111 protein-coding genes and 1 other RNA gene (2 of these 112 only partly in view) are annotated in these 115,343 nt (G+C 52.1%); 53 read left to right on the top strand and 59 right to left on the bottom strand.

Translation table 11 applies throughout. The annotated features are described in order from the left end of the window. On the top strand, positions 1-111 hold the end of the coding sequence (locus BUB27_RS04780) for a glycosyltransferase (protein WP_143158394.1). 831 nt of this gene lie to the left of the window's left edge; the window shows 111 of its 942 coding nt (coding positions 832-942); its start codon lies off the left edge, out of view; the stop codon is at positions 109-111. Positions 112-218: 107 nt separating this feature from the next. Here BUB27_RS04780 and BUB27_RS04775 read toward each other — a convergent pair whose 3' ends face one another. Both BUB27_RS04775 and BUB27_RS04770 read right to left on the bottom strand, forming a co-directional pair. Next, positions 219-1,097: an ATP-grasp domain-containing protein gene (locus tag BUB27_RS04775; protein WP_159434809.1), complete on the bottom strand. Its 879-nt coding sequence runs from the start codon at positions 1,095-1,097 to the stop codon at positions 219-221. Positions 1,098-1,132: 35 nt separating this feature from the next. Further along, positions 1,133-1,546 carry a nuclear transport factor 2 family protein gene (locus tag BUB27_RS04770; protein WP_143158392.1) on the bottom strand — a complete coding sequence of 138 codons (414 nt, stop codon included), beginning with the start codon at positions 1,544-1,546 and terminating at the stop codon, positions 1,133-1,135. A gap of 116 nt (positions 1,547-1,662) precedes the next feature. Between BUB27_RS04770 and BUB27_RS04765 the strand changes: the two genes are divergently transcribed. Next, positions 1,663-2,913, top strand: coding sequence for a hypothetical protein (locus BUB27_RS04765; RefSeq protein WP_143158391.1), 1,251 nt, complete (start codon positions 1,663-1,665; stop codon positions 2,911-2,913). A gap of 48 nt (positions 2,914-2,961) precedes the next feature. Here BUB27_RS04765 and BUB27_RS04760 read toward each other — a convergent pair whose 3' ends face one another. Next, positions 2,962-3,924, bottom strand: a complete 963-nt coding sequence (locus BUB27_RS04760) for a motility associated factor glycosyltransferase family protein (RefSeq protein WP_143158390.1) — start codon at positions 3,922-3,924, stop codon at positions 2,962-2,964. A gap of 166 nt (positions 3,925-4,090) precedes the next feature. Between BUB27_RS04760 and BUB27_RS04755 the strand changes: the two genes are divergently transcribed. Beyond that, on the top strand, positions 4,091-5,146 hold the full coding sequence (locus BUB27_RS04755) for a hypothetical protein (protein ID WP_143158389.1): 1,056 nt from the start codon (positions 4,091-4,093) through the stop codon (positions 5,144-5,146). Positions 5,147-5,152: 6 nt separating this feature from the next. On the opposite strand, the gene BUB27_RS04750 is transcribed toward BUB27_RS04755, so the two are convergent. Next, positions 5,153-6,097, bottom strand: coding sequence for a hypothetical protein (locus BUB27_RS04750; protein WP_143158388.1), 945 nt, complete (start codon positions 6,095-6,097; stop codon positions 5,153-5,155). A gap of 68 nt (positions 6,098-6,165) precedes the next feature. Further along, positions 6,166-7,215: an ELM1/GtrOC1 family putative glycosyltransferase gene (locus BUB27_RS04745; protein ID WP_143158387.1), complete on the bottom strand. Its 1,050-nt coding sequence runs from the start codon at positions 7,213-7,215 to the stop codon at positions 6,166-6,168. A 176-nt stretch (positions 7,216-7,391) separates the two neighbouring features. Here BUB27_RS04745 and BUB27_RS04740 point away from each other — a divergent pair, with 176 nt between their 5' ends. Beyond that, on the top strand, positions 7,392-8,438 hold the full coding sequence (locus BUB27_RS04740) for a glycosyltransferase family 4 protein (protein ID WP_143158386.1): 1,047 nt from the start codon (positions 7,392-7,394) through the stop codon (positions 8,436-8,438). A gap of 3 nt (positions 8,439-8,441) precedes the next feature. On the opposite strand, the gene BUB27_RS04735 is transcribed toward BUB27_RS04740, so the two are convergent. The 4 genes from BUB27_RS04735 to grpE form a co-directional block, all read right to left on the bottom strand. Continuing rightward, positions 8,442-10,208: an ABC transporter ATP-binding protein gene (locus BUB27_RS04735; RefSeq protein ID WP_159434808.1), complete on the bottom strand. Its 1,767-nt coding sequence runs from the start codon at positions 10,206-10,208 to the stop codon at positions 8,442-8,444. A gap of 106 nt (positions 10,209-10,314) precedes the next feature. Then, positions 10,315-11,046, bottom strand: coding sequence for a 16S rRNA (uracil(1498)-N(3))-methyltransferase (locus BUB27_RS04730; protein ID WP_143158384.1), 732 nt, complete (start codon positions 11,044-11,046; stop codon positions 10,315-10,317). A gap of 70 nt (positions 11,047-11,116) precedes the next feature. Beyond that, positions 11,117-12,271, bottom strand: coding sequence for a molecular chaperone DnaJ (gene dnaJ / locus BUB27_RS04725; RefSeq protein ID WP_143158383.1), 1,155 nt, complete (start codon positions 12,269-12,271; stop codon positions 11,117-11,119). Further along, positions 12,271-12,927 carry a nucleotide exchange factor GrpE gene (gene grpE / locus BUB27_RS04720; protein WP_159434807.1) on the bottom strand — a complete coding sequence of 219 codons (657 nt, stop codon included), beginning with the start codon at positions 12,925-12,927 and terminating at the stop codon, positions 12,271-12,273. The genes dnaJ and grpE overlap by 1 nt, the downstream gene beginning before the upstream one ends. Before the next feature lie 134 nt (positions 12,928-13,061). Here grpE and BUB27_RS04715 point away from each other — a divergent pair, with 134 nt between their 5' ends. Both BUB27_RS04715 and BUB27_RS04710 read left to right on the top strand, forming a co-directional pair. Then, positions 13,062-13,421, top strand: a complete 360-nt coding sequence (locus BUB27_RS04715; RefSeq protein WP_159434806.1) for a hypothetical protein — start codon at positions 13,062-13,064, stop codon at positions 13,419-13,421. A 177-nt stretch (positions 13,422-13,598) separates the two neighbouring features. Further along, a complete protein-coding gene (locus tag BUB27_RS04710) occupies positions 13,599-14,654 on the top strand; it encodes a transporter (protein WP_143158380.1) in 1,056 nt (351 codons plus the stop codon). On the opposite strand, the gene BUB27_RS04705 is transcribed toward BUB27_RS04710, so the two are convergent. The 7 genes from BUB27_RS04705 to BUB27_RS04675 are packed head-to-tail and all read right to left on the bottom strand — an operon-like array spanning position 14,651 to position 20,193. Further along, positions 14,651-15,427, bottom strand: coding sequence for a DUF502 domain-containing protein (locus BUB27_RS04705; protein ID WP_143158379.1), 777 nt, complete (start codon positions 15,425-15,427; stop codon positions 14,651-14,653). The genes BUB27_RS04710 and BUB27_RS04705 overlap by 4 nt on opposite strands. 17 nt (positions 15,428-15,444) lie before the next feature. Next, positions 15,445-15,915 carry an ecotin family protein gene (locus tag BUB27_RS04700; protein ID WP_143158378.1) on the bottom strand — a complete coding sequence of 157 codons (471 nt, stop codon included), beginning with the start codon at positions 15,913-15,915 and terminating at the stop codon, positions 15,445-15,447. A 60-nt stretch (positions 15,916-15,975) separates the two neighbouring features. Next, a complete protein-coding gene (locus BUB27_RS04695) occupies positions 15,976-16,962 on the bottom strand; it encodes a diacylglycerol/lipid kinase family protein (protein ID WP_143158538.1) in 987 nt (328 codons plus the stop codon). Positions 16,963-16,982: 20 nt separating this feature from the next. Then, entirely contained in the window at positions 16,983-17,555 is a 573-nt protein-coding gene (locus BUB27_RS04690; RefSeq protein WP_159434805.1) for a Maf family protein, read from the bottom strand. 27 nt (positions 17,556-17,582) lie between these two features. Further along, on the bottom strand, positions 17,583-17,954 hold the full coding sequence (locus tag BUB27_RS04685; RefSeq protein WP_143158376.1) for a hypothetical protein: 372 nt from the start codon (positions 17,952-17,954) through the stop codon (positions 17,583-17,585). Continuing rightward, positions 17,955-18,791, bottom strand: a complete 837-nt coding sequence (locus BUB27_RS04680) for an NAD-dependent epimerase/dehydratase family protein (protein WP_143158375.1) — start codon at positions 18,789-18,791, stop codon at positions 17,955-17,957. It lies immediately after the preceding gene. A 1-nt stretch (position 18,792) separates the two neighbouring features. Continuing rightward, positions 18,793-20,193, bottom strand: a complete 1,401-nt coding sequence (locus BUB27_RS04675; RefSeq protein ID WP_143158374.1) for an N-acetylmuramoyl-L-alanine amidase — start codon at positions 20,191-20,193, stop codon at positions 18,793-18,795. Positions 20,194-20,316: 123 nt separating this feature from the next. Here BUB27_RS04675 and BUB27_RS04670 point away from each other — a divergent pair, with 123 nt between their 5' ends. The 3 genes from BUB27_RS04670 (at position 20,317) to BUB27_RS04660 (ending at position 24,242) form a co-directional block, all read left to right on the top strand. Continuing rightward, positions 20,317-21,114 (top strand): TIGR00282 family metallophosphoesterase, encoded by a 798-nt coding sequence (locus tag BUB27_RS04670; RefSeq protein ID WP_143158373.1) that lies wholly within the window; start codon positions 20,317-20,319, stop codon positions 21,112-21,114. A 5-nt stretch (positions 21,115-21,119) separates the two neighbouring features. Further along, on the top strand, positions 21,120-22,073 hold the full coding sequence (locus BUB27_RS04665) for a TraB/GumN family protein (protein ID WP_143158372.1): 954 nt from the start codon (positions 21,120-21,122) through the stop codon (positions 22,071-22,073). A 75-nt stretch (positions 22,074-22,148) separates the two neighbouring features. Continuing rightward, the gene (locus tag BUB27_RS04660) at positions 22,149-24,242 is read left to right on the top strand and encodes an endonuclease/exonuclease/phosphatase family protein (RefSeq protein ID WP_143158371.1); all 2,094 of its coding nucleotides are present in this window, start codon (positions 22,149-22,151) and stop codon (positions 24,240-24,242) included. 65 nt (positions 24,243-24,307) lie between these two features. Here BUB27_RS04660 and BUB27_RS04655 read toward each other — a convergent pair whose 3' ends face one another. The 7 genes from BUB27_RS04655 to dapA form a co-directional block, all read right to left on the bottom strand. Then, positions 24,308-29,371: a caspase family protein gene (locus BUB27_RS04655; RefSeq protein ID WP_143158370.1), complete on the bottom strand. Its 5,064-nt coding sequence runs from the start codon at positions 29,369-29,371 to the stop codon at positions 24,308-24,310. Between the two features lie 39 nt (positions 29,372-29,410). Then, entirely contained in the window at positions 29,411-30,751 is a 1,341-nt protein-coding gene (locus BUB27_RS04650; RefSeq protein WP_159434804.1) for a C1 family peptidase, read from the bottom strand. Between the two features lie 268 nt (positions 30,752-31,019). After that, positions 31,020-32,099 carry a pyridoxal-phosphate-dependent aminotransferase family protein gene (locus BUB27_RS04645; protein ID WP_143158368.1) on the bottom strand — a complete coding sequence of 360 codons (1,080 nt, stop codon included), beginning with the start codon at positions 32,097-32,099 and terminating at the stop codon, positions 31,020-31,022. A gap of 136 nt (positions 32,100-32,235) precedes the next feature. After that, positions 32,236-33,027 carry a 3-methyl-2-oxobutanoate hydroxymethyltransferase gene (panB, locus tag BUB27_RS04640; RefSeq protein WP_143158367.1) on the bottom strand — a complete coding sequence of 264 codons (792 nt, stop codon included), beginning with the start codon at positions 33,025-33,027 and terminating at the stop codon, positions 32,236-32,238. 22 nt (positions 33,028-33,049) lie between these two features. After that, positions 33,050-33,559 carry a 2-amino-4-hydroxy-6-hydroxymethyldihydropteridine diphosphokinase gene (gene folK / locus BUB27_RS04635; protein WP_143158366.1) on the bottom strand — a complete coding sequence of 170 codons (510 nt, stop codon included), beginning with the start codon at positions 33,557-33,559 and terminating at the stop codon, positions 33,050-33,052. 38 nt (positions 33,560-33,597) lie between these two features. Then, the gene (gene dapB, locus BUB27_RS04630) at positions 33,598-34,335 is read right to left on the bottom strand and encodes a 4-hydroxy-tetrahydrodipicolinate reductase (RefSeq protein ID WP_143158365.1); all 738 of its coding nucleotides are present in this window, start codon (positions 34,333-34,335) and stop codon (positions 33,598-33,600) included. Between the two features lie 33 nt (positions 34,336-34,368). Continuing rightward, on the bottom strand, positions 34,369-35,247 hold the full coding sequence (dapA, locus tag BUB27_RS04625; RefSeq protein ID WP_143158364.1) for a 4-hydroxy-tetrahydrodipicolinate synthase: 879 nt from the start codon (positions 35,245-35,247) through the stop codon (positions 34,369-34,371). 123 nt (positions 35,248-35,370) lie between these two features. On the opposite strand from dapA, the gene BUB27_RS04620 reads away from it, so the two are divergent. From BUB27_RS04620 to BUB27_RS04585, 8 genes are all read left to right on the top strand, one after another. Then, complete coding sequence (locus BUB27_RS04620) at positions 35,371-36,552, top strand: hypothetical protein (RefSeq protein ID WP_143158363.1); 1,182 nt, start codon at positions 35,371-35,373, stop codon at positions 36,550-36,552. A 57-nt stretch (positions 36,553-36,609) separates the two neighbouring features. Further along, entirely contained in the window at positions 36,610-37,014 is a 405-nt protein-coding gene (locus BUB27_RS04615; RefSeq protein WP_143158362.1) for a peptide chain release factor family protein, read from the top strand. 43 nt (positions 37,015-37,057) lie between these two features. Next, on the top strand, positions 37,058-37,873 hold the full coding sequence (locus BUB27_RS04610; protein ID WP_143158361.1) for a thymidylate synthase: 816 nt from the start codon (positions 37,058-37,060) through the stop codon (positions 37,871-37,873). Positions 37,874-37,882: 9 nt separating this feature from the next. Beyond that, positions 37,883-38,185 carry a hypothetical protein gene (locus tag BUB27_RS04605; protein WP_143158360.1) on the top strand — a complete coding sequence of 101 codons (303 nt, stop codon included), beginning with the start codon at positions 37,883-37,885 and terminating at the stop codon, positions 38,183-38,185. Between the two features lie 59 nt (positions 38,186-38,244). Further along, positions 38,245-38,535, top strand: a complete 291-nt coding sequence (locus tag BUB27_RS04600; RefSeq protein WP_143158359.1) for a hypothetical protein — start codon at positions 38,245-38,247, stop codon at positions 38,533-38,535. Between the two features lie 37 nt (positions 38,536-38,572). Next, positions 38,573-38,953 (top strand): VOC family protein, encoded by a 381-nt coding sequence (locus tag BUB27_RS04595; protein ID WP_143158358.1) that lies wholly within the window; start codon positions 38,573-38,575, stop codon positions 38,951-38,953. A 192-nt stretch (positions 38,954-39,145) separates the two neighbouring features. Next, positions 39,146-40,525, top strand: coding sequence for an L-serine ammonia-lyase (locus BUB27_RS04590; protein ID WP_143158357.1), 1,380 nt, complete (start codon positions 39,146-39,148; stop codon positions 40,523-40,525). Between the two features lie 359 nt (positions 40,526-40,884). Then, positions 40,885-41,214: a hypothetical protein gene (locus BUB27_RS04585; RefSeq protein WP_143158356.1), complete on the top strand. Its 330-nt coding sequence runs from the start codon at positions 40,885-40,887 to the stop codon at positions 41,212-41,214. A 96-nt stretch (positions 41,215-41,310) separates the two neighbouring features. Here BUB27_RS04585 and BUB27_RS04580 read toward each other — a convergent pair whose 3' ends face one another. Further along, positions 41,311-42,138 (bottom strand): hypothetical protein, encoded by an 828-nt coding sequence (locus tag BUB27_RS04580; protein ID WP_143158355.1) that lies wholly within the window; start codon positions 42,136-42,138, stop codon positions 41,311-41,313. A 105-nt stretch (positions 42,139-42,243) separates the two neighbouring features. On the opposite strand from BUB27_RS04580, the gene BUB27_RS04575 reads away from it, so the two are divergent. From BUB27_RS04575 to rfbB, 3 genes are all read left to right on the top strand, one after another. Next, positions 42,244-42,621, top strand: a complete 378-nt coding sequence (locus tag BUB27_RS04575) for a BlaI/MecI/CopY family transcriptional regulator (RefSeq protein ID WP_143158354.1) — start codon at positions 42,244-42,246, stop codon at positions 42,619-42,621. A gap of 122 nt (positions 42,622-42,743) precedes the next feature. Continuing rightward, positions 42,744-43,643 (top strand): M56 family metallopeptidase, encoded by a 900-nt coding sequence (locus BUB27_RS04570; protein ID WP_159434803.1) that lies wholly within the window; start codon positions 42,744-42,746, stop codon positions 43,641-43,643. A 12-nt stretch (positions 43,644-43,655) separates the two neighbouring features. Beyond that, on the top strand, positions 43,656-44,603 hold the full coding sequence (rfbB, locus tag BUB27_RS04565; protein WP_143158352.1) for a dTDP-glucose 4,6-dehydratase: 948 nt from the start codon (positions 43,656-43,658) through the stop codon (positions 44,601-44,603). 73 nt (positions 44,604-44,676) lie between these two features. On the opposite strand, the gene BUB27_RS04560 is transcribed toward rfbB, so the two are convergent. From BUB27_RS04560 to BUB27_RS04550, 3 genes are all read right to left on the bottom strand, one after another. Then, positions 44,677-45,444 carry a LamG-like jellyroll fold domain-containing protein gene (locus BUB27_RS04560; RefSeq protein WP_143158351.1) on the bottom strand — a complete coding sequence of 256 codons (768 nt, stop codon included), beginning with the start codon at positions 45,442-45,444 and terminating at the stop codon, positions 44,677-44,679. A gap of 69 nt (positions 45,445-45,513) precedes the next feature. Further along, positions 45,514-47,088, bottom strand: a complete 1,575-nt coding sequence (locus BUB27_RS04555; RefSeq protein WP_143158350.1) for a FecR domain-containing protein — start codon at positions 47,086-47,088, stop codon at positions 45,514-45,516. A gap of 5 nt (positions 47,089-47,093) precedes the next feature. Continuing rightward, complete coding sequence (locus tag BUB27_RS04550; protein WP_143158349.1) at positions 47,094-47,645, bottom strand: sigma-70 family RNA polymerase sigma factor; 552 nt, start codon at positions 47,643-47,645, stop codon at positions 47,094-47,096. A 185-nt stretch (positions 47,646-47,830) separates the two neighbouring features. Here BUB27_RS04550 and prfB point away from each other — a divergent pair. The 3 genes from prfB to BUB27_RS04535 all read left to right on the top strand — a co-directional run bounded on the left by prfB (position 47,831) and on the right by BUB27_RS04535 (position 49,615). Further along, positions 47,831-48,962 (top strand): peptide chain release factor 2 gene (gene prfB / locus BUB27_RS04545; protein ID WP_200797063.1). Its coding sequence is split into 2 segments (ribosomal slippage): positions 47,831-47,908 and positions 47,910-48,962, totalling 1,131 coding nucleotides; the frame shifts between segments, so codons are not numbered across the junction. Between the two features lie 20 nt (positions 48,963-48,982). Then, entirely contained in the window at positions 48,983-49,261 is a 279-nt protein-coding gene (locus BUB27_RS04540; protein ID WP_200797062.1) for a putative quinol monooxygenase, read from the top strand. 15 nt (positions 49,262-49,276) lie between these two features. After that, on the top strand, positions 49,277-49,615 hold the full coding sequence (locus BUB27_RS04535; protein WP_234991662.1) for a histidine triad nucleotide-binding protein: 339 nt from the start codon (positions 49,277-49,279) through the stop codon (positions 49,613-49,615). A gap of 84 nt (positions 49,616-49,699) precedes the next feature. Here BUB27_RS04535 and BUB27_RS04530 read toward each other — a convergent pair whose 3' ends face one another. Next, positions 49,700-51,583, bottom strand: a complete 1,884-nt coding sequence (locus BUB27_RS04530) for a matrixin family metalloprotease (RefSeq protein ID WP_200797061.1) — start codon at positions 51,581-51,583, stop codon at positions 49,700-49,702. Positions 51,584-51,788: 205 nt separating this feature from the next. Here BUB27_RS04530 and BUB27_RS04525 point away from each other — a divergent pair, with 205 nt between their 5' ends. Next, the gene (locus BUB27_RS04525) at positions 51,789-53,336 is read left to right on the top strand and encodes a glycosyl hydrolase family 28-related protein (protein WP_143158345.1); all 1,548 of its coding nucleotides are present in this window, start codon (positions 51,789-51,791) and stop codon (positions 53,334-53,336) included. Here the strand turns inward: BUB27_RS04525 and glpK are convergent. Beyond that, positions 53,333-54,805 carry a glycerol kinase GlpK gene (glpK, locus tag BUB27_RS04520; RefSeq protein ID WP_143158344.1) on the bottom strand — a complete coding sequence of 491 codons (1,473 nt, stop codon included), beginning with the start codon at positions 54,803-54,805 and terminating at the stop codon, positions 53,333-53,335. The two genes, BUB27_RS04525 and glpK, sit on opposite strands and share 4 nt — an antisense overlap. Before the next feature lie 136 nt (positions 54,806-54,941). Here glpK and BUB27_RS04515 point away from each other — a divergent pair, with 136 nt between their 5' ends. From BUB27_RS04515 to BUB27_RS04505, 3 genes are read left to right on the top strand one after another with little or no spacing between them, the layout of a single operon-like run. Further along, entirely contained in the window at positions 54,942-55,319 is a 378-nt protein-coding gene (locus BUB27_RS04515) for a hypothetical protein (RefSeq protein WP_143158343.1), read from the top strand. Positions 55,320-55,328: 9 nt separating this feature from the next. Next, positions 55,329-56,660: a B12-binding domain-containing radical SAM protein gene (locus tag BUB27_RS04510; protein WP_143158342.1), complete on the top strand. Its 1,332-nt coding sequence runs from the start codon at positions 55,329-55,331 to the stop codon at positions 56,658-56,660. A 12-nt stretch (positions 56,661-56,672) separates the two neighbouring features. Next, entirely contained in the window at positions 56,673-57,833 is a 1,161-nt protein-coding gene (locus BUB27_RS04505) for a hypothetical protein (protein WP_143158341.1), read from the top strand. On the opposite strand, the gene BUB27_RS04500 is transcribed toward BUB27_RS04505, so the two are convergent. Then, on the bottom strand, positions 57,830-58,297 hold the full coding sequence (locus tag BUB27_RS04500; RefSeq protein ID WP_234991661.1) for an 8-oxo-dGTP diphosphatase: 468 nt from the start codon (positions 58,295-58,297) through the stop codon (positions 57,830-57,832). The genes BUB27_RS04505 and BUB27_RS04500 overlap by 4 nt on opposite strands. Positions 58,298-58,490: 193 nt before the next feature. Here BUB27_RS04500 and BUB27_RS04495 point away from each other — a divergent pair, with 193 nt between their 5' ends. The 5 genes from BUB27_RS04495 to BUB27_RS04475 all read left to right on the top strand — a co-directional run bounded on the left by BUB27_RS04495 (position 58,491) and on the right by BUB27_RS04475 (position 63,514). Beyond that, a complete protein-coding gene (locus BUB27_RS04495) occupies positions 58,491-59,366 on the top strand; it encodes a metal ABC transporter substrate-binding protein (RefSeq protein ID WP_143158339.1) in 876 nt (291 codons plus the stop codon). 46 nt (positions 59,367-59,412) lie between these two features. After that, positions 59,413-60,573, top strand: coding sequence for a hypothetical protein (locus BUB27_RS04490; protein ID WP_143158338.1), 1,161 nt, complete (start codon positions 59,413-59,415; stop codon positions 60,571-60,573). Between the two features lie 133 nt (positions 60,574-60,706). Next, positions 60,707-61,252: a sigma-70 family RNA polymerase sigma factor gene (locus BUB27_RS04485; RefSeq protein ID WP_159434802.1), complete on the top strand. Its 546-nt coding sequence runs from the start codon at positions 60,707-60,709 to the stop codon at positions 61,250-61,252. Positions 61,253-61,266: 14 nt separating this feature from the next. Then, entirely contained in the window at positions 61,267-62,757 is a 1,491-nt protein-coding gene (locus tag BUB27_RS04480; protein WP_143158336.1) for a FecR family protein, read from the top strand. Positions 62,758-62,857: 100 nt separating this feature from the next. Beyond that, positions 62,858-63,514: a discoidin domain-containing protein gene (locus BUB27_RS04475; protein WP_143158536.1), complete on the top strand. Its 657-nt coding sequence runs from the start codon at positions 62,858-62,860 to the stop codon at positions 63,512-63,514. Positions 63,515-63,611: 97 nt separating this feature from the next. On the opposite strand, the gene BUB27_RS04470 is transcribed toward BUB27_RS04475, so the two are convergent. The 6 genes from BUB27_RS04470 to BUB27_RS04445 form a co-directional block, all read right to left on the bottom strand. Beyond that, the gene (locus BUB27_RS04470; RefSeq protein WP_143158335.1) at positions 63,612-64,322 is read right to left on the bottom strand and encodes a hypothetical protein; all 711 of its coding nucleotides are present in this window, start codon (positions 64,320-64,322) and stop codon (positions 63,612-63,614) included. A gap of 33 nt (positions 64,323-64,355) precedes the next feature. Then, on the bottom strand, positions 64,356-67,982 hold the full coding sequence (locus BUB27_RS04465; protein WP_143158334.1) for a hypothetical protein: 3,627 nt from the start codon (positions 67,980-67,982) through the stop codon (positions 64,356-64,358). 183 nt (positions 67,983-68,165) lie between these two features. Further along, a complete protein-coding gene (locus BUB27_RS04460) occupies positions 68,166-69,755 on the bottom strand; it encodes a SpoIIE family protein phosphatase (protein ID WP_159434801.1) in 1,590 nt (529 codons plus the stop codon). A 13-nt stretch (positions 69,756-69,768) separates the two neighbouring features. Further along, positions 69,769-71,358, bottom strand: coding sequence for a SpoIIE family protein phosphatase (locus BUB27_RS04455; protein ID WP_159434800.1), 1,590 nt, complete (start codon positions 71,356-71,358; stop codon positions 69,769-69,771). Positions 71,359-71,439: 81 nt separating this feature from the next. Further along, complete coding sequence (mazG, locus tag BUB27_RS04450; protein ID WP_234991682.1) at positions 71,440-72,285, bottom strand: nucleoside triphosphate pyrophosphohydrolase; 846 nt, start codon at positions 72,283-72,285, stop codon at positions 71,440-71,442. Further along, positions 72,260-73,105: a rhomboid family intramembrane serine protease gene (locus BUB27_RS04445; protein WP_143158331.1), complete on the bottom strand. Its 846-nt coding sequence runs from the start codon at positions 73,103-73,105 to the stop codon at positions 72,260-72,262. Before BUB27_RS04445 ends, mazG begins: the two co-directional genes overlap by 26 nt. Before the next feature lie 111 nt (positions 73,106-73,216). Between BUB27_RS04445 and BUB27_RS04440 the strand changes: the two genes are divergently transcribed. Continuing rightward, positions 73,217-74,569: an LptF/LptG family permease gene (locus tag BUB27_RS04440; protein ID WP_143158330.1), complete on the top strand. Its 1,353-nt coding sequence runs from the start codon at positions 73,217-73,219 to the stop codon at positions 74,567-74,569. A gap of 44 nt (positions 74,570-74,613) precedes the next feature. Next, complete coding sequence (locus BUB27_RS04435) at positions 74,614-75,309, top strand: hypothetical protein (RefSeq protein WP_143158329.1); 696 nt, start codon at positions 74,614-74,616, stop codon at positions 75,307-75,309. 86 nt (positions 75,310-75,395) lie between these two features. Here the strand turns inward: BUB27_RS04435 and BUB27_RS04430 are convergent, their stop codons facing one another. Both BUB27_RS04430 and BUB27_RS04425 read right to left on the bottom strand, forming a co-directional pair. After that, entirely contained in the window at positions 75,396-76,013 is a 618-nt protein-coding gene (locus tag BUB27_RS04430) for an HAD family hydrolase (protein ID WP_143158328.1), read from the bottom strand. A 180-nt stretch (positions 76,014-76,193) separates the two neighbouring features. Beyond that, on the bottom strand, positions 76,194-77,585 hold the full coding sequence (locus BUB27_RS04425) for a UTP--glucose-1-phosphate uridylyltransferase (protein WP_143158327.1): 1,392 nt from the start codon (positions 77,583-77,585) through the stop codon (positions 76,194-76,196). Positions 77,586-77,827: 242 nt separating this feature from the next. Between BUB27_RS04425 and sufT the strand changes: the two genes are divergently transcribed. After that, a complete protein-coding gene (sufT, locus tag BUB27_RS04420) occupies positions 77,828-78,376 on the top strand; it encodes a putative Fe-S cluster assembly protein SufT (protein ID WP_143158326.1) in 549 nt (182 codons plus the stop codon). Between the two features lie 31 nt (positions 78,377-78,407). After that, positions 78,408-78,782, top strand: a complete 375-nt coding sequence (locus BUB27_RS04415) for a hypothetical protein (protein WP_143158325.1) — start codon at positions 78,408-78,410, stop codon at positions 78,780-78,782. 65 nt (positions 78,783-78,847) lie between these two features. Here the strand turns inward: BUB27_RS04415 and BUB27_RS04410 are convergent, their stop codons facing one another. Next, positions 78,848-79,663, bottom strand: a complete 816-nt coding sequence (locus tag BUB27_RS04410; protein ID WP_143158324.1) for a M90 family metallopeptidase — start codon at positions 79,661-79,663, stop codon at positions 78,848-78,850. A 3-nt stretch (positions 79,664-79,666) separates the two neighbouring features. After that, positions 79,667-80,431 carry a phosphoribosylformimino-5-aminoimidazole carboxamide ribotide isomerase gene (gene hisA / locus BUB27_RS04405; protein ID WP_143158323.1) on the bottom strand — a complete coding sequence of 255 codons (765 nt, stop codon included), beginning with the start codon at positions 80,429-80,431 and terminating at the stop codon, positions 79,667-79,669. 75 nt (positions 80,432-80,506) lie between these two features. Here hisA and BUB27_RS04400 point away from each other — a divergent pair, with 75 nt between their 5' ends. Both BUB27_RS04400 and BUB27_RS04395 read left to right on the top strand, forming a co-directional pair. Continuing rightward, positions 80,507-81,715 carry a formylglycine-generating enzyme family protein gene (locus BUB27_RS04400; RefSeq protein ID WP_143158322.1) on the top strand — a complete coding sequence of 403 codons (1,209 nt, stop codon included), beginning with the start codon at positions 80,507-80,509 and terminating at the stop codon, positions 81,713-81,715. Between the two features lie 51 nt (positions 81,716-81,766). Beyond that, positions 81,767-82,747: a KpsF/GutQ family sugar-phosphate isomerase gene (locus BUB27_RS04395; RefSeq protein ID WP_234991660.1), complete on the top strand. Its 981-nt coding sequence runs from the start codon at positions 81,767-81,769 to the stop codon at positions 82,745-82,747. Here BUB27_RS04395 and BUB27_RS19215 read toward each other — a convergent pair. After that, a complete protein-coding gene (locus BUB27_RS19215; protein WP_143158321.1) occupies positions 82,744-83,316 on the bottom strand; it encodes a sugar O-acetyltransferase in 573 nt (190 codons plus the stop codon). The genes BUB27_RS04395 and BUB27_RS19215 overlap by 4 nt on opposite strands. A 76-nt stretch (positions 83,317-83,392) precedes the next feature. Further along, entirely contained in the window at positions 83,393-84,586 is a 1,194-nt protein-coding gene (locus BUB27_RS04385) for a metallophosphoesterase (protein WP_159434799.1), read from the bottom strand. A gap of 180 nt (positions 84,587-84,766) precedes the next feature. Between BUB27_RS04385 and efp the strand changes: the two genes are divergently transcribed. Beyond that, positions 84,767-85,327: an elongation factor P gene (gene efp / locus BUB27_RS04380; RefSeq protein ID WP_234991659.1), complete on the top strand. Its 561-nt coding sequence runs from the start codon at positions 84,767-84,769 to the stop codon at positions 85,325-85,327. 53 nt (positions 85,328-85,380) lie between these two features. Here efp and BUB27_RS04375 read toward each other — a convergent pair whose 3' ends face one another. From BUB27_RS04375 to BUB27_RS04360, 4 genes are all read right to left on the bottom strand, one after another. After that, positions 85,381-86,301: a YceI family protein gene (locus BUB27_RS04375; protein WP_143158319.1), complete on the bottom strand. Its 921-nt coding sequence runs from the start codon at positions 86,299-86,301 to the stop codon at positions 85,381-85,383. A gap of 28 nt (positions 86,302-86,329) precedes the next feature. Continuing rightward, positions 86,330-87,004, bottom strand: coding sequence for a hypothetical protein (locus BUB27_RS04370; protein WP_143158318.1), 675 nt, complete (start codon positions 87,002-87,004; stop codon positions 86,330-86,332). A 56-nt stretch (positions 87,005-87,060) separates the two neighbouring features. Continuing rightward, a complete protein-coding gene (locus BUB27_RS04365) occupies positions 87,061-88,449 on the bottom strand; it encodes a phospholipase D-like domain-containing protein (RefSeq protein WP_143158317.1) in 1,389 nt (462 codons plus the stop codon). Positions 88,450-88,514: 65 nt separating this feature from the next. Next, the gene (locus BUB27_RS04360) at positions 88,515-91,532 is read right to left on the bottom strand and encodes a DEAD/DEAH box helicase (RefSeq protein ID WP_143158316.1); all 3,018 of its coding nucleotides are present in this window, start codon (positions 91,530-91,532) and stop codon (positions 88,515-88,517) included. Between the two features lie 124 nt (positions 91,533-91,656). On the opposite strand from BUB27_RS04360, the gene BUB27_RS04355 reads away from it, so the two are divergent. Further along, on the top strand, positions 91,657-92,445 hold the full coding sequence (locus BUB27_RS04355) for a ParA family protein (RefSeq protein WP_143158315.1): 789 nt from the start codon (positions 91,657-91,659) through the stop codon (positions 92,443-92,445). A 21-nt stretch (positions 92,446-92,466) separates the two neighbouring features. Here BUB27_RS04355 and BUB27_RS04350 read toward each other — a convergent pair whose 3' ends face one another. Further along, a complete protein-coding gene (locus BUB27_RS04350; protein WP_143158314.1) occupies positions 92,467-92,706 on the bottom strand; it encodes a hypothetical protein in 240 nt (79 codons plus the stop codon). Positions 92,707-92,819: 113 nt separating this feature from the next. Beyond that, complete coding sequence (locus tag BUB27_RS04345) at positions 92,820-93,272, bottom strand: hypothetical protein (RefSeq protein ID WP_143158313.1); 453 nt, start codon at positions 93,270-93,272, stop codon at positions 92,820-92,822. Positions 93,273-93,512: 240 nt separating this feature from the next. Here BUB27_RS04345 and ffs point away from each other — a divergent pair. Further along, positions 93,513-93,607: signal recognition particle sRNA small type (gene ffs, locus BUB27_RS04340), an RNA gene on the top strand. A gap of 19 nt (positions 93,608-93,626) precedes the next feature. Here the strand turns inward: ffs and BUB27_RS04335 are convergent. The 4 genes from BUB27_RS04335 to BUB27_RS04320 form a co-directional block, all read right to left on the bottom strand. Then, complete coding sequence (locus tag BUB27_RS04335; RefSeq protein ID WP_143158312.1) at positions 93,627-94,214, bottom strand: nitroreductase family protein; 588 nt, start codon at positions 94,212-94,214, stop codon at positions 93,627-93,629. 69 nt (positions 94,215-94,283) lie between these two features. Continuing rightward, on the bottom strand, positions 94,284-95,435 hold the full coding sequence (locus tag BUB27_RS04330; RefSeq protein ID WP_143158311.1) for a 3-keto-disaccharide hydrolase: 1,152 nt from the start codon (positions 95,433-95,435) through the stop codon (positions 94,284-94,286). A gap of 41 nt (positions 95,436-95,476) precedes the next feature. After that, entirely contained in the window at positions 95,477-96,733 is a 1,257-nt protein-coding gene (locus BUB27_RS04325) for a phospholipase D-like domain-containing protein (RefSeq protein ID WP_143158310.1), read from the bottom strand. 48 nt (positions 96,734-96,781) lie between these two features. Then, a complete protein-coding gene (locus tag BUB27_RS04320) occupies positions 96,782-97,420 on the bottom strand; it encodes a DUF1287 domain-containing protein (RefSeq protein WP_143158309.1) in 639 nt (212 codons plus the stop codon). A gap of 98 nt (positions 97,421-97,518) precedes the next feature. On the opposite strand from BUB27_RS04320, the gene BUB27_RS04315 reads away from it, so the two are divergent. Next, positions 97,519-98,244 (top strand): hypothetical protein, encoded by a 726-nt coding sequence (locus BUB27_RS04315; RefSeq protein ID WP_143158308.1) that lies wholly within the window; start codon positions 97,519-97,521, stop codon positions 98,242-98,244. Between the two features lie 2 nt (positions 98,245-98,246). Here BUB27_RS04315 and BUB27_RS04310 read toward each other — a convergent pair whose 3' ends face one another. The 4 genes from BUB27_RS04310 to BUB27_RS04295 form a co-directional block, all read right to left on the bottom strand. Continuing rightward, positions 98,247-99,878, bottom strand: coding sequence for a M56 family metallopeptidase (locus BUB27_RS04310; protein ID WP_327289286.1), 1,632 nt, complete (start codon positions 99,876-99,878; stop codon positions 98,247-98,249). Between the two features lie 158 nt (positions 99,879-100,036). Beyond that, positions 100,037-100,432, bottom strand: a complete 396-nt coding sequence (locus tag BUB27_RS04305) for a BlaI/MecI/CopY family transcriptional regulator (RefSeq protein WP_143158306.1) — start codon at positions 100,430-100,432, stop codon at positions 100,037-100,039. A gap of 120 nt (positions 100,433-100,552) precedes the next feature. Further along, a complete protein-coding gene (locus tag BUB27_RS04300) occupies positions 100,553-100,969 on the bottom strand; it encodes a (deoxy)nucleoside triphosphate pyrophosphohydrolase (RefSeq protein ID WP_159434798.1) in 417 nt (138 codons plus the stop codon). A 4-nt stretch (positions 100,970-100,973) separates the two neighbouring features. Further along, a complete protein-coding gene (locus BUB27_RS04295; protein ID WP_143158304.1) occupies positions 100,974-102,131 on the bottom strand; it encodes a helix-turn-helix domain-containing protein in 1,158 nt (385 codons plus the stop codon). A 181-nt stretch (positions 102,132-102,312) separates the two neighbouring features. Here BUB27_RS04295 and eda point away from each other — a divergent pair, with 181 nt between their 5' ends. The 9 genes from eda (at position 102,313) to BUB27_RS04250 (ending at position 109,626) form a co-directional block, all read left to right on the top strand. Beyond that, the gene (eda, locus tag BUB27_RS04290) at positions 102,313-102,930 is read left to right on the top strand and encodes a bifunctional 4-hydroxy-2-oxoglutarate aldolase/2-dehydro-3-deoxy-phosphogluconate aldolase (RefSeq protein WP_143158303.1); all 618 of its coding nucleotides are present in this window, start codon (positions 102,313-102,315) and stop codon (positions 102,928-102,930) included. 45 nt (positions 102,931-102,975) lie between these two features. Further along, positions 102,976-103,977, top strand: coding sequence for a sugar kinase (locus BUB27_RS04285; RefSeq protein ID WP_159434797.1), 1,002 nt, complete (start codon positions 102,976-102,978; stop codon positions 103,975-103,977). 28 nt (positions 103,978-104,005) lie between these two features. Beyond that, on the top strand, positions 104,006-104,836 hold the full coding sequence (gene kduI, locus BUB27_RS04280) for a 5-dehydro-4-deoxy-D-glucuronate isomerase (protein WP_143158301.1): 831 nt from the start codon (positions 104,006-104,008) through the stop codon (positions 104,834-104,836). A gap of 90 nt (positions 104,837-104,926) precedes the next feature. Further along, positions 104,927-105,958 carry a TRAP transporter substrate-binding protein gene (locus BUB27_RS04275; RefSeq protein ID WP_143158300.1) on the top strand — a complete coding sequence of 344 codons (1,032 nt, stop codon included), beginning with the start codon at positions 104,927-104,929 and terminating at the stop codon, positions 105,956-105,958. Further along, a complete protein-coding gene (locus tag BUB27_RS04270; protein ID WP_143158299.1) occupies positions 105,958-106,431 on the top strand; it encodes a TRAP transporter small permease in 474 nt (157 codons plus the stop codon). Before BUB27_RS04275 ends, BUB27_RS04270 begins: the two co-directional genes overlap by 1 nt. Before the next feature lie 15 nt (positions 106,432-106,446). Continuing rightward, a complete protein-coding gene (locus BUB27_RS04265) occupies positions 106,447-107,730 on the top strand; it encodes a TRAP transporter large permease (protein ID WP_143158298.1) in 1,284 nt (427 codons plus the stop codon). Positions 107,731-107,750: 20 nt separating this feature from the next. After that, the gene (locus BUB27_RS04260) at positions 107,751-108,512 is read left to right on the top strand and encodes an SDR family NAD(P)-dependent oxidoreductase (RefSeq protein ID WP_143158297.1); all 762 of its coding nucleotides are present in this window, start codon (positions 107,751-107,753) and stop codon (positions 108,510-108,512) included. Between the two features lie 45 nt (positions 108,513-108,557). Further along, a complete protein-coding gene (locus tag BUB27_RS04255) occupies positions 108,558-109,148 on the top strand; it encodes a hypothetical protein (RefSeq protein ID WP_143158296.1) in 591 nt (196 codons plus the stop codon). An 85-nt stretch (positions 109,149-109,233) separates the two neighbouring features. Beyond that, positions 109,234-109,626: a hypothetical protein gene (locus tag BUB27_RS04250; RefSeq protein ID WP_143158295.1), complete on the top strand. Its 393-nt coding sequence runs from the start codon at positions 109,234-109,236 to the stop codon at positions 109,624-109,626. A 123-nt stretch (positions 109,627-109,749) separates the two neighbouring features. On the opposite strand, the gene BUB27_RS04245 is transcribed toward BUB27_RS04250, so the two are convergent. The 3 genes from BUB27_RS04245 to BUB27_RS04235 all read right to left on the bottom strand — a co-directional run bounded on the left by BUB27_RS04245 (position 109,750) and on the right by BUB27_RS04235 (position 111,954). After that, positions 109,750-110,160: a DUF2752 domain-containing protein gene (locus BUB27_RS04245; RefSeq protein WP_143158294.1), complete on the bottom strand. Its 411-nt coding sequence runs from the start codon at positions 110,158-110,160 to the stop codon at positions 109,750-109,752. Positions 110,161-110,163: 3 nt separating this feature from the next. After that, complete coding sequence (locus BUB27_RS04240; protein WP_159434796.1) at positions 110,164-110,721, bottom strand: CD225/dispanin family protein; 558 nt, start codon at positions 110,719-110,721, stop codon at positions 110,164-110,166. 102 nt (positions 110,722-110,823) lie between these two features. Next, positions 110,824-111,954, bottom strand: a complete 1,131-nt coding sequence (locus BUB27_RS04235) for a nitric oxide synthase oxygenase (RefSeq protein ID WP_200797060.1) — start codon at positions 111,952-111,954, stop codon at positions 110,824-110,826. Between the two features lie 48 nt (positions 111,955-112,002). Between BUB27_RS04235 and BUB27_RS04230 the strand changes: the two genes are divergently transcribed. Together BUB27_RS04230 and BUB27_RS04225 are read left to right on the top strand one after the other, a co-directional pair. After that, positions 112,003-113,391: a class II fumarate hydratase gene (locus tag BUB27_RS04230; RefSeq protein ID WP_143158292.1), complete on the top strand. Its 1,389-nt coding sequence runs from the start codon at positions 112,003-112,005 to the stop codon at positions 113,389-113,391. A gap of 83 nt (positions 113,392-113,474) precedes the next feature. Next, positions 113,475-115,343: the 5' portion of a sulfatase-like hydrolase/transferase gene (locus BUB27_RS04225; RefSeq protein WP_143158291.1), read on the top strand. The gene runs 624 nt beyond the window's last position; 1,869 of the gene's 2,493 nt are visible here — the first part of the coding sequence; its start codon is at positions 113,475-113,477; its stop codon lies beyond the right edge, outside the window.

Raw genomic sequence — 115,343 nt, 5'->3', positions numbered from 1 at the left:
CCCGAGGAAAAGCTCACTCTTATTGGAGAAAAAGCCAGGTCCTGGTTTGATAAGAACGAGGAGAGCTTTAGGTCCAACCTAAAACAATGGGTCAAAACGCTCAGGGTTTAACTCCTGATGACTAAACGATACCTTAAGGTGGTGCGGAAACCCTATGGGCTCTCAGCCTGTGAATACAGGTAGCTTTCTCATCCCCATTTGTATGGTACATGGACCAGCTATTTTGCCATAGCACGAGCCTTTTCTATCAAGACCTCAGCGGCGATATCAAAAGCTCCGAATTGCTCCTCAAATGCTTGTCCTATTTTCTCCTGTAGCTGTATGCCTAGCTCAGAGGAAAAATGCCAAGTTTGACCGTAAGGATTCACTTCCACGCAAAACAGTTTACCTGTCCTTACATCCCTGATCACATCGATCCCCAGAACAGGTATATCTGCGAACACCTCTGTCACTCTACTAGCAAAGGCCATCACCTCCTCATCCTTCGCCAAAGTTGTCTCCCCCTCTCTCGCGGTAGCAACGATGTTGTGGCCCGCAAAGTCTTTCGTAGATTCGACCTGCTCTAACTTATTACCACAGGCTACATTGACACTCTTCATGCAGAACAGGGGCCTCCCAAAAAAGGTAAGTACCCTATATGACGTTGGCTCCGAGCCTGTATAGGCAAATTGCTGTATTACCAGACGCTCTCCATCCTGCATTTCTTCCTTCCACTTCACTTTACGCGTCTTCACCACTTTCACCCCACGCCCTCTCTTGCCCCCCTCAGGCTTGATGACTAAAAAATCACCCCACTCAGCAGGGTCTAATACCGTTGTCTTCGTGAGTGGTGACCACTTCAAGGTCTCTACTCCTGCTTTATCCAACTCCTCATATTGCTGCTCTTTGGTTAGACAAGCCCCATGAAAAAACGCTCCCCTAACAGGCTTTAATTTCGGAAAGCACCTTGTTGCCGCATAGAAACTAGGACGTAGTGCCCACCACCACTTCTTAGCCCAGAAAGATTTCGAGGTCATCACATAGGGCACCACATCGGTACATTTACCCCTAACACGCTGTGCTATCTCAAGGAAATCCCCAACCTTGTGGTGCTTCAAATCTGGGACCAAGATGACATTAACCTTCTTCATCTCTACAGCTTACCCTGAGGTGTTTGAGAGAAATGCGTATGCTGAGCGGACCAAATTCCTTCTCTACAGACTAGCACAATCGTAGCGCAGCCCGAGCGCTCAAACTCACCATTAACACCCAAACCTATGGAACTCCATGTCACCGTAGCGACACACTGTTTTGGAGCTTGCTCGTCAGAAAACAGGAGAGATCCTTCCTCTATGTCGAAATGAAATCCTTTCGTGCTTCTCCACACCTTCTCCCACTGCTCTTCGCGAAGCATCTGTAGACCTTTCATGGCTTTGGTCCAGGTACCAAACCCTGTGGAATCATCTAAAAACATAGCCTCCCCTGCTTCAAAATCTCGATTTCTCACACAGGACGCAAAGCTCTCTAGCCACTCCTTCACACCTCGGATTGCTGATTCTATAACCATATGAAGGTCAGTTCAGCGGCTACTCTTATTCATGTCACTACAAAAAGTATTCACTCTTGCAATAAGCTCATAACTAATTTAGCAAATCCTGTCCCTGTCGATACCTCCCATATTTTATGATCATCAGTAACCGCCAAGTGACGCTAGAGAATGACCTAGCCACGATTTCCTTTAATATCGAGTCTGAGAGCTTACCGAATAAGCTCTGGTTCAATGTCCCTGCGGAATACATGGATCTCGTTGCTGACTCATACGACGCAGCTCTACTTGCAGTATTACTTCCGGCAATGAAACGGGGCGAGGACATCCATATCGAAGGAGCCATATCTGGAAAGCTTTGGCATAACCTCATGCTCTCCTACCAGCTTATCGTCTATCAAATGCTCCCGGCACTCAAGAAGGTAAACATTACCGCATCTACTCTGAGCGACAAAAATTACGGCGGAAGTGGCGTATTGGCAGGATTTTCTGGAGGCATCGACTCTTATAGCGTTCTCCACGACTATCACTTTGAGGACATCCCTAGTCACCTTAAGTTAACCCATCTCACCTTTAACAATGTAGGCTCTCATGGCAAAACGAAAGAGGCCGAGAAATTGTTTCACATCCGCTACGAGCGAGTCAACGCAATCGCAAAACAGCTGGATCTTCCTATTATTAAGGTGAATTCAAACTTTTTTGAGTTTTACGGTTCCGGCTTGAGGTTCAACTCTACCGACACGATCCGAAATGCTGCAGTAGCTTTACTCCTTCAGAATGGCATTGGCTCCTTTATGTGCGCCTCTTCCTACCCTTACGATACTCTCTTTGTTGGTAAATCGAAGTTCATGGCGTGTTGCGACGCCATATCCCTACCGCTTCTCTCAACAGAGAGCCTTGAAGCATTTGCTGTTGGCAACGAATACACTCGAGTTGAAAAGACACTTCAACTCCCCTCCCTTCCCATCACCCACAGCACACTCGATGTTTGTACAGAAATCAAACATCTCGGTCCCCCGATTAACTGCGGCGCATGTCGCAAATGCAATATCACTCTGATCACCCTTGAAATAGCAGGAAAGCTTGATGATTACTCCAGCTGTTTCGACCTGAAGGCCTATAAGAAGGTTAGAAAGAAGTATATCCGTCAGTTCCTGTTCGAACGCAGGACTACATCTATCGAACTTGTCAACTTCGGCATTCAGGAGAAGTTTAATTTCCCCCCTATCTCCTTTGCCCTATCGCGTGTGAAGCACTTCATCATGGATCTCTTTAAGGATAGGAGGCTAATTCCACGAAGAGGTGATGAGGGCCTCCATATTCGACCACAGCGAGACGGTCAGAAAGAGTCTAGCTCAGATACTGAAAAAGAACCTGTGATGGCGTGAGTTGAATTTCAGCTCTAAGAGCTAGCTGCTAGCAATAAATGTTAGAGTCTAAAAGTGACCCGGCACGAGATCTCCCTGAATCGGGCAGACTGTAGAGAGGTTTCGAATTCTGACTCCACTGTGAGCCAGAGCTTCGCCCATCACTTTGAATGATGGCAATATGATCCGGTCACGATGGCTGTCTAAACCTGAAGGTCTTTTGTTCTCGCCTTCAGCATAGTTGCGCTCTGCACCGCCGAGATCCATACCGACGATTTTAATATCTGTGGCGCCCAATCTCACTAGTATCTGCAGAGCGGCAAATACAACCGTACATCCCGAGAAAATACCCCATTCAGGTCGATGACTCCAGCCGATCTTTAACTTCTCTGTATCTCCATCTGGCAATACAAAAGGCTCCCCCGACTCTTGATTGACTCGGCCAAATTCAGCTTGAGTCATCGAGGCTGAGCCATACCATTGATTCACTCGTTCAATGACACAAAGGGGTCTACTCACTACAGCTTCAGGGCAATCGTGGATAAGGGCCTCCAAACCACGAAGCGTAAGAGCTAATGGCACATCGGGATTCTTACGAAAGTGCTCAGCCCCTGTGCGGTTAAAATTAGGATCACTTGTCACCCAGTAATCGGGAATCAATCCGATCGTGCGCAAGAACTCTATTGACCCATTAACTGCCACGATAGATCTGTCTTCCAGATTATTCCATTCATAATCTTTTGCACTGGGCCCCGAGGCGACTAACAAAACTTTTCTCTTCAACCTAAATCCCCAGTCGGAAAGAGTCTGAGTTTTCACGAGTTCCATACCACCTCCACCTATTAACCAACTCCCGTCTTCCTGTCGTTCGTAGTACCGCTGATGATCAAATCCACGCATGTGCCTGTAGGGATATGCCCACACCTTTCTCTGCACAAAACTACGTGCAAAGCCACGACCAAAAACTGCAGCTAGTTTCTTACGACGAGAAATCTCAGGCCCAATACTTGTGCTAAAAAATGGATTACTCATGTCTGCTATGCCGACGATACGACTTCAAGCTCCACTGATACGCCTGAACACTTTCCGGAAAGAGAAGAGAAATGCTACACTTCTGACAAACTTTAGTGATCGCCTTCAAGCGTATGAAGGCAGAAATTAGGTACTTTTACCGATACGATACCGAATATTAAACACAATGAGCCTACTTTTAGGACACTACTTCAAGAAACTAGAGAAGAACGCCTGCGCATTCTACCATGACGGGCGGCTGCCCTTTGCGCCAAACTTCATAATAGCCGACCACCAACGCTTATTCTCTGGATTCAATGACTTCCACAAGCCTGAGCAATACTCACGCTACATCTTCTTCGCAGCATTCATCCAAATGCTTGGAAGACATCATAAAAAGTTTGATGACATTCAGCAGGACATAGAAATCACTTGGGCAGGAAAAAGCAAAAGCCTAGCACCTGTGAGAATCATTGGAGAACATGGCTGGCTACCGAGATCAGGCTATCAAATCTGCACACAAGGATCTAACTCACGCCGCAAAAAGCTCTTCACCCTCGACGAACCCAAGCTGCCTCAGTTTATTACCATCGACGACGTGAAAGAAGCACGAGATTTATCCTCTGAGCTATACGATCACTGCACGCCTGAGATTTTCAGAAGCCTGGGGCTGCCGGATCACTTCTACTTGGTCGCGCTACAAACTGGAGATGACTTCAATCTCAAATACTCTGATACAGATTTTACTCAGTTTTACAATCAGGAGAACAGCTCACAAAAAGTAGCGCAGGCCATTGCTGACTATTTGGATACAAACCGTGCATCGCCTGATGACACCTTCATATTCTGCCCTCACCCCAGAGCCAGAGATATTTCCCTTAAACTCCAGAGGAAAGATTGCATCAGTCATTCTATTGATCCACGTCTGAGCTTCCGAGACCTTGCTAGAACCCCTAATTGTATGGGAGTCATTTCCATTAACTCCAATGCAATTCACGAATCCATGCTCCTTGAGAAGAATGTATTCACTCTGGGATCACTTCTCTACACGAGAGAAAATTCTCCCTTTGGAACTTCACTCAAGGAATTTTTTGAACGCTGCAAGCGGAAGGAACTACCCTCCCGATACTATGATTATCTCAATTTTGTCATTCAAGAGCAGTGTTCCGTTAGTGAGCTCTTCGACTGGAGGATGTGGCGTCGGCTACTTGATGAGGCGATTGCATCCAACACACAGCCTTGAGTTAGACTAATTAGTTTCTTCAAAAATAGGAGACCCTATCACCTCACGGGGAAGCCACCCTTGATTCACCCAACTCTCAAGATCGAATCCTTGAATCTTGTGACAGAATGTTTCCACCTCACAACCTAACAACTGTGCATAATACCCTAAAGAACTCAGTCCAAATAGCACAAGATCCTCTCTCATCAATGCATCTTCAATACAATAGCACGAATCCAGTAATGCCAATTTACGGAGCTTTAGAGCCTTTTGTAATTCCCCGAACCTTTCCACCCTCCGAGCATCCGCGAAGTGAAATTTGACCATTACTTCTTCTCGATCACTACGGTTCAATACCTGGACAAGGGCATCCCGATAATTTTCCCACGAGATACCTTGATTACAATAGGATGAATCTAAAACCACATAGACGCGCCTTTTGGCGTCATCTCCCCGATTACCCAACGTCGCAAGCCCCTCAGAAACATCTCGTCTTCCCCCCACATTCTTGAATGCAGAATCTGACACTGTAAAACATCCGCGGTACAGCTGGTCATCCATATCAAACATCGGACGTCGACTATCAAAGCGTGACCCAGTCACCATACTACGAAGACGATATTTTAGAGCTTTCTCCCATGTCAGTTTCCGCTGGTTATAGTGTCGCCAGTTCATCGAGGTAAAGCCCTCCTCTAACAAGTAATACCCCCTACACAAAGGGTGCGAGATGATCTCCTGGTAGATGATTTGATTCGCATGGGGTAATGCCACCTCATAGCCATCAGGCGCATACCTGCAAAGCATCTCTGTGAGATCCTCTTTCGCCTTACGATAAGCACGCCTATCGACACGCTTGTAGGCCGCCTCCATGGCATCTGTTAAATCATCGAGGCTGTACGGGCTTTCCTTCGAAAAAACAGACCTCCTCCCTAACAAGGTCCAGTCCTCTCTAGAAACCTTCTGAACCTGCATAGCCGCCTTAAAAACTCTCGTCACCAGGGGTGAATGAGAGACTCCGATAGTATGCCATTGTTGCCCATTCATTGGCGCCATCCGATGCGTTGTAAAATAAGGTTCACGGCCTCTGAATAATCGGGCTCATGGCCATTCAGACTTTCAAGCTCAGCCGGCTGAGTTCCTCCATCAAATACTTGGGCGTAACCATTCTCAACGAGTCCTCTAATGTAGCGAACATGAGTATTTTCATTCAGCTTCATCGCTGATTGAGAGCTATACAAGTAACATGGTTTGCCAGAGCATACAGCCTCGGTTGCCATCGTCAGGCTGTCCATGGTCACATAGACCTCACACGCCAAGGAGAGATATTCCTTGGTAATTTTTTCAGGCATCTCGCTATACCAGACTGCTTTGGCGATCGCTGCCGGGTTCAGCCTATTTCTGAGCCTGCGCTCAAGCTCGCCACCAGTCCGGTAGGAAGTAGAAATCAGCCAGCGCACCCCATCCAGGCTCCAGCTGCGGTTCACAAACTCAGCCAGATCATCCCAGTCCCTATCTTCAAAGACAATCTTGGCCGAGCTATTGCCGATGAAGAGAGCTTTGAGCTTTTCATCCGTGCCATACTTCGCCTGCAGCGACTCTTGATTTGCGGTCAACTCGTTTGGGTCGATCTCGGTAAAAAGCACCGGGATGAAGACATAGTCTGAACGCTCCTCACCTTCATCTGGTCGCACGATCAGGTCCATCTGCCCCTCGGGAATATTCAGAGTGCCTTGTACGAATACCGTTGGGCAATTCCCCAGCCTCCCCAAATAGCGCAGAGCATTCAGGGCGTGCGGCCCACTTGCCACCAAAACATCACAGGACTGCAGATCGATCCCTTTGAGTGGATGAATCCAGCCCACCCCACATTTCCAGAGAGGGCTATCCAGTAAGCGCTTTCCTAGTGAACGTGCGAATTTCCGAGGCAACCGACATGGAATTCTATATTCCAGGACCTCAACAGGCAGTCTTTTGGACAACTCCTTCGCCAATCCACGAGATTGCACGACATGACCCGTGCTTCCCTCATCGAGAATCACGACTTTACGAGCCAATTCCCGGCTATCACTGACTGCGGTCATCTTATGCATCTAGCTGATACCAATTACTTAGCAAAATGAACCTCAAACGTGACCAAATACAGTTCCGTCCACGATCTCCACTTTGAGGCATTTTCTTCACATATCTCAAACGAGCCACTTGAAAGTTTCTGTCGCCTTTGCCTTCCTTTTCACGAAGAATAAGCTCAAGATCCACGCATCACCCTATGGCAGACATCGAACTCATCCTTGGTAATTCCAACAAGCGCTTTTCGGGCGTGACTTCGACGATGCTGCAAGTGCTCTCAGTCCAGAAGGACCTAATCCCAACAGCGGTGATGGGTCCACACCACCTGGCAAAAGACACCCCTGTCCTAAACTTTTGGCAAACAGCCAAGCTGTGCCGCAAGCCTCTCCCGGACGGACGCTCGCGTGTCTTTCATGCGCGCCGCAATGACGAGATGATTCAGGCCCTGCTGCTCAAGAAGCTCTTTGGGGCCAAACTCAAGATCGCCTTCACCTCGACGGCCCAGCGCCATCACTCAGGTCTCACCAAGTACCTCATCTCGCAGGTGGATGGCATTATCTCCACCTGCTCCGCAGCCGCCTCCTATCTAGAACGCAAGCCAGACATCATCGTCCCTCACGGCATTGATGAGTCTATCTATTCACCTGCCGCAGAAAAGGCCAAGGCATGGCAAGAGCTTGGCTATCCAGGCAAGTATGGCATCGGCATCTTTGGCAGGGTTCGTCACCAGAAAGGGATCGATGTCCTCGTGGATGCCGTCCTGCCTCTGCTAGAGAAACACCCTGACTTTACCGTCATCATCGGCGGAGAGATCACCCCTTCCAACAAAGCTTTTGTCGACGAACAGAAGGCCAAAGCCGAGAATGCTGGGGTAGGAGAGCGACTCATGTTCATCGGCAAGCAGCCATTCGAGCGCCTGCCTATCCTGTTTCGCTCCATGTCGATCGTCGCAGCCTTGTCACGCAATGAGGGTTTCGGCCTCACCGTATTGGAAGCCATGGCCTCAGGCACCGCTGTCATCGCCTCCGAAGCGGGAGCATGGAAAGACATCATTACTGATGATTCCCTGGGCTACTGCGTCCCTTGTGGAGATGTACATGCGACCCGAGAGAAACTGGACCTCATGATGGCAGATCCAGAGCGACTGCTTCAACTTGGCGTGAATGGCCGCAAGCATGTGGAGCAGCACTACACGATCCAGCGTGAAGCTACTCAGCTCACAGACTACCTGCGATCATTGGCATAAGCCTTAGCTCAGCTGTTTCTCGTAAAGGTCGCGATAGAGATCGCAACTCTGGAACAACTCTGCATGAGTTCCGTCTGCAATGATTTCGCCACCCTCGGCTCCTTTGTGGAAGACAAGAATACGGCTGGCATGCCTGATGGAACTAAAGCGGTGTGCGATCATGAAAGTCGTTCTGCCCTTCGAAAGTTCCACTAGGGACTTCTGAATCTGAGCCTCACTCTCGGTATCCAAAGCACTAGTCGCTTCATCCAGGATGAGGATAAGCGCGTCTTTCAAGAAGGCACGCGCGATCGCCACACGCTGTCTTTGACCACCAGACAAGCCTTCACCGCGCTCACCAAGAAGGGTGTCGTATCCATCCGGCATGGACATAATGAATTCATGCGCCTGAGCGAGCTTAGCTGCCTTCTCGATCTCATCGCGGTTAGCACCAGGTTTCCCCACGGCGATGTTGTCCGCAATGCTGCCTCGGAACAGAAGTGGATGCTGAGAGACCAGAGCGATGTTGCTACGTAGGTCGTGCTTCAGCACCTCGCGTACATCCAAACCTTCCACGGTTAAGGATCCCTCGTTCACATCATAGAAGCGCGCGATCAGGCTAATGAAAGTGGATTTACCCGCTCCACTTGGCCCGACCAAGGCAACCGCCTCACCTGGCTCCACCTTGACACTGATATGGTTGAGTACCGGCTCATCCCCATATCCAAAACGTACATCCTTGAACTCCACCAGACCTCGCACATCTCCAAAGTGCTTCGGACTGGCGGGATCGATCAATTCCTCAGAACTCTCGGTAATTTCCTCAATTCTCTCTAACGAGGCTTCAGCTTGCTTTAGCTGACCGTGGATAACACCAAGTTTCTTGATCGGATCATAGCAAAGGTACAGAGCCATCACCATAGGCAAGAAGACCTTTAGGGTCATTCCCTCCTGAGCTCCGAGATAGATCGCAAAACTGATTGCCACAGCAGAGACGATCTCCACCATCGGCCCCATGAGGCGGTTGTACTTCACCGTCTTCAACTGGAGCTTGATAAGCTTGTCAGTGTTTTGCTCGAACTGCTCAGATTGACTGGCTTGTAGATTATAGGCACGAATTTCTTGCTGACTGGACAAATTTTCACTGAGCACCGCAGACAAGCCGCCTGATTGCTTCTGCGTCTTGCGAGATCTCTTGACGATCTGACTACCGATCGCACGCAGAGGAAGCACTAATAAAGGCAGAGAACTCAAGGCCAGCAGCATGAACATCGCTCCCTGGTTGCTGAGAGCTGCCATAACAAGATACCAGACCGCACCAATCAGCGTAGCTGGCTGAATCACGAGATCAGCCATCACACGAACCACAGCCTTCTGCATGGCTGCGGTATCCGCCATGACCCTGCTTAGCAGATCCCCTTCGCGATGCTTCTTATGGAAAGCCAGAGACAAATACTGCAAGCGATTGAATGCTCTCAACCTGAGTTGCTCAACCACTCTCAACCCAACATCCGTCAAAAAGTAGGTATTCAGGAACATCATGACCCCTCTCACTAAGAAGACGAGTGGAAGCATCAAACAGGCTGCTACCAGAATCATTTGCTGAGTCAGCTCACCGCCGGTCACATACATCACCGCTTCTTTGAGCCACTCCGGAGGAGGCTGGGTCGCCCCACTCTCATCAACAAAGATCAACGGAAAAACCGCCTCAGACATAAACGGAAGTCCAAACGAGCTGACCACACCGGCGACTACACCAGCCAGCACGGCTCCGATGAACTTCCACTTCATCGGCATCAGCAACTTCCTATATTTACCAAATTTCAAAAGACTGTCTTTCGTTAGGTTTGTTTAGCCAGCAGTGTCTTCCCCTAGCTATCATCAAGCAAGCACGGATTCACACCCGTCCACAGGCATAACGCAGCACACTCAGGCAGTACAAGGTGGCTGTCTCTACCCGCAAGACGATGTTACCCAGCGACACAGGCTCAAAGCCTCCGCTGATGGCAGCATCATACTCAGGCTGGGAAAAGTCCCCTTCTGGCCCGATTAAAAGTTCTACATCCCCAGTAGCTGAGGCATCATTCAGAACTGTGGCCATTTCACGGCTGCGTGGGTCCAGCGCAGCTACAATACTCAGACTGGATCTCTGGCTATTCGCTAACCAGTCTGGAAACTTCCTGATCTCAGCCACCTCTGGCATCCAATCTTGGCCACATTGCTTGCAGGCTTCCAGGGCTACGCGCTGCCATTTCTGGCGCTTCTTCTCATCCGCTTTAACCACTGTATTTTCAGTTACCAGCGGTTGGATAGAGCTGACACCAAGCTCCACCGCCTTCTGAACGATGAGCTCCATATTCCCGCCTTTGGGAATCGACTGACACAAGGACAGCTGCAATCCGCGAGGAGAAAGCTTTTCTTCACCCTGCTTTTCTATGACGACCGCCTCTTTGGAAGCAGAGCTGATCACGCCCTGCACACTGCGCCCCTCGCCATCAAAGACGATCACCTCATCACCAGCCTTCTGCCTGAGCACGCGCACGCAGTGATGCGCCTCGTCCCCTTCCAGGGTAAGGATATCGCCTGACCATTCGGAGGCCGGCAGATAATAGCGGTTCAGTGAGTTCATGGCGAAAAAATAGCTGCCTGACTCGCAGGCAGCTACTCTAAAATGGTTTGGTTCTCTGAAATTCCAGATCTTAGAAATCGAAGAATTTCTTCGCTTTCTCGAAGAAGGATTCCTGCATCGGAGAGTTTTCTTCACCGATAGACTCGGTGAACGCTCTCAGCTTGTCCTTCTGATCAGAATTCAGCTTGGTAGGCACTTCCACCTGCACGGTCACATGCAAGTCACCCTTATAGCCGGATGAGAGATCTGTGATACCTTTACCACGGAGGCGGAAGGTAGTCCCCCCCTGAGTGCCCGCCGGGATCTTGATGGAGGACTTGCCCTCCAGAGTAGGCACCTTCAGTTCACCGCCGAGAGCAGCCACATTGAATGGCATAGGCACTTCACAGTGGAGGTCGGCACCATCGCGCTCGAAGACATCGTGCTCCTTGACGTTGATGAACACATAAAGATCACCCGCTGGGCCACCTCTCAGACCAGCATCACCATTGCCAGAGGAGCGCAGGCGCGTCCCGGTATCCACACCTGCAGGGATGCGGATCTTGATACGTGTCTTTTCTTCCACCTTGCCTTGTCCATGACAGGAGTCACATGGATCTGAAATCGTCTCACCTGCACCACGGCATTCAGGACAGGTGGTCTGCTGTACAAAAATGCCAGCCTGACGAGTCACCACACCTTGTCCACCACAGGTCGTACATGTCTTGACCCCAGAGCTATTGTTGGAGCCCTTACCACTACACTTGCGGCAGGTGACATCCTTTTCGATCTCAAGCTCCTTCTCAACTCCTTGAGCGGCTTCCTCCAGAGTGATCTGGAGATCATAGCGCAGATCGCTACCCGGCTGCTTCATGGAGCCACGGCGACCACCGCGTCTTCCACCACCACCGCCGAAGAACTCTTCGAAACCGCCACCGAAGGCACCGCCGAAGACTTGGGAGAAAATATCTGAGGCATCGTGGAAGCCACCATAGCCGCCGCCACCGCCGCCCATGCCACCTTCGAAGGCAGCGTGACCGTAGCGATCATAAGCAGCGCGCTTGTCCTCATCACTGAGCACCTCGTAGGCCTCACCGATTTCCTTGAACTTGGCCTCAGCCTCGGCATCGTCCGGGTTTTTGTCCGGATGGTATTTGATCGCCAGCTTACGGTAAGCCTTCTTGATCGTCGCTGCGTCTGCATCTCTGGAGACGCCAAGCAAGTCGTAGTAATCCGCCTTAGCCATTACTGAGCAGCCTCCTCTTCTTGAGATTCTTCAGCCCCTTTGGAAACCACCACATTGGCTGGACGTACCAAACGGTCACCCATCTTGTAACCCTTACGCATTACACGAAGAATTTTGCCTTCCTCCAGCTCAGCGCTGACTTCTTGGCTCATCGCATCATGCAGGTTCGGATCGAAATCACTTCCTACGATGACAGGCACCTCCTGGACACCTTGACCTTCTAGGAAGCCTTCCAGCTGCTTCTGCACCATCTGCATACCCATGTAGATCATGGAGCCGCTGTCTTTCTCTGCAGCTTGCATACCCATCGCAAAGTTATCGAGCACCGGGAGAAGCTCTTCAATGAGGCGCTGATTGCCGTAGCGGATGGAATCCTGCTTTTCGCGGGCCATACGCTTGCGGAAATTTTCTAGATCGGCGGCAGAGCGGAGAGCGGCTTCCTTCCACTTCAGAACTTCCGCTTCGAGAGTCACGACCTCATCCTGCTCCTCTTGCTCGATAGCTTCCTCGAGCTCCTTCTCAATCTCCTCGTTGATCTCATCCAAAGTTTTACCAGAGTCATCGACCGTCTGGCCGGAAGTCTCCTGCTCCACGGACTCATCTACGAGTTCCTCTTCAGATACTTGGGAATTATCCTTCTGCATGGCGAAACTCATACCCACTGAAGGGCCAACGTCAACCCCCATAAAATGCATATTCCCTACGAAATGTTACCAAAAAGACTTGTTCGTCTCACAGCTAGCCCCTACTTCGCAGTCAGATGCGCTTCCTCGCGACAAGATTACTGTGCTTGATCGCAGCCTTCACCTTGGTTGAAGGACCTACGGTGACGTACCAAATCTGGGCCTGGGCCAACATGCTCAACGAGCGTATCCCTGAGAGAGGCGTTGCCGATGCCGTGGACTCCACCTTCAGCGGTGAAGAGCCTTGTGAGCACTGTAAGAGCATTGCCAAGCATGAGGCAGAGAAAAAGCGCAAGGAGGCCCCTGTGCCTGAACTCACTCCACTTGCCAAGGCGGTCTCTGCGACCAGCCGCCCTGCCAAACTCACGCCCCCCAGCGCCACTCGTCTCCCCTTCCTGAGAATTGATTTGCTTCTGCTAAATCAGTTCCAGCCAGAACTTCCATTTCCTCCTCCGGATTTCGTCTGATTCATCACAGCTAATCAACAGCCCCATCAGGCCTAGAGCCTGAAACTCCATCTTTGAGCCACTTTCTGAGGCTCATGATGAATCTGACCGTGGACCAAGCATCCACACCCGCGCACTTGCGCAACCGTGTGCCTACTTCTCAGGCACTGCGGAATCCTATCTATTTAATTAAGAGAAATGAAACAAATCGCTATGGTAGCCCTCGCTACCACCCTCGTTACTGCCGCTCACGCCCAAGACAGCAAGAATCCTCTGAGCTGCTGCATTCCGGTTCAGACATCCGCCCGCCCAGACGCCCACGCCCCTATCGGAGTCATGGGTGACCACGTCCACAAACAGGGGGAATGGATGTTCTCCTACCGCTATATGTTCATGGCCATGGATGGCCACCGTGACGGCAACAACTCCCTCACCTCCAGCGAGGTCTACGACAGAGGCTACACGGGAGCGGGCACCAGCATGGACATGCAGATGCACATGCTCGGCATCATGTATGCCCCTACCGACAAACTCACCCTGATGAGCATGTTTAACTACGTCCGCAAAGACATGGATATGGACATGGCTCCCATGATGATGGGCGGCATGCACTCCATGCATTCCATGAGCCACAGCGGCAGCCACTCCAGTGAAGGCCTTGGAGACACCTCCCTCACTGCCCTCTACAGCCTCTACTCGGATAACACCCAGAGCCTGCACCTGACACTCGGTCTCGTACTCCCCACTGCTGACGTGGATGAAAAACAGGATGGTATGTACCTACCTTACGGCATGCAGCTTGGCGGAGGCACCTGGGATGGCATCCTCGGGCTGACCTACCAGCAACACCTCGAAACCTTCTCCTGGGGTGTGCAGGCAAGCACCCGCACCGTTCTTGAGGAAGACAATGAGAGTGGCTTTGCCTATGGTGACAGCTACAGCCTGACCTCATGGATCGCCACGCCTGTCACAGAGTCACTGAGTCTCTCCGCCCGTTTGAACTACAGTTATCAAGAAGACATCCAGGGCCATTATAACGGCATGCACCATCACTCGGCCCCTCAGCATTTCCAAGAAAACTACGGCGGTCATGTGCTGGAAGCTGGCCTTGGCGCTAACTTCATCTTCCAGGAAGGAAGCTTCAAAGGCCATCGCCTAGCGGTAGAGGCGCTCATCCCAATCTATCAAGAAGCCAACGGCATCGGCATGAACCGCGAGTTCAGCGTGATGCTTGGCTGGCAGAAAGCCTTCTAGGCCCCAGAGGAAGTATCTTCCTTTTCTGGCGCGCCTTCTTCCACCTTTGGAGGAGGCGCGTCATTCACTCTGACCGCGTCGCCCAAGTGATCCGGCGTCACCAATCCTGCTGACAGAATCATTTTGGTAGCCCTCTCGATGCTCATATCACAGGGGATCACCTTGTCATCGTCCACGATGAGCATGAAACCCGTCATGGGGTTTGGGCTAGTGGGAATGAAGACAGAGGTCACATCATTCCCCTTTTGTTCATCATGGAAATTTCCTGTCACAAAGCCGATCAGGCGGCATCCTGGACTTGGATACTCGATATAGACTACGCTCTTGAATTTACGGTCATCCCCTAGACCTCTCACCGCGTCGACGAACTGCACCAAGGCTGAGTAGATAAATCCTATGACGGGGATCTTCTGCACCAGCTCGTTCATCCAGTGAAGGACACGCTTGCCGGGCTTGTTGAGCACGGCGATCCCCACCAAAGCCGTCAGAATGATCGGTAGTAGGAAGCGCAGCAAATTCGAGCCATAGAAATCGACGTGCCAGGTTTCGTAGGCTTTGGGTTGGCCTATGAGCAGACTCACAAACTTCATCACCCCCAAGATCATCAGGTCTCCAGCCTTGAGCATGATACGGTACACGATCACCAGCAGCCAGATCGTGCCTATGAAAGGCACCAATGCAGCCAGACCTGCCAGCAGACTGCGGCCAGTATTCTTGACCTGATCCATGGATGGACCATCAAAGGTATGATGCTTTTCAGGATCTTTATTCATGTGTGCTCTACAAACGTCTATTCGTTCACTTCCTTAGCATAGATCTCTTCATCCCCGATGCTCCATACCCGGTATTTGACCAGAAACCCTTCTGGCACGTAAACCACGATAGGAAGTTTGCTATTGTAGCGAATCAGGTAATCATGAAGTGCATCCACGAACCGTTCCTCCATCTTACCACCGCCACGGCGAGTCTGGATAATGCGTCCGTCTGACTCAAACTTGTACATGGGAAAGCCCCAGCCCTTCAGAGTCTCCTCTTTGATGTCGCCCATCATCCTGGCCATATTGGCACTATCGACCATAGCCTTCTTGCCAATCAGCAGCTGCACTTTATGCGTTTCTTCCTTCTCCAGCTTAGGCAGGATGATCACCTGTCGCGTATAGCCTTTTTCAGGTTGGGGGTACTTCTTCAGATCCAGATCATCCGCTTGGGAAACACCTAACACAGCGACAAAGAGAGACAGGAAAACGACGAGACTTTTCATAGTACTATACTGAACTCAAATGCGGCCAAAATCAAACCAATACCCACCGCTCAGCCAAGACTATGCATCATCGTGGGTCTTTTGCTCGCGCTCACCCGCCAGCTTGCGGGGAATGTTCTGCCAGTTCTTCCAGAGCTGAGCCAGGCCACCCACCGGTTCTTTGGGAGCCAGCACCTTGAGCTTCTTGGAGGCAGGAGTGAACTCCACTGTGTGGCAACGCCCGACATATTCCCCATCCACCTCAACAGGGACTTCCCTATCAGAAACTACCTTGAAGTCGTCTGCATGCAGGTACTCCACAGATGAACCCACCAAGTCCAAGACTCCGGCCAGTCCCTTCAGCGAGTCCAAGACAAACTTGTAGCCCGACTCCTTGAAGACAATCAGGTCTAACATGTCATCACAGTTATCAGCTTTGGGGAAGAGCTTCACCTGACCTCCATAGAGAGACCCGTTGCCGACCAAGACAGCCACACCATCAATCTCTCTACCATCCTTAAAGATCACCCTCATTTTCGGAGGGGTATCACCAAGCAACTTCACCGCAGACATCAAGTACGCCAGCGGCCCAAAAACCTTCTTCGACTCATTGGTCGTCTCTTCGATAACCTGCGCGTCAAAGCCTACACCCGCCATCTGAACGAAGGGCTTGCCATTGGACTCAAACAAATCGACCTCGCGCATATTTCCTGCACGAATGACTTCCATCGCCTTGTTCAAGTTGGAACTCTGTAAATTAGGAACAGGGATACCAATTTCACGGGCAAACACATTCATTGTGCCCGCAGGAAGCACTCCAAGAGCCGTATCCGACCCAGCTAAACCCTGAACGACAGCATTCAAAGTACCGTCGCCACCGGCAGCCAAAACTACAGGTTCCCCCTTGTCAGCAAACTTTGATGCCAAGTTGCGCGCATCATCTATATCTCTGGTGGCATAGAGGACAAAATCCTTCGCGTGCTCCATGATAAAACTCAAAGCACGTTTACCCTTCTGACTACGAGCATTCGGGTTAAACAACAAAGGATATCGATGTTCCTCCTCCATCACATTCATATTTCTAGCAGTTATGCGCCTGGCTTCAATCCGAAAGCACGCAATCTTTCGTCCACCAGCTTCTGAGGCATACCTACGACATTGGAGTAATCTCCTATCAGTTTTTCGATAATCATTTCTCCATGCTCCTGGACCGCATAGGCCCCAGCCTTATCCATCACATCGACCTTGCGCATGTATTCACGGATCGTTTCATCATCGAGTTCCTTGAACAGGACCTTGGTCACTTCATGAAATCTCACCTCTCTTCCATGCTCACAAAGGCACATCCCGGAACACACTGAGTGCTCTTTGCCCGAGAGCCGGCGCAGCATTTCTACAGCCTCTTGCTCAGACTTCGGTTTTCCGAGAGGAGTTTCATCAATATATACTAGGGTATCACCCGCCAGCACCACAGCATCTGGATGCATCTCCAGCACCGCTCTCCCCTTAAGAGCCCCATTCAGCTCACACAGCTCTACCAGTTCCATCTCGTGGTCATGCACTTCCTCTGCTGGGGAAAGCACTACCTCGAATTGGTAACCTAGCTCACCGAGCAGTTCTTTTCGTCGCGGCGATCCAGATGCAAGTATCAGCTTCTTCATGCTCCGCACCATAGCGGCTGAGGCACCTCAGTCAATATCCACGACATCGCCTTCCTTGCTCACATAATGAGTGACTTCGACCCTGCAAAAGGAACACACCACTCCCTGCTCTACCCCGGACCCACGTGATTCCACCTGACAGACATCCAGAAAAATATCCCCACCACAACGAGGGCAGAAAAATACTCTGGAGAACATGATCTCAGCGACCGGTCTGACGAGAAACACCGCCAGAATGAGCCCCAAGGCCGCCCAGCCGTTCACCAAGCCAGCACTCCAGAAGACAATCGAGCCTCCCAGAGCCACCATCAGCGTGATCTTCCAGCTTGAGTGCACCCGGCGCCGAAGGTAGGCGTAGTGCAGCACCTCGCTTTCTTGCTTCTTGAATCTCTTGGCCATCTAAACACTCACCCCCAAACTTTTTGCCACCTCATCCACCGCATCCAAGAAGCAAGGATATTTGGGTTTCCACCCTAGCTTAAGCATGCGCCCGTTACAGACAGCCTTATCAGACCACCCTCGCTTGAGATTGGTATTGCGCGGCCCGCTGGGTGGCATGGGTCTGTCAAAATGGTCCGCCAGATAACTATAGACTTGGCGCTGCCTCATCGGACGCGAGTCACAGAGATTGAAAATCTTCCCGTATACTTCGGTCCCAGCCGCCAACAAATGATAGCACCCACTGGCCGCATCCTGATGATGGGTATGGTTCATCCAGCGATTGCCATCTTCCTCCATGACCGCCTCTCCAGTCAGGAAGCGCTTCAGCAGATAAGAGCGTCCATTGCCATAAACCCCTGCTAGACGCACTACAATCCCTCCGGCGTCCAAAACAACCTGTTCGGCCTCACGCAAAAGATCTCCGGTCTCACGTCCCGGCTCCGCGGGACTCTCCTCAGTCACTACAGAACCATCCGTCTGACCATAAACCGAGGTACTGGAGGTAAACAGCAGGGGCAAACCGGAGAAAATCTCTACCAGATTCTTGCATCCATTCAGATAAACAAATCGATAGCTATCCACTCCTCCCCCTCCAGCACTAGCGCAATGAAGGAGGTGCGTGGGAATCTCGATCCGCTCCTTCAATGCCCTCAAAGATTCTGGATTAGACACATCAGCCACCTCATCTGCATTACCACTGCGAGAAACCGTAGTCACTTTCCAGCCGTAGTCTCGGAAGAGATCCGCCGCCACCTTACCCACAAATCCGTTTCCTACTAACAACAGGTGCTTCATCTTACTTGGTATGTTCAGTATAATATTCCACTAGGCCTTCTGTAACCGCATCCACATACTCTCGATAGATAGATCGGCGTAGTTGCCCGTTCACATAGCGCAGACCATCATAATCCCCCATCTGCATTCTTGCATAAGAATCCTTACCATTCATCAGATACGGTTCATAAAAAAGCACCGGACATTCATAAAGTCGGTTCGCTATCAGATTACGCGCCCACAGATAAGGGTTACCGTCCACATTAACCGCACGTGTCGAATTTGGTTCGTACTGATAGGGTGGCAGGCCAGCCTCTTGGACAAAGGCGTTCGCTGCCGCATGAGCTAATTTAGCTTCCTCCTGGTGAATGCCTTGGAGGATTTTCAAGATCATGATGAAGCGCTCATCCTCATGCTCCACCTCACCTGCAGTGTAGGCCCCATTCAGCAGCATGTGGAAATGCTCTTGCTCGAATAAGACAGGGTTCGCTGGGTCAGGCTGAGCATCCGCATTGAAATGGATACAGAGCACGAGATCAGGCTTGAAGGCGTAATTGACGAGTCTTGCTCTGGCTCTGATCTCACCGACTCGATAGAACATACGGTCAGCTTCCCGTTTCACGGACTCTTGAGTTGAGAGTCCCTTGTTGTGCTCCAGCTTTGAATAGGCGTAGTCCTGGTATTGCTCTACCCGGAAAGGATTTACTGGCTCGGTCTTCTCTCTAACCAGATTCACAATAGCCCCTAAAGCCTCCAACTGGTCTTTGAGAGTATTCGCCACCGTGAGAGTCATGTCCCCCTCTTGGACAGGCGCGGCATTTTCATTCAGCAAGAATCTCCGTTGCTCCAGCGCGGCATAGTTGCCACCAATGTGGCCAGGATCAATGGCAATCCGCAAACCCGCCAGTGGCCTGTCACTCGGAGTATCGGCGAGTTCCTCACGTGTTCGCCAGTAGCGTGGCACCTTCTTGGACTCACCTTCCTTCTGGAAAAACAATTCATATTTCTGACTCTCATCCTGATTGTCCGTGCGGATCACCGCAGAGTCTTCACCAATGGCAATCCAGTTTTTCCAGGTATCTCCCACCGTAAAGACCTCCGTCAGCAAGTGGAGAAACTCGTCCTTCCTGATTGCTTCCTGATAGGGATCCAGCTTAGTCCAATCTGGTTTCTCCCCAAGATCGGAGAGTTCCTCGCTGTAGGTCAACGGAATCTTCAGCGGGGGAATCTCCCCCTCTTTATCCACCTTGGGCACCGGGACATTCATCACTTCTTGATCCTTTTCCTGCTTTTCCACCTCAGCGAAATGTGGAACCGTAGGATCCTTACTCGGCGTCATGAGCATCTGCACCACAAAGGCCACGCCAATAGCAAAAATGATCAGCGGCACTTCGAGGGCTAGGTTTCTTCCGGATTTATTCATGGGATTTATTGAACGCGCGATAACGTTTCTAGCTGGTTTCTGTGACTTGTCTATGCTTGGCTAAACTTCGTCACCAAGCAGCCCGATACGGACTACACACCCAAACTAAGACCAAGTCACGAAATGCGCATTCTTTTTTTAGGCGATATTGTCGGAGAACCCGGCAGAAAAGCCGTTATCAAGCATCTGGCCTCTATCAAACAAGACCATGCGATCGATTTCTGTATCGTCAATGGCGAGAATTCAGCAGGTGGCCGCGGCATCAACCAAAAGATCGCCTCTGAATTGTTCAAGGCGGGGGCCGATGTAATCACGACGGGCGACCACGTCTGGGATCAGAGAGAACTTGCCGACTACATCAAAGACCAACCCAACCTTCTGCGCCCGATCAATTACCCGGGTGACGCTCCCGGGGAAGGGCTTGTGGTCCAAGACTCGGACTTCGGAAAAATTGCCGTCCTGAATGCCCAGGGTCGTACCTTCATGGCCCAGAGTCTGGAGAACCCGTTCACAGTGCTTGAGGACACCATCGACAAGCTCCTCGCAGACGGGGTCAAAATCATCTTCCTCGACTTCCATGCGGAAACCACCAGCGAAACCATCGCCATGGGTTTCCATCTAGATGGCAAAGCCTCTGCCGTCGTAGGCACACACACCCACGTCCAGACGGCTGACGAACGTATTCTCCCCAAAGGTACCGCCCACCTGACCGATGCCGGTATGTGCGGCCCAGAAATTTCCGTACTCGGACGGACTGTGGAATCCGTCGTCTTCCGCTTCAAGTCCAGCTTGCCAACACGCTTCCCTGTCGCCAAAGGACCCGTGCGTCTTTGCGGCTGTATCGTAGATGTCGACCCGGCCACCGGACACGCCACCAAGATCGAGCGCTACAGCCGCCTGCTTGAACCATCAGAAATGTAAACTGCATGAAACGCTTCCTCTTTATCACTTGCGCATTCCTCATCAACATTGCTTATGTTGGAGCACAGCAGGTCGAGGAGAAAGTCGACTTCAGTAAGCTCAAACACCCATTAAAGCCGTTCCTCTGGAAAGTGGAGGGCAATGGCCTCAAGAAGCCGAGCTACCTGCTTGGCTCAGTGCACCTAGGTGACCCACGACTACTTAAGTTACATCCGGCTGCCGAGAGGGCCTTTCTCCAGGCAGACACTCTGGCCACAGAGGTAACTTTTGAGAATAATCCTCAAGAAGCTGAACAGAAAGATGAGCCAAACATCACCAGAAAGAGCCAATTTAACCTTAAAGCAGATCTAGGACTCGACCTCTACAAAGACGTCAGCAAAGAGCTCAATACCATTAGCCCAGATCTCGACATCTCCTTTTATGAGACCAAGCAAACCTGGTTTCTTGTCCTCACTCTTCCCTGCATGGAGAGCCTATTGAGCCACCACACCTTCATGGATGAACATCTCGCCAAACGGGCCACCAAGCTCTCCAAGCCTAATTGGGCACTAGAGCCCGATGGAGACTCCATGGACGGGTACAAAGAGCTCAGCGTTTTGGAGGTTCGACAGGCTCTACGAGAATATTTGGCCATGCAAAACGCGGCACGTTCACGCGGTAAGACTCTGGATCAGGAAATAACAGAGGCCTACTTGCTAGGCACCAAGAAGGCTATGGATGAGTTTAACAAACGTATGGAGCCCCACCAAGTCACCTCCAAAGAGCTCACCGAAAAATTGGACCGTGAAATGGACAGGCGCGACCAAGTGATGGTCAAAAGCATCAACAAGAAGTTTCGCTCACACCCAGACCAGTCCCACTTCATTATCGCTGGTTGTGCTCATTTTTTGGAAAGAGAGAGGAATATTCTCAAGCTACTCCGGGAGCAAGGCTACACTGTCAGCCGTATCCTCAAGTGACCTATTCTATTGCGACGGATTATGCCATGTGATTCATCGATCTTGCCGATTGTTTGACCCCACGAGCCGCGTAGAATGAGTAGTGATTCACGATTCCGTGGTCACCACCACACCACCACACTACCACTCATGCTCTCTATCAATTTATCCAAACACCTCAGTGGCCCCGTGGCTTGCTTATGCTGCCTGGCCCTAGCACACAGCTCACCAGCCCAAGCCCGTGAACGAAAAGCCGTCTGGCTCGATGGCAAAGATGATGAAATCAATACCGGTCTTGATGTCGTACGCCCCCCGTGGACGGTCGAGATGTGGATCAAAGGAGATGAAGACCACTGGAAGCCATCAGAAGTCCTCATCGCCTCTGGCCGCTATGCCAAGATCCAAGGTGTACATGAAATCGCCCTGGAGCTCGAAAACGGCATACTCTGTAGTAAGGCAGCCAATCTGAAAGCAAAGCAAGCACTCGATAAAGCTTGGCATCACGTGGCCATGAGTTGCGATGGGAACCAGACCCGTCTATTCATTGATGGAGCACAGGCTGCCATATCTGACTCCTCACTATCTATCCTTCCATCTTCCATCGGGAACCATGTTGATCCCAAGTCCGTCTTTGGCGGCGGCATTGATGACGTACGCGTCTGGAAAGCAGCTCTTGATGCCACCACCCTGAAACAATGGAAGGCTGAGATACCTACAGCGAAGCACCCTCAACGCGAGAGCCTCTATGGCTACTGGTCCTTCGATGACATGAATCCAGAAATGGCGCTCAACCGAGTAGGCAGGGCACCACTCTACTTCCACGCCAGAAATGGCCGCCTTCAATATTATGGCAATGACCCTCACGCCATCACGATCACCCAGAAGCATCCGGATCTGAGCAAAGTTTCTGAGCGTGGCTTCTTATTTGATGCTACCGAGATCCGAAGCGAGTGGCCTATTCCTGCTGGCAGCAAGGCTGTTCCACTGGGCACGCTTCGCCTCATTGTAGAGGGGGGATCAGACATCGGAAAACTAGACAAGCTACAGTTGCACATTGATGGCCACAAGAACATCAAACAGCTCTATCTACACCATTCCAGTGGCCAAGCTGCCATCAGTGGTGCTGCGCTTCTCAAGACAGCCAAGCTCGCTTCCGATGACTCCATCACCTTCTCTTGGTCTCCAGGCGAAGCTCCGAAATTCTCCCCCGGGATCCACTACCTGACTCTCTCTGCCGACATATCGGACAAAGCCCAGCCCGGCAGAGACCTCAAAGCCTCCATCCGCTCTCTATCTATCTCAGGCGAGAGCGTAGACTTCGCCAAAGACACAGCATCTCGACCTAACAAAATACAATCTCCCACCTCTGACTCTGGCGATACTCTGCGGATGCTTAACTGGAACATCTGGCATGGTGGCAAGCATCTCGGACCCGATGGACCCAAACGCATTCTTGAACTCATCAAAGCAAGCCAGGCTGACATCATCACCCTACAAGAGAGTTACGGATCCCAAGAAATGCTCGCCAAAGAGCTTGGTTATCACCTCTATACACCAGACAAAAAGGCCAACCTCTCGATCCTCAGCCGCTTCCCGATCAAGCCTCTGCCCAGCCAGCAGTCTAAGTTTCAATCCTTGGTCGCAGAGGTCTCCCTCCCCAATGGGAAGAAGTTTCTCCTCGCAGACTGGTGGTTACGTTACACCGAGTATAGTGAAGGATCCTACCTAAGCCCTGGAGAAGACACCAAGCATTGGGTCAACGAAGACTCCAAGCTATCCACCAAGGAGGCAAAGGCCATCATTGAGTCTGACCTGCTTCCTAACAATTCATCTAGAAATCTGCCTATGATCCTAGGAGGAGATTTCAATTCGTGCAGCCACCTGGACTGGACCAAAGCAGCCGCAAAATTTCACGGTGGCTACGGCCCGGTTGCCTTTCCAACCTCACAAGTGATGCAGCAATACGGCTTTTCCGACTCATTTCGTGAGATTCATCCTGACGAGGTGTTACGCCCTGACGGCAGTTTCGCAGTCATCTACGGTCATCTACAATATGCGCGTATTGACTTCATCTATCACAAAGGCTGCAAGATCTTGGATTCAGAAATCATCCGCACCCACCCTCAGCTCGACTTCCCCTGGCCTTCTGATCACGCAGCAGTACTGACTGTATTCAGTTTACCCAACTAAACAGACTCACCCGCAAATAAAAAAGCTCCACCAGATGGTGGAGCTTTCAATCTTATAAAGTGACTCTACTTGCTGGATTGCCCCAGAGGGAAGTCCCGCAAGTTCTCCATTTTAGGAGCGATAGGATGCTGTGCGCCCCCAGTCATCTGAGGAACAGCACGAGCCACGTAGCTGGTCAACTCGGTAAGATAAACCCAGCCGTCACTGTTACCCGCCTTCTTGTCAGCCATGCCTTCCAGACCATCAAGCAAGGCAGCAGTGAAGGCACCATGGCCGCCACGGTATGACTTATCTTCGAATGAAGACTCACGTCCGGTGGAAGAGGCCAGCACGACAGTACCCGTACCATCCTCTAACACCTTGACTGCATCTTCCGATGTCAACCCACCGCCTCGACGCTTTTGGCCGATCTGTCCTGCGTGGCAGATATCCAGCAAGACAAGTGCCTTCTGGCTGGGTGGGAGCCTCTCCAAGAAATCTGAGAAGTCTTTCAACTCAAGGCCCGTAAAGGCCTCCTTCATATCACTATCGTGTGCCATGAAGTAAAGCTCCTGATCGCTGCTCACCACACCGTGGCCAGCAAGCTGAATGATGATCAAATCTTCAGAGGAAGCCTGCTTGAGGAAGCGATTCATCTCGATCTTGATATTTCGTACAGTCGCCTCCTTGTTAGTCAGCGTCTTCACATGGACTTCCTTGAAGAGTTTGCCTTCTTGGGATTTAAACATCTTGGCCATTTCCTCGATATCGCGGTCAGCAAAGTCTAGGTTCTGCTCAGGCTTGGCGTAATCTTTGACACCAACTCCAAAGAACCAAAGGTGCGTATTAGCCACCTTCACTTTGGGGCTCACTTTCCTCACCTCGCGTGTCACGGTAACGGTCTGCGGCATGACTGTGGCATTCTTATAGCGAATCGCTACAGTGATCACGTTTGTTCCTTCACTCAAGTTGAAGGTCTCTTCAGCAATAAAGCGGCTGTTCTCCACTTTGGCTGGAACCACTTTAAAGCCACGGGCCTTGCGACCATTAATCGTCCACTCGAGCAGTGGCTCTGGAGCACTCTGAGTGAGGCTCTTGATTTCCACGCGCATCTTGTAGGTCTGATCCTGAGTCGAGGTACCATTGCCTGAGAGCACCTTGATCTCGTATGGAATCTGGAACAGATCCGGGTCAATCTTAGGTCTCACCACCTCCTTCTTCACCACCTTCTTGGCAAAGATAGAGTCCAAGCTGTGAGCAATCAAAGTCGGGTTCTCGTATTTGTCACGAAGAGCTGCCATCGGTAGCATGCGGCTCCCCACTCTCCAGTACACTCGATCTACTCCTCCCTGAGAAGCCGTGAAGTAACCAGCCTTATTGTAGGCAATCCATTCGTCTCCTTTGTAGAGGATGGTTACCACAGCCTCACCTGTATCACGGCGCACAAAGGAAATTTCACCACGGCTGTAGATGGAGCTCACTTTCAGGTTCAGATCGGTGAAAGCTTCATCGAGTGGCACATAAGAACTCTTCGGTGTACGCTCGCTTCGCGGAATAGCATCCCCCCAATCTCCTGTATTGATATCAATCTTATAGAGACTGTTGGAGTATTCATTGGTTGAGACCTCGACGGTGTTCAAGTCTCTGAAGCCTACATAATCAATGCCATTGGAACTGGAGGTTTCAGTCACGACTTTTACCGTGCCTTTGCCCACATCCCAGAGCCTGAGCTTTTTGGAGATGACGGTGCCATGACCGTAGCCGTCGCCCCACTTACTGGAGAAGACCACTTTCTTCTCATCAGCAGAGAGCGCCATACTCTCAAACCCAGGATAGAAGATCTGCCCATACTGGAGTGATCTGGTAGCAGCCGGTACGCGTATCCGTGTTTTTTCCTGACCACTATTTTTATCCAACAGCATGATAGTGAGGTCAGGTTCAGCCCGCCGCTCCTTGGTCCAATAATTACTATATCCGACCGCCAATGTAGTCTCTCCAGCTTCGATTTTGCTAATCAAGCGGTCTTTGTAGCGCCCAAGTTCGGTTCGGCGGTAATTGACCAGATCATACTTCACCAAGATACTCTCAGCAGTCACAGGATTATTGATCACCCCATAAAGTTCACCTTCTGCATGAACATGCCCTGCACTCGAGTAAGCCAAAGCATCACTCCAGCGGTGGACCTGTCTCCCGGTCTTGATGTCCCAGAGACTCACCCCTTCACCGCCAATGACAGCGATCATGTGAAGCTTCTCGAAGGCGTAAATAGAATCAATCTCAGACGCCTCACCCGTGACAAAAGTCAGGTCTTGGTTAGAGAGCGATCTTCCTGGCACGTATCTGGTGGTATAGAGACCTGGTCGGTCATAGGCGTAGCGGGATTTGCTATTGGCTTTCCAGCCGCCACTGGTGATCAATTCCTCACCATTCTCCCCCCAGAAAGTTCGCATCTTGAAAGAGCCTGCCTCTGATTTCGCAAAATTGGTCGTTCCGCGCTCGAAATCTACATAACCCCAATTACCTGAGTGGATCCCCCCACCGGCAACCAAGTGAGGATTGCTTGGGTGAACGGACATCGGGCTTGGGCAAAAACGCTTCCCTCTGCGTATCGCTTCATACCAGAATGACTGCAGTCTTGGCTTTGCCTCCCTCAGTGTGTCCCAATCCAAAATATATCCTGGATCACAGCTGATATAGACATAGCTGGCATCGCTCGATGATGTCATGTCATGAGCGTATTGAATCTCAGGAACGTGAATTTCTTCTACCTGACCAGTATTCACATCTGCCAAGTAAACCCAGCCATAGCCAGTCTTCGGCAGCATGGCGATGTGGCTCCCACCCTTCGCGAAACAAATACGGGAGCAATTACCGCCACCTGAATAGGTGATCGATCTTACGACTCGGCGTGCATGGACATCATAAATATGGCAGTGCTGGACAGAGGAATAAGCCACGTAACGTGAATCAGGCGACCAAGCAGATCTAATCAGCGATGAATGGGCTGAGTAATTCGGCACAAAGTCCACCAGAACACCTGTGCTGGCTTCTACCAGCATGCCGACCTCAGCATCATTGCTACTTTGGCAGACAAAGATGTATCTACTATCCGGCGAGAAGGACATACTGGAGTAACTCGCATCAATGGAATACAGCTTCACCCACTGTTGGGTATCCCAGACATCACCATTGGTCGCGATCAATAGCTTTCCATCAGGGCTCGTTGCTGTGATATTGTTTTTGAGAACACCTGTAGCCACGAGATCAGGGCGACTGGAATCCCCCATGAGGTTCAGCTCCACACGCCTATTGAGAGCTCTACCTCTCTCACTCAGGTTTGAGGCCACAGGCCTTCTAGATCCATAACCGTCCCACTCCATACGTCGGAGTGGAATCTGGTAATTGTTAGCCAAATAGTTCACGAGACTCTTAGCACGTTTCTTAGACAGAGGCTCGTTGATTTTATCCCCGCCACGACTATCAGTGTGTCCCTCAATTCTGAACACGAGACTTTCGTACTTGGGATTATTAAAAATATCGAGAAGCGGGCGAAGCCTGGAGGCAGCATCACCAGGCAGCTCCGCCGAACCAGTCGCAAAGTTGAGCTGCATGGATACACCCTGACGACCAAACTGCCCCTTCCAGTTAGCAATCACTGGATTCGATTCCTCGTAACGCTTCTTGTGATCGACCACACGCTCCATGACTCCGACTTGATACAGGAAATCATTGACCCATTTCTTGGAAACTCCATCAGACTGGCGTGCACTCTCGGCAGCAGCCCTCGCCTTGCCCATATCACCAATATTGAAATACAACTGCGCACGGGCAGTATTAACCAGAGCCTTTGCCTTGTCAGTCATATCAGGCATTGCCTCTATCGAGTCAAAAGCCTGGAACGCCAAGCTATAGTCATGCCTTGCAGGCCCCAGATAATAAGTGGCCCAGTCCACGATAACTGATCGGCGCTCATCATAGGCAAAGGTCGCAGCTGCCGATTTTTGAAAAAGTCGATTCGCGCTCTCCAGATCTCCCACCCTGGCACAGAGTATGGCACGCTCGCGATACCATTTCCAGTCAGGCACACTCGGCTCGCGAGAAGAGAACTTTACCAGCTCTTTGAGACGGTAAGACGGCACCAATTTCTTCTGTCTACGCGCCTCATTACTTCTCAATTGAGTCCCGTCATAGGGCTGGAACCAGAGATTATTGAGTAAAGCCAGCGCTTTCCCAGACGGGTCTGAGCGCAGCACGCCACCGCCAAAAGATTGATAGAGAATCTGGAAGGCGGGCATACTCATGCTTCCTGAGCGTGTATCCAGATCATACAACATTTGGGCATAGGATGAAGCCCACTCGCAGACCTGCATTGCTCTCAGCTTATCCTGCTTTTGCATGGTCGCGCGCTCAATTTCTCCAAGGAAACGATGAATCAGCGGCTCCCTAGTCATGCGCTGGGCATACTTGGCTTCTGGATACAGTTTTGAATTCCCCCTCAGCTGCATCAGCAGGCTAAAGTCAAAGCGATTCGGCCACTTGGCCATATCGATACGCCAGATCTCATCAATCAGGCGCTTGGCCTCTTTGTAGTTTTTGGTGGTGTAGGTGTGATAACGAGCTTCGGCGAGCTTATAGCTGGCCAACAGCTCTTTCACCAATGCTGGATTTTGCTGCTTCAGCTTCAAATTAACATTCCAGTACTCCTGACTGCAATCGATCGAGGAAAGATAAGACAACTCCCCTTCTTCATAGCAGACTTTGACTGCTTCAGTACGATACTCTACAATTTTGGGATCATCATCTCCAGCTGTCGCGGCACGGTTAAGCGCAGCCAGACACTTCATCCACCCTTTCGCCCTAGGGTCCTGAATCACCTTCGTATACAGCTCGACGGCCTCTGGATCTCGGCCATTACGGGACAGCACCCACGCTTTGCATAGAAGCCCCTCTACATCATTGCCTCGATGAGCTGCGAGAAAATAGCGAATATTCGCACGGTCTCCCCGCATACTTGTCACCTCTAACAAGGTGCTTGAGCTATAGTCTTTATAGGCCGAAGGATCTGAGAAGTTGAGGCTCTGTGAGAGTGCCCCGAGAGTACTGCCTAGCCATGACAACGCAGTTGCCAGAATCAGTGCTTTTACTTTCATGGTATTGGGTGGGTAAGGGTAGTAAGTTTGAAAAATCTTTTATCGGAAACGAATGACCAGAGGCACACACTGCTCTTTGAGCCTCTTGGAAGTGAAGCGTACCTCGTTATTGATATACTGAATTTGATTAGTTGGGACGGGAGTGATGCCCAACTTATTCAACTCTTCGCGAATCACGACATCTATAGAGAGGTCTTTTTGCACAATTGCCTTCCCCCGAACATTGATAGCCTTGATCAGCTTATCCAAATCCACCTCTTTGTTAGAATAGAGAACACACAGCTCATTTCTCCCAGGCGTATCCTCAATCTCGATGAAGTGTTCCTCATCAGGAATAGGCACGTAGTTTTTTTTGTAAGGGATCAATGAGGACACCCGAGGGGCGTATGGAAATACGGCCGAGGCCTGACCAGATTCATCAAAGCCGAAGGCATAGAGGTGCACTGGAGATTGGTTCTCCAGATAGAGCCTGAAGCGAGTTCCTGCCAGCCAGTTCTCATCTAGGGTGTATGCTTGTTTAGCAGGATTGTGCTTCACTGTCATACGCTGGCCTTTCTCCGTCTCCATGACGATTGCCCCTGATAGATTATCATCATAACTCGGAGGATTCACCATCGAGTAGGACTGCACCACGAAGCGCGCATAGTCCTCATACTCCACCCAGCAATAGCCACCGTTCCCCCATGAAGTCCCCCAAGAGTTGATCAGCAGAAAAGCTCCATTCCTTCCCACCTTGTCATCATAGCCCACCACACACATAGCATGCCCCTTGTATTTGCCATCACGCATGAAGTTGAAATCGATGACAACTTGTCGCTCTGAGGAACTGGGGACATACCGACCATTTTTCGGTTGGTGAAAGCTCTTTTCAAGATGCATGCTGCAAAGCACAGGCTGTTTCTCAGCCAGGGCCTTCTTTACTGGAAGAACTTTGTTATTACTGAACGGCTCGTGAAGCTTGAGATAACCGTATATCTTATAGGGCTCGGTGATATCACGGTACTTGTCCCAAGCCGTGAAGCTACAGTTAAATTTCAGTACCTGTGCCTTCAAAGCTCCTTTGCGCTTCATCAGTGAGAGAGCGCTGGGAACGCTTGTCCCCTGGTCACATCCTCCAGTACTCCGAATCTGGTTGTAGACGAATGAGGGGGAGAATGCTTCTTTAGTATTCTCACTCTTAGAACGCCTATCCGCTGAAATTGCCTCAAGAATCGTCCTCCCATGGTAGGCGCTGGACCATGCGGTGCATGTACCATGATTCCCCTGATCACCCGGAACTGGGCAATACGGCCTGAGGTCCACGCGGCTTGGCAAATCTTCGAGACTTCTTTTTGCGATTCGACTAAGCTGAGGTTGCTGCGCGTCCTCCTCCAAATCCACAATGGCCCCAAGCTTCTGGACCTGGCCAAACAACGATCCGGCCGACAGCAACAAACATGAGGTTAGAGTGATGCATAGGCTTACAGATCTCTGTACCTTGGGTGTAAGCAACAACGAAGGGGGTAGGTTCATGGGAAAACGTCTTAGCGTGAACCCTTCATAGCGTCAACCTCCTAGCTGTTCATTCACCTCCTCAAACACAAAAAACGCCCCACATTACTGCGGAGCGTTTTCATTATTCTGTTGTTTCTGCGTAGCAGCAAGGAAACTAGAGGAAGTCCGGGATCACATCATCCAGAGCATTGATCAGCTCCTGGATGCTCTCTTCAGTCTCGTTACCCATATTGGAGAGACGGAATGTCAGGCCCTTCACCTTGCCGTAACCACCGTTGATCAGCAGGTTGTGCTTCTCACGCACGGCTTTCACGAAAGCTGAGACATCTATATCCTTGTTATTCTTGAAGCAGACCAGGGTCTTAGACTCATGACCTTCTGGCGCGAAGTTCTCGAAACCGTGCTTGGCACCCCACTCACGAAGCATCGCATTGAGCTTTTCGTGGCGCGCGTAGCGGTTCTCAAGGCCTTCCTCAACGATGGAGTGAACCTTTTCGCGAAGAGCATAGAGAAGCGCGATACTCGGTGTGGACGGAGTGTTGTTGGCTGCGTCCGCCTTTTCAAATTCGAGGAAGTCGAAGTAGTAGCCACGCCCTTCTGTAGTACGAGCACGCTCCAGGGCAGCCTCGGAAACACCAAAGACAGCGAGACCCGGAGGCAATGCGAGCGCCTTCTGCACACCGGCAAGAAGCACATCGATACCAAGCTCGTCCATTGGAGTAGGAACGGCAGAGAATGAGGAAACCGTGTCGACGACGAGCAATACGTCATCAAAGCTTTTCACCACTTCCGCGATCTCCTTAAGCGGATTCATCACGCCAGTGGATGTTTCGTTGTGCACCAAAGTCACGGTATCAAAACCGCCTTCGGCCAGCTTGGCACGGACAGCTTCAGGGTCGATGGCTTCACCCCACTCGACCTGGATCTTCTCAGCATCCTTGCCACAGCTTTTCGCCACGCCGTACCATTTGTCGGAGAAAGCTCCGCAGCAAAGGTTAAGGACCTTCTTCTGAACAAGGTTGCGGATAGCTGCTTCCATCACACCCCAGGCGGAGGAAGTAGACAGGTAAAGGTTACGGGAGGTTCCAGCGATCTTCTTGAGGTCTGGCTGAATGTCAGCATAGAGCTCTTCGAAATCTTTACCACGGTGGCCGATCATCGGCTCTGCCATGGCGGCATAGGTTTCCGGCGCGATGTCTACCGGCCCCGGAATGAAAAGTTTTGGCTTCGGCATAGGCGCGCATTGTCTCCGCAACGCGCCAAATGTCAAAAACTAGCACACAGATTTCTGTCAGTAATGAGCGTGATTAATAACTCCCCAAGCGAATAAAAGAGAACTAGTTCGTCTCCTTATCTTTTCAAGTTAGCACTCACACATGCCTCGCAGCGCCCTCACCTGAGCGAACCGCATCCGCGTAGGCAATCGCTGCCGCCTTGGTATCGGCGGCCACATTGGCACGCACGGTCGCGAAAGGAGGCACAAACCAAGGATAGGCTCCCACAATATCGGTGATCACCGCCACCTCACCATCACAATTTGCGTTTCCACAACCGATGCCAATGGTGGGCACGGAAAGCTTCTCGGTAAGCATCATCGCAGCACTCCCCACAACACTTTCCAAAACAATGCCGAATACACCGGCCTCTTGAAGCGCCAGACAACCCTCGAGAATCGCTTCAGCCTCGCTCTCGCTCTTGCCTTTCTTCTTGTAGCCTCCCTCTTCGAGAACACGCTGAGGCAGCATACCCATGTGCCCGAGCACTGGTATCCCGGCATCCACAATCGCTTTCACCTTCGCTTGCTGGCGCACACCGCCCTCCAGCTTCACAGCATCAGCACCCGCTTCATGCAGACGCTTGGCATTTTCCACGGCCTGCTCAGGAGTATCGTAGGAATGAATCGGCAGATCTCCCACAATCAGAGCCATTTTCGCCCCTCTGGCCACGGCTGCCACATGGTGCAGCATGTGATCCATGGTCACATGCGTGGTATCTGGGAACCCCAGTACCACCATACCCAGAGAGTCCCCCACCAAAATCAAATCCACCCCCGCCTCATCAAGCAACCTACCTGTGGCATAGTCATAGCCCGTCAGAGAAACAACCGACTGCTTGCCCTTCATGGACTTGATCCGCGCCGCTTTACTTTGATGCTCTTTCATAGCTTTGTATCTAGAATATACTCTACCAAACCGATTGTACGAGTGTAAGCGGACGCTCATCGGAATCCAAATAGCGCATGTGCTCGGAGATCGTCGCATCATCGCCCGGCAGAACCAGGTTTGGCCTAATGTCATTCAAGGGCTGAATGACAAACAAGCGCTCAATCAATCGAGGATGAGGCACCGTCAAAATGTCACCATCAAGCCTCTCGTCTCCGAAGTAGAGAATATCGATGTCGATCACGCGCGGCGCATTCTCTACCGGAGAGGGCTCACGTCCCATGTGGAATTCAATCCCCTGGGTCTGGCTCAGGAGTTGGTGCGGAGTCCCAATGTAGTCAATCTCGATAACCGCATTGAAAAAGTCAGGAGAATCATTGGGACAGAGGACTGGCTCGCTCTGATAGATCGGCGATTGAAGATACAAGGACTCAGGGTCCACCAGCTTGCGCACTAAGTCCCGCGCCGTACGCAGATGCGTAAGACGATTGCCCAAGTTTGAGCCCAATGCGATTCCGACACGGGTAGCCATAGTTTGAAGGATAGAGTTGGGGGGAGTATACGGGCCTGTTACTTCAGACCTAACACATCCTGCATGTCATACAGACCAGGGGCACGTCCCTGCAACCAAATGGATGCCCGAACAGCGCCGGATGCAAAAGTCAGTCGGCTGGACGCCTTGTGAGTGAGCTCTACACGCTCCCCATCAGCGGCAAACATGACGGTGTGATCTCCCACGACGTCACCACCACGCAGAGTGTGCATACCGATCTCCTTCGGTGGACGAGGACCAATGTTCCCCACACGGCCATGTGCCACATCATCCTCATAGGAGGTATTGGTTTCCTCATTGAGGATTTCCAGCAGCCTGCGGGCAGTACCGGAAGGAGAGTCGATCTTGTGCTTGTGATGCATTTCAGTCACCTCAATATCAAAACGGTCATTCCCGAGGATCTGAGCTGCTTTCTGAGTAAGGTAAAACAGAGTGTTCACACCGATAGAATAGTTGGCGGCAAACACGATCGGTAGCTTCTTGGAAGCCTCAATGATTTTCGCCTTCTCTTCATCCGTATGACCCGTGGTACCGATCACCAGTGGAGTATTGGTCTCAAGAGCTGCATCAAGCACGCTCTCGGTAAAATTATGGACCGTAAAATCAATGGCAGCATCAACACCATCGAAAGCATTGATCAGGTTCTCACCATGGTCATGAGTCTTGGCGACTTCACTGCCACTGTCAGCAGTAGCTGCTTCTATGAGAGCCTGCCCCATTCTTCCAGAGCGCCCTAAAATCAGTAGTTTGGTCATCGTCTTGTTTAGGTAAAGTTATACGGACTGAGTCTAGATCAGATTGTAATCGCTGAGAAGAACGCGAACTTGCTCAAGCTTATCGCCTTCCAGAGCGACCATAGGAAGCCTGATTTCCTCAGTGCAGTAGCCCATCAGAGCCGCAGCGGCCTTAACAGGAACTGGATTGGTGTCAATGGCCATCAGATCGTTGAGCAGGCAGGAATACTTCTCCTGAAGTTCTTCCGCCTTGGCTACATCGCCCGCATTCATGGCGCGAATCATTTCTGAAACAGGTCCAGGAATAATATTGGAAGCTACAGAGACGGCACCGCAGGCACCACGCTTCATCATTTCCAGAGTGATCGGATCATCACCGGAGAGAATTTCAAAACCTTCTGGCAGTGCGGCCTTGAGCTCATCCACACGCTCGACTTTACCGCCAGCCTCTTTGATCGCCACGATATTATCGCAGTCAGCAGCCAGTCTACCAGCTGTCTCTGGAGCGATTTCAACCACGGAACGACCAGGCACGCTGTAGAGCATGATCGGGAGAGTGGTGCTTTCAGCCACCGCTTTGAAGTGACGGTAGAGTCCTTCCTGTGAAGGCTTGTTGTAATAAGGAGTCACTTGCAGAGAGCCGTCCACGCCAAGCTTCTCAGCGGCTTCGGTCAGCTCAATGGCTTCAGACGTAGAGTTCGCTCCGGTACCAGCAATCACCTTGATGCGGCCTTTGACTGCATCGACAGCGATGCGGATCACCTCCAGGTGCTCCTCTGGATCGAGAGTCGGAGACTCACCTGTGGTGCCGACGGGCACGATACCCTCGACTCCAGCTTCGATCTGCTTTTCTATCAGTTGACGAAATGCCTCCTCGTCGACTTGGCCATCGCGAAAAGGAGTGATAATTGCAGTATGTGTGCCAGCAAACATGCTGCGCACCGTACGCCAGCGGCGACACTAGTCAAGCGGGATGCTCATCATCTACTCACTCAATGAAAAGATAACTATTTTAAATGCCGCTATCCTTCCAATTCCTGTATAACTACACGAACCATGAAAACACTGATTTTCTCCCTAGCAACCTTAGCCTCAATCAGCCTAAGCCCCGCAGAGGAACTGCAAACCCTATTGGAACAGGGCAATTTCGCGCAAGCCACCAGCACCTACGGCAGCGCAAAGACCAACCAAGCTCGATTCACGAAATCAATCTGCACTCTGGCAGGCGCACTGGAAAAGGTAGCGCAGGAAAATTACAGGTTCGGCCTCATCAATCAGCCAGACCTTGATGCTGGTCTAGGTTTGTCCCTGCCCATCCCTGAAAATCCTGATGCAGAAAGCATCGATTATAAAAAATTTCGCACGATCATTTCTGATTTCCATGAAAGTCTCCACGAGATAGAGGCTCACCTAGCAGAAGAAGATGGCACGGAATTCAACCTTCCACTGGACCTGACTCGCATACGGATCGATGTGAACAAGGACGGCAAATATGTGCCGTCTGAATCCCTCATCTCCTTCTTCATGCAATGGCAGGGAGAAGAACTAGAAGACGGGAACGAGCTACCGAACGGTTTGGTTCATTTTGACCGTGGAGACCTGCTCTGGCTAAGGGGCTACACCCAGATCATGCTCGCCACAACCGATTTCATCCTGGCGCATGACTTTTCCTCACCCTTTGATGTCTACGCCCGCAATTTCTACAGTAACTACAAAAGTTCCCTGCCACACCTCCCTAACAAAGGCTCCATCGAACCTTCAATCGCGGACGCCATTTCCTTTTTCCACCAACTGTCCCTCACAGTCACTGAACCTGAGCGACTGAAAAGCTCACGCCAACACTTCCTCAATATGGCTAAAAACAGCCGGGAAATGTGGAAAGCCATTCTTGCTGAAACGGATGACCAGCGTGAGTGGCTGCCCTCCCCCAAACAGAAATCAGTCATTGGAGTCCCAATTACAGAAGAGATGGTTAAAGGCTGGGACGACTTCCTCAATGAATGGGAAGCCATTCTGGAAGGAAAAAAGCTCATCCCTCACTGGCGATTCCCTGGTAAAGGCATTAACCTAAAACGTGCTTTCGATGAATCCAAGCACACGGACTTGATTCTGTGGCTTACCGGAGAAGCCGCTGCCCCCTATATTGAGGAAGGTGAAGTCACTCAGGGAGACTTCTGGAGACAACTCAATGAGACCTTCGGCCAGAACTTCCTCCCCATGTCTTTCTGGATCAACTGAAGCAGATTTCCCAAACTATCCTGACATGGACGTGTCTATCCATGTTAGGATACCCCCATGCCCAACCCGGATAAATGGACAGCGCTAGAAGAGCGCATGGCGAAACTCGGCATCTCAGTAGATGATCTGACTGAGAAATTCATCCGTGGTTCCGGCCATGGCGGGCAAAAAATCAACAAGACCTCATCCTGCGTCTATCTCAAGCACGAGCCATCTGGTATCGAGATCAAATGCCAGGCTGAGCGATCGCGAGAACTCAACCGCTTCATTGCCAGAAAAGAACTTTGTGACCGGATTGAGGAAATCCAACTCGGCAAGAAATCAGCACGCCAGCAGGAACGGGAAAAAATCCGCCGCCAGAAGCGCCGCCGCTCACGCCGCGCCAAGAACCGGATGCTCGATGACAAATCAAAACACGCCCAGAAAAAGAATCTCCGCAAACCACCCGGGCGTTACGACTGAAATTTGGCTTTCCTCACCGCAGCCTTGCCTCCAAAGTACCGCCATGCAGCAATACCTCGACCTTCTCAGAGACGTTCTGGAAAATGGCGAAGAACGCCATGACCGTACCGGCACCGGCACCCTCTCCGTCTTTGGTCGACAGGCCCGCTACGATCTCCGCAAAGGATTTCCCTGCCTGACCACCAAAAAGCTGCACCTGCGCTCCATCATCCATGAGCTGCTCTGGTTCCTCAAAGGGGACACCAACATTTCCTACTTGAAGGAAAACGGCGTACGCATCTGGGATGAATGGGCAGACGAAAATGGTGACTTGGGCCCCGTCTACGGCCAGCAGTGGCGCGCCTGGGCCAAGGAAGACGGCTCCACCATCGATCAGGTCGCCCGCCTCATAGACGACCTGAAAAACAAGCCACACTCACGCCGCCACCTCGTTTCCGCCTGGAACGTGGGCAAGGTCGATGAAATGGCCCTGCCTCCCTGCCACCTGCTATTCCAGTTCTACGTTCACGAGCCCTCAGCTCCCGGAGAAAAGCCCGGCCTTTCCTGCCAGCTCTATCAGCGCTCTGCGGATCTTTTCCTTGGCGTCCCTTTCAATATCGCCTCCTACGCTCTCTTTACCATGATGATCGCCCAGGTGCTGGACTACACCCCGCGTGATTTCATCCATACCTTTGGAGACCTTCACCTCTACAAGAATCATCTGGACCAAGCCCGACTCCAGCTCACCCGCGAGCCACGCGAGCTTCCCACTATGTGGGTCAACCCGGAGATCAAGGACATCGATGCTTTCACCTTCGAGGACTTCCGCCTCGAGAACTACGATCCCCATCCGCACATCAAGGCTGAAGTATCCGTCTAGTCTGGCTCCGTGACTAATCCCTATCAAGCACCAGAGGCACCACCAAAGCCATCCCCTCCCGTCCGAGAGGACCGCTTTACTCATATCAATAAGATCGTGCGCTGGTCGCGCTCCATGGTATTTGCTGCCTTTGTGGTATTAGCTCTCGTAGGCGGAGACACAGAATCCGCCTGGGGAACCATCCGCACCGTGCTCATGATTACGGCAGCATCTATCATTGGCCTCTCCCTGTTCTCGACCATACCTCTCTGCATCTGGGGCTTCATCCTCGGCATGCGCGATGCACGGAACAGCAAGAAACCCTGGCAGTAATCCCGCAATCACTTGAATTCCCCCGTTCTGATTTTATCATCCATTACCTAAAATAGATTATGATCCCACGCAAAGGCTCCAAAGTCATGTGTCTCGATGACGTCCAGTACCGCTGGATTGCATACTCCACTCCAAAGGGGACGGAAGTACGCATCGAGGCAGCTGAAATCCCCGGCTCCCAAATGCTCATCGCCCAGGTCCCCAAGCTATTCAACCTAAAATGGATCCCGGACATTATCGACTTCGGTCTTGAGAATGGCTGGGAGGCAGGCGACGAGGGCGAGCCCCTTTACATCCGCAAGAACCGTGACACCTTCCGCCTACTGGAGGACCACGAGATCCCGGAATAACTCACTAACTAGCTGAAACGACCAACAACCGTACACTATGATCAAATTTCTTCACACCCGCATCCGCGTTTCCAATCCGGAGCAATCCATCGACTTCTACACCAAACTCGGCTTTGAGCTCGGTGACCAGAAGACATCCCCTCAGGGCAACCAGCTCGCCTTCCTGCACCTCCCAGGATCCGAGCACTTTTTGGAACTCACCTACTCACCGGAATATAAGGTAGAGTTCCCAGAGGACCTCATGCACACCTGCGTGGGCGTCGATGACGTGATCGCCTACTGTGACAAGCTGGAGAATGATGGCATCGAAATCTGGCCTGGCGACTGGCGCACGAAATTCGCCGACCCAGCCAACCGTCAAATGGCCTTCGTGACGGACCCCGATGGATACGAGGTCGAAATCCTTCCAAACAAGTAGGACTTCGCTTATCACAGCTACTTTCAACCGCCTTCACCTTGTATCACAGGTGAAGGCGGTTCTTTTTTTACCCCTCTCATTTCTCTCTATCCGCTATAATTCTTAGTGTTAAACTCTACATTCTCATGCTAGTTCTCTCGCGCCAGGGAGCGCCCTGATCTCCATGAGCCTCCGCAAAGCATTTCCCACACCATGCACATCTCCATTCTAGACCTTTTCAGTATCGGTATCGGCCCTTCATCTTCCCACACCGTGGGACCGATGAAAGCAGCCTGTGAATTCGTCAACTCACTCAAGGGCCAAGGTCTGACTGACAAGGTAGCCAATGTCCGCTGCGACCTCTATGGTTCCCTGGCCGCTACCGGTAAAGGCCACGGCACCGGAACAGCCCTCATCTTTGGATTCATGGGCGAAATGCCTGACTCCATTGCCGTAGAAACCATGGAATCACGCCTTGCCGAGCTCGAGCAAACACAGCAGATCACCATTCCAGGCGGCAAAACCATTACCTTTAACCCCAAGGAAGACCTTGATTTCCACCGCCTTCAGCCACTCCCGCTTCACCCGAACGGCATGCATTTCTCCGCCCGCGACGCTGAGGGCAATGTAGTCAGCGAGGAAATCATCTATTCCATGGGCGGCGGCTTCATCTCTACTGAGGAAGAGCTCAAGAACCCTCCCAAGAAAGGCAACACCATTCCAGGACCTCACCCCTTTGATAACGCGGATGACCTCTTGGAAATCTCCCAGTCCCTCGGCTGCTCGATCTCTGAGATCATGCTAGCCAATGAGAACGCGCTACGCCCCGAAAAGGAAACACGTGCCGCTCTCGATAAAATCTGGGCAACGATGCAAGAATGCGTCCGCAATGGCATCAACAATGAAGGCCAGCTCCCCGGCGGACTCAAAGTAAAACGCCGCGCCAAGGCCGTACATACTCAGCTTACCACCCGCGCTGAATCCACCCTATCGGATCCTCTTTCCGTTCTCGATTGGGTCGGCCTCTACGCACTGGCGGTTAACGAGGAAAACGCAGGTGGCGGCCGTGTTGTTACGGCGCCAACCAATGGTGCAGCTGGCATTATCCCGGCAGTGCTCCATTACGCCACCCGTTTCAAGCAATCTCCACACAAGGACGGTGTCCACCGCTTCCTACTCACCGCGGGAGCCATCGCCATTCTCTATAAGAAGAACGCTTCCATCTCCGGAGCTGATGTCGGCTGCCAGGGAGAAGTCGGCGTGGCTTGCTCCATGGCGGCCGGTGCTCTCGTGGAATACCTGGGCGGCACCGCTGAACAAGTCGAGAATGCGGCCGAAATCGGCATGGAGCACAACCTTGGACTTACCTGTGACCCGATCGGCGGCCTGGTTCAAATCCCATGCATTGAGCGCAATGCGATGGCATCCGTAAAAGCAATCAACGCGGCCCGCATGGCGATGAACGGCGACGGTACACACTTTGTCTCGCTAGATAAGGTCATCCGCACCATGAGAGACACAGGACGAGACATGCAGGAAAAGTATAAGGAAACGGCACGTGGCGGCCTCGCGGTCAATGTGGTCGAATGCTGAAGAGCGTTTACCTATCTGCTCCAGAAAGCAATATCCCCAACTCTCCTCTTTCTAACACTTTAGATTCTATAGCCACCTTGGCTGTAGAATCTTTTCTTTTCCTAGCACTCATTCAATCGGCTGAACGTACATCTATACCTGATAAGCCTTGTAATCTAACAATGAACTAAAAGAGAACGCGCTTACTCTATATACGCTGCATCCAGATACTTTACTTATAGATCCATTGAGAAGGAACACCAACAAACACTACATACTACATATAAACTAGTTATAAACACAATAGACTCAAAACAAGTTGCATATTATTAACTAGTTAGAACTTGAAAAATCTTATCAGATGATTAGATAATCTTGGTATGGCGAAAGCAAAAGTGAACAGTGTGAGTCGAGGCAAACGTTATTCTACAAAAGAAAAGGCTGAAATCCTTACCTTCGTAGACAGACATAATGCCGAAAACGGCCGTGGCGGGGCTGCAGCAGCATCCCGCGAATACAATGTTTCTCAGCTTACCATCGGCAACTGGCTCAAAGATGCGGGATCCCCATCACCCCGCCGCAAAAAGACAGATGCCGACATTTCCAGGGTCCTCAAGCGTCTTGGCGATATCCACAAGGCAATGGCCAAGCAAGAAGAAGAGCTTGATAAGTTGCGCAAGGAATACGCAGCCCTGAAATCTAAGCTGTAGAAGCACCAATAAGCTAGCCCCCTTTATACGAAAAGAACCATCAGGAATGCCTGATGGTTCTCTTGTTTCTAGTTCACACTTACTTGACGAAATTCTTTATCTGGCGCGCACTGGGGGCGCCTCAGCAAAAGGAGAAGCATTACGCCTGCGCTCCAGCTCCCTCTTACTCCACTTCCAAGGGTCGACACCTTTCTCGGTAAATACAGCCATGCCAATGACCCCCACATTGCGGGTCGTATTATGACGCAAGTTGCTATACGAAGCGCCTACCGTGGAAAACTTGAAAGCTGCTACAGCATCTTCACTCGTGCGAAAACCATCCACAGTGAGCGTATGGCCGGGAGAAACTATGTAGCCGCGCTTGGCAAAGGAAGCAGGCTTTCCATCCATCACATCCAGGCCATCCACACTAAGAACGATTTCCAAGCGGGAATTACTCAGGTTTTTCACCACCAGGGAGTAGTTCTTGCCCATGCTGCCAACGACAAACCGGTTGCCCCTGCCATAGACGTTCTTACTGTAACCCCAGCCACTCTTGATCCCCCATTCGACTAATCCCCCCTTGGCCTTCACTAGACCGTTGTTCGTGCGCGTGTCTGGCCCAGCCATCGCATCCACCCCTTCTGCATCATTGTAGAGGATTTTCTCTACGGCATTTGGTTTGTCTGAACTGCGTTTGAAGTTCGTGTAGCTGATCGGCGACTCGACCTCATTGCCCCAGCTGGTCCCCAAGCCGGGCCTCGGCTCGGCATGAGTCCTTTTTTGAGCATAGCTCGCCGGGCGAGCCCTTGCTGTATCGGCTGTCCCCACCTCCATACTGGCAGCATAGGGCGCTGGTGCCACCGGTGCACTACAACTCGCCAATACGACTAGCAGTCCAGCACACAGCACCTTGATCACATGACTCACCTCGAAACGCTTCATTAACGCTATAAAAACAGCATTTCAAATATACCGTCAACCTTTTTTATGCTGCAATTCCAGCATTTTTGAATTGCAGTATTTCCAGCAGTGGCTAAGTTGGCGTTTATGAACAGACTGGAAAAAGGCCAGCTCTCGCGTCGCGAGCGGCAGATTATGGACATCATCTATCGCCTCGGCCAAGCGTCAGCAAAGGAAGTGCAGGAAAATCTTCCTGACCCTCCATCCTATTCCGCTGTGAGAGCACTCCTCGCCACCTTGGAAACCAAAGGCATGGTGAAACACGGCAAGGAATCCCGCCGCTACATCTACAAACCGGCGATCACGGAGAAAAAAGCCCGGAAGTCCGCCATCCAGAACCTGCTCTCTACATTCTTCGAGGGTAAGCCCCAGAATCTCGTAGCAGCGTTACTGGAAGACGAAGACCAGGAGCTGTCTCAGAAAGAAATTGAAGACATCCGCCGTCTAGTAGAAGATAAGTCCTAGTCAGCCAGAGACTCACCGTGACCTTTATTCTCATCAGTACTATTCTGTCCGTACTCGCACTGCTCCTTAGCGTGTGGCTGGGCCGTATGAACCCAGCACGGTCTTCGAAGCTAACTTCGGGAATGTTTCTCCTGATCTTGGCCTCTCCGCTTCTCATCATGCTTCCTAAGTACAAGGTGACTGTCCCATGGATGACTGAAGTCCCAGCAAGTACAGCCGCAGTAGGCAGCTTTCAGAATGCCAGCATGCTTCTCCCCATGGCATGGGGCTGCATCGCGTCCCTGCTGATTGGCCGCATCCTCCTCAACCGCTTTGCCATCCACCGCTGGATTAAAAGCTCCGTTGCCGTGGACTCAAAGGAGATTACCGAGCTTCACGCAGAGTGCATCCAACTCCTCGGACTCAAGCAATCTACGAGAGTACGCTACTCCAAGCAGATCAAGTCCCCCATCGTCACCGGATTGATCAAACCGACTATCCTTCTGCCTGAATCAGCACGCAACTGGTCGAGCGACACCACACGCATGGTGCTTCTACACGAGCTCGGTCATGTCAGCCGCCGTGATCTCTGGCTCTCCATGGCAGCGCACCTTACCTGCGCCATCCATTGGTTCAACCCTCTGGTATGGATTCTCAAAAAACGCCTGATTAGCGAGTGCGAATTCGCCTGCGACGCCCACATCATTTCCCGTGGCGCCGACGCCAAGAAATACATCCTCGCACTCTGTGATGTAGCTCAGGCGGCTGCAAACCAGAAACACACGGCACTGGCTCTTGCGATGGCAGGGCAAGCCCCACTGCGCAGGCGTGTCGACCAACTTCTCTCCGGAAACATTTCCCAAAGTCCTCTACTCGTAGGTCTTCTCCTGACTGTGACAGCGGGCTCCACTCTGGCTTTTACTTTGGTACGCCCAGAGGCTCCCCGCGCTATGGAGATCCCCAGAGCCATCCAAGTGGAAGACCCGTATAATCCACAAGAGGTACAAATGCGTCTCACTGCAGACCCATTCCCGGCTAACTAAGCCACAGCCATCATGCGCTCTCTATCCCATCCACTCGTCACCGGAGGAGCTGGCTTTATTGGCTCCACCTTATGCAGGTTGCTACTCCAGCACCCGGACGTAGAGAAGCTCACGATCGTAGATAAATTAACCTACGCAGGCTCCAAAGACAACCTGCCTGTGGATCCTCGTATCGATTTTCACCATATCGACATCGTCAGTAAGGCTTGTCTCAATTTGGTCTTCAATCAGACCCACCCTACGTGCGTCTTCAACCTCGCCGCCGAGTCCCACGTAGACCGCTCTATTGAAAAGCCTGAAGACTTCATCAATACCAATATTGTAGGGACCGAGAACCTGCTGGAGATTTGCCGTCACAAAAACGTGCCAATGATCCAAATCTCCACCGACGAAGTCTACGGCTCCATAGAAGCCCCTGGAATCTTCACCGAAGAATCCCCACTCGCCCCATCATCCCCTTACTCCGCCTCCAAGGCCTCCGGGGACCTTCTCAGCCTGGCAGCGCATACCACCTACCAGCAGGACGTGGTCATCACGCGCTGCTCAAACAACTACGGCAGCCATCAGTACCCGGAAAAACTCATCCCACTTCTGATCCAGAAAGCGATCCAAGAGCTGCCCCTGCCGCTCTACGGTGACGGCCAGCAGGTCCGTGACTGGATCCATGTAGAGGACCACTGTTCCGCACTCATTGCGACTGCTCTTAAGGCGCCAGCTGGTACCGTTCTGAATATTGGCGCCAATAAAGAGATCGCCAACCAGGAAATCGCGGAACGGGTTCTGGATATTCTTGGAAAACCTCGCGAGCTCATCTCCTACACTGATGACCGTCCCGGTCACGACAGGCGCTACGCCCTCGACGCCAGCAAAGCCCGTGAGCTACTCGGCTGGCAGCCCATTCATGACTTTGACACCTCCTTTGCGGCCGTGGTCAAAGAAATCGAAAGCAAACTGGCATAAAAAAGCGCCCCCAGTAAGCTTTTGCTTACTGAGAACGCCAAGCGAGTCTGCGTGAGTGAGCAATCTTGCAGACCTAACGTCTGCGTCTCAGCAGCACTAACATTCCGGACAAACCTACCAACATACTTGTGGAAGGCTCAGGCACCGCTGCGATTTGGAAATCCGTATTCGCGTCAAAGCTGCCTGTGAAGGTGGAAAAAGCCACACTATCCAGCTGCCCATCGATACCGCGGTTATCGAAGCCATTACGACCGAAGTAGCCAAAGCTGACATTGTTCGCGTCTGGAGTAGCAAAGGCGTTGTTGTCAATCGTTCCAATGGCGACTCCATCTACATAGCCAGTAAGACTTGAAGCGGCAGCATCCCACACCATAGCAATGTGTATAAACTCTCCTGTACCTGGCAGAGCTGCTGTCTGTGAACCTACCTGGCCTCCGTCCCAGTAGACCATCTCTAGAAGAGAACCTCCGTTATTGATACGGAAATCAGTATCTCCGTTCACATCGAGGATCGTCCTCTGGCCAGTATTGAAAGCATCAAAGCTCACTCTCGTTTCTACCACCCAGTTCTGGGATGTTAGAGACCCTAGTGATGTGGGGTCAAAGTTAAATCCTTGATGCGTGCTGCCACCCGTAAGATCAGCCTCACCGCTTGAGACAACTGGCGAACCAAAACCTGTGAAGCTACCAGTGGTATCTACCTCGCCAGAGCCAAGCGTATAGTCGTTACCACTAATTGATCCACCAAAGTTCACGAGCACTTGGTTTGTTAGAGTTGTCGCGGCATAGCCCGAGCAGGTCATCGCTGCCACGGCGAGTAGTGTTTGCGTATGTGTTTTCATTTGTCTGTGTTTTTGGGTATCCTCCCTCTCAACAGAGAGAGGAAAATTGTATGAGTCATTGGAGGTCGCTTACTTGGAGTCCCCCTGATAGTTGTTGAAGCGATAGAGTTTTTTGATCTCCGACGGCATCAGTGCTGCCTCGAAAATAAACAGCTCATCCAACTCAGGCTTGGCCGTATATGCTTTTCCCTGCTTTCGGTCTCCCCACAACTGGGTAAAAATCTGTAAAGGCACTGATTCAGTCGGGTCTGTGATGGTATTCACTTCAATGTGTACATCGCCATACTCTCTCCCCCCCGCCAGATAACGGGTCATTGATTCTTCCCTCCCATCTACATAGGTCACGATATCCGGTGTACCATCTGCCTTGTTCTTCCCTGTAAAGACATGGGCGACATGATGCCATTCCTCATCCTGAAGATTTGTCTGACCCTTCATCCAGTACCAGCCGACTTCCACTCCACAGACGACACCCCATCTCATGCTCTCAACGAAGGAAAAGAAGGACCCCGTCTCCATAGACCCGTTTACATTGCGGCGCCCCCAGCCCACAACAGGGTTAATATATCTCTCTCCCTTGGGCAGCCTAATCCAGTAGGCTAAGGTCCGAGGATTGCCACCAGGGATTCCTCGCCATTCAGAAGCGACGTACGAACCCAGACCATCAGCAGCGATCGCTTGGCCAAACTTTCCAGGAACCATCCGTATGCCTGTATCCTGCTGTGCAGCGTACTCACGGGTCACCAAATTCTCCGCTGGTGCTGCAGACCCTTGCGCCAAGAATCTCTCATCTCCTTCACCATCGAAGGACCAGTGCAAATAGGGCAATGAGTCTGGAAGTTCGGTAAGGAACAGCGCCTCGTTCACCTCCACTGAAACTAAGTCACCCTGCTCACTTACTTTCAAACCACCCTCTGTCAGCGCCTGCGTCACCGTGGGCTTCTCGATGGAATTCACCTCCACGATCCCTTTAAAGAGATGCACCTCATCCTCGCCCTCAGCGTTTGCATAGACACCGAATTGCGTCCCAAGGTCTACCACACAAAGTTCCTCAGTATTCACTCTGAATCCTTTGGCTTTCCGAGGGACATCGAACCAAGCCTTACCACGCTTCAGAGTCAGCTGATTGTCATCATCCAGGCTCAATTCACCTGGGCCCGAGACAATTGCCATCACTCCGCTCTCAAAGCTTAGCTCAACGACTCCTTGCTGAAGCTTCAGCACGGATCCTCTTGTCAAGGCCATCCCCGTAGGAGGCTCCTCACTATCAAGGTGCGTAAGTTCATACTGCGTACCAGGAGAAACCTTGAAGACCATTTCAGGGCCTTGGTTCACAAAGACCATATTCATCACCACGGCCGCCATCACTAGCAAAACAGCCGCCAGCCCAATCGCCATCACGAAGGCTTTGCGGCGGCGCCCGGTCACCAGTTCATGCATGGGAATGACCGGCCCTTGGAAGGTCAAAGCTTGTAGACCCCTGGACCTCTGGCCAAGTAGTCCATGCAACTGGACATAACGACAGTACGTCCTGCAGGCCTCGTCAGAACGAGCCATCTCGTCCTGCAGTGCCAACCAGTTCTCCTCGCTAATCACGCCGTCCAGAGCCTCCTGGATTCTCGTCTCTAACTGCACCTGAGTCATACCACTTAACTTCCCGCTGGGTTCACCGCACGCCGGTACTCAATACAGCGCTTGAGCGCTGCCCTGATCCTGCACAAAGACATTTTTACCGAAGCCACAGGCCTCCCGACTTCCTCCGCATAATCCTTCAGCGGCTTATCTGAATAATACCGGTGGGTAACCAACTCCTGATCACCAACCTCCAGCTTCTGGATACACAACTCCAAATCGGTCCTAAGCTCCTTCATCGGGTTCTCCGTGACCGTCTCACTCATCGTACGGGTCAACTTATCCACCAGCGTGTCATCCACCACTAACCACGACTTTCTAGAACACTCTTTGCGGTAGGCCTTTACCTCCCAGTAAGCGATACTGAATGCCCAGGCTCTGAAATCGCTCCCTTTTCTGAACTGAGCCCGCTTCTTCCAGATAACCAGATTGGTACGTTGCTGCACATCATGTGCCCCGGAATCACCGGGCATGAGAGATTGAATATAAACCAGCAACTCGGACTGGTGTGCCGCCAACTGCGTCACCAGCACATCGTCATTGCTATTTATGGAAGAGAATAACCCCATCACTATTAAACAGTCACTCGAGCGGAAAAGGTAATTCAGGAATTTGCATTTTTTCTGATCTAGCTTGAATTTTTCCTCCGTCACACACTTGGCTGGGAATTCGGCCAACACTTATACTAGCATTGATGCCGCTACAGCACCTAATAAATACTTGAATCTTCAGCTCGACATAACATCGTTGCGGCATGTCTGAATCCTATAACGCTGACCTCCTGGCGGTCGACACCGGCTCCATCAAGAGCCGCCTGTCTACACTCAGGAGGTATCTTTGACGTACCCTCTCTCCAATCCAAGCTTGCGGAACTCGACGAGCAAATGACCTCTGGCAACTTCTGGGACAATCCGACCAAGGCCCAGGAAACGGTCAACGAAGCCAATGGCATCAAGCGCAAGCTCAACCCCTTTCTTGACTTTGAAAAGCGCCTCGATGATCTCGTCGAGTTAATTGCCTTGGCCAAAGAATACGAAGACGCCGAGTCCGCTCAGGAAGCTGCCAGCGAATTCGAGAAGATAAACAGCGAGATCGACTCATTCGAGCTCATCACTCTACTGGACAAGCCTAACGACGCATCCAGCTGCTATCTCACGATCAACTCGGGCGCTGGTGGAACTGAGGCCTGCGACTGGGCAGCCATGCTGCTGCGCATGTACACCCGCTGGGCAGAGGATCAGGGCTACAAGGTATCCACGATAGATTACTCAGAGGGTGAAACTGCGGGCATTTCCTCCGCCACCATCAAGATCGAGGGCGAGTACGCTTACGGCTATCTCAAGAACGAACGCGGCGTACACCGCCTCGTGCGTATTTCCCCGTTCGACTCCGCAGGCAAGCGCCACACCTCATTCACCTCGGTGGACGCTACCCCTGAGATGAACAACGACATCAACATTGAGATCAACCCGGCTGACGTGGACATCCAGACAGCCCGCTCAGGCGGTGCAGGTGGCCAGAACGTCAACAAGGTGGAAACTGCGGTCATTCTGCGCCACAAGCCGACCAACATTCTCATCCGCTGTACTCAGGAACGCTCCCAGCTGCGCAACCGTGAACTCGCCATGGAGCTCCTCAAAGCCAAGCTCTACCAGATCGAGGAAGACAAGCAGAAAGCCGAGTCCGAGCGATCCTATGGAGAGAAAGGCGATATCGGCTGGGGCAACCAGATCCGCTCCTACGTCTTTCAGCCCTACCAGATGGTAAAAGACCTGCGCACCGGTGAGGAAACTGGTAACATCCAGTCTGTGATGGATGGAGAACTCACTCCTTTCATCGAAGCCATGCTCAAAGGAAAGAAGAAGGGCGAGAAATCTGAAGACTAACATCTAGACTCATCACTATCATGCACGTCGTTGCCACCATCATTGCCAAACCTGAATCCATCGATTTGGTCGAGAGCGAACTCAAGAAGTTCATTGCACCAACCCTGAAGGAAGAAGGGTGTATTGCCTACGATCTTCACCGAGATAACAACAATCCTGCCACCTTCGTCTTCTACGAGGAGTGGAGCAGCAAAGATCTCTTGGATAAACACCTCCAGTCACCTCACCTAACAGCAGGGCTCGCCGCCATGGACGGCCATCTGGAAAGCGTGGTGGTACTGGAACTCACCAAATACTAAAACCCCATTAGCACCATGACCCTCTTCGAGAAAATCATCGCCCGGGAAATCCCGGCGGACATCGTCTACGAAGACGATCTCTGCCTCTGCTTCCGTGACATCAATCCGCAGGCCCCCACTCACCTGCTGCTAATTCCCAAGAAGCCCATCCCACGCATCGCTGAGGCGGCACCTGAAGATCAAGCCACCCTTGGTCACCTTCTACTGACTGCGCAAAAGATCGCCAAGCAAGAAGGCTTTGCCGAGGCCGGCTTCCGCACCGTCATCAACAACGGCCCGGACAGCGGCGAGGAAGTTCCCCACCTGCACCTGCACCTACTCGCAGGCCGCAAACTCACCTGGCCTCCGGGCTAGGAATGGCTCAACAAAGAATCTAACTAAAAACGCCACAGTCAAATGACCGTGGCGTTTTTGTATGAGAGTTGGTAGAGTAAATCCTTAGTTAGAGCGAACCCTGAAGAATTTGTAATTGTTCACGGGAAGAGTCGTAATCACAGTATCTGGGGTACCAATTGAATAAAGAGAATCCCAATTAGTCAGGTCATTTGAAGCTTCCAGTATTAATGTCTCAGCAAGTCCAACCGGAGTAAACTGAGCAAATTCCCCATCCACATCCAAAGTTGCCTGTATAGGTGGATTAGCAACACTTGGATCCGTACCACGGTTAAACTCCTGTCGGTTAGTAAACCCATCTCCATCAGGATCAGCATCTGGAAATTCACTAATTCCATAAGAGCTAGCCCAATCACTGGAGATCCCATCGCCAGCGGTAGCATCCTCGTAATATCCAGTGACAATGAAACCACCTACACCGGAAACGTGGGTTCCATTACTAATTTTGTACCGGTAACGCCCCCAAGCACTACCTGATTGAACGTCTTCGTCCGCGAGTACATTAGTACTCCAATAACCTGTAGGAACCAGAGTTATTGTCCGAGCCACAGTATCCACTGTAGCTGAAGCCCCGCTCGAACTACTCACAGTGATTAGAGATTCCCCTCCATCATCTGCTCCTGAAATCACTAGAGGAAAGGTATTCCCAACAGGAGATTTAGTCGAAGTCGTAATGACATTGCCATAAGTATAGCCTATATAGGGAATAGATTCACCTTGAGGGTATGCAAGATTGATGTAACCGCGATCATAGTCTCGTAGATTCGGAGAAGCAGTGCTGGAATTTACCGCGTAATACATCAGCGCGCCCTTCAACTGGCTGTCCTTTTCTTTGGAATCTTCGCTTGAATGATGTAGTCCCAAGCAATGCCCCAATTCATGGGATAATACCGACTTAAAGCCGTTAAGTGTCTGATTAGTTGAAGCATCGGTATTCATGCTTAAATATCCAAATGTTCTTTTATCAAACTCCAGACCATTAATTGTCCCTCCTGATCCGTTCCCTTCGTAGCTAGCCATATAAGCACCTCCACGGCCGAGAGTACTGGAACCTAAGGCACTATACTCATCATGAAGTTGAATATAGATATGCCCATTCGCCCCCTCTGCACTACCAAGGGTAAGAGATGACTTCCCCAATTCCTCTTCACCCAAGTACTGAAACTTCAAATTTGTTTCCGATGCCCAAATTGTCACCACATCATGAACCGCATCGATTGCTTCCTGACGACTAAATCCTGAAGGCGTGTACTCTGCATCAATAGAATAGGTTAAAGCCCTATCACCATCCGAAGCCACAAAACGAGTAGGGATACCTGTTCTTGTCTCAAGAAAGCCTGAGTCCGAGACCTTGGATTGAGTGACTCCCGAGGGAACGACCGCCCCCAGATCGGATTTTTGAGACTGCTCCGTCTCTTGCTCCAAAGACAAAGCAATTTCCTCCTCAGAGCCACTATGGTCATGCTGGCAGTGATTATGATCCTTACATTTAGCACGATTCAAAATCTTATCGACTAGGCCATCTTGCTTGGCCCCATTGATAACCTTATTGGCATGAGTTTTGATGAGTTCGTAGCGCCCTTCACTTAACTCCTTGAGATAGACATAATACTGTCGCTTCTCGAGCTTCTTGAAGTTGGATACCATTTTGGTAAGGACTCCGTTATCACCCCCGTCCATAACGATGACCCCACCATCAGCCTCACCTTGGAAGGCCTTAACTGTCTGGAAGGTGTACTCCGTGCTGATATTACCAGTGGCAGAAGTGATCGTCTCGATAGCTGTAATTTTAATCCTCAAGACATGACTTGCAGACAAGGAGTCCTCCACAGGATCAGCGTGCGCATAGCACTGTGCATTCGCTTGGAGGCCGGAAAATAGGAGACAGGGGGCTAGTAAAAGAAGAGGTTTATTGAGGTGCCAATTCATTGGGTTAATTTGAGTCGGATGTTGTGTGTGTCACCCAATGAGAACTCAAGGCTTACAGAATTCGGAGGTATTCCGTTCAACGCCTTTCCCCTCATCAGGCGCTAAATGAATAGCGTATTACACAATATTCACAATCAGAAAATTGGAGATCCTTCGCCTGCCAATTGAATATCAAGCAAGCCAAACAATTGATAATACAGATTTCTTGAAAAAACGCCTATCCTTAGCACGTAAGCCCAAAATGCACTATCTCAAGGCGCTAGCTCTGCTGTCCCTCTCTATCTCTGTACATGCTGAGCCAGAGGTATCGCCCCTGTGGGGCCAGGCGGGGGAAAAGTGGTCTCCGCAGTCCACTTTGCCAGATTTTTCACGTGCAGGGTATCTGGATGGGGCGGATCTCCCCAGCGACCTGAGCTCACTCAAACTGGTCTCCGTGGCCGAATTTGGGGCTAAGCCTGACGACCAGCAGGATGACACCGCGGCATTCCGCAAAGCACTGCAAACCAAAGGTAGTGTGGTGATCTTCATTCCTGAGGGCACCTATCTCCTCAGCGACAGACTTCCCATCACCTCTTCAAAGACCATCTTGCGAGGTGAATCCAAGGATAAGACCATACTGCTATTCACCAAAGGCCTGGAAGAAGTGGATCCCAAGCCGACCCAGAATTCCGGTGGTACCCCCACCACCAGCTACTCCTGGAGTGGAGGGTTCATTGATTTGCGCGGCAGTAACAAGCATCCGAAGCTCCCCTCACTTTCACACACAGCCAAACGCGGCAGCCTGCAGCTGAATTTCAAGGAAGCCCCGAAGATGAACGAAGGTGACCGAATCCTCATCAGGCAATACGCCGGCAAGAGCCTGGAACTCGTAAAGCACCTCTACGCTGGTGACCCCGGGGAACTGGACAATATGCGCGAGCGAGACAGGTTCTCCATCGTAGCCCGCATCAAGAAAATCCAGGGAAACACCCTGCACCTCGACCGCCGTCTGCTCTGTGATGTCAACCCTGAGTGGGGCACCGTGATCACCAAGCATGACCCTAGTGTGAAGTTCAGCGGAATCGAGAACCTGAGTATTGCCTTTCCCGCCCACCGCTATGGCGGCCACTTTAGAGAGAAAGGCTATAACGCCATCAATTTAGGCAACGTCTCTGACTGCTGGGTACGCAATATCAATATCATCAATGCAGATAGCGGCATTTTCTGCAGCGGTTCACACTGCACCATACAAGACCTTACCATTAGTGCCCCCAATGTTGAGGGTACTCCTGCCACCAACGCCTACACAGGAGATACCACCGGCCACCACGGGCTCACCGCAGGAGGGACTTGCAACCTGTTCAGCAATTTTCACTTTGAAACCAAGTTCATCCACGATCTTACCGTCAGCCACAGCTCCGGTAATGTGTTTATGGATGGAAAGGGAGTCGACCTTTCCATTGACCACCATAAAAAAGCTCCCTTTGCCAATCTCTTTACCAATATCGATCTGGGCGATGGTGGACGCTTTCTTTTCTCTGGAGGCGGCGCCAAAATCGGCCGTCATTCAGGCGCCTGGCAGACCTTCTGGAACATTCGTGCTGAAAAACCCGTCTACATTAATAAAGACTTTGGTCCTACGGCCATGAACTTCGTCGGCGTGAAAGCGAGCAATGAGAAAGAACTCCTCACAAAGGGTTTCAAGATCATCTCTACTCCCGTAAAGCCGCTTAATCTTTTCCGTTCACAGCAAGAGCGTTTTAAATCCCATTAATCCACCCACGCCTTGCAGCGCTCCACAGCCTTATCCCAGTCCTTGCGGAGCTTGGCATAGCCCTCATGATCGTCGCCTGGGGCAAATCTCTTATCTTCCTGCCACACCTCAGAGATCGCCTGCTTACTTTCCCACAGCCCTACCCCCAGACCGGCTAGGGCAGCGGCACCAAAGGCAGTGGTCTCCACTTGTTTAGGCCGCACCACATTCCGCTGTATCAAGTTTGCCTGCGTCTGCATCAAAAGGTTACTTACACTGGCTCCACCATCGACCCTGAGTTCAGTCATTTTCATGCCTGCATCACGCTCCATGCACTCTAACAACTCAGCCGACTGAAAACTCACCGCCTCCATGGCGGCGCGACAGACATGCGCTTTCGTTACACCACGGCTCAGCCCCATCATTGTGCCTCTGGCGAAAGGGTCCCAATGCGGTGCTCCCAAGCCTGCAAAGGCTGGCACCAAAACGACTCCACCACTATTCTCTACAGAGCCAGCCAGTTGATCAAACTCCCTCACATCTTCAACAAGCTCTAGGCCGTCACGCAACCACTGGAACAAGGCACCAGCAATGAAAACGCTACCCTCCAGAGCATACTCTCGCTTACCGGCTACTTGCCAGGCCACTGTTGTCAATAGCTGGTTTTCGCTCACAACAGCTCGCTCCCCTGTATTCATGAGCATGAAGCAGCCAGTTCCATAGGTGTTCTTTGCAGAGCCTGGCTCATAGCATCCCTGGCCAAACAAAGCGGCTTGCTGATCGCCAGCAATCCCGGCAATAGGAACGCCATTCCACTCACCCATAGTGCCGGATGAATCGACGATCTCAGGGAGCATCGACTCAGGAATCATGAACTCTTTTAGCAGATCCTCATCCCACTCCCCACTGTGAAGGTTGTAGAGCAAAGTCCTGCAGGCATTGGTCGCATCCGTCACATGGCGCGCACCATCGGTTAGATTCCAAATCAGCCAGCTATCGATAGTCCCCATGCAAAGCTCTCCTCTATCTGCCTTGCTACGGGCTCCTACCTCATGATCTAGAATCCATTGCACTTTGGTGGCCGAAAAATAGGGATCTATCTTTAAGCCAGTGATACTGGAGAGGGCTGGCTCAAGCCCCGCATCCTTCATCTGCCGGCACAGGTCAGAGGTCCTCCTGTCCTGCCAGACGATGGCATGACATATTGGCATACCACTTTTCCTATCCCAGACCACCACGGTTTCCCGCTGATTGGTGATCCCGATCGCAGCCAGGTCTTTCTCCGTGATGCCCGCCTTGGACAACACCTCCTGCATGGTGGCGAGCTGGGTTTCCCAGATCTCTACAGCATCGTGCTCGACCCAACCGGATTGCGGGAAGTACTGCTTGAACGGCTTCTGACTCAGCGCCACTTGGCGTCCGTCCTGATCAAACAGTATTGAACGGGAGCTTGTCGTTCCCTGATCCAGTGAAAGCACATATCCAGCCATATCCCGCAGCCTAACATCTCGGTTTCAGGATAAAAAGTCAGAAGCCATCAAAAAGCAGAGATTCATCACTCTGGTCGATTTTTTCATTGAAGCAATCGATTCTGCAAAGTTCAGAAAACTGATAAGATAGATGGCTATGGACCCAACTCTTTTCACTTTAAAGCTTGGCTGGACAGGCATGCTCCTCGGCGTAGTATCCGGCGCTATTATGGGGCTCTTCTTTCACCGGGAAAACTGGCTTGGCGGCTATGGTAGTCATACCCGCCGCTTTCTCAGACTGGGCCACATATCCTTTTTCGGCATCGGCCTCCTGACCCTCTTCTATGGCTTCTCTCTGGCACCTTTGGGGATAGCAGAACCCACAGCACGCATTGGTGCCTATGCTTTTGCCATTGCGTTATTTGGCATGCCACTCACCTGTACGCTCACCGCTTTCACCAAGTCCGCCAGACACCTATTCCCCATTCCCGTAGCGGCCGCTACAGTAGGAATCCTCATTACCATCTTCAGCTAATAACTCACCATGCCCAAACTAGGTCTCATTGCCATTTCCGGCCTTCGCGTCTGTGACAGCTCTCTGCTGGAAGCGGGTCTTTCTTTTCCAGCACTCTCTGGCAGAGCGCGCCAGATAGAGGCGCTTCCCTCTCTTGGTCTCCTTACTCTGGCAGCCCTCACTCCGGAAGAGTTTGATGTAGAATACCTCGAGGTCCGCGATGTGGACCACGACAACCTTCCAGCCCAGTTCGACATCGTTGCCCTGTCCACACTGACGGCCACCTCAAAGGAAGCCTACCGCCTGGCTGAGCGCTTCCGGGAAATCGGCACGACCGTCATCCTCGGCGGCCTTCATGCTACCCTCTGCCCGGATGAAGCCCAAAAACATGTAGACTGCCTGGCTATCGGTGAGGGCGAACCCATCTGGCGCGAGATGCTTCAGGACTTTCTAAAAGGTCAGCTCAAGCCTCGCTACGATGCCCGGCTTAGACCCGCCTTTGACTTCAGCGAATCCCCAACTCCCAGCTTTGAACTTCTGGACCCGGACCGCTACCCACGCTTCACGGTACAAACTCAGCGTGGCTGCCCACTCGCCTGTGAATTCTGCGCCGCCTCCATGCGTCTCTCACCCAAGTTCCGCACCAAGCCAGTCGAACGAGTCATCCGGGAGATACGCCACCTCAAGGCTCTGTACAACAAACCCTTCATTGAGTTTGCCGACGACAACACCTTTGCCGACAAACGGCATGGCAAACAGCTCATGAAAGCGCTCGCCCCGGAGCAAGTTCGCTGGTTCACAGAAACTGATGTCTCCGTAGCGGACGATGAAGATCTGCTCAAGATGATGCGCGATGCAGGCTGCGCCCAAATCCTCATCGGTTTTGAATCACCCAATTTCAACACCATGAATGGCGTTGAGCAAAAATCGAACTGGAAGGCCCGCCGGACGGACAAATACCTCAAGGCCGTAGAAACGATCCAGAAACACGGCATCACCGTCAACGGCTGCTTTATTCTAGGCATGGACGGCGACGGCCCCGAATCTTTCGAGAGCGTCTATCAATTCGTCAAAGCATCTGGCCTCTATGACGTCCAGCTCACTTACCTGACTCCTTTCCCTGGCACTCCCCTATACTCTCGACTAACAGAAGAAGGTAGAATCCTTGTTGATGATGCCTCAGAAAAATGCACACTCTTTGATATCAACTTCCAGCCGGACTCCATGTCGATCGATGACTTGAAATCAGGCTACCTCAATCTCGTACATCGCATCTACAATGAAGATTTCATTGCCGAGCGCTACCGAAACTTCCGCCGACATCTCCGCAGCCAGATCAAGCTTAAGAAACAACCAACATAACATCTATCTAACATGAACCTGCGCGATCCATTCCTCTTTCTCATTGGCGATCGAGGCGCCATTCAGCGGATCTCAGGTTCATGGTGGAGCCTATTAGTAGGAGCGCTGCTCGTAGTTACGGCAGGCATCGCCAGAAACTACGACCACCTCTCATTCACTCATGACCTCGAGTGGATTTATGGCCCCTTTCTCGCCTCCATACTCTCATCCCTGTTTATCTTTGGACTGGGCTGCTTTCGCTTTGCATTCGTTCCCGGGGCCAAGAACTCCTATCTTTCATTCCTCAGCCTGTACTGGATGACGGCCCCCTGCGCCTGGCTCTACGGGATCCCCGTCGAACGCTTCACGGATATACTGACCGCCACTAAATGGAATGTCGCCTTTCTCGCTATCGTGTCTCTGTGGCGTGTAGCCCTGATGATCCGTAGCTTACAGGTATTGGGAGGAGAACCACTCCTCAGATGCGCTATGCGAATCATCTTCCCGGCCTCCCTCATCATGATGGTAGCAAGCTACAAGAAAGGCACCGAGCTCGTAGGCATCATGAGCGGGGTTCGCCTCTCTCCTCATGAAGTATTTATCCGGGATGCTGCCAATTTCACCACAATCGTCAGCTTCTGGGCCGCCTTAATTAGCCTTCTCACGATCATTATTCATCTATTCCGCAAAGGCCAGCCTCCTCAACCTCTTCCTTGGAAAAAGGAATCGGCGCCTAGAAAAACCATTGCACTAGCTTGCGGATTTGTCATCGCCGCCATCAGCTTCACTTTTCCATTACAGCTCAAGACACACCGCAACGCCACCTTAACAAACCTCCTCAAGGAAGCTCACTATCGTCAAGCGATTGACTATGCCGCACAATTTAACCGAGAAGACTTCCTTACACATCACTACTTCCCTCCTGGCCCAGAATACTCTGGTGACATTATTTATCTGCTAGCCCACTCGAAACCCGATGACCCTAAATGGTTTACAGAAATTTGGCTGAACGATCTTCATTTAGATAACGAAGAGGACAGCTTAAACAGTTACTACATGGAAATTATGTTAGATAAGAAAAATCCCGACTACACTCCATATAACGAGCAGCTGTGGAAACTGATTACTGAACGCTACCACCTCCCCAGTGACCTCTCACCTAAATCGCCTGATAACGATCCTTTCCAACTCTAACAAACGCGGTCACCGCTCCACAGATCTCTGGCAGTCTCACCAAAGACAACATCCTGCCAGAGGATCTCTTCTTTTTCGAACTGGAAGCGTCCGTTGAAAATGTCACCGTTCAGAACTTGTGGGAGCCAGTGGCGGTCATCTTCCCACATCTTTTCATAGGGAACCTCGTCGATCGGGGTCCACATCGGATTGGCCTCGCGTGTCGGGGTAGGCTCGCCTTCAAATTCTGAGGCGATGAAGACATGACAGTGAATGTCCGGGATGTCTGACATGGCGAAGTGGAGCTCTCCCACCTTCACCGGATTCAGCGGTATGATATGAAGTTCTTCCTGGCACTCACGGACAATTGCCTGGCTGGCCGTCTCACCTGGATCGATCTTTCCTCCGGGGCCATTGACCTTGCCCTGGCCGATTCCTGTCAGCTTTTCAATGAGAAGCACTTCCCCATCACGAACTATGAACATCAAAGTCGCAGGTATTTCAGCGGTCCAAGTTGACCAATCCACCGGGCTTTCTGTTTGCATCTCAGAACTCACGGAGCGACAATGAACAACATCTCGCTTTACCGCAAGCCCTGCCTGCAACTTCGAAGCTAATTGCAAAAAAGTTGCATTTGGGGATTGTAAACGCAACTGAATTGCATTAACCAACAGAACCATGAAGATCATCACTCTCCTCTGTATGCTGATTGTAGCACCCTGCGCCTTCGCCAAAATGAAGGTTGCCACACTCTCCCCCCTGCTGGCCGATCTCGCACGCCAGGTAGGCGGAGACAAGGTCGAGGTAGTCGACCTGATGGGCCCCAATGGAGACCCACATACCTTTCGCCCTTCTCCAAGCGCTCTGCAGGAAGCCAATGGAGCAAAGATCTATCTCGTCAACGGCAAGAATCTGGAACCTTTCCTTCCGAACCTGAAGTCCATTGTGGGCAACAAAGCGACCATCCTCGAAGTCGGCCGCAAGATTCCTTCCCTGACTATTTCCTCCGAAGGCTCGCTTTACGCCTGTTGTCCTAAACACTCTCATGGAGCACTTGATCCTCACTGGTGGCAGTCCATCGACAACTGGCGCCGAGCAACCTCTATCGTGGCCGATGAATTTGCGGAGCTAGACCCCTCAAACAAGGATCACTACAAGGCTAATGCGAAAGCCTACCGAAGCCAGCTCTCCTCCACAAAAACCTGGGCCAAGAAGCAAATCGCCGGCATTCCACGCGACCAGCGCCATCTGGCAACCGCTCACGCCGCGTACGGATACTTCTGCAAGGAGTTCGGTTTCAAGTCCATCCCCGTACAGGGCTTGAACAAAGAACAGTCAGCCACCCCGCAATACGTTGCTGAAGCAGTAGCGACTATCCGCAGTAATAAGGTCAAAGCTATTTTTCCCGAGAAAATGGCCAACACCAAGAGCATCCAGAGCATCGCGAAGGAATCCGGTGCCAAGGTGGGCGACTCACTCTACGCGGATAGCCATAATTCCATCATCGGCATGTTCCAGCACAACGTAAATTCGATCGTCAAAGCTCTCCGCTAAATTCTCCTACCTCCCTTCACCTCAACAACAATAACAAATAACTAAGATGCATAAGACCTACCTCACAGCGATGGGTTTGGGATCACTTCTGTGCTCCCCCCTTCATGCCAGTGACTTCCTGCTTGACCCCTTTGCCCACATTAACACCACCATTGGAGCTTCCTCCACGGACGAAGACGCGTTGGCCAGTCACGCCCACGATCCAAACGATGAATTCAGCCTGCAAGGAATCGAGCTAGGATTTGCTACACAATACGGAGACCATTTTGCCTCCTTCGTAAACTACAACCTCTTTCTTGATCTCGACAATAAGCTCGACGGTGAATGGGAAGAAGCTTTCATCAAGCTGCGCGAACTACCCGGCGGATTTGAAGTACGCGGTGGCCGCCTGCTCAACCGTGTTACATCACAGAACAATGTTCACCTACACGGCTGGCACTTTGTCGATGCCAACCTCATCACCGCCCGTTTTCTCGGTAACGAGGGCCTGCTCACGAACTCGGCGGAACTCTCCTGGAGACTCCCTACAGAGCACACCTCAATGATTTCTGTAGCCTACGGAGACGCCATTGCTCATGACCACGAGCATGGTCACCATGAAGATCACGACGATCACCATGACGACGATGATGACGATCACGATGAGGAAATCCATGGCGAGGAAGCTGCACTGGCTGACGACATCATCACCGTACGCTGGATGGGACAATACAACCACACTGACTTCCACCAGTTCACCTATGGCGCAAGCTTCATGACTGGCGACAATGGCTACGGCAAGAGCACGGACATCTACGGTCTAGACCTACAGTACATGTGGAGGGAGAACGGCCTAGAACCTGGCGGTAAGCACATTCGCACTCTTGTAGAAGCAGTATATCGTGAATTTGATTTCGCATCCGAGGATGGCGATGTCAGCGGCTCTGCTGAGGAATGGGGCATTCACACCCACATTGGATATGGCTTCATGGACAACTGGGAACTGGGTGCTCGTTATGGCTACATTGAAGGCGTAGACCACGTAGAAGAACTACCCGAGCGCCATCGCGCCTCCCTGGCTCTGACCCGCAGCTTCGAATTCAACGATTACGCAGGCGGCCATGCACGTCTCCAGTACAATCACGACCATTCATCTGAATTCGGTGGTGAGGACAGCATCTGGCTTCAATTCCAGTTCGACTTCGGCAAAGGAAACGAAATACGCTAAGCCTCTCAACTATTCGCTCTTACTTCCCACCTCGATCAATTTTTGGTCGGGGTGTTTTATTTCCTAAAGAAATGTTCTTTGTCAGTTTTGGCCACAATACGGTATAGTTCTTAGATCTCGCCCGAATATGGCCATGGAATTGCATCCGAAACATCGTCAAACCACACCCAGCGCCTCCTCCGAGCAGGTCGAGCAGTGGATTGCGGATATCCAACCGGACGTCAGGGCGTACATCATCTCAATCAATGGTACGGGGGAGGATATCGAGGATATTATCCAGGAAACGAATATCTTCCTCTGGCAGAGGCACAGTGAATTCAAGCCCGGCACTAGCTTCAAGGCCTGGGCATTTAGAGTAGCCTACTTCAAGACCATGGCCCACCGTCGGGATCGCATCCGCAGGGGGGAAGTCGTCTTCGATGAAGCCATCTTCCAAAGAATCGCCTCCAGGGCGGAAGAAACTTTCAGCCAACAGAATGATACGCTCACAGCTCTGAGACACTGTGTCTCTCTGCTTAAGCAAGAAGAGCAAAGCATCATTTCTGAAAAATACATCAAGCAACGCTCGCTCAAGGAATTTGCCAAGGAAATCGGCAAGTCAGCAGATTCCATCCATAAGTCCATTTCCCGAGTTCGAGTCAAACTCGCACACTGCATCAAGGAGCAGCTTAACAAGTAGAGTAGTTTTTTATCGTGAAACCGTCTGTCGAATTAATCAACCTCACCAGCAAAAGCCTTTCCAAGTCTCTTACCAGAGTCGAAATGGCAAGACTCGAGGAATTGTTAGAAAACGATTCCAACCTCGATTACTACCTGCAATTGACAGCAGTGGAAGCCAATCTTCCACATCTGAGCTCCAATGAGGTCGCACCATTCCAAAAACAGCCGAGGAAAGTCAAGCTATGGCCAAGGTACGCAGCAGCAGCCGTCCTCCTCTTCGGCACCGGGCTCATCACCGGAAAACTTTTATTCAACGAATCACCCACTCCAGCGGTTGCACTCAATGATCAGCCCAGCACAAGCAATGCCAAAGCCTCCATCACTAGCCTGATAGGTGTCACTTGGAACGGCTCCGCCCCGGAAAGCATTGACCTGACTAACGAGAGCAGGCCCATCACCATCGACTCGGGACTCGTGGAGATCACTTTCCAAAGCGGAGTTCGGGCGCTGATAGAGGGACCTGCCAGCTTCAAAGTCACTGGCGACAACGAAGCCTACATGAACCAAGGCCGCGTGGTAGCCGACGTACCCGATGGGGCGGAGGGCTTCACCATCAACTACACAGAAGGCAAAGTCATCGATCTCGGCACCGAATTCGCTCTACACATCCCGGGAGATCACAGACCTGTCGAAGTCGGCGTCTTTCGAGGAGAAGTGGAGGTACATGCAAAAAACGGTCACACCCCGATGAAGGTGCTTGAGAACCATGCCATTAAGTACGGCGGATCTAACGGCGAGCACTTTTCCTCCATCCCCTTCGACCGCACCGAATTCATCCGTGAACTGCCGAGCAGAGAATTTCCATGGACCCTCCCCGAGACTCCCACCACTGAGCTTAGCGAATTGGTATTCGATGTCTCTCACCTAGTCTGGAAAGCGGGTGACTACCAAGCCATTGTCAAGTGGATGCACGGAAGGGATGCACTCGTCATCCAGAATGCTGAGTTACGAAAAAACGGCGTCACGATCACCCAAGACAACCATATGGGAATGACAGGCCTCATCGCCCGCAGCGAGAACAACACCTACAAGTTCCACATCAATGAGCGACCAAATCGGAACGACACCTGGACACTTCATCTTTTGGTGATCGCCGATAACCGCGGCGACGATAAAGTTGGCCATTTTAGTCCAGACTCAACGGGGACACTCTTGTTTGAAGATACGCAGTCTTTGATGTCAGACGCTGAGGCCTTTGTCGGCACTTGGGAATACCGCCACAATGAGGACATCCACCGCCGCACCTTCCATGCCGACCGAACAGCCACCTATAGCATCAATGGACGGCAAACGCCGGATTTCGCAGGTGCTAGTTGGGAAGTCACGGATGGTATCCTTACTCTGACGATCCCACGAACAATCAAAGGGAAACAGGCCAACATCATCGAGAAACACCAACTAAGGGATGGAAAAGAACTCATCTTCCTCAATCAGCCCTACCGAAACGGTTACAGAGTAGAATAGTTTCATTTTCTCTGCCATCATTGTCAGTTTATCACCGGCATTGGTATAGTTATCGATTCCTCATTTTCTTTGAGGAGAAAACATCAACTCTGACTATACCATGAAACACACAACACTCGGAGCTCTGGCGACACTCACGCTAGCCTCCCTATCCCACGGTGCCGTCCTGATCACTCCTATTAGCGTAGTCTCTGACACAGATGCGACAGACACCTACAAGGCAACAGTTGGCCTCATAGACAATGCAGGGCTCAGCGGGTCTGCGGACTTCGCCAACTACACCACCATCACCCATAGCAATACCAGCAATGACTCACTTGGCTGGGTAACGGCAGACCCAGCCCCAGGTGGAGGCGACTACTTTGCCGACGGGCCAGGCAATCCAGTCCTCACTTTCGACCTCGGCGGTGAATACACTCTCACCGATTTCGTCTACTGGGGCTACTCTAACGGCGGAACCGGCAACGAAGCCAAAGACTTTACCATCGAATTCTCCGTAGGTGGCGGAGCCTACGGCAATGCAGTAAACTTCTCCCAAACGACGGCTCTAGGCGCAGGCACACCTGAGACCGTGAACTTCTCCGCGATCAATGCGGACTCCGTCCGCATTACCATTACCGATAACTACTTTGGTGTAGGCAGCGGCGGCGACCGAGTCGGTCTCGGAGAAGTCAAGTTTGTCTCCGTCCCTGAGCCTTCCTCCACAGCACTGCTTGGACTGGCAGGCATCAGCTTACTTGCCCGCCGTCGTCGATAGAAATTTTCCGTACCCAGTTACAGAAAAAACAACATTGGTAATCCTTGTCCTGTAGACCCTGTCTACAGGACATTTTTTGCTTCAAGCCAAGAGAGCATTATTGAATGGCTTTCTTCTTAGCCGGCTTGAAATCAATAAGCATTCTGGTTTTCACCCGATTTACGCCTTTCTGGTCTTTATCATTCAGCAGAAAAACGAGCATACGCTTTTGTTGTCGCCTCATCATCATGCTTGAGAAGATCAACTTCTTAGTACCGACATCTCCGATGCGCAGCCAAGCCTTCTCTCTATTTTGATCAATCGGAGCAAACATCTGAGCACCCCCGGGGGACAGGTTGCGGTTATCTTTGTTCAGGGCGACCTGTAATTTGAGCCCGGAGAAGTTGACCAGCTGACAAGCACCGTAAGGAAACACTGATGGATCGATTTCAAATATCTTATACTTCAGCTTCTTACCCTCCGGCACTAGGAGTATCAAAGGCTGCTTGTATTCAGCTGGAATCTTCACCTCTAACAATACTTTGTAAGGATTTTTCTCATCCTCCGTTTTTTGTAAAAAACGAACAGGCTTATCCAACTTGTAGGGCATCTTTGCGGAATACCCCATATTCATAATTTCAAGTTCCACGACATCCTCTTGGGTGCGCCCTTTCTGCACAAAAACCTCTCCTAACTTCCAGTCTCCAAAACAAGAGACTTTATAGAATTTCCCACTACGAGGCATACCTCCTTCAGCAGGGTTTACTTCAGATTCCTGTCCTAGCAACGGAAGCACCGTCAAAAGCAGCGTCATCAATATATTCCTCATGATCTTAAATTTACAATTATACTGTAGGCGCTATTAAACTTCATCTGAGTTCAGCCACTTGAAGGACTTGATCTTAAATTTGCGCCCCAACTTTTCATTGATCGGGGACAACTTGTCATTTGCTTCGAACTGTTGCATCACGAAATTCTCCTTGTCCTCGTCAGTAATTTGCTGCGGGTAAGATGACCTCTGCTGATAGGCCTTTTCATCTGTAGGCTCGCACCATTCCGGAGTTCTCTGGACGACAGCTTCACACCAGGCTTCGGCAAGAACTTTTCCATTTTTATCTTTCGCAGATCCATAGGCACGGATGACAAAAGTATCCGAGCGCGCTCTGAGCACACCTCCCACCGCACTGAGCACATCCGCCTGAGTGAGATATCCGGATGCACCTGCGTAGTTACTGATATCACGAGTTTTCCCATCAACCGAATAGCTCACATTCTCAATATTCTGTGTAACAGGCTTCTGGGTAAGACTATCGTTCAGCCCAACGGATTCAATCGCAGCCTGTAAGGCTCCAACCGCCCCCAAATCAGTACCATCACGGTTCTCATCTGTAATTGATCGATTAACGAATTCACCAAGCCCCATGAAAGGGCCACGTAGTTTAACTTGTTTGACCATCGCTTCAGCCAACGCTTCGATCTCATTTTCACTCAACTCCCTCAAAGCCCCAAAGACCTCTCCCGGATCAGAGCTGGGCACCGTGAAGCGGCTGAAGCCACCCTGTACTTTCCTGGAAACCTTGGCCCCATTTTTCACATAGGTGACTTCCGCATCTCTCATGCTTGAGAAGAGGGCCTTCCAAGCACTCACCGAGGTGGAGTTCACGTTGAAACCTCCGAATATAGCTAGATACTTTGCAATCTTGTCATACTCCTTTAGCTCATTCTGCTGTTCCTTCGTCAGGTCTCTTGAAAAGAGATCCATTCGCGGATTTTGGAGCGGCCATGACCTGGAGCGATCCCCCTCCAGAAGAGCCTGGATTGCCGCATCATGACTCACATATTCTTGCTTGGCATCCAGACGAGCAGCACGGGCGGCCCCCCAGTTAATTCCTGACAAAAAGTATCTGTCCCATAATCTATCATTAGAAGCCCAAGCCATGTCAGAAAGAACTTGTGATCGGACGCTAGAATAGCTGCCTGAAACAGTGCTTCGCTCCCCTGAGATGCTGGCCAGATCAGCCAAGCCTGGGTGCGGAAATGAGTTTCCTATTTGCAAGGAGCCAGATGACCCCGTCACCCCTGTATTAACATGCTGGAACTGAGCCAGAGAGGTCATCGGCAGCTCAGGCACCTCATAGAGCACTGTACTCTCAGAACCATCAGCCACGGTACGCCCTTCTCCCCAGAAACTTTGACCATCTGGACCGGCAACCAATTGCAGCTGTGACAAATCATCGACAGCAGTCAAATCATAAGCCCACTGAGGATTCGTTCTGTCACCTCCATCCCAATCACGAGTATCATACGCCCCACCTCTTGGATTCACCGTCAAACTCGGAAAATCCTCTTTCGTCGTCTTCATCTTCAGATCCAATACCCCGAGATACAACCCACTGTCACCCGGCTGAGGGATTTGACTCGTACCCACTGCACGCTCTACTAAAAAGTTAGGCTGCGTCTTTCCATCATTTGCACTCGCACCGATATTAGCAATGATCGGCTGATCCAGGATATCCTCGTCACCAAACATATTTCTTGGCGGAACATGCGTAAACAAGTTTCTAGCAGAACCATTGTGTCCCTTGGGATGATATAAGTAGACAACATAACGGTCTGTAGCACCCCAGTTAGATCGACGCCCCTTCAGTTTCACCTTGACCGAGGTTCCCGTTTTAGGCCTCACCGAGGTATTGTTAGCCATGTAAAATCCAGAGTCCTCAGAATAAGAGAACCCACCTCTCATGGTAGAGATATAGCTGTAAGAAACCTGCTTCCCTGTATCCAGTTTTTCAGGCGAAAGCACCCGGGTTTCCCCTGGCTTCAGCGTGAATGGCCCCGCCGCAGGATCCATGATCATATTAAAGGTACCAAAGGAGTAGTAGTTTCCTGAGAAATATTTATCTGCATTTACTCGGCGCCTAGCTCCGCCTTGATCAGTGTATTCGATCTCAACCTGCAAGGGGTTGAACTTGGTGCACCAGATCCCGATGGATTCAAAGGAAATCGGCACGTTATAGGGATTCATCACGGTCAAGTAAGGGTCGAACGAGAGTGCGAGACTCCAGTCCTGACTATTCGCCAGTGGACGCTTCACCATCCCAATGGCGATAGACAGTCGCACCACTACAGGCGTCAACTTAGGTGAGCGGGCGATGGTCAAGCCGTTTTGATTAGCACTAGCGATCCCCCCTCTCGGCTTACTTAAGGGTCTATAGTTACCGTAGGTGCCAAATGAAGCTTTACTGTAGAGATGCCCCTCACTGATGTGATATCCGAAGTCGTCCCCTCCTTTGTCATTAGCCCCGCCTTTATTCCCAGAGTAACTGTGTGGATAGGATCCTCTGGCAGCAAAGTTCTCATCATCTACACCTGACATCGCGCGCGACCAAGGATCTCGCTCTAGTTCACGCTTGTAGAACCTGTAGTGATTCCTCAACAGATCCCATGAAGCACCTCTGACAAAGCCTTTATCGTAGGGAATCTCACAGACATATCCCAATTCGGGAGAAGAAGAGGAATGATAAAACCTAGGGTCATTATACACCGTACCCAATTCGTCATAGAAGTTCGTATTGTTCTGCTCTCCTGCGGCATGGAACTCTGCAATGCTATTAAACTCTTCCCGTGGCAGTTCAAAGGCCGTGGACAAGTCTGACTGCACTCCACCAGTTCTCACATCAGTGAGCAAGGATACGGAAGTGGTCGTCAGATCATGATAATACTGCTTGGGTAAGTCTGGCTCACTGAATGGCAAGGCGATGGATGATCTCGTCAATGATGACTTCTCCAAGTCTTTTGACTCGGTCTGCTCATAGCCATCTATACTCAATGCGGTGACACCCGTCTTGGCGGCCGTGCCCAACACACCAGCCTTGTTCCAGGAATCATCCCCTAATTCAGGTGCATAGTAGCTGGCCTTGACCCCTTCATCACCGATCCACCACCCATAACTCCCCTCAACTTGATTGTTGTTTAAGATTGGAATTTCATTCACGGAAACCTGCTGCTGCGGATTCAAAACAGAGCCCTCCCCGACCAAGGTAACCAAATCACCTGTCAGCTCATCCGAGATCGAATCCCCTGTATCGCCCACAGGAGCCCCTGATGCCCCATAGCCCAGCAAGATCTTTTTGTGGTTACTATTGTTCGGGTCTGGCCCCCATTGGCGGGTATCCCAAAAGCCTGTCCAATACTTCTTATCAGCGTGAGCATCCTCCCGAATATCCGCACGCGCCGTCACCCTTTGGTCAGGTCCGGCCCACTCTTGCAGACGCCCCAAAGCCATCATCAGCGCCATTCTCGCATTTGAACGCGCCGTCACCTCTGCACTACTGAGACTACTGATTTTAGATTCGCGCGTAGAAAGCGCCACCACACCCAATCCGATTGTCACCAGAAGCACCATCACCGTAATCGTACTCACCAAGGCAAATCCTCGTCGGCAAACCCTATCTGTACGATAGCAGGTCTGGGAATTTCGAGTTTTCATGAAATACATATCTTTAAATGTTATTCAAATAGCGTGTATTAACAGTAAATGATGCCATCACACACCAGTATTACAGCTAAGATGACTCACACTAGATGTCATTACAATATAAAAACACGCCATTACCCAGCAACTTACTGGATCCCCACGGGAACCACCACACCCCAACAAGCTGATGATCAATCAACCACGGACCCCTGCAAGCTCGACACCCAGCATGCAGACATCATCGCCGTAGCCGTTACCACCACAGTATTCACCGACCATTTCCGTCAGGTGATCAATCACCTCTTGGACCGGCATATCATCCTCTAATTCCGCGATAAAGTCACTAACCCCTTCGCGGCCGAACTGCTCACCATGGGCATTTTCAGCCTCATAAATGCCATCGGTATATAGATAGAGTTGGTTAAAAGCATCGAAAGACAGAGAGTCCCCACAATAGGGAGTCTCAGGCAGTAGACCAAGCGCAGGCCCGACCACCTCTTGATCACTTTTAAGGAAGGAAACTTTACCGTCCTTCTTGAGCATAGGCATAGGATGTCCGGCGCTAGAGTAATTAATCCGCCCCGCTTCTAGATCAAATACCATATACAAGGCTGTGGCGAACATCGTGATTCCTGACTTATTCAAGATACGGTACAAACCATCATTCAGCCCATAGAGTAGCCACTCAGGCAATCTGGCGGAATCTCTCTCTCGCTCTAACAAACCACGCAACATGGAAACAATCAGGGCAGAGCGGACTCCATGCCCCATCACATCACAAATCAGTAGCCCAACCTCAGTCTTCGAGATAGGAATCACCTCATAGAAGTCTCCAGCCATTTCACTGGCGGGAATGTACTTTGTGGCAAATGAGAGCTGATGGCCGCCCTGGATAGAAATATCCGGAATTTCGTCATCGAGAACGGCACGCTGGATATCGTGAGCGAGCTGAAGCTCTTCCTCATAAATTCTATTCCTGATACGAAGCTCCTCCGCCACTTTGGAGAGCCTCAACTGGGTGGTCACGAGAGCCGAGACATCACTGGTAACCCCAAAGGTTCCCTTGACATTGCCTCTACGGTCATACCACGGAATTTTTGTGGTAATCACATAGGAATCTTCCTGCCCCACCCATGTCTCACGCTCCACCGTAGATTCCTGTGGATGGCCAGAGAGCATGATCTCCAGCTCATCACGGCGAGATTTGTCGGCATGCTGAGCGGTGAAGAAATCATGATCCGTCTTCCCGATAAGTTCAGCACTATTCTTCAGCCCCATCTTTTCAGCAGTGGCCTGGTTAGCCATGACAAAGCGGCTATCCATATCCTTGAAATAAACATTGTTAGGAATGTTCTCGATCAGCATTCTGATCAAATGCCGTTCTTCCTCAAGAGCCAACTCAGCCTCCTTGCGCCGTGAGATGTCGATGATGGATCCAGCAATCATGAGGGGATAACCTTCATCATCACGCACACAAGCCCCACGGATCCTCAGCCAGCTAATGGAACCGCTGTCCTTCAGAAATCTGATATCCACCCCAAACAGCTCTTTACCATCCTGCTTGAGCACTCCTTCCAGTACTCTTTTGAAGTGCTCCCGGTCATTCTCATGAAAACATCGGTCGATATCTGTAAATATATTGGGGGCATTATCAGAACTACAGTCTAGAAACCCCAGGACCCTGTCAGAATACTGCACACTATGATCACTCACGCGCCACTGCCAGATCCCCTCATTCGAGGCCCGCAAGGCAAGTTCCAGTCTATCTTCTTCAGGAGGTATCATTTCTTTATCCACTCTACAGCCCCAGCCCATTGGCACCTTTCATCCTAACACCAATGAGACAAACGTCATCATCAAATCCCTTTTCCCCCATCCAGGCCATCGCTCTCTGGTCAATGTAGTCTAGCAGCGCCTCCATGCTTTCACAGCCCCCCTCACGATATGCTTTCTCCAGACGCTCTATCCCCCACTCATCACCGTTGATGTTAGATGACTCATAGATTCCATCGGTGTACATCAGCATCGTATCCACGTCACTGATAGAACAGCAGACTGAATGGTACTCAGCCTGCATGAAGAGACCAAGTGCGGGCCCCTTGCTCTCATGCCCAGTAATCTTACTTTCGCCACGCCACTTGAAAAGTGGGTAATCATGACCAGCACTCACTATGCACATATGATCACGCTCAAAGTCCAACACCACGTAGCAGGCCGTCGTAAACATATCGATCTTAGACCGCCCTAAAATACGTGTCAGCCCCTGGTTGAGACGAGACATAAACTCCGCGGGTTGGCTGGCGTAGCTGCTAGCTTTCTCCATCACCCCCTTGATCATACCGACAACGAGAGCAGATCGAACCCCGTGACCCATCACATCAGCAATGAAGATACCCACTTTACCGTCCTCCAGCGGCATCACATCATAATAGTCACCTGCCAATTCGGTGGCTGGAATATAGCGCTGGGCAATGTCTGCCTTACCAACCATAGGCGCGATATGCTCCTCCCAGACACCTTGCCTACCAGGCAACAAGGCCTGCTGCACCTCACGAGCCAGCTGAAGTTCCTCCATGTAAGCCCGGTTCCTCATTTGAAGATTGAGAGCCATCTGCTCCAGCTTTTCCTTTGCTGAGATCAGCTTGGTTACATCCGTGGAAATACCAAAAGTCCCCTTCAGCTTGCCACGGCTATCCCACCATGGGCGCTTTACAATCTGCACATAGGTATCAGGGCGGTTTTTCCAACGCTCGCAGACAATCTGATCCACGATAGACTCGCCAGTCTCCATGATTTTCAGGTCATTGGAGCGGGAAATATTCCAGTGATTCTCAGTAAAGTAGTCTTCAGGAGTTTTCCCCAAAATCTCTTCAGGGTTCTTGGCTCCGATCCAATCGCACTGGCGCTGGTTCACCATCACATAACGCGATTCCGTGTCCTTAAAGAAAACCTGAACAGGAACGTGGTCAATTACCAGCCGCAGCATGGAGCGCTCTTCCTCCAGAGCTGCTTCTGCACGCTTGCGCTTGGAAATGTCAATCATTGACCCGGTCAACCTGATAGGCTTCTCATCCTGCCAGGTAACAATCCCACGAATGCGGAGCCATCGTTTCCTGCCGTTAGGGCAGACGATGCGGCAATCAATCGCAAAGAGTTCTTCATCCGAATCAGCCAGCGTCATCTCCAAGATATTACTGAAGTAGGCTACATCCGGCTTAAACAAAATCTTTTCCGGCTCCTTGAAGATATTGATCTCCTCACCAGACTTCCAGCCCATGAAGTCGCGTACCCTGTCGGAGTAATACACCTCATCACTTCCTACATACCAGTCCCACACTCCTTCGTTAGAAGCCTTGAGGACCAAGTTTAGCGTATCTTGGAAGGTCATTTCCATTCGTAAAGATCAGTAAAACGAACTGTGCCCAAAGAATCAACCTCTATCGGATAAGATCGACGTATTTCTTAGTATTTAGCGCCTGTCGTGCGCCTTGGCATTCACCCACTCTCTCTCCATCTCCTCAGAGGTCGCCTCCGCCAGTGAAATTCCACGCTCACGCAAACTTGTCTCCAAGCGCTGAAAACGCTCTTCAAACTTTAGGTTCGTACGCTCAATGGCCACCTCGGGATTCACGCCTAACTTCCGGGCCACATTCACCACGACAAAGAGAAGGTCACCGATTTCCGCCTGTAAAGCATCTGGCACCTCTCCCCCTTCTTGATAAGCATCAAAGGCCTCTTCCACCTCGTCCAACTCCTCACGGACTTTATCCAATATCGATCTGGCGTCCGGCCAATCAAAGCCTACTTTGGAAACTTTCTTCTGTAGCTTGGCCGCCTTAAGCATACCAGGGAGACCTTTGCCCACCCCATGGAGGTATGGCTTTTCTTCGGCTCCCTTTTCTTGCCGCTTGATCTCATCCCACTGACTAAGCACCCCGTCAGCACCATCGACTTGACTATCGCCGTAGACATGTGGATGCCTACGGACCAGCTTGTCTGAAATTCCTCTGGCTACGTCATCCAAGTTGAAGCGGCCATCACCTTCGGCGATTTCGCTGTGAAACACCACCTGCAGCAGCAAGTCACCTAACTCCTCCTTGAGATGCTCCCAATCCTCTCGTTGAATGGTATCCACCGTCTCATAGGTTTCCTCAATCATGTGAGGTACCAGACTCCGGTGGGTTTGCTCCGCATCCCAGGGGCAGCCACCGGGTGAGCGCAAACGGTGCATGATCGCCCTGAGGCGCTCTAGCTGCTTCCCGTCTTCCGGGCACTCAATCATCTCCGCATCAGTCATCTTCTCTTTTTGCAGCATCACTCAGAATTTGTTTTTCTTCATCTGTCAGGCTCTGAAATCCCTGTTCACTGATCTTGTCCAAAATACGGTCAACCTCGTCACCTTGGAGATTCACCACGGTACGCGGACGTATCTTTGCCTCGCGCACCACCTTTGGTCTCTTGGCGCCTCTGGCACCTTTTGGATCCAAAAAGCCAAGCAAGCCGGGAAATTTCATGAGCACAAAGCCCATAATCGCTCCACCAAGATGACCCGCCTCACCTCCGTCATTCTGCCCCCCGGTCAAAACCACGTAGACAGCAATGACCAGAAAAACAATTCCCAGCGTCCTCATCTTCATGGGAATGGGCGGAAACAGCAGCATCACCCGCATGTCTGGCGCGATGATAATCAGGGCCACGATAATACCGAAAATACCCGCCGAAGCTCCACAGAGCAGGCCATAGCTCTCCACCACCCCTAAAATCCCCAAGATACTGTAAAACAGAGCTCCAGCGGCCCCGCAGATCAGATAATAGGCCACAAATTTCTTGGTACCCCAGAAGCGTTCTACAAAAGGCCCAAAGAAGAAAACCGCAAGCATGTTCCCCAACAAATGCCAGCCTCCAAAATGAAGAAACTGGAAGCTTACGACTCTCCAGATCTGGCCCGCTAGAAAGCCATCCGTAGTGTACCCTCCGAACTCTTTAAAGCGTCCAATAGTGCCCCGCTCCACCCCTGCGGCATCCAGGAAAAACACTACGATATTGATAATCAAAAGCCACTTGCACGCCTGAGCGCCTTCAAACTTGGATGGCTGCCGCATGGTATTCCCGTTTCCGTAGTAGTGTTGCTGCATGTCGTGTTTCTCTCTGATGCATACCACGCCCAACAGCCCTCCGCAAATCACAACAGCTTTTTCCCTCAACCTCAGGCTTGAAAAATAGCCGCACTAGTCACAATCTCCCACATGCCCTTCAAGCTGCAGAGATTCATCTGGCCAGCGGTGTTCCTCCTTCTAGGAAGCATCGCAGCTTACTATGGTTGCAGCGCCGAGAGCCACGCTGTCCAAGAACAGATGATTGGATACCCGAACTCGGACCTGAAAGCCCACAGTCTCCGGCCGTGGCTTTTGGGACTGCTCTGCTTCCTGCCGTTCATCACCAGCTTGGCCTACTCCCTCTCTGGCACGCTGGACCGCTATACGATGCGCCAGTTCCTCACCGCTTTTTCCATCTGCTTCGGAGCCCTCTTCTCGCTGATGATGCTGGAGGATCTTCAAGACAACGTTTCAGACTTTAAAGAAAGTAGCGATGCAGCAGCACTGATGGCCAAGCATTATCTGGTCAAACTCCCTTCCCTGATCGTCTTCATCCTGCCCTACTCACTGATGCTCTCCCTGCTCTGGTGCCTGGGCAAGATGTCGCGCAGCCAAGAAATCGTTTCTATGATCCAGACTGGCAGGGGCGTGACCCGCATCGTAGCCCCGTTGATTGGCTTCGGGGTACTGGCAGCCGTGATATGCATTATCTTCAACTACCACTGGGCTCCATACGCGGACGGCCAGGAGCGCACTATTCTACAAGCAGCCAAAGGCGACATCACCGCAGAAGCCAATAACGTGGCATACCAAAACCACAGCAACACCCGGCAATGGTTTGTTGGCAGCTTTCCCTACCGCCACTCAGACGGAGCTCCTTTGGAGGATATATCCATCACCGAAATAGATGAGGATAACCACATCATACGCCGCATTCACGCCTCTACCGCAACCTGGTCTCGCCAGGATAAAACCTGGACCCTTGTGAACCCGGTCATCTATGATCTCACTGTGAGCCCCATGCCCACAATCAAGAAATTGGAGGAACCAATGATCACCAAGTGGAAAGAAACTCCCTGGCAAATCATCAAGCCTGGCCTCAAGCCCCCATATCTGGGTATTCCCGGCCTTAATAGCTGGCTCGCCAATCACCAAGAGCACCCACTCTCGGACAAACGCTCCTACCTCACCCACTGGCATTACCGTTTTGCCCAACCATTCATCTGCCTGATTACTATCCTGCTGGCCGCCCCGCTCGGCATCGTCTTCACCCGTCGCGGAATTGGCGGCGGCATTGCCGTGGCCATCTTCCTCTGTGCCGGGATGATCTTCTGCTCCACGGTTTTCCCAACCCTGGGCGAGTCAGGCCACCTATCTCCATTCTGGGCAGCCTGGGCAACCAATATTCTATTCACCTGCGTCGCGCTGGTGCTATTCTACCGCCGCATGACCGGCCAGCCAATTTACCAGGCCGTCATGAACTTCCTAGCTTCGGAACGATAGCCGAATGTTCTCAGGATCCACCAACATCAACCGAACAAGCACTTATGGCACTTCCAGAATCATGGTCCATCAAATCACGCAGCCACCGCTGCTCGGTCACTGACCGCCATTTTGAAAAGGACGAGCCCTTTTACACCGCTATTTTCCCCGACCCAGAGTCCAGCGGCTACATCAGGCGCGACTTCTGCCTAGAAGCCTGGAATGACCGCCCTGCAGATGCTGAGCAGCCTTTTTCATTCTGGCGCAGCCATTACGAACCACCGGTAAGCGATGAAAAAGCCAGTGTGGTAGCCAAGGAATCCGCGGAAGAACTGCTCTCTCGCCTGATTGAAGAAGACGAGCCTCATACGGAGAATGCCCGCTACATCCTGGCCGTGATGCTTGAGCGCCAAAAGCTGCTCGTGGAGACAGACAACCAGCACACACCGAATGGCATCCTGCGCATCTATGAGCACAAGAAAAATGGCGACGTCTACATCGTCAGAGATCCGAATATCCCTCTGGATCAGATCGAATCCGTGCAATCAGAAGTAGCCGAACTGCTGGATGGCAACCGCCCAAGAGCAGAGGAGCAGACAGCGAGTTCCGAAGGGACAAAGAGCGAAGAAACCTCCGACGAACAAACCAAAGAAGCCGCAGAGGCTACCAGCGAGACGGAAGAAGCACAAACCGAGAGTGCAGAAAGCAACTCTGAGGAAAGTGACTCAGACGAAACGGCCTCATCAGACGAGGAGGAATAAGCCACCTAATCCGATTTACCCTTTAAACAAAAATGGCACCGTACTCAGATGTACGGTGCCATTTTTTATACGATTAAAAGTGTTGCTTACTGAACGATACGCAGTGGAGCAGGAACTGTCACCACCTTCATGCCGGCGCACTGGGCAGCCATGATACCAGCTGGGGCATCCTCAAGAACCAGGCAGTCCTTTGGATCCACTTCAAGCCTCTCGGCAACTTCAAGGAAGACATCTGGAGCCGGCTTGCCGCACTTCACGTCATCAGCAGTCACGACCTCGTCAAAGAGATCACTCAAGCCTGTGAGTTTCAGTGTTTTTTCCACGACAATGCGTCCGCCACCTGTGGCGATCCCCATTGGCATTTTACCACGGATCTTTTTGGCGAACTCCACCACGTCAGGAATGACTGTGACTTTGTCCAGCTTCTCCAAGAAGGCATTGCGCTTGGCGTAGGCAATGGCCTCAGGATCAAGCTGCAGGTTAAATTCCCCGTTGATCTCTTTCACAATATCCACGGTAGGACGACCACCCATGGAGTAGAAAACATCCTCAGGAAATACATGCTTTGGAGCACCGTGCTTTGCCAGTGCTTCGCACCAGGCATCAAAGTGTGCTGGCATTGAATCTACCAGGGTTCCGTCGAGATCGAAGATCACAGCCTTGTAACCTTCCTTTGGGATATTGAGTGAGCCAAATCGTTCCATTGCGCAGGTTTAGTGCCTTGTTCCTCACGAAGATGCAAGCGTGGAAAACGCCCTTATCGTAACATTTTTTTCACAAGTGTTTGATTATCTTAAGCCTCCAAATCTCCAAGAATGACGATTCATCTCTTCCATGAACAAGGCTCATTGAAAAAAGCCCCGCCGAGACTTGGATCCTACTGACTAGAGAACCACGTCCTCGTTTTCATAGACCCCTGATGCAATCCAAAGGGTTTCGTCTTTATCGTTGGTAAAGGAGACCTCACCTTTGATCACAACGCCCTCAGAAAAGCGAACAGATCCCTGAATGCTCAGCTTGCTAGCCTCCAAGAGAGACGGCTGCCCAAGCCCCTCCAGAGAATCCACCAGCTTATATTCATCACTGAGATTCACCACGGGCGGTTTGCCGTTACGCTCTGGCACCAAAGCGATTCTGCCGTCCTCAGTGGTCTCGTAGGCATCGGAACGCAGGGAGAAGAGGTCAGCAGTCGTCTTAACCGGAGCAAATCTAGATCTCGGCACGCAGATGGCACCAGCCCCCTTGAAGCATTCAATCGCCGCCCCCATGGCAGTCTCCAGCTGATATACCTTAGGAGTCTCCTTGTCACGCGGGTCAACGGTCTTGACGTTCTTGATCATCGGAAGTGGCAGTACGCCCCCCTTGTCTTCAAGCTCCTGCTTCAGGTAATCCAGACGAATCCAAAGGCTGTTTGTATTGAAATACTTGTGTTTGTCCACGTTCTGGAACTCCTCAAGATCCTTCTCCTCGCACTGGGCAACTTCACGCAGCAGCAGCTGATCATCAATCTTACGAACCGCGAGATGACCTCCTTTTTTGTCTGCCTCAGTCCTGCGAGTAGCCTCCATCAGGAATGGCTTCTCACTATCGGCAAAATACTTGAGTATACCTGCATCCAGAACAGCACCGAGATTATCCGAGTTGGAGACAAAAGCATACTTCACGCCCTGCTCAAGCAGCTGATCCAGCCATCCTGAACCCGCAATCGCCGGATACAAATCACCGTGACCAGGAGGGCACCATTCCAAGTCTGGATTTGCGGGCCACTCGATTGGCTGTAGGCTCTCACAGTCCACTTTTGGAATCTGGTTTTGCCTAAGCTCCACCTCTTCGGCCTTAGCCAAGCCTCTATCCTCGTACTGCTCGAGATGAGCGAGAGTATCTTCAGAGGTACTGAAACTATTCATCAGCAGGAACTTCACAGCAGCTCCTGTGGTTTCACGCAGATGCGTGATCTGGTTCACGATGATATCCAGGAAAGTCTGATCATCCTTCACCTTGAGCAGACTTTTCGCCTTCTGAAGCCCCATACTAGTCCCCAAACCACCATTCAGCTTGATCACCACGGTCTGAGCCAGCAGCTCAGGATCAAAGTCGCCATCTCCAGAGAGGCTACCTAGCTCAGGAAGACCAGTCACCGGATCGATCGTATCCTCCGGAATTGAGGTTGCTCCTCGATGGGTAAGAATAGAGTAGTTGCGCTCGAACGAAAGGATCGCAGGCTCACTCACTCCGGCTTGCTCCATCTTGTCTCTAAAAGGGGTAAAGTCACTCATACTTGCCACCATCCATGACTAAGAGACCCACGAAAGTCACGGATAAACTCAGTCACTAAGTCGTAACATTTTTGCCAGCAGCCCTCTTCTGCACCAGAACCCAATCGCACCAGCTCTAAATGAGACACTTACAACAAAAAACACCACCAAACCAGGCTTTACCCACTAATTTTTAACGATATAAGTCCAATCAGAGCAAATCTCCCTTGCTTTTTCTTCATACAGAGAAAGACTCCGCTCATATGAATCAGGAAATTACCTTAACTCGCGAGGTTGAAGCCATCCAGATCCCAAGCGGTGACAGCATCGTTCTCCCAGTAGGAACCCCTGTCGTCATTACCCAGACACTTGGTGGCACCTACACTGTTGCTACTCAGGCAGGCCTGGCTCGTGTCTCATCCAAGGACGCGGACGCACTCGGGATCGACCCAGAAGAGCACGCCCAAAAGCAAGAAATTGCCGCGGCACTCAAGGATGCTCCACTAGAAGATCAGGTATGGGCTCAACTCAAGGAAGTTTACGATCCTGAGATCCCTGTAGATATCGTTAACCTCGGTCTTGTCTATGACTGCACTCTAGAGGAAGTTGATTCCGGCAAAACCAAGGTTAATGTCAAGATGACCCTGACAGCTCCCGGCTGCGGTATGGGCCCAGTCATTGCAGCTGACGCCCAGTCCCGCATCATGGCTCTGGACGGCATCGAAGACGCCCAAGTCGACCTCGTCTGGGATCCAGTCTGGAACCAAGACATGATCACTGAAGAGGGCAAAATGAAACTCGGAATGATCTAACCAGATCCATTCCCTAACCACACCAGTACAGATGAGAACCACTCTAAAACTAGCCCTACTCCCCCTCATGGCTGTACTCACCGTCTCCTGCGCTACATCCAATAGTTTCCACAGTGAAATTCACGTGTGGCCAGATTCCGCGGAGCACAAACCACACCTGGCCGAGACCAGACTCGCCCTCTCCAAAACACAGAATGGTGCAGGCACTACCACGGTGAAGGCCATCTTTGTGGACGTACACAGCAGAAGCCCACAAAAGCTCTCTGCCACGATCCCTGGACAGCTCGGCCAGCTAAAGACTGACTGGGTCACCGCTGACCTCGTGCGTCTCACTACGACTTCCGGCACCAACCTGCTGGAATTCCGCCGAGACTCCCGCAAAAAGTGGTCCGTTCGTCAACCATAGGCGCTGACTGCTTTTAAAGCCTTTTTCAAAGCCCATCCGCGCAAGCCGATGGGTTTTTTATGGCCTCAATCCAGCCACTCACGGGGATCAACGCCATAGTACTTACGCAGTTGCTCAAACAAATCCGGATAGGCTTTCGCTAGCTGCTCAGGCTTTTCATAAAATGTTTCCGTAGCTACAGCAAAAAACTCGGCAGGATTTTCCGCGCCATAGTCATCCATGACCCCACGTTTTCCTTTTTCCACCCGGGCCTGCAACTGCTCGAAAGCCGGCCTAAAGACAGCCGCCCATTCGCGGTATAAGCCGGTACTAGAAAGTACGGGAACACCATCCCCAGCTCCGTCTCTCTGGTCAAGCTGGTGGGCAAACTCATGGATGGCGACATCATGCCCGTCTTCAGGATTCCGCCCTCCGGCCACGACACTATTCCAAGACAATACCACGGAACCCGTGCCCCAGCTTTCACCGAGACGAACATCCTCCGCACCATGCATCCCCTCCGCTTTATAAGCACCTGGATAAAGGAGAATGGTCCTGAGTTTTTCGTAGTAGTTATGATTGATTCCGAGCAACAGCAAGCAGGCCTGGGCCGCAATCACGCGTTGCATATGTGGCGTCACCGACTCCAGCCCCCCACAGGCCTCAAATCCCTTTTCGGAAATGAAGACATGCATCAGCCCATCCAGTTCATCACGAGTGGCTACTGGCAGCCTGCCATAGAGAACGAAATCTTCAGCAATCTGCGCTCTGGTCTCGGCATCAAAGCGTTGCTTACGAAGCAAGAGCCTTCTTCGGTCACGCTTTCCATTCAGCCAGCGAACTGCCAGCAAGGCTGCAGCAATCACCGCGACCAGAACCAGAAGATAGCCTAATTTTTGCATACTCTATCGTTCATTCCAGCTCACCAAATCCGCATACTTCACACCACTGCCCCCAAAGATATCCAGAGCACTGCCTACCGTAATGTCCACCTTGCCAGAGCTGTGTTTGTCCACGGCCTCAATGTCAGTCATTTGACCTACACCTCCTGCGTAAGTCATGGGAATCTTGCCCCAGTCACCAAGCAGCCCCACCAATTCCAGATCTACTCCACCACATAGTCCCTCCACATCCGCCGCATGAATGAGGTACTCCGTGCAGTATTCGGCCAAACCATCCAGAGAGTCCTTGGTCACGTCCACCTGGGTAAGGGTCTGCCAGCGGTTCATCGCTACAGTCCAACCTTGGGCGGTCTTGCGGCAACTCAGATCCACCACCAACTTGTCCCTGCCGATTTCTTGACTCAGCTGCTTGAGGCGATCCCAACTAAAGGTTCCATCCGCATCGAACAACCAACTGGTCACGATCACCTGGCTGGCACCAGCCTGCAGCCACTCGGCAGCATTATCGATCGTCACACCGCCACCCAGCTGCATTCCACCCGGCCAAGCCGCCAGCGCCGCCAGTGCCGCTTCACGGTTTCCTGGGCCCAACTGGATCACATGCCCACCTGTAAGATTGTCCTCTCGATAACGTATAGCAAAGTCTGCCGCAGACTCATCCGCTACGAAATTTTCCCGCAAGCCAACTCCATCATCAGACAATGTTCCGCCGACAATTTGTTTCACTTGGCCATTGTGTAGGTCAATACATGGTCTAAATTTCGTCATAGATTTCTGCGCCCGTCATTGATTAGTGTTCAGCACACAGAAGCAACTCCAGAACAAAGCGCAAGCACCAACACCATGAAAGCTTTTCCCACTCTCCTGAAATTCTCCCTTATCTCCTGCATAGCGTTGAGCGCCTGCAAGCAAGACCAGCAAGCTTCCTCAGACCAGGCTGAAACGACGGAGAACTCTCTCCCGAAAGGTCCAACAGAAGCACCCGAAGGCATGGTGTGGATTCCAGGTGGCACCTTCCTCATGGGCAACGACAAGGATCCCGGCAATCTCTCGATCTTCCTCGAGGGAACCGAAAAGATCCAAGATCCTGAGAGAAAAGCCGAGGTCATCGCCAGGATCACAGAAAACCATTTCGCGGAAGAAAAACCCGTCCACAAGGTCAAGGTGGATGGTTTCTTCATGGATGAAACAGAAGTCACCAACCGCCAGTTTGCCAAATTCGTCGAAGAGACTGGCTATGTTACCCTGGCTGAAAAAGGACTTTCAGCGGAGGAGTTTCCAAAAGCCCGTCCGCAGGATCTTAAAGGCGGCTCAAACGTCTTTACCAAGCCCCAAGAAGAGGTCAACCCGCGTTCTCCAGGCAGTGCTTGGCGCTGGTGGGCCTTTACTCCAGGTGCTAACTGGCGCCACCCGGAAGGTCCAGATTCAAGTATCGAAGGTAAAATGGATGATCCTGTCGTCTGCGTGAATTATGATGATGCCCAGGCCTACGCCAAATGGGCTGGCAAGCGCCTCCCCACCGAAGCCGAGTGGGAGCGTGCCGCGAGAGGCGGCCACGAGCAGCGCATGTACATCTGGGGTGACAGCGTGAAAAAGGACGGCAAATGGATGACCAACTGCTTCCAGGGTGACTTCCCGAACAAGATCGAAGCTGACGACGGCTTCACCTTCAGAGCTCCAGTCAAGAGCTACCCTCCGAATGACTACGGCCTCTATGACATGGCTGGCAATGTCTGGGAAATCTGCAGCGACTACTACAGCCCTTCCTATTTTCAGACACTTGTTGGCGAGACAACTGAGAACCCGAAAGGGCCTGAATCCCCGATTACCTCAGTCGAAGCTGACCAATTTAATGCCACAGGGACCTGCCCACCTCCTACACCTGGCGCTCACCCGCTTACCCACCTCAGAGTATCCAAAGGCGGCTCCTTTCTCTGCCATTTCTCCTACTGCCTGCGCTTCCGTCCGGGTGCCCGCCACTATCACGAGCCGATGACTCCATCTCACCACACCGGCTTCCGCTGCGTGAAAGATGCCCCAGTGAAGAAATAGCACGATTTATAGATCGCAAGCACGGCGAGAATCGTTCAATAATCACTCGCCGTGACGAAATCTGAAATGCTAGACCGGGCCAGACGCGTTGCCCAAATCGAAATCGACGCGATCCTCAATCTCATCGACCACCTCGATGACGACTTTGCCGAAGCGATCCAACTCCTTCAGCATGCGCTGGAAAACCGAGGTAAAATCATCGTCATCGGGATTGGCAAGTCGGGTAACATCGGCCACAAAATCGCCGCCACGCTGAACTCCACAGGATCCACGGCGGTCGTACTCAATTCCCAGAATGCCTTGCATGGTGATCTAGGAATCATTTCAGACGGGGATGCCGTCATTACCCTTTCCTACTCAGGTGAGACCGCAGAACTCCTTGAGCTACTGCCGCACGTAAAGCGTTTTGACGTCAAGATCGTCTCCATCACCAAGTCACGAGAATCCACCCTCGCGAAGCATTCGGACGTCACCCTCTGCACACCGATCCAGCGCGAGGCATGCCCACTGAACCTGGCCCCCACTTCCTCCTCCACTGCCGCACTGGTCATGGGGGATGCTCTGGCCATGGTTCTGCTAGATGCCCGTGGATTCACGGAAAGTGATTTTGCCAAATTCCATCCAGGCGGATCCTTGGGTCGCGCCCTTCTAACAACCGTGGCAGACATCATGCGCAGTGGCGACAATTTCGCCAAGGTGCTGCCATCCGCCACTATCACCGAGGCCATTGATGCGATGAGCGCAGCCCGCTCCGGTGCCTGTGTCGTCGTCCATCCAGATGAGACTCTAGCAGGCGTCTTCACTCATGGAGATTTCGCCCGCTCATTTCAGTCAGACAATGCCATCGGCTCGCTTCCTGTTAGCAACTTCATGACGGAGAATCCAATCACCGTAAAGTCAGATGCACTGGCAGCTGAAGCCGTGAATATCCTCTCCCATCACCGGATCGATGACCTGGTCGTGGTCAGCCCCAATGGACATGTCATCGGGCTGGTAGACTCCCAGGACTTGGCTCGCCTGAAGCTGATCTAGGATTTACCACTCACCCTGCAAGGGACTCCATAAGCCGTGGATCCACTGGGGATGTCACGCGTCACTACACTGCCCGCGCCGATCACGCAATCGTCACCGATGGTTACACCACCAATGATGGTCACACTGGCGCCTATCCACACCCGGTCACCGATGGTGACTGGCTTGGAACTGGTGACATAGCTTGCTTGGCCCTCTGCCACCTCCTTGAGCACACGCTCGCCGGAGGAAACAGGATGGTCCGCACAGCAAATTCTCAACCCGGCACCTATCAAGCCATCGCATCCGATTTTGATCCAATTGGAATCCTGGAAAAAGCACTGAGCGCCAACATACGTCCGCTCACCGATCGAGATATGCGCGCCATACTCGCAGTGGAAAGGTGCTTCCACCCAGACACCTGCTCCTAGCTCATGCAGGCATGGCTCCAGATAGCGCATGCGGTCTTTCTCAGCGATAGCCGCATTAAAATCCTGTATCACCTGACGACTCTGCCAGTAGAGCTCCAGCAACTCCGCATCCCTGGAATTGTAACTCTCCCCACGGAGCATCTTTTCTCTCTCGGTCATGATCCCATGATATAGATAATCCGGCACAGAGCTGCAAGGCTCTGGCCGGATTATCTAGATTTAAACTAGCTCGCGATTAGACCAAAGGTTTGAGGGAGACCTCTTGGGTCACCTTGCCGTCCATGTCTTTGACGACAAACTGAAGTCTCTCTTTGTTGGCGCCCGCGGTGATCAGACGGGCCTGCTTCATGCGTGGACCACCACCGACCAACTGGTCGTAAGGGAACTTCTCATCAGCCTTGATATGTGCCTCGCGATGCGTGTGGCCAGACACCACGATCTGTACCCCCCATTTGACAAGGATATCATTCCAGAGTTCACGGCTTCTTCTGCTGAAGTGGTCATAGCCGTGATCGGTACTCTCATCGATCCAGCGCAGCGGGATGTGGCAGAACACCACCTTGTAGGGAGCATTCTTAATCTCAGGTCGTTGGATCACTTTCTCCAGCCATTCCGCCTGGGCTTGTCTCATCGGCTCACAAGCCACGCGTCCGAAGAGATAAGGATTATCGTCATCCTTGTCTTCACCCGTATCCAGACAGATGGCGGCCACTGGACCACTGCGGAAGGCACACCAAGGAAGTCCTTCGGCAGTCGCGGCGTAATCCTCCACCTGATACGCATGGGTTCCACGCAGATCATGGTTACCACGAAGGAACACGAGCGGATGCTTGGCGGTAAAATCTTCTCCTTTGCCCGGAGTAATGAGAGTGGCGGCGACTTCTCCTTCCTTGTACCAGTCGTTGCTAGTATCCCCGTTCCAGAGCAGGAAATCACCAGCCGGAGTCATCTCCTGTAGCTTTGCGATGGTCTCATCCCACTTGTGGGTGTCATTCCATACCGCAAAGTTGGTCGAATCCTTGCTGCCATCGAGAGTGCGGAAACGTCTGATCTCCCCTTCTTCCTTTTTAGGTTCCTTGTGGTTAAAATTCTCTGTGATCACCCGGTAGTAATACTCCGTACCCGGCTCACAACCCTCCAGGCGGACCCTGATCACCTCTTTGCCAGCAGGGCGAATGCCCCAGTCGTCACCACGCTGTACCTGCCCTAGATCCTTGGTTTTCCCATATTCCACGTAGCCTTTGGCCAAGCCGCTCACACGCCAGACAATCTCCACGCCATCTTCCCGGGGAGCCATGACAGCAGGATGCCCTACAGCGAGAGTCTGAGCCTGCTTTTCGGCCTTCTCGGCGTCTTTGGCATTAACGGCAAGCGAACTGCCCAAAACGGATCCGAGAGCGGATAACTGGATAAAATGTCGACGTTCCATAAGCCTAATACTTACCCATCTACTGAGATTTTTCAAATGGCCAAATCGTTCTACCCTTGGCATTTTCAACCGAACTTGAATCTTGACACTTGGCCCTCAAAGCCCCCAACTCCACGCAACACAACGGGTCGCTTAAAGGCGGCCCATGGCAATTTCATCCAATATCCAACATTCAATATTATGGCTATCGTAGCAACCAACCTCAAAAAAGGTCAGTGCATCAAGTATGAAGGTGAGACTGGTGTAGTTCTCAACCTTGAGCACCGTACTCCAGGTAAAGGCAACGCTCTCATCGCTGCCACCATCCGTTCTTTCCAGACAGGTAAGACCAAGACCATCCGCTTCGCTTCTTCCGAAAAAGTGGACATCGTGGAAACTGACCGCCAGAAGCTTGAGTTCTCCTACTCAGACCCAGCAGGCTTCCACTTCATGGATCTCACCACTTATGAGACCATCACGCTTCCAACCACCATGATGGAAGATCACGTGGACTACCTTAAGGAAGGTCTCGAAGTCGAAGTACTTTTCATCGAAGGCAATGCGGTAACGGTTACCCTTCCTGCTACTGTTGAGCTCGAAGTGACTGAGTCCTCCGAAGGCCTCAAAGGCGACACTGCAAACAACCCGACCAAGCCAGCCACACTTGAGACAGGCAAGATCGTTCAGGTGCCTCTCTTCATCAAGCAAGGTGACGTTCTCAAGATCAACACAGAGGACGGCTCCTACCTCGGCCGCGCCTAAGCTGCTGCCCAGAACACATTTTCTAAAGCACTCTCCAGCCGGGGAGTGCTTTTTTATTCTTCAAGATCAGCGACGATCTTCACCTCCAGATCGATCAGATCATTAACCAGATGCCCGGCGAGACGGTTGAATAACTTGCCAGATCCGTAGTAGACACCCCAGCGTGTCCGGTCGATAGAGAAACTTGCCTGGGCGGCCACCCGCTTGCCGTCATCAGTGAATCCGGTCACAGCCTCAAAGGTTACCGGAGCCACCACGCCACGCATCTCCAGCTGCCCTTCAATCTCCATATTCGGAGCACCCGGCACACCATCGCGCAGCACCCTGCAGCGGCGGCTGAAAAACTTGCTCTCCGGATGGTTAAAGGAATCAAAAAAATCATCCCCCTTGAGGTGATCTATCAGCACATCATGTAGCTTGTCCCCTTCCAGATCATGGCAAGTGATCTTATTCATATCCAGATTGAACTGGACGGAGATCAGCTCGCCTCCACCAAACTCTAACAATCCAGCTTCTATAGCCACCTCACCTCGGTGCTTGTTGAGCAGATTCCTCCCCGTCCAGATCACCGAGCTTTCCTCAAGGTTCACCTTGAGAATCTGATCCCCAAGAAAGACTTCAGGTTCACAGGTCTCACTGCTTCCCATCGTCTCTTTCCCTGCCTTCTTCCATTTCTTGATACCGCCCAACCACTGATAGACATTCCGGTAACCAGCTTTGGACAACTTCTCAGCCGCCACTTCCGCCTCCAGGCTTTTCCTACCATGACCGTAGACACACAGCGGCGCCTCCAGGTCAGGAAAGCTTGCTTTCACCTCATCCAGAAAAACCACTTCAAAGACGCAATGGTTGATTGCCCCGGGGATATGCTCGCACTCGTAGTCATCTCTCAGCCTCACATCGATCAAATTAAGATCATTTGATTCTTCCAACTCTTCGACACTTTGAATCGTATTCACCATACCAAGCTTCATCTTAGCTTAGTGAAGCAAAGATGACAATTTACAAAACGTCCTGATACGCTCCGCTTTTCACCATCTCCACGAGTGAGTTACCAAGATCATCTGAAAGCATCGAACTACAGAGATTGAGTGCAGGAGGAATCTCTCCCACCACTTCCTTCAGGCAGTCCAAGCGCTTGCCACCACCGGCCACGATATCTTCGACTACCCAGGGGCTGGCCATGCCCACCTCATCAATCAACTGCATTTTGGTAAAGGCATCCAGCGCCTTCAGAAGCTTGGGCCCAAGAAGCTGAGGTGCCAGCTGATCACCCTCGTGCACCTCAATAATCCTCTCACAACTGTGGGCATAAAAATCCAGAAAGGCATTCCCAGGCTCAAACACACAGAGGGCATTGTGAATCCCTCGTCTTACCTTGCGGCTCTCCTCCACCCAGACTTCACGGCCAAAGGCATATCCATAGTCCAAGCTCTCAGGGAGCCGAAGTCGTTCCGGCTCGATGACCAGAACATCGGCATCCAGCCAGATGACCCTCTCGCAGCCATCCTGGATCGCTTGCTGGCAGAGTTTTAAGCGCCCTAAATCCACCAGCATCGGCCAACGCTCGCCCACCTTCTCCTTGAAATGCTCGGGCAAGCTAGCCAGCAAGGCATCATCATCCGCTAAGAAATACTCCCATCCATTCGAGTCAGCCCAGGACCTAACAGAACCCATGCAATCAGCTATCCAAGTGGGCACCTCGCTCGTTCTAAAGGACTGGATAACCCGTATCATAATTGGTCTACCACACTCTCAAGAATAGGATTGTTCCACCCCTGGGTCATTTGAGGTGTCACCCGTTTGGAGACCCGGAAATCCTTGTAAAACAATTGAGAAACCAAGGCATCCACCGCTCTCCGGTTAGAATACGAGATATTGATCTCCTCGTTGATTCTCATGCTCAAGCCATCATAATTCGCAGAACCCACACAGGCCCAATCATCCACCACGACCGCCTTCACGTGTGTAAACTCAGGGTACATATAGACCTTCGCCCCAGCATCGATCAGTTGCTTGGCCACGTCCCTGTTTCCTTTATCCAGCAGCTTGGAATCATTCTCCTCCGGAAAGACCATCCGTACATCCACCCCTCTGGCCAGAGCATCCTTCAACTCACGCACCAGACCATCCGAAGTAAAATAGGAATTCTGGATATAAACCCGCTTCTTGCTCATGCGAATGGCGGCTAGAATCGCCGACCTGATTTGTGCGGACTTGGCATCGGTCTTGAGAATACGGATCGGGTACTCACCACCTCGAGGATAGACCCGGAACGAATGATAATCATGGAAGGGCAACTGCCAGTCACCCCAGCCACCCTGCAAGATCCAGGCTCGATCAAAATCATTCTGTAAGGCGGTGACCACCGGGCCGCGCACCTTGACCATCATATCGTGCCACTCATAGCGGTACTCACGCCCCACGTTCATCCCCCCAAGATAAGCCACCTCTTGGTCGACAATGAAAAGCTTGGAATGATCCGTCACGAGGAAGGGATTTTTGGACTCCCTGACCTCCACCTTGTTCCCCTCGGTGAGGTAGCGATACATCGACTCAGGAGACTTGAAGCCATGATCCATTTTCGTCGCTGGTGGCGTCCACCAGCTTGCAATCGAACCCAGCTCATCCATCAGCACCCTGCAGCGCACCTTGTCCCCCTTGGATCTCAGCAAATCCGAATACCAGACAGCCACATCATCATTGTCATAGATGAAGACCCGGGTATCCACACTGCGCTTGGCCCCCTTGACCGTTCTCTCCAGATCATTGAAAAACGCCTTTCCATCGATCAAGTACTCCACCTTCCCCGGAATTGGCTCCGGCATTCCGATTTTGGTAAGAGCATCCTCGATGCTGTGCGAATTGCGATAGACCTCATCCATCTCTATCTGTGAGAGCAGCGGGTCAGCCGCGATTTGAAAGCGACTCTTCACCATCGACACCCCCTTGGAAGTGGTGGTCACTGGATTTCGCAGAATGGAGACGGCATGTCCCCGTACCACCACCTTGCTGACCGTCATCACCGGCACACTGACCGTCTTCAGAGCATCACGCTCATCGAAGAATTTCGTCTCAGGTACACTACAGGATGCTAGTAGCCCACAGGATAGTAGTGACAAATGAAGTAATCGCACCCTCACAGACTAACAGCATTCTCTCATATTACCAATCGAAACTCGCTCCATCACCCCAACAAGTCTCTCATCTCCTCAGCACTGATGCCGGACATCATCGGTTGCTCTTCGTCGCCGATGGCGGCACCGATCAGACCTTTCTTACGCTGCTGAAGTTTGAGGATTTTCTCCTCTACCGTTCCCTTGGCGATCAACTTGTATACCGTCACCGGCCTTGTCTGGCCGATACGGTAGGCACGGTCAGTAGCCTGGGCCTCCACAGCCGGGTTCCACCATGGGTCGAAATGCACCACCGTATCTGCAGCGGTGAGATTCAAACCATAACCACCGGCTTTCAAACTGATCAGGAAGGCGTCTGGCCCACCTTCTTGCTGGAACTTCTTCACCTCCCCGGCACGGTCACGTGTGGAACCATCCAGATAGGCATAGCTGATCCCCTCGGCATCCAAGGCTTGCTTGGCCAGACCGAGCATCTTGGTGAACTGACTAAAGACCAAGACCCGGTGTCCGCCACGCTTGGCTTCCTGCAGTAGCTCGACGAGCATTTCCAGTTTGGAAGATACTTCGGACAGGGCCTTATCCTCCACTCCGTCCATGCCTAACAGCCTCAAGTCGCAGCTCGCCTGTCTGAGACGTAGCAGCACGGTCAGCATCTGCATGCGAGCGCGGCCACCTTCCAGTTCATCGACCTGGCTGACGCCCATACGGTGTACCTCCTGATAGGCCTTCTTCTGCATATCACTAGGCTCGCACCAAAGTATCTGTTCCATCTTGCCTGGAAGATCTTTCGCCACCTGTGTCTTGGTACGGCGAATCATGAAAGGCTCCACCCGCATCCTTAGCCTGCGCATGATGTGTTCATCTGGTCGATTCCCCGACAGTGGTCCTTCATAGCGGTTTTTAAAATCCTCCCGGCTGCCGAGGTAACCAGGCAGCAAGAAGGCATAGAGCGACCACAAGTCCCTGACAGCATTCTCTACCGGCGTACCGGAGAGTGCCACACGAGCGTCGGACTGAAGCTGACGCAGCGCCTTCGCAGCCTGGGTATCCGGATTGCGGATCACGCTGGCCTCATCCAGCACCACAATACCGAGTTCGAGCTCACGGTACTTTTTCAGGTCTCGGGCAATCAGAGCATAGCTGGTGATGATGATATCCGCGCTATGCATCACCTCAAAGTAATCCTTTCTGCCTGGCCCGTGCATCACGAGTGCATTCATCCCGGGAATCCACTTGGCAGCTTCATCCGCCCAGTTCCCTAAGAGAGAGGTAGGACACACGACCAAGGAGGGCTTTCCTTTTCTGAGATGCAGCAAGGAGAGAGTCTGCAAGGTCTTACCCAGACCCATGTCATCCGCCAGCAGGGCAGCCCCCTCTTGCTCCACTCTCTCTGCCAGCCAGGCAATACCATCCTCCTGATAGCCCCGCAGGACAGGCCTGATGGTCTCCGGTAGATTTTCTAACACCGAGCGATCCGGCATCGGGGCTTGCTCACTGTGATAGTAATCCCTGACCCTACGCAAGAAGGCTCCTTGATTCTGCGGCACGTAGAACTTCCCGCCCTCCTGGCGAGGATCCGTATCTCTCAGTACCGACTCCACCATCTCGGCGTCAAAGCTAGAGATCACCACCTGCTTGCCATTCTTGGTGCGGGCTGACTTCTTGCCTGCCGCCAGCATTTTGCGGATCGCTTCCTTAGGAATTTCCTGCCCTGCATCTGTCTGGAATCCATAGTCAAAGGCCAGCCAATCCTCCCCGCTTCCGCTGACTTCAATATTCGGACGTACACGGACCAGGTTCCCCTTCAGAGCTCCCAGCTTGCCGCCCGTCCTGACCGTCCAGTCCTGCTCCAGCTTAGGCAGGGCATCGGTCAGGAAATCGATGACGGCATCATCTCCCCCGAGCTGCCAGCCTCCCTCGCTGTCCACAATCTGGAACCCGTAACGCATCAGCACCCCCGCAGCCTCATCTTCGGCCTCCCGGTTGCGCTCGATCCAGTGACCTTCACGTTTCGGGTCTTCCACCGGAAAGGCCATTTCCTCTCCCTGGAACAAGCCCAGACGTAGCTCGACACCCATCGCGTACTTTGCCGTCAACTTCGCCTGCAGCATCTGGGTGGAGCCATCCAAGACCAGATGGAACTCCGGAGTCCCCACTTTGACTGGTACTGCACCGAGCACACTATCGTCATCCCACACCGCCAGTGAGGACCACTGCGCCAGCTCCTTCATGAAACTCTTCATCGGGACAAACACAGGCAAGCCCTGCCCGAGTCTCTGCCACTGGCGGTCTGCCAGCACCCCGCTCACATCCACCACAGCCATCACATGCTGGTCGCGATCCCAAAGCCAAAGCTCTCCATGGGCATACCACACCTCGCCGTGCTCCAGCACGCTGGAGCAGATCCCCAGCTCCACCCGGTCCTCATCCAGCGCGATGTGCATGGGAATCGGCACCCCACTGGTCGAAATTCTCACTTCGTTCTCACCCGCAAAGACACGGCGATGGCCGTCCAGCACTTTCAGGAAATCCAGCGCCTGCTTGCCGCGCAAGCCCGCCATCGGCGGCACCTTCCCGCCAGCCTGCTGCTCCACCCACTCCGTCAGCGGCCCATCCCAGGCTTTCGCCTCCTCCTCCACCTTGGACATCCTGAGGCTCAGGCCTCCCTCCGGCAGACCTTTCGGAAACTGAGGTGGCAGATTCACCTGGATGGCCAGAGCATTCTCTATACGCGCTTTCTCGCTCGTAGCTGAGCCACGGCGCCCATTATCCGGGCTCTCGCTCGCTTCGCTCACGCCATGAATCACGCCCAGCATCACCGCCACGGCATGCTCACAAATCACGCCAGTCCTGCGGCAGGCAGGTCTTGGGCAGACCGTTTCTACATCAGTCTCACTGAGAATGCGCACGGTCACGCGTAAAGGCTTGGCACCACCAGCGATTTCACCGGTCACGAGGGGTCCGCGTTGCTCCGCTTTGACCACCACGCCTCGCTTAAACAGGTCTCTTCCGCCCTTCAGAGCCTTCCATCCGGCGGCTTGCCCCACCCATTTTTCATCAATATTCATCAACTGCGCGCTTTTTTATTTCGTGCCCGCACACATTTATGCAAACCTCTGCATCGTCTGCAAAGCAAACCTCTCTCCCCCTCACCAGCTTGCACGCAAACATTCCCTACAAACCATTGAAATAATGACTGTCGTAGCCATCGCCAACCAAAAAGGAGGAGTCGGTAAAACCACCACCGCTATCTCGCTTTCAGCAGCTCTAGCGGAAAAAGGTCAGCGCATCCTTCTGCTGGACTTGGATCCTCAGGCAAATGCGACATCCGGTATCGGCATCGAGCCAGACTCAGAAGGCTCCATGTACTACCCACTTCTCGGTGATGCGACGATTCAGGAAAAAATCGTCCCGACCCGCCTGGAAAACCTTTCCATCGTGCCTTCTGGCATGGACCTCGCCGGCGTGGAGATCGAACTCGCCCGCCGCGATGACCACCTGACCGCTCTCCGCCAGCTTCTCAATGAACTGAAGGAGCAAGCCTCCTACGACTACGTGATCCTCGACACTCCACCTTCACTCGGAGTGCTCATGACCTCCGCGCTCGCCGCTGCGGATGAAATCCTCATCCCGCTCCAGTGCGAGTGGTTCGGCCTGGAAGGTCTGGCCAAGATCGTCCACGTCATCGAGCAAATCCGTGAATCTGGCGCCGCCCCTGAGCTCAAGCTTGAAGGTATCCTCATGACTATGTTCGATGGCCGCACCAACCTTTCCCGCCAGGTCGTGGAAGAAGTCTCTAACTACTTCCCTGAGCAACTCTACGAGAACGTCATCCCGCGCACCATCCGCATCGGTGAAGCCCCATCCCACGGCATCACCATCTTCGAGCACGACCCAACCGGATCCGGCGCACGCTCCTACCGCGCCGTGGCCGAGGAATTCCTCATCCGCCACTCCTTCGTCGGCGAGCCGATTGCGTAAGCAAGCGTTGGTAAGATCAACTTACAGGGCTTCATGTGCCTCAGTCTCAGGTTCTGGATATACCTCCACCTGATACTTCTCTTGCAAGGCGCGCATCACTTCACCGACATGCTTGCCATGAGTCGCTGACTTCACTTCATGGTTCATCGAAGTGAATGTGTCTACAGCTACCTTATCTTGTCCGAAATGAATCCATATCCACGAGTCACACTGGAGACCTCCCTGCACGCGATCAAACCGCGATTCGAGAAAGGATAGCATTCCATCGTGCATCTCCTCATAAGGTTTTGAATAATGTATTTTGGCGAAAATCATAGTACAGTAGTGACTTTCTTCCGTGGGACGTCTTCGTGAATTAAGTAGTGTTACTTAAATTAGCGCTTCATAATAATCATATCGAAATCGTAAGGGAACCCAATGATCAACCAATTCCCATCAGTTGAGAAAGTTCCCGCTACCCAGTCGCCAGAGAAGTTCTCGAACGAATCGGTGAAGAGTTCGATTCCATCCTTATATACTTCAAAACGATTTTCAGACTCCACTACTCTCAATTCTTCCCCCTGTGGAGACTGACAACAAGCATCGCCCCCCATCAATCCAATGATTGGCCATAAACGATCATTGTAAGTCGCTACTCCGCGGTTTGGGTCGTAGAGATCGTATTCACAATATCTATTGTCATGAGTAACCTTAATCTCCTCTCCCAATTTCAAGAGATGCATCCCCTCATAAGAAATCACCAAAAGCTCACCGTGTTCATCTGGCACAGAAAAGCCTATCAGTCGCTCACAAATACGGGGTACTTCAACGTGTTTCCAGTCGGACATTTTAGATTGATTATTTAATTTAATCCCACTTGCCACAGATCTTCAACAAGACCTTGTGATCAGGCAGTAGTGGAGGCAAAAACGTTTCATGCCATGAACACTAAAGACTGGCACGGAGTAAGTCCATGCCTTTTGAAAGGCCTATTTGACCTAAGGATGACAGGTGGCTCGGAAGACAGTCTCCCGGCCGTTTCAAAGAAATAACTTGAAACTTCACCGCTCCAGCCGTACACCCAGCTCCGTCAGGGGCTGTGGAGTGACGGCAGGTGAATCCCGCCAGGCCTTAATCGGAGCAACGGTAGCTTGTCCGTTATTGCCGCAGTCCCCTGGCACTTTTTGTTTCTGGGCCTGGCTTTAGCCCACAAAGTGCACCTTCTCCATGGCGGCACCACGCTTGCTCACCGGCCACTCGAGGCCTTCTTTCGGCCAGCCGACGTAGAGCATGCCGAGGCATTTATCACCCTCTTCGAGCTGAAGAAACTTGGCGAAGCTCTCCCCGTAGGAAGCAGCAGGTGAGGACCAGAAAACCCCCAGCCCGATGCTGCTGGCAGCGAGGTGGAGATTCTGCACCGCACAGGCAGTGGCCTCCACGTCCTCGATCTCCGGCACCTTGCCTTTGGGATCCGGCTGCATGACGACGGCCACCACGGCATGGGCAAGCAGTGGGTTCTTCCCCATCTTTTCAAATTTCTCAGGACGATACTCCTCAACTGGAGTATCTGCGCGATAAGCTTCCTGCAATCCCTTCGCGAGAAGCTCTCTGGCCTCACCGCGATAGACCTTGAAGCGCCATGGCTCGATCATGCCGTGAGTCGGTGCCCAGTTGGCAGCCTCGAAGAGCTGCTGCCACAGCTCCTCGCTCACTTCACGGCTAGGCTCCATGAGAGCCGGCTTGATACTACGGCGCTGGGCAATCAGAGATCTTACGTCCTCGCTAATCATGCGCGCACCCTCCACGAGTCATCCTCCGCCGTCAAGTGACTTCAAAGAAGATGACGAGCCGGAGTCTCTCTACTTCACCAAAAACACGTTGGCGTAGTAGCCTTTCTCGCCAAGTGCGCTCAGGACAAGCTTTCCGTTTTCCAGCTTCAGCACACTATCCTTGGCAGCACCATCGAGAGTCCACTGGCCGGTCTTCAGATCGATTTCCAGTCTGTGCCCACCTTTGGCTACTTTGCCAGTCATCCCCTTTGCCTCCAACTTCACTGGAAGAGCTGGGAGTTCTGTAGCCGTGAAGAAATCGACCATGAGCTTGCCCTCTTTTGCCTCAAGAGCATGACTGATCTCTCCCTCAGCAGCGATGAGGCGATAATCAGCAGCTCTGAACTTAGCTCCCTCGCTGAGTTCCCACCCATCAAGATCGAGGCCGTTATAGAGAGGTGTCAGATTCACTTCGGCCGGGAGGACCGCTGCGACTTGCTTGGCATCGAGACCTTTCGGATCAGATTTGAGCTCTAGCACACGCATGTTTCTGAAATGCACTTCGCCACCTTCACTCTCGATCATGAGGTGTCCTTTGCGCGGGTTGATGTGGTAGCCACCACTGACCACCTTGCCATTCACTTCCAGCTGGATGGTGCCATCCACACAGAGAATGCGGTAGTGGTTCCACTCGCCGGTATCCTTGGCTCTGAAATCTAAGGGCACACTGCGCTGGCCACGCGCCCATATTCCAAAGCGTGGGTCCGGCGTCATTGTAGCACCATGAATGGCAAAGACGTCACCGTGGCGGGTGTACCAGTCGGTATTGTTATCAAAGTTACACACCTGCACTTCCACACTGCGGCTGAAGGGAATGGCGACGGATGGCAAGGCATCACTCCAGACGAAGAAGCCCGCATTGGCGCGCATGCCTTCGCGCTCCATGTGGCGCCACTCAAACTCGATCAGGCAATTCTCATAAACCTGCGCGGTGCGGATCACTCCTGTCGGCTTGCCAGTGCACACGAGCACTTCTTCTCCCTCTTTGTCCTTCTTGAACGCAAAGGTGTTCGGCGCCACGTTGCCCATCTTCCAATGCTTGAGGCCGAAATCGCCTTGAGGATCTTTCTCCAGCAGATCAACCCAGCCCTCTAATTGCTGAGGCTTGGTAGTCACCTTGTCTCCAGCTGAGGCAAGACCGACGGTACAGAGAAATGAGAGCAGAACGCGTGTGAATTTCATGCTCACTATACAAGGACTCCACACCTCAACTTGCAAGCTTTCTACAACAAGGGCATGGCTAACCAGGCAGACCACTGCCAAGGCAAAGCCCAGAAACTCACTTCAGCATCCTCTTCTATGGCTTTTTTACAGCGCAGCTTATCGCTCTCAAACATGGCTCGCTGCTCGCGAGCGAAGGCCTTGTCTAACACAGCGAGATTGAGCTCATCATTGGTAAACATGGAACGGGGATCAAAATTCCCCGAACCGATGATACTTAGCTTATCATCCACCACCATGAGCTTGCCGTGCATCATGCTAGGCTCGTAGATGTAGATCTTCACCCCGGCACGCAGCAGCTCCTTCCACATCAGCTTGGAGCCGATGAGGACATACTTCGCGTCGATCTTATAGCCCGGCAGAATCACTTCGACCTCTACACCGCGTGCACAGGCACGCTTCATGGCCTCCCGCAAATCCTTGGGCGGCAAGAAATAGGCATGCTCTATCAGAATAGAGGATTTCGCGGCATCGATCGCCGCCAAATAGGTCGATCCAATGGTATCCCCCTGCTCCAGTGGAGCTCCGAGAATCGAGACAGCCTCCATGCTGCCAGCCTTTCCGAGTCTCGGGAAGTAGGCCTCTCCTGAAAGTTCCCTACCTGTCAGTTCTTTCCAGTTATTGATAAACCCTCGTTGCAAGTCCGCGACGACCGGCCCTCTAACCTCGTATTGCGTGTCACGCCATTCACTCTCATTCCTGGCATCTCCTCGCCAGGCATGTGCGTGACCCGCGCCTCCAGTGAAACCCACTTTCCCATCCACCACGAGAATCTTGCGGTGATCCCGGTGGTTCGACCACAATGGTCTGAAATAGTTGAATGGCCTGTAGAGTTCCACTTCCACACCCGCCTCACGCATGGCCTGGATGTAGCGCTTGTCTAACTTCCGGCAACCCACTGCATCCAGAATGACATGCACCTTGACCCCAGCTTTGGAACGCTCAGACAGAGCCATCACCAGTTCATAGGTATCCTGGCTGTCCACGACGACAAAGCTCTCAAAGACGATCGTCTTCTTGGCCGCTTTCACCGCCGCCAGCATTCTTGGGAAGAAGCTATTGCCGTTCGTGAGAGTCTCTACCTTATTTCCATCAAGCCACTGGGATTTCCCCACTTTGGCAAATTGTTCCTTGAACTCCTTCGTTTGCACGGCAGGAGCCTTGCTGCCCAGTACCGCATGCGGGTTTGGCTGCAGACTTCCACAAGACGTCAGCACCCCGATGGCTAACAGGCCGAGATAGCATTTCCAGTCAATCACTAGGACTTTGATACGTGGGCTGCTCTGTGCGTCCAACCCTAAAATGCCTCACTTCACCCGATAGTGTCCGGTGAGCGGGTAGGTAAACAGGCAATCCTCTTCTTGGGTGCCCCCTCCAATATTGTGGATGACATAGGGCACTCCATCCTCATTCATGCGGTCACTGACGATCATGATGTGAGGACGGTTGCCTGCTACCGTGCAGGTCACCAAGTCACCTGGCTTGAAGCTCTCTTTCTTGTCCGTCACGGCGAGACTCCACCCCTGCCGTTTGAAATAAGTCCGCAAGTTCGGCACCCGGCGGTGATCGATGTTCTTGTCAGTGCTCTTGAGCCCCCAGCGCTTAGGGTACTTGCTGAAGTTCGCCTTCATATCCTTGTGCACCAGCTCCTGAAGATCTTTCTCCCAGGCCTTGCGCATCGCCCTGATCACCACATCCGTACAGACGCCCTTTTCAATAGGAATATCCCCCATCGGGTATTCTAGTCCGACATAGGCCGGATTGTATGAGGTGGTTTTTCCAATCTGCCAGAGAGCCGCATCCACGAACTTCTTCTGCTGGGGCCCCACTTCCACTCTCAGCTCCGTCTCGGCAGTACTCCGGTTCTCCCCACAGCTGATCACGGCACCACTCAGTGTCATCACACCAGCCAACAACACAGTCACTTGTAACTTTCTGCTCATCATACCTTATCTAGAGTTACTCACTCAAAATCTCTCTTCTCTCATTAAATCAAAATTTCCCCATGAAAATACCACTCCTATGTCTGCTTTTATTGGCAAGCATGAGCCTCCATACTTCCAGTGCAACAGAGAGCTCTGGTGACCAATCTGGATTTCTAGCTGCCGCGGCAGAATACGAACAGCTCGCGACAAAGGCTAGCAAAGATGGAAACCAAGAGACGGCTTCTATCTACCGAAAACTGGCAGCTATCAAACGGGATGCAGCCACCAGCCAAGGCGACTACGACTGGACAGAGTACTACGCCCTCAAGGCTAGACTCAGCCCGGAGAAAGGGAAGCAGAAGCCGAAAAAGTCCGAAAACGGCTTCATCAATGCCGCCAAGGAGTACGAGAAAAAAGCCGCGCAAGCCAAGAAATCCGGCGACACCCGGAAAGCTCAAATCTATTCGAAGATGGCGCAGATCAAACTTAAGGCCGCCGTATCCGGTGACGATTTCAACTGGGAGGAATACAATCAGCTCAAAGAGCAGTTAGAAAAGGCAACACTCATTAGCCCAAAGATGGCCAGCCTCAATTCACAGGCCAACGAACATCCCAAACACATAACAGATGACCCTAAAGGCGATCTTATCAAACTGGCTCAAGAACATGCCGCACAGGCAAACATCTCCTCGGAAGCAGGAGACAGCTATGCATCCCAGATCCACACCAGACTCGCAGCCATTCTTATTGATGCCGCCGCAAAAAGGGATGCAGACCAGAGCATCGACTGGAAGGAGTACCGCGAGCTCAAATCAGTGCTCACCAAGCACCACGCTACCGAATGAATTTAATTCTGCTGTTCCAGAGAGAAGTTCCCCTTCTTCACCATCTGGACCTCCTCCTGGCTCAGAGCCTTCTGATAGATGGCAAGATCAGACACGCAGCCCTCATAGTTATTCCCCCGGACAATCGGTGAGTCACTCACACCAAACATCCAGGTTTTGGTAGGCCAATCGGAGAGATCCGTGACGAAGAGCCGCTGCAGATGCTTCACTTCCACAGGCTCTCCATTCAAATACATCTCAGTTCTTGCCTCATTACCTTTGATCTTCCAGACCATCGCCAAGTGCATCCACTCATCCTCTTGCAGAGCCACAGTGGATCTAGCAGTCCCAATGCCGAAGTAGTTGAATGAGGGAAGCAAGCCTGGGTCATAGAGAAAATATTTGTTAGGTCCATAACGCGGCCCCGCTAGAATAATTTCCCTTTCGGCATAGTTGATAGCGCCGGTTCTTTCCGTGCCAATCCCCTTACTCCAGATTTGGTTAAACTCACCGCGCAAGAGTAGCCCCCCGCCATCACTTCCACTAGCAGGCTTGAGCCAGACACAAAAGGTGAAATCCTTTGTGGTCCAATCCGCATCAGGTGCACGGAAGGTGATGAAATCATCAACCCCATCCAGTGAGAGACAATCCCCGCGCTCTGGATCATTCACCCAGCTCGCACCATTGATTCTTCCATGGTGCCCTCCACCACTGGAATCCACGACGATATTGCCTCGGCCTAAGTTGAGTCGCCATACTGCCTTCAGACCTTCAGTGGGAGCTATCGTCTCAAACCCCAATTCATCATCATAGGGAGAAAAGGACACCAAGCCCATCGGCACCAGAGCTAACATGAACAAGGCAAAAAACTTCATCCGAGCGGCTTTGCTCAAGCTGTGCCTATCCGTCGCCTTGTTTAGCAGATACTTCACTCTGGGTTTGAGCTCCTTCGGTACGCCACCCTCAGTGCCGGCCAATGCCTTCCCTTCTGCCAAAAGTACTTCCCCATACTGTGCTGCAGAATAACCTGCATTGAGCACGGCATCATCACAGGCCATTTCCGACTTCTGATTATAACGACGCAGCGTGATCCAAAAACATGGATGAAACCAAAACAGAACTGAGATTAATTCCAGACACAAGCGCCCAAAGACATCCTTTCTTCTAATATGCTCTAGCTCATGGATAAGTACCATCTCACGGCTCTCCTTGGGCATCGCAGAAAACCCCTCAGGCAGCAAAATCACCGGCCTCAGAATGCCCACCGCCTGAGCTCCATGCACACGGCTGTTATACATCAACCACGGTTCACGTTTAATGCCCATCTTGGAACACAAACGCTTCAAGCAATGCAGTGTACACTCTCCATCTGCCACAGGACGCGAACCGATGAACCATAGCTTGGTGTTCATCGATCTCCATAATTTCGTCACCAACAACACAAGGGCACCAAGCAGCCAGATCGCCAGAATCACATCACCAGGATTAATCGACGAGGCACCCTGAAAGATGATCTCTGCCGGGTTTGCTGGCATCGGGTTGTTCCTTTCGAATTCCTCCAGTACCGGAATATTATCAGGAAAGGCTCCCGTGTGCTTCAAAAACGGGATAGTCAGCGTGATGTGAGGCAGCAGCCCATCCAAAAACGGGCTCAAGGGGACATAGATTACTGCACAAGCCAATAGCAGGCTTATGACGGATGCTGATGTACGTCTGGAGGCCCAGACAGCTAGTAATACCAGCGGCAGTATTACGAGAGCTTTCAGGGCAACCAGGACCAGCCAATGGTATGGGTCACTGGGCACCTAGGATTCTACGCTTGATCATCTTCAGAACTAACATCCTGAAGAAGTTTTTCAAGAGAAGCAAGTTCCTGGTCATCAAGCTTACCACCTTCTTTCTGCATGAAAGTAGCAATACCAAGGGTTGGAGAGCCGGCAAAGAAAGACCCAAAGATCTTCTTCATGAATTTCAAGCCCACCTCTGTCGTGTTCGCGACAGGTTTGTAGAAGTACTTGTTTCCTCTGTTCTCCATGGTGAGGAATCCTTTTTCCTCGAGAATGGAAAGATAGCGGCGTGCACCAGAATAAGAAATCGGTGTCTCAATCTCGTTTTTCACCGTCTCCGCGCAGACCTCTCCGTGTTCATGCACCAAGTACATGACTTCTCTTTCTCGACGGCTTAGTTGATCAAACTCTGGCTGGTTCATAACTGATTGAAATTGGGTTACCTGCGATATCTCTCAATAGCAAGTAGAATTCATATACGTCAACAGTGCAAACTTTTTTACACTAATGCGGAAATTTGTAGATTTTTCTAATACTGGAAGTTACGAGGATAGCAGCAACTCATTGGCGATTTCCCGATCTGCGCAGGCCAGGTCCAGGTTGTTCAATTCCGATGACTCCACCCAAGAGATCGCAGCATGCTCCAAAGCTCTCGGCAGGTCCTCACCCAAACTGCATACGAAAGGATGCAAGCGGATCGTCAGTGACTCGTAAGCATGAAGGACAGGAGATAACTTTCTGCGTATCAGCACCTCACAGTCCAGTTCCTCATGCATTTCACGATGTAAAGCCTCTTCAAAGCTCTCGCCAGCATCCACCTTGCCACCGGGAAATTCCCATTTTCCAGCCAGCATCTTACCTTCAGGACGCTGACAAACGAGAACCTTCCCCTGCTGATCGAAGAGAACGGCACAAACCACCTCCATGATCCGGGCTTCACTGGAAATCTCGGCAGACATTCTACTATCGGTGGGCATCGCGGAAAGCACCCGGAGTCATACCAGCTTCACGCTTGAAGAAGACCATGAAGGCACGTCTATCCATAAAGCCCACTTTGGGTGCGATCTGGGTCAGAGGTAGATCCGTCGTGAGCAAATGCTCTTTCGCCAGTTCCAGTCTGACCTTGCGGATCTCCTGGGCTGGGGATCTTCCAGTAAGGGCGGAAAAGCGTTTCTCAAAGGTACTGCGGGAAACATTCAGTTCATCCACGATCTGATCCACGGTAACCCCTTCTGCAGCCCGTTCGCGAATCAAGTTTCTCGCCCTCAAGACTTCGATATCATTGGCCTCATCCCCCACGGTAGAGCCACGGACACGGACACCCAGAACGGGCATCACCGCATTTCTCTCCTCAAGCTCTTGGCCGGTAATCAGACGGTAGAGCATTTCCATCGCAGTGGATCCCTGCTCTTTATCCTGCAGCATGATACTGGAAAGTGGTGGGTCGCAAAGCTTGGCATCCACAGAATCAAAGCATCCGAGAATCGCCACTTGGTTCGGGACACTGTAGCCCTGCTTGATCACATAGTCATTGATCACACGACCGCGGCGATCATGCGTGCTGTAGATCCCAATCTTCCCTGTTGCGTTCTCAAGCAACTCACGCAGACCTGGCACGATGCTTTCCAGATCAGCAGCATCTGAGGCATCCAGCTGCTCTGGAAACTCCAGCATATGATAGCGGATCCCTTTCTTTTCGGCTCGTGTCCTGAACAGCTTATCAATAAGGCCAAGTAGTGGTCCCCCCTTCGTTCCGGCATAAAGAATTTCCTCACATTCGATCGCGCCGAAGTGATCCATCGCCGCATCAACGATACTTGAATAGTCCGCTGCAATGGAAGGATGCAGATGGTGGCGCGTATGAATGAGGTTTACCACCGGCACATCCAAGTGCTGGATCCATCCATTGGGATCATTATCTTCTTCACTGACCATCGTGAGAATACCATCCGGTTGCCATTCGTCCGTAAACACATCGTCTTTCTGAACTTGGTACAGCGGGAAACTGCGGAAGGCACATTTGTCCCTAAGTCCTGGTAATGAGAGGATACCGTTGATCAGCTTGAACGGCCTCTCATAGGAATTCTCAAAAATAATCGCGATGCGCTTTTTCTCATCCATGAAATGATTTGTGCCATATTCGACGCAGTAAATCTACTAAAATTGACGCAATTTATTAAAATTACCCTCAAAAAATAGCCTAACCTTCAAAAATCTGTATTATGAATTAATAAATGCTTAACATCTTCAAGACCTTCGTTTACACAAAAACCTGTAACACCGATTTCCACCCGACAATCCCGTGACCATTGATTTACCAACAAAAATCGTCCCAGTGATTATCATCGATAATCCAGAGACAGCCAAACCTCTGGGAGAAATTCTACTCGAAGAGAATTTACCAGTAGCCGAGGTTACCCTGCGCACACCAGCGGCGCTACAAAGTCTGGAGATCATGGCCGGACTGGAAGGCCTCACAGTCGGTGCCGGAACAGCTATCACCAAAGAGCAAGCCGAGGCTGCCTACCATGCAGGCTCGAAGTTTATTGTGTCTCCAGCCCTTCACTGCGAGGTGATCGAGTACTGCCAGAGGGCGGATGTTCCAGTGATTCCGGGAATCGCGACGCCATCTGAAATCGCCCAAGCCATGAGATACGGCCTGAATCTGCTGAAGTTTTTCCCCGCTGAAGCACTCGGCGGAGCCTCAGCGCTCAAGGCCATCACCTCGGTGTATCCCGAAATCGGGATCATGCCCACAGGCGGCATCACTCCCGCCAATGTCGGAGAGTACCTCTCCCTCCCCTGCGTCAGAGCCTGTGGAGGATCCTGGATGGTCCCTAGGGATCTGCTCCAGCAGGAAAGGTTCGACGAAATCCGCGCCCTCGTCCGCGAAGCCGCAACCCTCAGTTCAGCAACTTAATTTTAGATTCTTCCCACACTTATGTTTCTTTCACTAGGCGAAATCATGCTTCGTTTCTGCTCCGGCGAATTACCGCTCCGAGCAGCCAAAACGTTTCACTTCAGCGAAGGTGGCGGCGAATACAATATCGCTCGCTCCCTGTCTCGCTCCTTTGGCGAATCCACCGGGATCGCCACGGCCATGGTCGACAATGAAATCGGCCACCTCGTACATCATTTGATCCTCTCTTCGGGGGTAGACACCTCGAACATCATCTGGAGGAAGTTCGATGGCGTTGGCCGCGAATGCCGCAACCCGCTCTACTTTGCAGAGCGCGGCTTCGGCTACCGCTCACCCAAAGCCACCATGGACCGCGGCCATTCGGCACCGGCTCAGCTGGCTCCCGGTGACTTTGACTGGGACACCCTCTTCTCCTCTGGCGACATCACCTGGTTCCACACCGGCGGCATCTTTGCTGGACTTTCAGAGTCCACTTCTGAACTCGCACTGGAAGCCATCCAATGCGCCAGAAAACACGGCATCACGACCTCTTACGACCCAAACTACAGGGAATCACTCTGGATGAGCCGTGGTGGCCCGAAGGCCGCAGCGGAAGTGAACCGGGCCATGGCTCAGCACACCGATGTCCTCCTCGGAGTCTCCCCGATTTTTCATGAGGCACACCCTCCGCTGGAATGCAGGGAGCTTATTTCCCTCATGGAAGATACTGCTGCGCAGCTACCGAGCGTCAAGACCATCGCAGCCTCCTCACGGGTCATTCATTCCGCCTCAATGCACGACTACTGCGCCAAGGTCTGGCACAACGGAGAGATTTACCACTCCGACCAATACAAGAATGCCCAGGTTCTTGACCGCATTGGCTCAGGAGATGCCTTTGGTGCTGGCATGATTTATGGTTTAATGCACGGCAAAGCACCTGATGAAGCAGCGAATATTGGTTGCGCCAATGCCGTGCTGACCATGTCCACCCCCTGTGACTCTACCCTCTGCTCAAAAAAGGAAATCCTCTCCCTCGCGGCAACTTCTACTTCACACGAACTCCGCTAACTTCTATTGATAGACTGTCCTAACACTTATGAATAACCATCGCACATCTTCCATCGAGACTTATCCAAACTTCTGTACCGAGGATCTCCGTGACTCGTACGTACTCGATTACCTCTTCACAGCTGGTGAGCTTCAGCTTACCTACACCGATCTCGATCGCGCCATTGTAGGCTCCGCTGTACCGACTGACTCTGCACTACCCCTACCCGCAGGTGACCAGCTCCGTGCTGACTTCTTCTGCCAACGCCGTGAGCTTGGCGTCATCAATCTCGGCGCCGCCGGTACCATCACTGTAGACGGTACTAGCTACCCGATGGCAAACCGCGAGTGCCTCTACATAGGCCGCGGTTCCCAGGAAGTCAGTTTCTCATCAGACGATGCCAGCAGCCCAGCTCAGTTCTATCTGCTGTCTTACCCGGCGCATGCGGATTACCCGACCACCCACGCCAAGATCGAAGATGCCAACAAGCTCGAGCTAGGATCACAGGCGGATGCAAACGAGCGTCACCTCTTCCAGTACATTCATGAGAACGGTATCCGTTCCTGCCAGCTTGTCATGGGATTCACCGTGCTCAAGAACGGCTCCGTATGGAACACCATGCCTCCGCACACTCACGATCGCCGCTCCGAAGTCTATTGCTACTTCGACATCGCAGAAGGTCACCAGGTTGCCCATTTCATGGGTGAACCACAGGAGACTCGCGTGCTCTGGATGCAGGAGAAGCACGTCGCCCTCTCACCATCCTGGTCCATTCACTGCGGTGCGGGCACCAACTCCTACGCCTTTGTCTGGGGCATGGGCGGTGAAAACCAGCGCTTCGATGATATGGACGGATTCCCTATCACCGATCTGCGCTAAGCATCCCTTTTCTCAGCACCCTTCCAGCGGGATCGGAAGGGTGCAAACCCAACCCGGCCGTCTATCACCGGCCACCCTCTATCACTCACTATGAAAAAATCCCAACTCATCCTAGGAATCCTCCTGGGCGCGCTGCTTGCGTCCGGTTTATTCGCCTATCTGGGAAAACAGCAGCTATCAAGCAGCTCTACCGGTAGCAGCCAGCAAAGAGAACTCAGCATTGCCCATACCCTGCCCACCTCTCATCCGGTTCATCAGGGAATCGAGCGCTTCGCCAAGCGGCTGGAAGCCCTCTCCGGAGGCCAGATGACCTGCACCATTTATCCATCCGGCCAACTGGGCTCAGAGACCCAGTACCTGGAAAAGCTTCAGTCCGGCTCCATCGATATCGCCAAGACATCTGCTGGCCCGATCGCCAACTTCGTTCCCCGCATGCAGGTCTTCTCCCTCCCTTATCTCTTCCGTGACCGCGAGCACTACTGGAAAGTACTCGATGGTGAAGTGGGCCAAGGCATGCTCGACAAGCTCTCCGACCGAGGCGAAGGCAAACCCTCTGGCATCCAAGGCATCTGCTTCTATGACGCAGGCTCACGTAACTTCTACACCAAAGAGCCTGTCACCAAACCGGAAGACCTCAAGGGCATGACCATCCGTGTGATGAAAGACCCGGTCGCCATTTCCATGATGGAAACCTTTGGCTCTACTCCCAAACCTATGCCGGGTGGCGAAATCTACTCAGCCCTCCAGCGCGGTAATATCCAGGGCGCGGAGAACAACCCGCCCACTTTCATGAAGGACAGCCACTGGGAGGTCTGCAAGCACTTCACCTTCGATCATCACTCCCGTATTCCTGACGTCCTCTCCATGTCCTCCAAGACCTGGAACAAGCTCACAGACCAGGAGAAAGAGTGGATCAAAACAGCCGCACGTGAGTCCTCACTCTTCCAGAGACAACTTTGGCAGGAACAATCCGATCTCGCAACTGAAGCGATGAAAGAGAAAGGAGTCACGATTCACAGACCTGACCCTGCCCTATTTGAAAAGGCGGCGTCCGCTACCTCCTCTCAGTTCATGAAAGGCGAGGTGAAGACTCTAGCAGAACAAATCAAGTCCACCCAATAATGCTCAAGCTCCTCCGTATCATCTGCGCGGTCTGTTTGACCTCCCTGCTCGTGACTGTCTTGATGGTCATTCTCAAGCTTTTCACTTGGACTTCGGAGTTCTCCGAATTCATGCTGGTCTGGACAGTCATGCTCGGTGGGGCGCTCGCCTATGCGGAGAACTCACACCTGGGACTGGACATTCTGGTGGAGAAGTTTGATGACGCCACCAGAAGAATGGCTCTCTTCATCAGCCATTTCCTGATCCTGGTCTTTGCAGCCTCCGTCCTCCTCTACGGCGGGACCAATCTCATGTTAGAACGCTTTTCTATGGGGCAACTCATGCCCTCCCTCGGCATCTCCAAGGGCTGGCTCTATCTCTCACTGCCTATCGCTGGTGTCTTCATCTGCCTATCTGCCCTTGCGAATCTTCTGCCCAAGAAAGATGGAAAAGCGCAGCCACACTCCACGGTCTCAGACGTGGAAAACTCCTAAAAAGAATTCCTCACTGTGTTCCTCGCCATCCTCATCATCGCCTTCATCTGCCTCCTTCTGCTGGAAGTCCCCATCGCCTTTGCCGTGGGCATCGCCACGCTGCTCGCTGCGATCTCGCTTGGGGACACGGATGTCCTGCAAAACATCGCCAGTGACATGGCGAACTCCGTCTCCTCTTTCTCCCTGCTGGCGATTCCATTCTTCATTCTGGCTGGTGACTTGATGGGAGCTGGTGGTTTGGCACGCAGGCTCATCAACTTCGCCTCAGCCCTGGTGGGCCGTATTCCCGGCGGTCTCTCACTGGTCAATACTCTCACTTGCATGCTCTTCGGCTCCATTTCGGGCTCCGCTGCTGCCGCCGTCTCCTCCATCGGCAACACGCTCATTCCTGAAATGAACAAGAAGAACTACGGCAAGGACTTCAACGTGGCCGTCACCACCGCCGGCTCCATCACAGGTCTCCTCATCCCGCCATCCAACTCGATGATCGTTTATGCTGTGGTGGCATCTGGAGTCTCTATCTCATCCCTCTTCCTCGCGGGCATTGTTCCCGGTCTCTTACTCGGTTTCGTCCTGATGGTGACCTGCCTCATCGTCTGTAAGAAGAAAGGCTATGGGCAGGACACTACGGGCCAGACAGTCGAGTTTGTTCCCGCCTTCCTCTCTGCACTTCCTTCTCTGATGCTCGTGGTAATCGTCCTCGGCGGAATCTTCGCAGGATGGTTCACAGCGACAGAAGCTTCTGCCATCGCTGTAGTCTGGTCACTGCTGCTCGCCTGCGTTTGCTATCGGGAAATCTCTCTCAAAGAGCTACCAGCGGTCATCGCGCGTTCGGCCCGCACCACAGGCGTGGTTCTCTTTCTGGTGGCAGCCTCGTCAGCCATGTCCCAGCTCCTCACCGCTGAGCAGGTGCCTCAGCTTGTCTCCGCCACCTTACTCTCTCTGTCTGACAACCCCATCGTCATTCTGCTCATTATCAATATAGCCCTGCTGTTAGTAGGAACCTTCATGGACATCACTCCAGCGATCCTGATTTTCACCCCGATCTTCCTGCCGGTAGCGATCGACCTCGGCATGGACCCGATTCACTTCGGCATCCTGCTCATTGCCAACCTGTCCATCGGCCTCTGCACCCCACCCGTAGGCACCTGCCTGTTCGTCGGTTGCTCAGTGGGCAAAGCCAAGATCGCCGAGGTATCCCGCGCGATGCTTCCTTTCTACATCGCCATGATTCTGGTATTAGTAGCCATTACTTACATTCCCAGCATCTCCCTCTGGCTCCCATCACTTTTTGAGTAAACAGCAACGATCTACTATCTATGAAACTATTCGATCTATCAGGAAAAACAGCTCTCGTCACTGGCTGCAAGCGCGGCATCGGTCTCGCTATGGCTAAAGGCCTCGCCGAAGCGGGGGCAGACGTCATCGGCGTATCCGCCTCTCTGGAAACTTCAGGCTCTGACGCGGAAAAAGCAGTCACCGCTGCTGGCAGAAAATTTACCGCCTACCAGTGCGACTTCTCTAACAGAGATGGCTTAAAGAAATTTATTGAAACCGTGCTCGATGAACACGACGCCCCAGACATCCTGGTAAACAATGCCGGCACCATCCTGCGTGCCCCCGCAGCAGAGCATTCAGATGAATACTGGGACAAGGTGATTGATGTAAACCTCAACTCACAATTCATCATCTCCCGTGAGTTTGGCGCTGAGATGATCAAGCGTGGATCAGGCAAGATCATCTTCACCGCTTCCCTGCTTACCTTCCAAGGTGGCATCACCGTTCCAGGTTACGCAGCCTCCAAAGGCGGCATTGGCCAGCTTACCAAAGCTCTCGCTAACGAATGGGCTTCCAAGGGGGTCAATGTGAATGCCATTGCCCCCGGCTACATCGCCACGGACAACACGGAGGCACTGCGTCACGACCCGATTCGCTCCGAACAAATTCTCTCCCGCATCCCGGCCGGACGCTGGGGCAAGCCAGAGGACTTCGTGGGACCTACCGTCTTCCTCGCCTCCCAGGCCTCCGATTATGTCAATGGGGAGATCCTCTTAGTCGATGGTGGTTGGATGGCCCGCTAGACAATTCCATTGCGTCAAACTGGCGGCATGCTAGAGTAAGTTGTTATGAAATTCCCAACTATGACTCCGCTTGCCGCTGGTATCGCATTACTCTGTGGAACTTCATTCATTGCGTCCCCCCTCGCAGATGCAAAACCAGGCAAGGGAAAAGGACCTAACAAAGAAGGCAAAGGCAAGCCTTCCCATGCAGGTAAAGGTAAAGACAAAGGTAAGCCCAGTCACGCTGGCAAAGGCAAGGACAAGGGTAAGCCCGACCACGCCGGCAAAGGCAAACATGATCACGGAGACAAGAAAGCTCACAAGCATTTTAAGCACTTCGACGACGACAATGTCGTGGTCTTGCGTGACTACTTTGGTCCCTACCGTTCCACGAAAGGACTACCTCCGGGACTAGCCAAGAAGGTAGCACGCGGTGGTGAATTACCTCCAGGCTGGCAGAAGAAGTTAGTTCCAGGCTACCGCTTTGAAGACAATCTTTGGAAACAGCTTGTACCACTGCCTGATGACCTTAACAAGCGTATCAGATACGGCGACGACCCATACCGCTACTACCTTCTGAATGATCGTATCGTCAGAGTTCACCCCGACAACAGAACACTTTTAGGAGCTGTCTTACTGTCGGAACTACTGGACTAACCACTCTTTTCTCCAATGGGCGGCCTGAGCCGCCCATTTTTTTGCCCAGATCTAAGAGATCTGTAGTGGCAGCCGTTCTTACCATATGGCTAAGATCAAAACCCTCTTCATTATCGCAGCAGCTGTCTTCGGCATGGCGTGCTCTACCCAAGCCCAAAACCTCGACAACCTGGTCCTCAAGTCATTCGAGCACATGAAAAAGCAGGAGTGGAGTGACGCTCAGGTGCTACTTGAGAAAGCGGCTGGCATCGTGCAGAACAGAAAGAATCACCAAGTAGCTATCATCCACTACAACAAAGGATTCTGCGAGCTCAGACTCTCCAAGGTAGCTAACGCCGAGAAAAAACAGCACTACGCTGAACTCGCCAATACCTCGTTCACCACTTGCAGCGCTCCCACTCTAACACTTTTTATGCGAAGTCCTTTTACTACCAGGCTTTGGCCAATATGCAGTCTGGTCAGTATGAATCTGCATTGAACGCATTCAATCAGTTCCTAAAAAATAGAAACCCTGACAGAGACAGCTACGACAAAGGCTTACTCAATCTCTACAAAGCCACCTGCCACTTCAAGCTAGTGGCGCAACAGGCTGAGTAGTCTATCACGGCCTCAGGAAATCAAAGCCAGGAAGATTCCTGAGAATGCCGAAGCCTACCACGAGGATGGCCATGATGAGTGGCAACCTGGCCCCAAGCCGTAAGCGCCACTCAGGCTTTTCCCAAGCCCACGCGATCAACTCTTGCCCGACGCCATATAAAAGCGCTGGCAATAAGACGACCCCCAGCGGATTATAGGCAAAACCTGCTGCGATCTCGCCATGAAGAAGGGAATGAGACGCTCTGGTCATACCGCAGCCCGGGCAGAGAAGACCTGTCCACTGGTTAAACAAGCAAGGAGGCAATAGCACACTCTTGGTGTACACCAGAAAAGCGACTACAGCACAGCCTAACGGAAGTACCGCCAGGCACAGTTTCCTCCAATGCTCACTCAGGACTTGGAACGCCTTCAACATAGATCATAGCTGTGCAAACCCGATCAAAAAATAGAGAGCAAAAACGACGACCGAACTGATGATCGAGGTCAGACAATACATCCTGGCTTTGTTGGATGCATCCCAGGCGGCGTCCATCATCCCCAGTCTAACATAAGTCTCCACTTTCGTAGCATAGAGGATCCCTGCAATCCCAAAAGGAAGGCAGCAACAGATCGTACAAAAAATCGCATGCACCAGATAGTTTGGCACATAAGGGCTACCAGTCTGAGGCTTGCTTCTCCTCCTGCTTTCCCGTCTCTCTGGGATCCTGGCACCCGGACTACTCTCCTGAGGCTCCGTAGCACTCCCCATGACTGGGCCTGCTGCCTGCTCGACGGGCTTCGGAGGAATCTTTTTAGCAGGGATCACCGCCTTGGGGAGACTGCGTTCGACATCCTTAAAGTCAGGAATGTCCTGCACTTTCTTCCAGCCGCTCATCCCCTCGCTCCACACTAGCACATCAAAGCGTATATCGCCTCTGACCAACTTGGACTTCAGCTCACTCTCCTCAAACGGCCCATGCTTCTGGCCTGCTGACATATAAAACCACTCTCTCGACATCATTGAATTCACTACACTTCTAAATTCCTTTTACGAACTAAATAGGCACCTTCCCCTAACAAGTTACAGCCCTATCATCATCTATCCTCTAAAGCGAGGCTTTGGACGCTCCTTACTGTACCCCCGGTGATACACGGGACAAGCAGACCCTGAAATAGGAGGAACGATCCAGCTCCATTGACCTGGCACCGTGCGCCCACATTTTTCCTCGTTATCGATATGCTGTAAAAATTGGCGCGAAGCAGTGTGGTGATCAACAATCGTCACCCCCGCCTGACGGAATGAGTAGAGCACCGCCGAGTTCAGCTCGATCATCGCCCGGTCTTTCCAGAGACTGTCCCCCTTGCTGGTATCCAGCCCCATCATCTTGGCCACTGATTTGAGCATGTTGTAGCGGTAGGTGTCCCCGAAGTTACGCGCACCAATCTCCGTGCCCATGTAGTAGCCACTGAAAGGCGCCGCCGTGAACTGCATCCCCCCAGCATCCAGCACCCGGTTGGAAACTGCCGGCAGGGCATGCCATTTGAGCCCTAGCTCAGCAAACCAATCAAAATCACGGTGAATGATCGGCACCTCCAGCACGGCATCCTGAGGTACAGGGAAGCACTTCACGCCCTCACCGGGATACTCGATGATCAGAGGCAGGACATCGAACTGGCTTTTATCTGCTGGCGGCTGCCATCCCAACTCGATCGCCCACTGGGTCATCTTCACCTGATCCGGATCGCCCAGTACTGAGCCGTCTTCCAGCTGGTAACCCGCGTAGCGCACAAGCTGGTGACTGTGAATCTTGATCTCCCAACCGTCTGCCCTTTTCGGCGGGAAGAAGGTTACCATCGGGATAATTTTCCCCCCGTTGGTCGACTTCCTTAAATGCTGCATACAGGCCTTAAACACCTCAGCGGCGCTGGTGACATCCTGAGCATCCACCACTTCCAGCTTTTCCCAGAAAAGACGCCCGATGCACTTCTCGCTGTTGCGCCAGGCCCACTTGCCTGCCCACTCCAGCTCCTGCTGGTTCATCCGCCACCATCCCTGCTCACTAAGCTGGGACTTAACATCATCCATACGTGAAGCAGACACCTCTCCCCCCTCCTGAGCCATCTGGCACAAGAATGCTCCTGCCTCGCTCAGGCTCTGTTCTGCGTCACGCTGCTGCACGCACACATACAGCCACGGCATAAGCAGCCCGTCAACCAATACCAGATTCATGAAATTCTCCATTCGCTCGCACCCAAAGCCGTGTTAGAATAGCCTACTATGTCAGAGACACGCATTGAATCCGACTCACTCGGCGAAGTCCGCATCCCATCCGAAGCGCTCTACGGAGCCTCTACACAACGCGCCGTCGAAAACTTCCCCATCAGTGGCACTCCTGTACCTCCTGACATCATCCAAGCTTTTGCCATCATCAAGCTCGCTGCGGCCAAAGCGAATGAGAAGCTCGATATCATTCCGCAGGAATACGCGGAACTCATCTGCCAGGCGGCTAATGAGATCATCGATGGCCAGCATGCGGCGCAGTTCCCCGTGGACATTTTCCAGACTGGCTCCGGCACCTCGACCAATATGAACATGAATGAGGTCATTGCAAACCGCTGCAGCCAACTCGCCGGAGAGCAAATTGGCTCTAAGAAGCCCATCCACCCGAACGACCACGTCAACCAATCGCAGTCCTCCAACGACACTTTTCCTACTGCCATCCACATCGCCGTAGCCCTCGCCTTCCAGCACCAGCTACTGCCGGAGCTTCACCATTTCCACGGTGCCCTACTGGAGAAGGCCCACGCTTTTCACGAGGTTTATAAAATTGGCCGCACGCACCTGATGGATGCCACCCCAATGCGCCTTGGTCAGGAATTCTCCGGCTACGCCCGCCAGCTGGAAAAAGCCATCGACCGGATCAAGGAAGCCATGCACGGCCTCTATGAGCTTCCATTAGGAGGAACCGCCGTAGGGACTGGAATCAACTGCCCACATGGCTTTGCCCGCATGGCGACCGAGGAGATAGTCGATCTCACCAAGCTTCCTTTCCGCGAGGCCTTAAATCATTTCGAGGCGCAATCCTCGAAGGATGACCTGGTGCACGCCCACGCCTCCCTGCATACCCTAGCCACCGCCCTCTTCAAAATGGCTAATGACCTACGACTTCTGGCCTCAGGACCACGCTGTGGTCTTGGAGAAATCACCCTGCCAGCCACCCAGCCCGGCTCCTCAATCATGCCCGGCAAGGTCAACCCCGTGATGTGTGAATCCCTGACCATGGTCTGTGCCAGGGTCTTTGGCAATCACAGCACCGTTGAGCACTGCAATGCCGGTGGGCAACTCAACCTGAACACCTTCATGCCCTTGATGGCCTACACCATCTTGGAATCGACCAGCCTGCTCTCCAGCGCCATGCATGCTTTCAGGGAGAAATGCCTGCAAGGCATCCAGGCCAATAAAGAGCACTGCGCCGAACTGATCGAACGCTCCACGGCCATGGTTACCGCCCTCGCCCCGATTATCGGCTACGATCAAGCGTCAAAGATCGCCAAGCAAGCGATGCAGGAAAAGCGTACCGTCCGTGACATTTGCCTGGAGAACCTGAACCAGCTAGGAATCAGCAAAGAGAAGCTCGATTCCCTGCTCGATCCGGCGAATGCCTGATCACCTCCATTCATGACCAAGCCGTATTTTTGTAATACTTAGTAAATCACATACATTTAAAGGGTAGAACACACACTACTCTCATGCCATCTAGACGTGATTTCATCAAATATCTCGGAGCCTCTGGCGCGGCAGCTCTCTCTACCAAAGCCAAGGCAAACCATGACTCACCCTCCAGCTCGACGAAGCCAAATGTCGTGCTGGTAGTCGCCGACCAATGGCGCGCCTCTGCACTGGAAATGGGTCCTAGCAATGACAACACTTACCAGACTACCCAGCTACTGCAGACCCCTCACTTGAAGTCCTTTGGTGAGACGGGCATGCGGCTTGATCGCTGCTTTGCCACCAAACCTGTCTGTACACCGAACCGCTCGGCAATCATCACCGGCCAGTACCCTCACGAGACGGGCATGTTCAATAACAACCTCATGCTTCCGCCAGACATCCCCTGCATGTCCGACGTCTTCAATGATGCGGGCTACCGCACTTACTACGTAGGAAAATGGCATATGGATGGAGGTGGTAAAGGCACGTCAGGTAGCCCCGCTGCCGGATGGGTACCTAAGAACTGGCGCCGCCGTGGCCTTAACCAATGGGACGGCATGAACCGCGGGCATTCCTACTACAACGGATCCTTCATGCTGGATGACGACGGCAGCAAAATACCCGTCCCAACCGCAAACCCATCAGGCACCCTGGATGAGCAACTGGCGGATTTCGAGCCTCACCGCCAGGTGGATCTCGTCATGGACTACCTGACAGACCACCAAGCAAACCACGACGGGGAGAACTTCTTCATCTGGCTCAACTTCGGCCCCCCACACGACCCTTTCACCCCTCCGGCCCCGTTCGATACCTACAATGCGACTTCGCTCGTCGCCCGCCCTAACAACACAGACAGCTCGAACATGTCTGCGCTGGCGAACTACTATGGTCTCTGCACCGCACTCGACTATGAGTTCAAGCGCCTTTCAGATCACTTGGAAAGCCTCGGACTCACCGAGGACACCATCGTCGTTTTCACCTCGGACCACGGCGAAATGATGGGATCTCACGGCTACGTCCGCAAAGGTCAGCCGGAAGATGAATCCTGGCGCATTCCCTTCCTCGTAAGATGGCCTCAACATGTCCCAGCCAGTGCGGTCAGTGACACGGCTTTCAGCTCCACCGACATCATGCCCACTCTGTTAGGTATGTGCGGGCTCGATATTCCCGACTCTGTATCTGGCAGTGACAAATCCCAACTACTTTATGGAAACTCCATCCCCGATACCCCCGTCTACGGGGAAAACGAGGGCAACGGCTATTCCAGCGGATGGCGAGGTATCGTCAAAAAAATCGGAGGAGTGACCTACAAGCTTATCCTCAGGGTGAATCGTGACGTCACGCCAAATGAGATGTACACGGGAGAACTCTATGATCTGGATAACGATCCCTATGAACTCACCAATCAGGTAGACAACCCTTCCTTTGCAGCCATCCGGACGGACCTCGAAGATACCATCGATCAGTGGCGCACAGAGACAGGCGACACCTACTACCCGGCACAAGGCACTCCCATGGCCAGCGGCAGCTATCCGAGTACTGCCACCGTCAATGAAGACCTTAACTCCAAGATCCTCAAAAAAGATGATGGCAAACACTACCTCCAGGTGAAATCCCAGTCCCGTATCTTCTTCACCATGCAGGAATCCCCCGACATGAGTTCCGGGTCCTGGACCGATGTGGGTAGCGCCAAACACGGCAACGGCAATCTTTTGAACTTTGAAATCGGCGATCTGGGTAGCCTGACCTTCCTGGGCATTCCTAAGATGTTCTACCGGGTCAAAGCCGAGGAAAGTCTGGTCACCGGATCGACCGACTTCATCGAGGGCGGCAACATCTCTGGATCCAGCAGCGCAGACTGGTCAAATGGAGCGCCCAGCTCAGCAGTACCCGGCACTATCGGGCTG

The sequence above is a fragment of the Rubritalea squalenifaciens DSM 18772 genome (assembly GCF_900141815.1).
Classification (GTDB): Bacteria; Verrucomicrobiota; Verrucomicrobiia; order Verrucomicrobiales; family Akkermansiaceae; genus Rubritalea; species Rubritalea squalenifaciens.
Note: the sequence above shows the minus strand (reverse complement) of the source record. Positions and strands in the feature narration are given on the sequence as shown.

Bases quoted from the DNA above. Each gene is read 5' to 3' on its own strand.
- BUB27_RS04770 (WP_143158392.1), bottom strand. From the start codon at position 1,546: ATGGTTATAGAATCAGCAATCCGAGGTGTGAAGGAGTGGCTAGAGAGC.
- BUB27_RS04765 (WP_143158391.1), top strand. From the start codon at position 1,663: ATGATCATCAGTAACCGCCAAGTGACGCTAGAGAATGACCTAGCCACG.
- BUB27_RS04760 (WP_143158390.1), bottom strand. From the start codon at position 3,924: ATGAGTAATCCATTTTTTAGCACAAGTATTGGGCCTGAGATTTCTCGT.
- BUB27_RS04755 (WP_143158389.1), top strand. From the start codon at position 4,091: ATGAGCCTACTTTTAGGACACTACTTCAAGAAACTAGAGAAGAACGCC.
- BUB27_RS04750 (WP_143158388.1), bottom strand. From the start codon at position 6,097: ATGCAGGTTCAGAAGGTTTCTAGAGAGGACTGGACCTTGTTAGGGAGG.
- BUB27_RS04745 (WP_143158387.1), bottom strand. From the start codon at position 7,215: ATGCATAAGATGACCGCAGTCAGTGATAGCCGGGAATTGGCTCGTAAA.
- BUB27_RS04740 (WP_143158386.1), top strand. From the start codon at position 7,392: ATGGCAGACATCGAACTCATCCTTGGTAATTCCAACAAGCGCTTTTCG.
- BUB27_RS04735 (WP_159434808.1), bottom strand. From the start codon at position 10,208: ATGAAGTGGAAGTTCATCGGAGCCGTGCTGGCTGGTGTAGTCGCCGGT.
- BUB27_RS04730 (WP_143158384.1), bottom strand. From the start codon at position 11,046: ATGAACTCACTGAACCGCTATTATCTGCCGGCCTCCGAATGGTCAGGC.
- dnaJ (WP_143158383.1), bottom strand. From the start codon at position 12,271: ATGGCTAAGGCGGATTACTACGACTTGCTTGGCGTCTCCAGAGATGCA.
- grpE (WP_159434807.1), bottom strand. From the start codon at position 12,927: ATGAGTTTCGCCATGCAGAAGGATAATTCCCAAGTATCTGAAGAGGAA.
- BUB27_RS04710 (WP_143158380.1), top strand. From the start codon at position 13,599: ATGAAACAAATCGCTATGGTAGCCCTCGCTACCACCCTCGTTACTGCC.
- BUB27_RS04705 (WP_143158379.1), bottom strand. From the start codon at position 15,427: ATGAATAAAGATCCTGAAAAGCATCATACCTTTGATGGTCCATCCATG.
- BUB27_RS04700 (WP_143158378.1), bottom strand. From the start codon at position 15,915: ATGAAAAGTCTCGTCGTTTTCCTGTCTCTCTTTGTCGCTGTGTTAGGT.
- BUB27_RS04695 (WP_143158538.1), bottom strand. From the start codon at position 16,962: ATGGAGGAGGAACATCGATATCCTTTGTTGTTTAACCCGAATGCTCGT.
- BUB27_RS04690 (WP_159434805.1), bottom strand. From the start codon at position 17,555: ATGAAGAAGCTGATACTTGCATCTGGATCGCCGCGACGAAAAGAACTG.
- BUB27_RS04685 (WP_143158376.1), bottom strand. From the start codon at position 17,954: ATGGCCAAGAGATTCAAGAAGCAAGAAAGCGAGGTGCTGCACTACGCC.
- BUB27_RS04680 (WP_143158375.1), bottom strand. From the start codon at position 18,791: ATGAAGCACCTGTTGTTAGTAGGAAACGGATTTGTGGGTAAGGTGGCG.
- BUB27_RS04675 (WP_143158374.1), bottom strand. From the start codon at position 20,193: ATGAATAAATCCGGAAGAAACCTAGCCCTCGAAGTGCCGCTGATCATT.
- BUB27_RS04670 (WP_143158373.1), top strand. From the start codon at position 20,317: ATGCGCATTCTTTTTTTAGGCGATATTGTCGGAGAACCCGGCAGAAAA.
- BUB27_RS04665 (WP_143158372.1), top strand. From the start codon at position 21,120: ATGAAACGCTTCCTCTTTATCACTTGCGCATTCCTCATCAACATTGCT.
- BUB27_RS04660 (WP_143158371.1), top strand. From the start codon at position 22,149: ATGAGTAGTGATTCACGATTCCGTGGTCACCACCACACCACCACACTA.
- BUB27_RS04655 (WP_143158370.1), bottom strand. From the start codon at position 29,371: ATGAAAGTAAAAGCACTGATTCTGGCAACTGCGTTGTCATGGCTAGGC.
- BUB27_RS04645 (WP_143158368.1), bottom strand. From the start codon at position 32,099: ATGCCGAAGCCAAAACTTTTCATTCCGGGGCCGGTAGACATCGCGCCG.
- panB (WP_143158367.1), bottom strand. From the start codon at position 33,027: ATGAAAGAGCATCAAAGTAAAGCGGCGCGGATCAAGTCCATGAAGGGC.
- folK (WP_143158366.1), bottom strand. From the start codon at position 33,559: ATGGCTACCCGTGTCGGAATCGCATTGGGCTCAAACTTGGGCAATCGT.
- dapB (WP_143158365.1), bottom strand. From the start codon at position 34,335: ATGACCAAACTACTGATTTTAGGGCGCTCTGGAAGAATGGGGCAGGCT.
- dapA (WP_143158364.1), bottom strand. From the start codon at position 35,247: ATGTTTGCTGGCACACATACTGCAATTATCACTCCTTTTCGCGATGGC.
- BUB27_RS04620 (WP_143158363.1), top strand. From the start codon at position 35,371: ATGAAAACACTGATTTTCTCCCTAGCAACCTTAGCCTCAATCAGCCTA.
- BUB27_RS04615 (WP_143158362.1), top strand. From the start codon at position 36,610: ATGCCCAACCCGGATAAATGGACAGCGCTAGAAGAGCGCATGGCGAAA.
- BUB27_RS04610 (WP_143158361.1), top strand. From the start codon at position 37,058: ATGCAGCAATACCTCGACCTTCTCAGAGACGTTCTGGAAAATGGCGAA.
- BUB27_RS04600 (WP_143158359.1), top strand. From the start codon at position 38,245: ATGATCCCACGCAAAGGCTCCAAAGTCATGTGTCTCGATGACGTCCAG.
- BUB27_RS04595 (WP_143158358.1), top strand. From the start codon at position 38,573: ATGATCAAATTTCTTCACACCCGCATCCGCGTTTCCAATCCGGAGCAA.
- BUB27_RS04590 (WP_143158357.1), top strand. From the start codon at position 39,146: ATGCACATCTCCATTCTAGACCTTTTCAGTATCGGTATCGGCCCTTCA.
- BUB27_RS04585 (WP_143158356.1), top strand. From the start codon at position 40,885: ATGGCGAAAGCAAAAGTGAACAGTGTGAGTCGAGGCAAACGTTATTCT.
- BUB27_RS04580 (WP_143158355.1), bottom strand. From the start codon at position 42,138: ATGAAGCGTTTCGAGGTGAGTCATGTGATCAAGGTGCTGTGTGCTGGA.
- BUB27_RS04575 (WP_143158354.1), top strand. From the start codon at position 42,244: ATGAACAGACTGGAAAAAGGCCAGCTCTCGCGTCGCGAGCGGCAGATT.
- BUB27_RS04570 (WP_159434803.1), top strand. From the start codon at position 42,744: ATGTTTCTCCTGATCTTGGCCTCTCCGCTTCTCATCATGCTTCCTAAG.
- rfbB (WP_143158352.1), top strand. From the start codon at position 43,656: ATGCGCTCTCTATCCCATCCACTCGTCACCGGAGGAGCTGGCTTTATT.
- BUB27_RS04560 (WP_143158351.1), bottom strand. From the start codon at position 45,444: ATGAAAACACATACGCAAACACTACTCGCCGTGGCAGCGATGACCTGC.
- BUB27_RS04555 (WP_143158350.1), bottom strand. From the start codon at position 47,088: ATGACTCAGGTGCAGTTAGAGACGAGAATCCAGGAGGCTCTGGACGGC.
- BUB27_RS04550 (WP_143158349.1), bottom strand. From the start codon at position 47,645: ATGGGGTTATTCTCTTCCATAAATAGCAATGACGATGTGCTGGTGACG.
- BUB27_RS04540 (WP_200797062.1), top strand. From the start codon at position 48,983: ATGCACGTCGTTGCCACCATCATTGCCAAACCTGAATCCATCGATTTG.
- BUB27_RS04535 (WP_234991662.1), top strand. From the start codon at position 49,277: ATGACCCTCTTCGAGAAAATCATCGCCCGGGAAATCCCGGCGGACATC.
- BUB27_RS04530 (WP_200797061.1), bottom strand. From the start codon at position 51,583: ATGAATTGGCACCTCAATAAACCTCTTCTTTTACTAGCCCCCTGTCTC.
- glpK (WP_143158344.1), bottom strand. From the start codon at position 54,805: ATGGCTGGATATGTGCTTTCACTGGATCAGGGAACGACAAGCTCCCGT.
- BUB27_RS04515 (WP_143158343.1), top strand. From the start codon at position 54,942: ATGGACCCAACTCTTTTCACTTTAAAGCTTGGCTGGACAGGCATGCTC.
- BUB27_RS04510 (WP_143158342.1), top strand. From the start codon at position 55,329: ATGCCCAAACTAGGTCTCATTGCCATTTCCGGCCTTCGCGTCTGTGAC.
- BUB27_RS04505 (WP_143158341.1), top strand. From the start codon at position 56,673: ATGAACCTGCGCGATCCATTCCTCTTTCTCATTGGCGATCGAGGCGCC.
- BUB27_RS04500 (WP_234991661.1), bottom strand. From the start codon at position 58,297: ATGTTCATAGTTCGTGATGGGGAAGTGCTTCTCATTGAAAAGCTGACA.
- BUB27_RS04495 (WP_143158339.1), top strand. From the start codon at position 58,491: ATGAAGATCATCACTCTCCTCTGTATGCTGATTGTAGCACCCTGCGCC.
- BUB27_RS04490 (WP_143158338.1), top strand. From the start codon at position 59,413: ATGCATAAGACCTACCTCACAGCGATGGGTTTGGGATCACTTCTGTGC.
- BUB27_RS04485 (WP_159434802.1), top strand. From the start codon at position 60,707: ATGGAATTGCATCCGAAACATCGTCAAACCACACCCAGCGCCTCCTCC.
- BUB27_RS04475 (WP_143158536.1), top strand. From the start codon at position 62,858: ATGAAACACACAACACTCGGAGCTCTGGCGACACTCACGCTAGCCTCC.
- BUB27_RS04470 (WP_143158335.1), bottom strand. From the start codon at position 64,322: ATGAGGAATATATTGATGACGCTGCTTTTGACGGTGCTTCCGTTGCTA.
- BUB27_RS04465 (WP_143158334.1), bottom strand. From the start codon at position 67,982: ATGAAAACTCGAAATTCCCAGACCTGCTATCGTACAGATAGGGTTTGC.
- BUB27_RS04460 (WP_159434801.1), bottom strand. From the start codon at position 69,755: ATGATACCTCCTGAAGAAGATAGACTGGAACTTGCCTTGCGGGCCTCG.
- BUB27_RS04455 (WP_159434800.1), bottom strand. From the start codon at position 71,358: ATGACCTTCCAAGATACGCTAAACTTGGTCCTCAAGGCTTCTAACGAA.
- mazG (WP_234991682.1), bottom strand. From the start codon at position 72,285: ATGCTGCAAAAAGAGAAGATGACTGATGCGGAGATGATTGAGTGCCCG.
- BUB27_RS04445 (WP_143158331.1), bottom strand. From the start codon at position 73,105: ATGCAGCAACACTACTACGGAAACGGGAATACCATGCGGCAGCCATCC.
- BUB27_RS04440 (WP_143158330.1), top strand. From the start codon at position 73,217: ATGCCCTTCAAGCTGCAGAGATTCATCTGGCCAGCGGTGTTCCTCCTT.
- BUB27_RS04435 (WP_143158329.1), top strand. From the start codon at position 74,614: ATGGCACTTCCAGAATCATGGTCCATCAAATCACGCAGCCACCGCTGC.
- BUB27_RS04430 (WP_143158328.1), bottom strand. From the start codon at position 76,013: ATGGAACGATTTGGCTCACTCAATATCCCAAAGGAAGGTTACAAGGCT.
- BUB27_RS04425 (WP_143158327.1), bottom strand. From the start codon at position 77,585: ATGAGTGACTTTACCCCTTTTAGAGACAAGATGGAGCAAGCCGGAGTG.
- sufT (WP_143158326.1), top strand. From the start codon at position 77,828: ATGAATCAGGAAATTACCTTAACTCGCGAGGTTGAAGCCATCCAGATC.
- BUB27_RS04415 (WP_143158325.1), top strand. From the start codon at position 78,408: ATGAGAACCACTCTAAAACTAGCCCTACTCCCCCTCATGGCTGTACTC.
- BUB27_RS04410 (WP_143158324.1), bottom strand. From the start codon at position 79,663: ATGCAAAAATTAGGCTATCTTCTGGTTCTGGTCGCGGTGATTGCTGCA.
- hisA (WP_143158323.1), bottom strand. From the start codon at position 80,431: ATGACGAAATTTAGACCATGTATTGACCTACACAATGGCCAAGTGAAA.
- BUB27_RS04400 (WP_143158322.1), top strand. From the start codon at position 80,507: ATGAAAGCTTTTCCCACTCTCCTGAAATTCTCCCTTATCTCCTGCATA.
- BUB27_RS19215 (WP_143158321.1), bottom strand. From the start codon at position 83,316: ATGACCGAGAGAGAAAAGATGCTCCGTGGGGAGAGTTACAATTCCAGG.
- BUB27_RS04385 (WP_159434799.1), bottom strand. From the start codon at position 84,586: ATGGAACGTCGACATTTTATCCAGTTATCCGCTCTCGGATCCGTTTTG.
- efp (WP_234991659.1), top strand. From the start codon at position 84,767: ATGGCTATCGTAGCAACCAACCTCAAAAAAGGTCAGTGCATCAAGTAT.
- BUB27_RS04375 (WP_143158319.1), bottom strand. From the start codon at position 86,301: ATGAAGCTTGGTATGGTGAATACGATTCAAAGTGTCGAAGAGTTGGAA.
- BUB27_RS04370 (WP_143158318.1), bottom strand. From the start codon at position 87,004: ATGGGTTCTGTTAGGTCCTGGGCTGACTCGAATGGATGGGAGTATTTC.
- BUB27_RS04360 (WP_143158316.1), bottom strand. From the start codon at position 91,532: ATGAATATTGATGAAAAATGGGTGGGGCAAGCCGCCGGATGGAAGGCT.
- BUB27_RS04355 (WP_143158315.1), top strand. From the start codon at position 91,657: ATGACTGTCGTAGCCATCGCCAACCAAAAAGGAGGAGTCGGTAAAACC.
- BUB27_RS04350 (WP_143158314.1), bottom strand. From the start codon at position 92,706: ATGCTATCCTTTCTCGAATCGCGGTTTGATCGCGTGCAGGGAGGTCTC.
- BUB27_RS04345 (WP_143158313.1), bottom strand. From the start codon at position 93,272: ATGTCCGACTGGAAACACGTTGAAGTACCCCGTATTTGTGAGCGACTG.
- BUB27_RS04335 (WP_143158312.1), bottom strand. From the start codon at position 94,214: ATGATTAGCGAGGACGTAAGATCTCTGATTGCCCAGCGCCGTAGTATC.
- BUB27_RS04330 (WP_143158311.1), bottom strand. From the start codon at position 95,435: ATGAAATTCACACGCGTTCTGCTCTCATTTCTCTGTACCGTCGGTCTT.
- BUB27_RS04320 (WP_143158309.1), bottom strand. From the start codon at position 97,420: ATGATGAGCAGAAAGTTACAAGTGACTGTGTTGTTGGCTGGTGTGATG.
- BUB27_RS04315 (WP_143158308.1), top strand. From the start codon at position 97,519: ATGAGCCTCCATACTTCCAGTGCAACAGAGAGCTCTGGTGACCAATCT.
- BUB27_RS04305 (WP_143158306.1), bottom strand. From the start codon at position 100,432: ATGAACCAGCCAGAGTTTGATCAACTAAGCCGTCGAGAAAGAGAAGTC.
- BUB27_RS04300 (WP_159434798.1), bottom strand. From the start codon at position 100,969: ATGTCTGCCGAGATTTCCAGTGAAGCCCGGATCATGGAGGTGGTTTGT.
- BUB27_RS04295 (WP_143158304.1), bottom strand. From the start codon at position 102,131: ATGGATGAGAAAAAGCGCATCGCGATTATTTTTGAGAATTCCTATGAG.
- BUB27_RS04285 (WP_159434797.1), top strand. From the start codon at position 102,976: ATGCTTCGTTTCTGCTCCGGCGAATTACCGCTCCGAGCAGCCAAAACG.
- kduI (WP_143158301.1), top strand. From the start codon at position 104,006: ATGAATAACCATCGCACATCTTCCATCGAGACTTATCCAAACTTCTGT.
- BUB27_RS04275 (WP_143158300.1), top strand. From the start codon at position 104,927: ATGAAAAAATCCCAACTCATCCTAGGAATCCTCCTGGGCGCGCTGCTT.
- BUB27_RS04270 (WP_143158299.1), top strand. From the start codon at position 105,958: ATGCTCAAGCTCCTCCGTATCATCTGCGCGGTCTGTTTGACCTCCCTG.
- BUB27_RS04260 (WP_143158297.1), top strand. From the start codon at position 107,751: ATGAAACTATTCGATCTATCAGGAAAAACAGCTCTCGTCACTGGCTGC.
- BUB27_RS04255 (WP_143158296.1), top strand. From the start codon at position 108,558: ATGAAATTCCCAACTATGACTCCGCTTGCCGCTGGTATCGCATTACTC.
- BUB27_RS04250 (WP_143158295.1), top strand. From the start codon at position 109,234: ATGGCTAAGATCAAAACCCTCTTCATTATCGCAGCAGCTGTCTTCGGC.
- BUB27_RS04245 (WP_143158294.1), bottom strand. From the start codon at position 110,160: ATGTTGAAGGCGTTCCAAGTCCTGAGTGAGCATTGGAGGAAACTGTGC.
- BUB27_RS04240 (WP_159434796.1), bottom strand. From the start codon at position 110,721: ATGTCAGCAGGCCAGAAGCATGGGCCGTTTGAGGAGAGTGAGCTGAAG.
- BUB27_RS04235 (WP_200797060.1), bottom strand. From the start codon at position 111,954: ATGAATCTGGTATTGGTTGACGGGCTGCTTATGCCGTGGCTGTATGTG.
- BUB27_RS04230 (WP_143158292.1), top strand. From the start codon at position 112,003: ATGTCAGAGACACGCATTGAATCCGACTCACTCGGCGAAGTCCGCATC.